Source organism: Streptococcus sp. KHUD_013, from assembly GCF_052588545.1.
Genome location: NZ_CP186264.1, coordinates 57672 through 173014, shown reverse-complemented (window position 1 = coordinate 173014; position 115343 = coordinate 57672). Strand labels below are relative to the sequence as shown.

The window sequence follows — 115343 nt, the reverse complement described above, 5'->3', positions numbered from 1 at the left end:
AACTGATCGCGCTCGAGATTGTAGTCATCACTCTCGATGGCGATCTCTTCTCCATAAAAGCTAGGATGGACATTTTGCCCCCCACTGAGGATAAGCTTGTCCACTGTTTCGATATAATCTTTGGCAAAAGATGGGTCTCCCACAGGAATGACCATAGGAAGGCCACCTACTTGCTTAATGGTTTCCGCAAACTTACAAGATACAGACGAATGGATATTTTTCCCATCTGGATCCACTGCACATAGATTGGCAGAGACTCCAACAATCGTTCTACACATGGCCTTCCCTCCTTTGATATTTCTATTCCCTATTTTATCATCCCACCCTTAGAGCGTCTAATATGTATTTTTTAAGAGCCTGATAAATATTTTTTATCACCGAAAGCAAAAAAACAGGCTTGTCTAGCAAGGCTAGAACAAAACCTGTTTTAATGATTAATTCTCACGTTTTTTGTAAACCAAGGCACTTCCAGCAACCGCCAATGCGAGTCCTGTAGCCACTAGTCCTTCACTCATTGATTGACCAGTAGAAGGAAGAACTTCTTTTTTATCCTCTTTTGGAGGATTTGATGGAATTTCTTTTTCTGGTTTTTCAGTAGAAGGTGGTGGAGTATTCCCTTTTGGAGGATTTGATGGAATTTCTTTTCTTGGTTTATCAGTAGAAGGTGGTGGAGTATCCCCTTTTGGAGGAGTCAGTTGATTGACAACATTCCCTTTATCTACTACCAAATTTGTCGCAGCAGTTAACTCTGCCGCAGAAACAGTGATTGAAACGGTTGAAAGTTGGTATCCTGCCGGAGCAGTCAATTCTTTCACCACATAATCCTTAGCCTCAAAGCCTACAAAGCTTACAAGACCATTAGCATCAGATGTCGCTGTCGCTTGACCTTCACCATATGGATTCGCAACTGGTGTCACACCATCCGCCTCAAAGAGTCCGAAGACTGCTCCTGCTAGAGATTGGTAGAATGGATTTACCTTGTGAAGCTGAATGGTATAAAGCTTCAATTCTGGTTTCTCAACTACTGGTGGAGTTGGTGGAATAGCAGTGAATGGTTTGTTGACAACTTTTCCTTGATCAAGTACTTGATCGGTTGACGCAATCAACTGGCTAGATGAAACAGTAATCGCTTCTTCAGAAAGTTGGTAACCTTCTGGTGCTGTCAATTCTTTCACTACATAATCCTTGGCTACAAGTCCTGTAAAGGTAACGAGACCATTGGCATCAGATGTCGCTGTCGCTTGACCTTCGCCATATGGATTTGCAACTGGTGTCACACCATCTGCTTCAAAGAGTCCAAAGACCGCTCCTGCCAAGACTTGACCTTCATTATTGACTTTGTGCAATTGGATGCTGTAAAGAGTCAATTCCGGTTTCTCAACAACTGGCGGAGTTGGTGGAATAGCAGTAAACGGTTGGTTCACCACATTTCCTTTATCCACTACCAAGTCTGTCGCAGCGCTCAATTCTGTTGCAGAGACAGCGATTGAAGCAGTTGATAGTTGGTAACCTTCTGGTGCTGTCAATTCTTTCACTACATAATCCTTAGCCTCAAAGCCTACAAAGCTGACAAGACCATTAGCATCGGATGTCGCTGTCGCTTGGCCTTCGCCATAAGGGTTGGCAACTGCTGTCACACCATCTGCTTCAAAGAGTCCGAAGACTGCTCCTGATAGAGCTTGACCTTCACCATTGACCTTGTGAAGTTGGATGGTATAAAGTTTAGCTTCTGGTTTTTCAACTACTGGTGGGGTTGGTGGGATTTCACTTGTCACAAAAGTATTGATAAAGGATTTCTTTTCACCATATGCCACTGTAGCCTTGATGGTATTGCTTGCATCATCTTTCGTAACAGTTACTGTCACTTCAATGCTAGCTTGATCGTAGGTCATTCCTTTTTCTTGAGATTGAGGAATCACTTCTTTAATCGTGTAGTGGAAAGTTTTTCCTGCATCTTCTTGTGAATAAGAAATTTCATCAAAGGCTACGGAACCATCTGCAGCATTTTGTTTTGTTTGAAGAACTTCCCCAGCTTCATCCAACAAGCTAAAGCTGAATTCTCCATCTTTTAGGTCACGACCTTCTAAAATCTTGCTCGCTGAAATCTGAGCTTTTGCTGGACTTGGAGCTGAGTAAGTATTTGCAAAGGCCTTGCTTTCTGGATAGACAACTGTTGCTTTTAGGTTGTCTCCATCTTTTGTTACCTTAACGGTTACTTGTTTTTCGGCTGTATCGTATGTGATACCTGGGGTAGTCCCTTTGACTTCTTTCACAGTGTATGTGTGTTCACCTTCTGCTGTGTAAGAGATTGATTCAAAGGTTACTTTACCAGCTTTGTTGGTAACAGTTTGAAGCTTATTAGTACCTTCGTACAATTCAAAGCTAAACTCGCCGTCTACCAAGTCACGACCTGTCAACTCTTTTGTCAACTCAATTGTTGCTGTCGCGGCGTTTGGGGTGAAAGCATTGGTAAAGGTTTTGCTTTCTGGATAGACAACTTCTGCCTTCAAGGAATCTCCATCACGAGTAACTTTAACAGTCACTTGTTTTTCAGAAGTATCGTAAGCAATAGTGGCGTTGTCACCTTTGACCTCTTTCACAGTGTAAGTGTGTTCACCTTCTGCTGTGTAAGAAATCGCATCAAAGGTCACTTTGCCAGATTTGTTAGTGACAGTTTGAAGCTTGTTAGCTCCTTCGTACAATTCAAAACTAAACTCACCGTCTACCAAGTCACGACCTGTCAACTCTTTTGCCAACTCAATTGTTGCTGTCGTCGCATTTGGGGTGAAAGCATTGGTAAAGGTTTTGCTTTCTGGGTAGACGACTTCTGCCTTCAAGGAATCTCCATCACGAGTAACTTTAACAGTCACTTGTTTTTCAGAAGCATCATAAGTAATAGTGGCATTGTCGCCCTTCACTTCCTTCACAGTATAGGTGTGTTCACCTTCTGCTGTGTAAGAAATCGCATCAAAGCTTACTTTACCAGATTTGTTGGTAACAGTTTGAAGCTTATTAGTACCTTCGTACAATTCAAAACTAAACTCGCCGTCTACCAAGTCACGACCTGTCAACTCTTTTGTCAACTCAATTGTTGCTGTCGCGGCGTTTGGGGTGAAAGCATTGGTAAAGGTTTTGCTTTCTGGGTAGACGACTTCTGCCTTCAAGGAATCTCCATCACGAGTGACTTTAACAGTCACTTGTTTTTCAGAAGCATCATAAGCAATCGTCGCATTATCCCCTTTGACCTCTTTCACAGTGTAAGTGTGTTCACCTTCTGCTGTGTAAGAAATCGCATCAAAGGTCACTTTGCCAGATTTGTTAGTGACAGTTTGAAGCTTGTTAGCTCCTTCGTACAATTCAAAACTAAACTCACCGTCTACCAAGTCACGACCTGTCAACTCTTTTGCCAACTCAATTGTTGCTGTCGTCGCATTTGGGGTGAAAGCATTGGTAAAGGTTTTGCTTTCTGGGTAGACGACTTCTGCCTTCAAGGAATCTCCATCACGAGTAACTTTAACAGTCACTTGTTTTTCAGAAGCATCATAAGTAATAGTGGCATTGTCGCCCTTCACTTCCTTCACAGTATAGGTGTGTTCACCTTCTGCTGTGTAAGAAATCGCATCAAAGCTTACTTTACCAGATTTGTTGGTAACAGTTTGAAGCTTATTAGTACCTTCGTACAATTCAAAACTAAACTCGCCGTCTACCAAGTCACGACCTGTCAACTCTTTTGTCAACTCAATTGTTGCTGTCGCGGCGTTTGGGGTGAAAGCATTGGTAAAGGTTTTGCTTTCTGGGTAGACGACTTCTGCCTTCAAGGAATCTCCATCACGAGTGACTTTAACAGTCACTTGTTTTTCAGAAGCATCATAAGCAATCGTCGCATTATCCCCTTTGACTTCTTTCACAGTATAAGTGTGTTCACCTTCTTCTGTGTAAGAGATTGATTCAAAGGTTACTTTACCAGCTTTGTTGGTAACAGTTTGAAGCTTGTTAGCTCCTTCGTACAATTCAAAGCTAAACTCACCGTCTACCAAATCACGACCTGTCAACTCTTTTGTCAACTCAATTGTTGCAGTCGTTGCGTTTGGTGTGAAGGCATTGGTAAAGGTTTTGCTTTCTGGATAGACGACTTCTGCCTTCAAAGCTCCTCCATCACGAGTGACTTTAACAGTCACTTGTTTTTCAGAAGCATCGTAAGTAATAGTGGCATTGTCGCCCTTCACTTCCTTCACAGTGTATGTGTGTTCACCTTCTTCAGTGTACTCAATCGGTGCAAATGTAATTTTCCCGTTTTGGTTAGTCGTTGTTTGAAGTTTGTTTGAACCTTCGTACAATTCAAAGCTAAACTCGCCGTCTACCAAGTCACGACCTGTAAGAACTTTATCCAACTCAATAACAGCTTGGGTTTTGGCCGGCTTCTCTTTCTTGTTTACAATGGTTTTGCTAACAGGTTTCGTTGGTGTCGTAAATTCGCTAGCTTCAACAATTGTATCTTCTGCCAACTCATACCCTTCCGGAGCTTGAATTTCTTTGATGATGTATTTATCTCTCAAGAGTTCTTTAAGGCTAAATTCACCTTTAGCATCTGACTCAAACTCACCTAATACTTGGCCAGTTGCTTGACGGATAACTTGGAATTTCGCACCTTTCAGCGGTTCATTACTTTCGTCAACTTTATGAACTTGAATGCCAAAGGCATAACCAACACCTTCACCACCAGCGATTTGGATATTTACTTTACTATTTGAATCGTATGGTTTTTTGTTATCACCTACGATAGTTGCTTTATTTTTGATCACCTCACGGTCAACCGCATCATAGTTAACAACTGCTTCATATTCAACTGCAAAGTGATCGTTAGCAGAAATGTTCCCTAGATTAATCGTAAATGTAGTATCTGTTGCATTGACAGTGTATTGAGAGGTAACATCTGTTTTGTTTAGAAGTTGCCATGTTCCACTGCTGTGATCCCAAGTACCTTTGTAGATCTTAAAGCTACCTGGCTTGTAGGTGACACCTGGTGATTCCATAGTATCGGACAGAACTGCATTGCTAATTGCCTCATTAGTCCGATTGACAGAAATACGAAAACCTAGGCTCTTGTGATTTCCATTATCCCAACCTGATTTGATAATAGTATACCGTTTACCTTCTCCGATGGTTCCACTTTTTACTGTACCATCGAATTTCACTTTATTATTAACAGAGACTTTAACTGGTGCATTACCATCATTTGGGAACTTATCTTTATTAACACCAGCATAGAAGAAGAACGAACCTGAAATATCATTTTTCTCTTCGACAAATTTTGTGAATGTCAATACAATTTTACCAGTAGTTGCATCAACTTTTGCATTGGCAATCAATTTACCAGTAATGGAGTCTTTAATTTCAAAATCCTGAGATTTGATGTCAATCGGAGAAGAAATAGTTACTTCGGTCGTATCCCCTGCTTTAACGTTTTTTCCTTCTAAAGCAAATTTGGCATTCAAACGGAAAGTATCATATCTTCCAAGCGGAGTTGTTAAATCCCCACCATCATTATTTTGAATTTTCACATCCGTGATGACATCCACTTTTTTGGACGTTTCTGCTTTTACATTTTTAGAAAAAAGCGTAAAGCACACAATCAATAATGAAAGCATCATTGATAAATATATTGCTAACTTTTTCATTTTTTCTCCCCTTATATTCATAATAATAAGCGAAACTATTATATCAAAAACAAGTGCTATTGCAAGTACAAAGTAGTATTTTTTTATTTGATTCCCCTGCTAAATGAGATTTCTTCATAAAACAATTGATAGTCATACAAGTTTTTTCACCTATAATATGTTAAAATAGAGAGAAGAATAGAATTGTCCTTCAAGGCTCACTTGGGGCCGTTTCGAAGGCGCAAGCGCTAGACTCCTAGCCTTGTTGAAAAATAGACATAGAAATGGAAGATACAATGGAAAAACAAACCGTTGCAGTATTGGGTCCTGGTTCATGGGGAACAGCCCTTTCACAAGTCCTCAATGATAACGGCCATGAAGTCCGTCTCTGGGGGAATATCCAAGAACAAATCGATGAAATCAATACTGATCATACCAACAAACGCTATTTCAAAGATATCGTTATTAGTGAAGAAATCACTGCTACGACTGATTTGAAAGCTGCCTTGGACGGAATAGACGCTATCCTTTTTGTCGTTCCTACAAAGGTGACCCGCTTGGTCGCTAAACAAGTCGCTGAAACACTGGATCACCCTGTAACAGTCATGCACGCATCCAAAGGGTTAGAGCCTGGTACACATGATCGAATTTCCCAAATCCTTGAAGAAGAAATCCCCGCTTCTCTTCGCAGTGAGGTTGTAGTTGTTTCTGGACCAAGTCACGCGGAAGAGACCATCGTACGGGACATCACTCTCATTACAGCAGCCTCTAAAGATTTAGAAGTTGCCCGCTATGTTCAAGAACTCTTTAGCAACCACTACTTCCGTCTGTATACCAATACAGATGTTATCGGAGTGGAAACTGCTGGGGCCTTGAAAAATATCATCGCGGTCGGGGCTGGAGCCCTGCACGGTCTTGGTTATGGTGACAATGCCAAAGCAGCCATCATCACGCGCGGTCTCGCTGAAATCACGCGCCTTGGCGTTAAGCTCGGAGCTAGCCCCTTGACATATAGTGGTTTGTCTGGGGTCGGTGACTTGATCGTTACCGGAACTTCTGTCCACTCCCGCAACTGGCGAGCTGGGGATGCTCTCGGACGTGGTGAAAAATTAGTGGACATTGAAGCCAACATGGGGATGATCATTGAGGGGATCTCTACGACCAAAGTCGCCCATGAACTGGCGCAAGAATTGGATGTCTATATGCCGATTACACAGGCCATTTACCAAGTCATCTACGAAGGAAAAGATATCCGCGAAGCCATCCACAACATGATGAGCAATGAATTTAAAGAAGAAAACGAGTGGAAATAAGTCAACCACCCTATCATAAATCCTACCTTTTAGAAAGGAAACCGCATGACTAAAGTTAGAAAAGCAGTCATTCCTGCAGCTGGCTTGGGGACCCGCTTCCTCCCAGCTACCAAAGCTCTGGCAAAAGAAATGTTACCAATCGTTGACAAACCGACGATTCAATTTATTGTAGAGGAAGCTCTCAAATCAGGTATCGAAGACATTCTGGTTGTAACGGGCAAATCAAAACGTTCAATCGAAGACCACTTCGATTCAAATTTTGAACTAGAGTATAACCTCAAAGAAAAAGGGAAAAATGACCTTTTGAAATTAGTAGACGAAACAACAGGGATGCGTCTCCACTTCATTCGTCAAAAACATCCCCGTGGACTTGGAGATGCTGTTCTTCAGGCTAAAGCCTTCGTTGGAAATGAGCCTTTCGTCGTCATGTTGGGAGATGACCTCATGGATATCACCAATGACGATGCCCTGCCATTGACCAAACAATTGATGAACGACTACGATGAAACCCATGCATCAACGATAGCTGTGATGGAAGTCCCTCACGAAGAGGTTTCTGCTTACGGAGTCATTGCTCCTCAAGGAGAAGGAATCAACGGACTTTATAGCGTTGAAACCTTTGTAGAAAAACCAGCACCCGAGGAAGCACCAAGTGACCTTGCCATTATCGGACGCTACCTCTTAACTCCTGAGATCTTTGATATTCTTGCAAATCAAGAACCAGGTGCTGGCAATGAAATTCAATTGACGGATGCGATCGACACCCTTAATAAAACACAACGCGTCTTTGCCCGTGAATTTAAAGGGCAACGTTACGATGTGGGGGATAAATTTGGCTTTATGAAAACTTCTATTGACTATGCTTTGAAACACCCACAAGTCAAAAATGATCTTAAACAATATATTATCGACCTTGGGAAAAAATTAGAAGCATCTGAACAAACTGCAGACTAATCATTTACAAATCAAAAGAATACAAAAAGACTGGCCATATAATGTAAGGGCTTTGCTACCTTACAATGGTCAATCTTTTTTCGTAAAAAAGAGACTGGATAAAAAATCCAGCCTCTTTCTTTTTATTGGACTTGGTCCAATTCACTTTTTAATTCTTATTGTTTAAGGATGAACATTGTAAGAATAATTTGTATTTGGGAAAGTTTCGACAGTTGCTTTCTCGAAAGACGAACCAAAACGATTGTTCTCATTTCCGCCATTACCAGCTGAAACTGCTTCAGATGGGTCTTGAACCTTTTCTTCTGGTTTCACAAATGTTTCAACTTTAGTAGAAACATAAGATTCCTTATCTTTTGTAGCTGCATAACCGAAACGGTTATTTGGATTGCCTTCTTCATTGACTTTCGTTTGAATTGGCTGAGTTTTTTCTGGCTGTACTGGTTTTTCCGGTTGAACTGGTTTTTCTGGTTCTACTGGTTTGTCCGGTTGAACCGGTTTTTCTGGTTGAACTGGTTTTTCTGGTTCTGGGTCTTTGTAATCATCAGGCTTAGAGGCACGATATGGATCATCTTTACGACCTAACTCAATCAAACGCGCATGCATATCTGCTTCATAAGATTTGAAGTGTTCAAATAGTTTTTTAGAAAGTGCAAGAGCATTTGCTGTAACTTCGTCTTCTACTGCTTTAGCAGCTTCGGGATTATCTTTCAAAGCTTTATATTTCGCATCACTAGCTTCTTGTTCAATAATCAATTGTTTTTCAAGAGCTTTCCAGTGATCTTGGACTGATTTTCCAAAGACATCTTGGTTATTGATCGCCATGTTGTCAATATGCCAAACAGTCCAATACCAAGAATTTGGATCATAGGTTTCTGTTTGTGGTTTAAAGGCTTCATAAGTGTCTTTCACATTTCCATAGAATGGGACATATGGAGTGTTCCGTGATGGTCCCATCCCTAACCAAACTGTACCACCAAATGATTTTGGTAGTTTTGGATTGATTTGATAGACATGAGCGTCGATAACGTTTTCATTCCCTAGTGCATATTTGTATTGATCCTTGCGAACCGTGTCGTTTGCGCCATTGTCACCTTGTTTCTTCACTCCAATTTGATCGTCCGGAACGAAGCGACCATTTAAGTGTTCAAAGCGATTCCGTTGCATAGCAAAGGCATCTTCTAAAGTAAATTTCTTATTTGGATTAGTTGGAGAACGGAATAGTTCGTATTCGTCATCCTCGTAAGTCACTTTAGACTCTGGATCAAGTACTGTAATCCCTGCATAAGTCCGAGAACGGTCCCCTTCTGCATATTTTTCAGGTCCGTAAGACTTAGCAATATGGAAGTTGCCATCTTTATCAGTCTTATAACTTCCTGATTCTTTTGCTACTTTTTCAACATCTTTAGAGGCGATGACATTTTCAGTGTCATTCAAGTTGACATGACCAAGGTAATAGGTATTCGCAAAAACTGCATATTTATCTTCAGGTACTTTTACAGCCACATATTGATGACCTGAAAGAATTTCCATATACCAGGTTTCGTTTTGGTCAGCAACTACAACTGTATTTCCTTCAGCTGATCCCTTTTCTTCGATAACTTTTCCAAGTAATTCGATTGCTTCACGAGCTGTTTTTGCACGAGGTAAGATTACGTCGAGCATAGCAGCTTCTGGAAGTCCATCTTTTTTCAGTGGATCTTTTTCTAATACCTTTTTATTTGGAATTGCTGTAACAGTAGCAGTCATGGAAACACCCGCTTCGTTAAAGCCATGTTCCCCAAATGCACCATTGCTACCATCTCCACGAGCGGAATCATAAGCAGCTGTGTATTTCATTTCGCTGGCAGCATGAGGATAGGTGAAACCATTGGATTCGTCCTGAATTTGGTCTCCTTCCTTATAATTCTTGGCATCAACAACAACATAGTTTTTGTTGTGTTTTCCGCCGTTTGGATAATAAGGATAGTCCTCAGTCCGACCAAACAGGGTGGTACCATCCTTGGTCAACTGACGGCCAATGATAAATCCACAACAAGCCTCAACAGCTTGAAACGGAAGGAGCAATATAGCCATCGCTACTAACGAGAGCTTAATCAACCATTTTTTCATTGCAAATCTCCTTTTATTTAATATTTTATCCATTTTATGAATGGATAAGAAAGATATTTACAATTGTTAGTTTACTCCTTTTCAATCCTTTTTGCAAGCGCTTTCTTATGTTGTCTTTATTCACTTTTCGAGCAACTTTTTGAGTGTAGCTGCTTATTTTTGGATTTTATATACAAAAAAACTGAGACTTCACTCAGTTTTCAGATAATTTACAAATTCGTTACAAATCATAAAAAGGGATGAGCAAGTAAAGGCCAAGCATAAAGAAGGATGGCCCCAGCTGTATAAAGAAACAGAGCTACCAAGCGCCAGCTTTTTTTCAGGCTATCTCGCTCACCATAAACGGGAAAGACAAAGGCTAGAAGCCCTCCTCCCACCAGGCCTCCTAAGTGACCTGCTAGACTGATCCCCGGCATAAAGCTAAAGAGGATATTGATCAGAATCAAGGAAGTATAACGTTGGCTCAGATAGTGAATATAGGGACTTCGAGCGATAAAGCGCAAACTGGCAATGGCACCAAAGATACCAAACAAGGCGGTAGAAGCCCCAGCTGCTACGACTTCTGGGGAAAAGATCATCACAAAAAGATTGCCCATTAAGCCGGATAAGAGGTAGAGGGCTAAAAAGGCCTTCGAGCCAAATAGATCTTCTGCGATTCTCCCGATAAAATAGAGGGTAACCATGTTCAAAACAAAGTGCTGCAAGCCAACATGAACAAACATGGCAGCAAGCAAACGCCAGCTCTGGCTTGGGTCCACCTGGATTTCTGCTCCTAAGACACCCCCAAAATCGTAGACAGTTTGGACCGATTCATAGTCAAAGCCACGAAGCAATAACATGGATAGAAAAACGCCGGTTGTTAACAGAAGCAAGCTACTGGTCACTGGGTATTTCTTATCAAATAGTTGATTCATCCACAAGAACCTCCTGTACTGGAATATCATGAGGGGCAGGTGCAAAGTCTACTTCTTGGCAGGCATAGATGGTGCTGACGGTCGCTCCGTCGAAATCTGCCAAATAGCGATCGTAATAGCCTCCTCCATAACCAAGTCGGTAGCCATCCTTTTGAAAGGCCACTCCGGGAACATGGATCAGGTCAATCTCCGACTGATCTACCGCTTGAGCCCCATCCTCTGGTTCCAAGAGGCCAAAGCCTGTTGGTTTCAAGTTCTGCGGATCATAGGTTGCAAATTCCATGCGCCCTTTTGGATAGGTTTTTGGGATGACGACCTGTTTGCCATCTTCTAGAGCTGCATCAATGAGAAAACTTGTATCCACCTCATGCGGGAAGGACAAATAGGTCGCAATCACGCTTGCTGCTTGATAAGCTGGCAAAGAGCGCAACCGCTGGATCAAGGCTTGATCAGCCTTTCGCTTGTTCTCCGGCTCCAAGCCTTTCATCTTCTTCAATACACTTTTTCGAATACTTGCTTTCATTTCCATCTCTCTTTATTGGTTGGCTTTCATTTTTAAGAAAGGACTAATGGCTTTGACCCCAACGTGCAGGGCTTCTTCCTTGGGACTCATCTGAGGGTGATGAAGGGCATAAGGACTGTCCACTCCCAACCAGAACATGACTCCATCCACTTTTGACAAGAGATAACCAAAATCCTCTCCGGTCATGGCGGGCAGGATATCAATCAGGGTGACATCTTCTGCTTGATCAAAGAAGGTCATCAGTTCATCTGCCAAGTCCGGATTGTTTTCCACCGGCAAATAGCCCCCTTGCTTAAGTTCCAACTCTAGATCCATATCAAAAGCATCTGCAACCCCTCTGGCAATCGTCTCGAGTCGCTTCTGGGTCAAGAGGTTCATTTCCATGGTCAGGGTCCGAATCGTCCCATGCAGAAAGGCTGTCTCCGCAATGACATTATTGGTCGTCCCCGCATGCATGGAACCGAAGGTCACAACCGCTCCCTCGATAGGATCGACATTGCGGCTGACAATGGTTTGAACCTGGGTGACAAAATAGCTAGCAGCGACCAGGGCATCCTTGGCTTCATGGGGAAAGGCGGCGTGTCCACCTTTTCCTTTAAAGGTCAGCTTCACTTCACAGGTCCCTGCAAAGAGCGTCCCCCGATTGGTCGCGATTTCGCCTACCTTTAAGTCCGGACGGACATGGAGGCCGTAGAATTGATCAGGTAGCCAGTCTCCAAAGGCCCCATCTTCATACATAAGCATGCCTCCAGCTTCATTTTCCTCAGCCGGTTGAAAGAGGAATAAGAGATTGTTCTTCGGTTGTACTTGGACCAGTTGCTCCAACAAGCCCAAGGCCAGAGTCATATGGACATCATGGCCACAGGCATGCATCCGACCTTCGTGGCGGGAGGCAAAGTCAAGGCCAGTTTGCTCGATAATGGGCAGTCCATCGATATCCGTCCTCCAGCCAATGGTCTTTTCTGGATTGGATCCTTTCAGAAAAACCAGGCTCCCCGTCCGCCAGGTCCGCTGCTCGACGAATTCTTTTCCCTCGGTGATTTCTGCGATGCGCTCCAAGAGATAGGCTTGTGTTTTAAATTCTTCTAGTCCAATTTCTGGGATTTGATGCAGGTCCCGCCGAATTTTTACTAAATCAAGTGTCATATCCATCTTCCTCTTTTGAGAAGAAGCCGAGGTATCCCCCAGCTTCCTTTTCTTATTCCTCTATTATAGGTTACGCAAGGCATCCTCAAGCGCTGTTTTTTGTTGCGTCTGTTCGTCAATCGTCTTGATCACGCGCGCAGGTACACCTGCTACCACTACATTTTCAGGTACATCTTGGGTAACAATCGCACCCGCTGCTACGACAGAGCCATTGCCAACTTGAACCCCTTCGATGACAACGGCATTGGCACCCACCAAGACGTTATCCCCGATACGAACTGGTTCTGCAGAGGCTGGCTCAATGACACCTGCAAGGACTGCTCCTGCTCCGATATGGCTATTTTTACCAACCGTTGCACGGCCACCAAGAATAGCTCCCATATCGATCATGGTCCCTGCACCAATTTCAGCCCCGATATTGATGACGGCTCCCATCATGATTACCGCATTGTCTTCAATGGTCACCTGATCTCGAATGATCGCACCCGGTTCAATCCTGGCATTCAAATAACGCTTGTCCAGCAAAGGTACCGCTGAATTGCGACCATCTTGCTCTACGATATAGTCTTTGTTTTCTGTTAAGTTGGCAAGAAGGGGCTCAATCTCTTTCCAGTCTCCAAATAGGACATTGCCTAGCTTTACAACGGATGCTGGAAGCTCTCCTGCCAATTCCCCTTCAAAGGTCACTTTTACGTTGGTTTTCTTTTCTGCATTGCCGATAAAGGCGATAATTTCTTGTGCAGTCATTTTTTGTGCAGTCATGTCAGTACCTCTTGTTCTTTGTAGTCAGTCCTCTAGGAAGATAAACTCCTTTTGAACTCTTAGATTTTACTATTATAGCATAATTTGCAAGAATTCTTTCTCATCTAAAAATTTCATCAAAGCAACACGTTCTGGACCAATAGAGACAAGTAGAGAGGCCAGAATTTTTTGACAACCCCTAAATAGGAATTCTCAGATGATCTTATCGATTATGATTTATCCTCAACACTCCTTATACTCTTCAAACGGAATCTTCCCCCAGTTTCATCAAAAGACATAAAGACACTCATCTTATCCCTTGTAGTATAGACGATTGTAATTCGTTTGACTCCCCCAATAGCATAATTATTATGCATAAAGTCAGGAGTTCCTAATTCTTTTACAGCTTCTGTCAACTCTAGACCTTCTTCAGATGAAGCTTGCAAAGCCTTATAGTCTTTACTTGTTTTCGTGACTTCTCCTCTAAAACTTTTCCTAGTATAATAGGTCACACTACTGAGTTCCATAGAATCTTGTTCTTTCTGAAAATTAAGAGACAAGCGCCCTGTATCCCCGACGAGCTCATATTCTAATCCGATTCTCTGGCTACCGTCGGAGCTAGAGGACAGGTGACCAGAGACCGCTTTCCCAATCTGATCGACAATCTGCTCTGGCGTTACATTAGGTTCATTCGCTTTTCTCACTAAAGAAATGAAATCCTCTATGGACAATTCAATTCTGTGGTCCTTGTCAATATAAGGAGAATCTTCTCCAAAAAATGTAAATTCAGTTTTTACGGATGAATCTGTTGGGAGCTTCTCAGTCTTTTTAGTGGTTGAATAGGAATCTCTTTGATGGGAAAGGTATCTTACATAGTGGAGAGCCCCACAAAAGAGACACACAATGACGACAAGACCTATCCCTAGCTTCAGGAGACCACTGCGACGAGAAAACCAGGATGCTTTGAACTGGCCCATTTGGGATGCGTATACTCGATCTGATCTCGAATATTTGTCTTCCTCAAATTGATCTTTGGATTCAAATACCTCTCCTTGTGGTTGACCTTCTGAAAACACCTCCGGTACTTTTTTATTCCCCCCTGGCACTTTTGACCATTCTCGTTGAATTTTTCTACCTTTTTGCATTTCACTCTCCCTTATTCTCGTTTCTCAGGATGGAAGAAAACGGAATGAGACTCCTCCTTCTCACTTTAGTTATTCTTTTTTATCCTTTAATTTCGTCATACTTCCCAAACGGAAAAAATCTCCATCTTGATCAAAATACAAGGTAACTCGCATCTCATCACTTGCTTTATAGGAGATAGCAATTTGAGCCTCCGTCCCAGGTAAAAAACTGGAATAGAGCCAATCTGGTACTCCCAATTCTTTGATAGCTTCCATCAACTCCACCCCCTCTTGACCTGGCTGAGGAATAAGAGCACTATAATCATCACTTGTTCTTTCAGTTGATTCTCTCTGGCTTTCTAGGGTAAAATACTGGATCGAATGCAGAAGGAGGCGATTCTCCTTTTCACTAAAATCAAAGTCCAGTGCTGCTTTATTATCGGTAAGGAGATACGTCAATACACTTCCTCGACTACCATCAGAGTCTATACTCACATATCCATCTCTTGCTTTTCCTAATTGGTTGAAAATATCATCCATAGTAAGGTTGGCATCATTAATTTTTCTAATGTATGCGACAACCTCCTCTATATTGATATCAATTTTATGATTTGGGTCTGTATAGCGAGAGTTTTTATTAAAAAGATTTTTAAATTCCTTATCTGATAAACGAGCCTCTGTCCCCTTGCTTAATTTTACAGAGTGAGAATCATGCGCAGGTGATTTCACATATCGAGACACAATGTTAAAAAGGAACAAGAGGAACAGACCTCCTAGCACTAGCTTGAAGAAAATAGAGAAATGAGCTAAGTAAGACTTCTTAAGCACACTTTTTTGAAGATTCTCTCCACCATTTCGCTTCCCTGTTTTTGCTTCTTTGACCCTGCTTGGTAGTTCCATCCTATCATTCTGCAGATTACTTTTTGAAGAGAGCTCTGAAGAGATTTTATTTCCACCTGGGACCTTAGTCCATTCTCTCTGAATCTTTCTACCTTTTTCCATTCAATTTCTCCCCTCTATCAGGTAAGACTTGTAATCCCTTGAGAGTCCACCTGGCTCTTTCGCAACAAATAGCAAGAACCATCCATTATTTCAATCTCTAATAAATAAGATTTCCCCTTCTCATCCTGAAAGGATAGTTGAAATCCTTCCTGATCAGGGCTGATTTGGCGTCGGACGAAGGATTGTAGGCCCTGATAGTTGCCTAACAAGGCCTTCAGATTTATTTTTTCTCCAAGCTCCAAACCTTGATAAACTTTTTCTGAAAAAACTATATTCCCCTCCCGGTCTAGATTGGCTAAACTGGCGTCGATCTCTTCTAGCAGATAGCTCCCATCAGCCCCCTTGCTAAAAAGCAAACGGATGGAGGCTCCCTTTCCCCTATCGTCCCATCGATAGAGCAGGGAGAGACTGGGTTGCTTGCTTGCTGTAGATTGAAAGAGAACTTTCTCTTGGGGGTGCCCCATCTCCTTCAGAAGGGTCTCCAGGCGACTTCCAGTCTGCTTCAGGCTACCGTTTTGGTTCTTTATCGACAGAGGGAAGTGCTCGATCTGGTCCAAGGTCCATGGCGAATCCTTTTTTTCATTCGTTTCTTTTAAGAGTCGCTCCCCTTGAAATTCTTTCGCTTTAAAAGTTGATAAGTTCTTTATTTCACTTATCGCTGTAGAACTTTTCGGCGGATGACTAAGGACCTCTAATCCCATCCCTAGGAGGAGCGCTAGCAGCAGGAGACCAGGAATTGTTAACTTCTTGATGACTGTATCCATTTACTCCTCCTTATTCGACCTTGACTAGATGATAGCGAGCATCATTTTGGGCTTGCAAAGTGAGAAAGACGAGCCCCTCTTGTGCACGGTAGGTTAGGACCAAAACTGTCTTTCCATCCTTATGATTCAAAAGCAATGATTGTGGCAAGCCAACCTTTTGTAAAATGTCTTCTAGTTTCATGCCAGTTTTCTCTTTCCCACTAGCAAGACTGGTCAAGGCTGCCTTTTTCAGCTGTTTACTTTCTATATTCTGCTTAGAGGTTGGTTGATAGCCCTGAATAGCTGTTAGATAGTAGCCATCCTTCATATGGGTAAATTCAAATTGGTATCTATCTCGACCATCTTGTGTCGTTCCATAGCTGAGACGAAGGAGCTGCGTTCTAGCTTTTGACTCAAGCCGAGCTTGCTTGGCTCCCCCTAATTTTTTGACCAGGGTCTCTGGTGTCGTCCCCTTGGTGCTTGGCCCACCAGTCCCATCTCCTATTTTAAACTCCAGCAATTCCTCCAAATGCACCCCAACTTCTGGTCGATCTGATTTCGCCAGGAAAGCCTGCAGATAAGCTTCTTCCTTACGAAAGGTCACTTGCTGGTCTTGATTTAGCTGGTCTTGTGGCCTCCCAGAAGCAGCAAGACCGTAGCCTACGCCCAGCATTGCGAGGACCACAAAAATAATCCCTCTTTTTTGGATGAAAGCTAAGAGGGTCTTCAGATGTTTTCCTGTTGTTTCCTTTACATTATCCATTCTGCGATCGTATCTGTATCCCTTTCCGTCCAACTGTTCACACGTGTTTCCTTTGTCAACATATCCTACTATACCATAAATAGCCAGTCCTCGCTAGAACAGAAAAAGATCTGAAAATACTATTCCAGATCTTTTTAGGTTTTTAAGTGAATGGGTTTTTCCTCCCTTACATCTTTCGAAAAGAATGAATGAAGAGCCCTTCTTCATCATCATTCTTTTTCAGATAAGAGGAAATCACCATCTGATTGTCTCACAAAAGTCAACCTATATTCAGAGGAACTTGAGGATTTAAAAGATACTCTCATTGTAGTCACAATATCATGAGTTTTGTAGTCCTCTTCTGCAGACATTGAAAGACTAGAAATAGTATGATCCTTAATCACTTCCTTGTAGGATACACCATCCTTACCAGTTTTGGCATCTCCCACTTTCAGTTTATCATAGTAAGATGAGGTCATAAAATCGTCCTCAGCTTCTTTATTATTTCCTGAATAATAGAGGTCTTTTAAATAATAATTGTCTCCATTCTTCTGAAACGTAAGGCGCATTTCACGAACAGTACGATAAGAAGGCAGCGTATCATCCTGATCTTCGTCTAACTCACCCCATTCTAAATCAATTTTATCTCTTCGAAACGTGCCTTTCAAAGCCTTGCCATGTGCATCCACGACATCTTCAATGCTTGTTCCTAAATCTGGAGTTTCGTATGTCCCAAACTCCAAATCAGCTAAATCATCAATGTTCCAAGAAAATTCTGCTTCTTCCGAATTAATATACTTCCCAGACTGATCACGTTTTGATTCCCCTGCGTCAGCTGTTGGGTGAAGGGCTGGTTCGCTACTTTTAGCATTTGTTGCACCAAAAGAACGGCCAAGAAATAGACCTGCAATGACTCCTAAGACTGCAAAAACACTAACACAAGCGATTAATAGACCTTTCCCTGGCTTCTTTTGATTACCAGTTTCTGGCACACCAAATGGTACCTGTGATTGATTCATATCCATCTTTCATCTATCTCCTCTATATTAAAAACGTTCTGGACCAATGTATAAGAAGTCCCCATCTGGTTGTGCTAAGAAGCGTAATGTCTTATAATCGTCACCGACCTTAAAGTTTACGGTTGCAATAACACGAGTAGAGTCATACTCTTCTCCATCAGCAGTAGCTTTTGTTTCTGTTCCAATTCGAACAGCACTTGATTTACGCTTTTTCAAAACTTCTGATAAGGAAGTTCCACCTCTACCAGTTTTCTTATCTCCTGTTTTCAGATTTTTGAATTCTTTTGTACTTAACTCATAATCTGCAGAAGTTCCTTCATCTTCATCCTCATCTTCTTCATCTGCATGGAATTCTTCTAAATCATAAGCTTCTACAGTTTTCAAATAATAATTGCCATCAACTTTTTCAAATCGGAAATAAACATTCTGATGTTCAGCATTCTTTGCGCGATCCCAATAAAGAGTGAGGCTATTCTTATCATACTCTACACTGGAAGCCAATCCATAGGTTTCAACAATCTGATCAGCAGTCAAACCATAACCATCCTTATTGGTATAACTCAAGGAACCAAGGTCTTTAAGAGTCCAGGTGAAAACAGCCTCCTTCTTTTCTGTAATGAAGCTGTTCTTTATCTTTTTCGCTTCTTCATTAGCGCGTTCTAAACGTTTTGTTCGATTAGCATCTGCTTGAGGCTTAGATGAATTTCCCCAGAAATAGCCAGCTCCACCACCAATTAATCCACCAAGAAGGAGTGCAAGAAGGGAAAAGACAACAAATTTCGTCCATCCACGCTTCGGTTTTGGCTGAACATTCCATTGCGATTGGAAGGCTTGAGGGTTCCCTTGTTGGTAGAACGGATTATTTTCTACCTGAGGCGCTTGATTTTGGAAAAATTGTTCCTGTCCTCCAGCTTGTGGTCTTTCTACTGGAGAAGCCTGTTGAAAGCCTTGCGCTCCTGGTGCTCCAAATGGCTCATAAGCTGTTTGGCCATTTTGTGCTCCAAAAGGTTCTTGAACAGTCTGCCCCCCTTGTGCTCCAAAAGGTTCTTGAACGGTTTGTTCAGTTTGGGCTTCAAGAGGTGGTTGAACAGTTTGTTCGTCTTGCGCTCCAAAAGGTGTCTTGTCTTCTGTTGTCATAATCTCTCCTTTACTAACAACCTGCGCCCGTCATTCTCCCCACTTTTCGTGACCATAGTTTGACGTGCAAAGTATAAATATAGTAGTTCTACTATATCATAAAACAGTCTATTTTTCCACCTCATTCTGAGATATTGAAAGCGATTAAAAAACGACCTCTTGCGAGATCGTTTTGTTGTCTATTATAGACGAGCGTTGAGTTCTTTGCTCAATTCTTCAAATCCTGGTTTACCAAGAAGGGCAAACATGTTACGTTTGTAAGCTTCAACACCTGGTTGGTCAAATGGGTTGATCGCGTTTAAGTAACCTGAAAGGGCAATGGCCAATTCGAAGAAGTAGATAGTGTAACCAAGAGTGAAGGCATCTTGCTCAGGAAGAGTTACGTACATGTTTGGTACGTCACCGTCAGTGTGGGCAAGAAGAACACCGTCAGTCGCTTTTTTGTTAACGAAGTCAACGTCTTTTCCTTGGAGGTATCCAAGTCCGTCAAGGTCTTCTTCCAAAGTAGGGATGATCACATTCTTACGAGGTTTGTCAACGCGGACAACTGTTTCAAACATGATGCGAGTTCCTTCTTGGATAAATTGACCCAATGAGTGCAAGTCTGTTGAGAAGTTAGCTGAAGTTGGGTAAATACCTTTTTGGTCTTTCCCTTCTGACTCACCAGCCAATTGTTTCCACCATTCTGAGAAGTATTGAAGAGATGGCTCGTAGTTTACCAAGATTTCAGTCGCATAACCTTTACGGTAAAGGATGTTACGAACTGCTGCGTATTGGTAAGCTTCGTTTTCAGAAAGTTTGTCTGAAGTGTAGTCTTTACGAGCAGCATTCGCACCTTCCATAAGGGCTTTGATATCTGCACCTGATGCTGCGATTGGAAGCAAACCAACTGCTGTCAATACTGAGAAGCGTCCACCGATATCATCTGGAACCACAAATGTTTCCCAACCGTTAGCATCTGCTTCAACCTTAACAGCACCTTTTTGGCGGTCAGTTGTTGCGTAGATCCGTTTGTTAGCTTCTTCTTGACCGTATTTCTTAACCAAAAGTTCTTTGAAGACACGGAAAGCGATGGCTGGTTCAGTTGTTGTACCTGATTTAGAAATCACGTTTACCGAGAAGTCTTTGTCTGCTACGTACTCTACCAAGTCAGCAAGGTATGTTGATGAGATTGAGTTCCCAGCGTAAAGGATTTGTGGTGCTTTGCGTTCTTCTTTTGTTTGCAAGTTTGCAAAGTGATGGTTCAAGAAGTCAATGGCAGCTTTCGCACCAAGGTATGATCCACCGATACCGATAACGACCAAAACATCGCTGTCAGCTTTGATTTGCTCAGCAGCTTTCAAGATGCGGTCAAATTCTTCGCGGTCGTAGTTTTCAGGAAGGTCCAACCAACCCAAGAAGTCGCTACCAGCACCAGTTCCTTTACGGATCAATTCGTCTGCTGCTGTAACTTGTGCTTGCATGTAGTCCACTTCATGTGGGGCAACAAATTTACCCAAAACTTTTGAGTAGTCAAATTTAATATGAGACATGTTATTCCTCCAAAATTTCTTCTTCTCTATGATATCGCTTTACTGGGATTTAATCAAGGGAAACCATCCTGTAAAACGTTTTCATTTGCTAATTTTTTTATTTTCACAAATCAAGCAACGACGCAATAGCAATCGTTTGCATATAGAGCCTTATTTTGAACGGAACAGACAAAAAAAGGAGCCTCTTCCGAAGCTCTATTTTTACGCTATTATTCTTTGAATCCACTAATGAATTTCGAGATGACGCTAGTGAGTGATCGGCTACAGGTCTCGTAAATCCTATGGGTCAGATCTCCTCCTGCAGACTTGACTCTCTATATATTTCGGAACGTAGTTCTCGCTTTGCTCGAACTGCGTCAATGTACCTAAGTTCATCCGCGTCCGTTGGACTTGATTCACTAAGGTACATAGAAAAAGAGCACACAGTTCACTTCGCTTAGGGCTGCTGGATTCCTCCCCTGACCCGCTTCACGCAGAACTGTTGCTCCGATAGGTATTATATCATAATTTGTTCGATTTGCAAAGGTCCGGTTTTTATTCTTGTGTCTCGACCTTGGCTGCGAGCTTGGCTTGTTTTTTTCGTTCTCGGCCTTGGCGGAAAAAGGTCTGCATAATGGCTGCACATTCTGCTTCCAAGATTCCTGTTTCTACTTCCACCCGGTGATTGAGACGTTCATCTGTCAAAATGTCGTAGAGACTCCCTGCTCCACCAAACTTCTGATTGGTCGCACCGTAGACTACCTGAGGGATCCGGGCCAGCCCGATGGCACCACTGCACATGACACAGGGTTCAATGGTCACAAAAAGAGTCGTATCCAGCAAACGCCAGCTCTCTTCATGCTGATTGGCTTCTTCAATCGCCATCACCTCTGCATGCATGACCGCTCGCTGCAATTCCTCTCGCGCGTTGTGGCCCCGTCCAATGATCTCACCGTCTTTGACAATGACACAGCCAATGGGTATTTCCTCATGGGCTAAGGCAATCTCTGCCTCTTTTAAAGCCTCCCGCATAAAAGCTTCTTTCTCTTCTAGGGTATAGTTTCTCACTTGTACACTCACTTACTTTTTATGTTCTTGTTCTATTATATGATGAAGCCAGAAAAAAAGCCAACAATGGGTGACTTCTTATAGGGAGATATTATGAAAAAAAGTTTGGATTCTAAACAAAGTGGGAGGTCTTTGTTTATGGTCTTAGTATAGACCACAGGGCTTAAAGTATTCTTAAGACTCAAAAAAGTTGAGAGAGACTCCCAACTTTTATTGAATTATTTACTTGACCAGACACTTTCCAGGATATTGGTTTGGTCACGATCTGGTCCGACTGAGAAGGTTGAAATGCGCACACCAACCAACTCACCGATCCGGCGAACATAATTGCGGGCATTTTCTGGAAGCTCATCCATGTGACGGACACCGGTGATGTCTTCTGACCAACCTGGTAATTCTTCATAGATTGGTTTGCAACGTTTGAGTTGCTCCAAGCTTGCTGGGTAGTGGTCAATGCGTTCTCCATCCAAGTCGTAAGCCACACAGATCTTCACTGTATCCAAACCTGACAGAACGTCGATGGAGTTCAAGCTGAGGTTGGTAATTCCTGACACACGACGGCTATGGCGCATGACAACTGAGTCAAACCAACCGACACGACGTGGACGACCGGTTGTTGTCCCATACTCATGGCCGACTTCACGGATCCGATCACCCACTTCATCAAAGAGCTCCGTAGGGAATGGGCCATCTCCAACACGGCTGGTATAGGCTTTACATACACCGACAACCTTATCGATCTTACTTGGGCCGACACCTGATCCGATGGTCACCCCACCTGCAACAGGGTTTGAGGAAGTTACAAATGGATAGGTTCCTTGGTCGATATCCAACATAACCCCTTGGGCTCCTTCAAAGAGCACGCGCTTGCCGTTATCCAAAGCATCGTTCAAGATAACAGAAGTATCGGTTACATATTGTTTGATTTGTTGACCATATTCATAGTATTCTTCGAAGATATCGTCAAATGACAAAGCCTCTGCATCATAGAGTTTGGTAAATTGACGGTTCTTTTCTTCCAAATTGATGCGAAGGCGTTCCGCAAAGACGTCACGGTCCAAAAGATCCGCAATCCGAATTCCTACACGTGCAGCCTTGTCCATATAGGCTGGTCCAATCCCTTTGATGGTCGTTCCGATTTTGTTGTCCCCTTTAGACTCTTCTTGGAGACGGTCCAATTCGATGTGGTAAGGAAGGATGACATGGGCACGGTCAGAAATGCGAAGGCTGTCTGTTGATACCCCTTCTTCATGGAGATAAGCCAACTCTTTGACCAATGATTTCGGGTTGACCACCACCCCATTTCCAATCACAGAGATCTTTTCAGGGAAGAAGATACCAGAAGGAATCAAGTGCAACTTGAACTTTTTGCCGTCAATCACGATGGTGTGACCGGCATTGTCCCCACCTTGGTAGCGAGCAATGACTTCTGCATTGGCTGATAGGAAGTCTGTAATCTTCCCTTTTCCTTCATCTCCCCACTGGGTTCCTACAACAACTACTGATGTCATATCTTTGTCTGAGCTATATAGCTCGTCCTTTCTTGAAAAGCAGGCAGGAATCTCACCTGCGATTATGTTTTATACCTCATTATATGAAAAATTTGACAATTTTTCAAGGAGGGTTCATCATTTCATTTGTTTTTTCTCTTATGTAGACGAATTACATTTTTACAAAATATGTATTTTCTGAATTTTAGTACTTAATTTAAAATAAAAGTTCGGAATTTTTGTAAAATCGTAGCGGAAATTTGCTTTCTTTTTCCGTTTGTAATAGACTAAAATAACTACCATAGGACGGTGAAACGATGACGATTAATCAATTACTGCAGAAACTGGATACATCAAGCCCTATTCTCCAAGCGACCTTTGGTCTGGAGAGGGAAAATCTGCGAGTGACAACTGATGGACACTTAGCTCAAACTGCTCATCCGAGTCAGCTTGGTTCCCGCAATTTCCACCCGACCATCCAAACAGACTTCAGCGAACAACAACTGGAACTAATTACACCTATTGCTCACTCTACTAAGGAAGCGCGGCGCTTACTGGGAGCTATCAGCGATGTGGCAGGCCGCTCAATTGACCAGAGTGAATGCCTGTGGCCTCTGTCCATGCCACCGCAGCTGACTGAAGAAGATATTATCATCGCCCGTCTGGAAAACGAATACGAACGCCACTACCGAGAGGGTTTAGCGAAAAAATATGGCAAAAAACTACAGGCCATCTCTGGTATCCACTACAACATGGAGCTAGGGAAAGATCTGGTCGCTGCTCTCTTTCAAGTCAGCTCCTATCATTTACTCAAGGACTTTAAAAATGACCTCTATCTCAAACTGGCTCGAAACTTTCTGCGTTTCCGATGGCTCTTAACCTATCTCTACGGTGCTGCTCCTCTGGCAGAAGCCGGCTTCTACAGTCAGGAATACCCGCAGCCTATCCGCTCTTTTCGCAACAGCAACTATGGCTATGTCAATGACGAGAATATTCAGGTGTCCTACACTTCTTTGGAGCAATATGTAACCGATATTGACAACTACGTTCAGTCTGGCGAGCTCAGTGCTGAAAAAGAATTTTACTCAGCCGTTCGCTTCCGTGGACAGAAGCACAATCGCGCCTATCTGGAGCAGGGTATCACCTATCTGGAATTCCGCTGCTTCGATCTCAATCCTTTTGACCATTTGGGCATTAGCCAAGAGACCTTAGATACTGTCCATCTCTTTTTACTGGGCCTGCTCTGGCTAGATGATGTAGAAAATGTTGATGCAGTATTAAAAGATGCTCATGATTTGAACCAGAAAATTGCTTGTAGCCACCCGCTGACTGCCCTGCCAGATGAGGCAGACAGCTCAGCCATTCTCCAAGCCATGGAAGGGCTCATCCAGCATTTTGAACTGCCAACTTACTATCAAACTTTGCTGGACCAGATGAGAGAGGCTCTCTTACATCCTCAGCTGACACTGTCAGGACAGCTCCTGCCCCATATCCAGCAAGATTCCTTAACAGCTTTTGGTCTAGAAAAAGCAGAAGAATACCACCGCTATGCCTGGACTGCTCCTTATGCCCTCAAAGGCTACGAAAATATGGAACTGTCCACCCAGATGCTACTCTTTGATGCTATTCAAAAGGGGCTAAATGTCGAAATTTTAGATGAAAAGGACCAATTTCTCAAGCTTTGGCATGGTAGTCATGTAGAATATGTCAAGAACGGTAATATGACCTCCAAGGATAACTATGTCATCCCTTTGGCCATGGCCAATAAAACAGTCACCAAAAAGATTTTGGCAGCAGCTGACTTTCCCGTTCCGGCTGGAGCAGAATTTTCTTCTCTAGAAGAGGGACTGGCCTACTACCCTTTGATTAAGAACCGAGAAATTGTTGTCAAACCCAAGTCAACTAACTTCGGACTGGGCATCTCTATCTTCCAAGAGCCAGCTAGCCTGGAAGCTTATCACAAGGCTCTGGAGATTGCTTTTTCAGAAGATGTCGCCGTCTTAGTGGAGGAATTTATCGCTGGAACGGAGTACCGCTTCTTTGTCTTAGACGGACAATGCCAAGCAGTCCTCTTGCGAGTGGCGGCCAATGTCGTCGGAGACGGTCAGCATACCGTGAGAGAATTGATTGCCATCAAAAATGACAATCCTCTGCGGGGCCGAGATCATCGTTCACCGCTTGAAATCATTGAACTGGGGGACATTGAACTGCTCATGCTGGACCAGCAAGGCTATGGACCAGATGATATCCTGCCTGCTGGAGTCAAGGTTGACTTGCGGCGCAATTCCAACATTTCTACTGGCGGAGACTCGATTGATGTCACAGACAGCATGCACCCATCTTATAAGGAACTCGCTGCGGACATGGCAAAGGCTATGGGAGCCTGGGCCTGTGGCGTTGATCTCATCATCCCTGACAGCTCTGCTATTTCCACAAAGGAAAATCCCAACTGTACCTGCATCGAGCTCAACTTCAATCCTTCTATGTATATGCACACCTATTGTGCTGAGGGGCCGGGACAAAGCATTACTCCGAAAATACTAGCTAAACTTTTCCCAGAAATGGACCTATAAAGTAAGAAAACGCAGAAGATGTCTCTGCGTTTTTGTTTTGTAACCGAGGTAGAGTTTTAGATGATAACCTAAAAAGATTAAGCATGGTCCTCCTACAAGTTTAAAATAGCAAGTCATTTGCTGTAAAATCATCCTCTAACAAGCAAATTTCAAATCTCTCCTGCATATAGCAGAGGAAATCTTCCCTTTTTCCCAAAAAGAATCATAGGCCGCGAATACAAGGCTAGTATCATCTGAACAAGTTCCAGCCAGTTACTGTTGGCTTCCATAGCCCACCATCTCAATCGCTTTAAAATTGCCTCGGGTTAAAAATTCATACGGAACCCCTAATGCATCAGCTACCGCCAAACCATAGACTGCCGCTTTCAAAGATTGGTTCATGCTAGCCTCCTTTGTTTTATTATACTATTTTTGGTCTTAAAATTCTTCCTAACCCCAAAAAGCAAGCGCAGGCCTGCGCCTGTTTTTCTATTTTGTGTTAAAATAAAAGGTATGGACAAAATTATCAAAACTATCTCAGAAAGTGGCTCTTTCCGTGCCTTTGTACTAGACAGTACAGAGACCGTGCGAGCAGCCCAAGAATACCATCAGACACAAGCAAGTTCAACAGTGGCCCTTGGGCGCACCCTGATCGCTAGTCAAATTCTCGCAGCCAATGAAAAAGGAAACACCAAGATAACAGTGAAAATCCTGGGCACTAGCTCACTTGGTGCTATCATCACTGTGGCAGATACTCAAGGAAACGTCAAAGGCTACGTGCAAAATCCTGGTGTGGATATCAAGAAAACAGCGACCGGTGAAGTCGTGGTCGGACCATTTGTCGGAAACGGGGAATTCCTAGTGATTACCGACTACGGCACAGGCAATCCTTATCATTCCATGACACCTCTCGTCACTGGAGAAATCGGTGAAGACCTAGCTTATTACTTGACTGAAAGCCAACAAACGCCATCTGCGGTTGGGCTCAATGTCCTCCTTGATGAAGAAGACAAGGTCAAGGTTGCCGGTGGTTTCTTGGTGCAGGTCTTGCCAAATGCCAAGGAAGAAGAAATTGCCAGCTTTGAAAAACGGATCCAAGAAATGCCGGCCATTTCTACCCTTTTAGCCTCTGACGACCATATTGAAGCCCTTCTTACTGCCATCTATGGTGACGAACCATACAAGCGTCTCTCAGAAGAAGAGATCCGCTTCCAGTGTGACTGTAGCAAGGAACGCTTCATGAATGCCTTGGCAAGCTTACCAGCCAAAGACCTTCAAGAAATGAAGGACGAAGACCATGGCGCGGAAATCGCTTGCCAATTCTGTCAGACAACTTACCACTTTGATGAAAACGACTTGGAGGAACTCATTCGTGACAAATCTTAATACACCTTTTATGATTGGGAACGTCGAGATCCCAAACCGGACGGTCCTAGCCCCCATGGCCGGTGTGACCAACTCAGCTTTCCGGACCATTGCGAAAGAACTCGGAGCTGGCCTTGTGGTCATGGAAATGGTCTCTGATAAAGGGATCCAATACAACAACGAAAAGACCCTGCATATGCTCCATATCGATGAGGGAGAAAATCCAGTATCAATCCAGCTCTTTGGGAGCGACGAAGATAGCTTAGCACGCGCAGCAGAATTTATCCAAGAAAATACCAAAACTGATATCGTTGATATCAATATGGGCTGCCCAGTTAATAAGATCGTCAAAAACGAGGCTGGTGCCATGTGGCTCAGGGACCCTGATAAGATTTACTCTATTATCAACAAGGTTCAATCTGTCCTTGATATCCCTCTCACTGTCAAAATGCGTACAGGCTGGTCTGACCCATCCCTAGCAGTCGAGAATGCCCTTGCTGCAGAAGCTGCAGGTGTTTCTGCCCTTGCTATGCACGGACGGACCCGGGAGCAAATGTACACTGGTCATGCAGACCTTGAGACCCTTCATAAGGTTGCACAAGCTCTGACAAAAATCCCATTTATCGCCAACGGGGATATCCGCACGGTTCAAGAAGCCAAACAACGCATCGAAGAAGTTGGTGCTGACGCTGTCATGATTGGACGAGCTGCTATGGGGAACCCTTACCTCTTTAACCAAATCAATCATTACTTTGAAACAGGAGAGATTCTACCTGATTTGACCTTCGAAGACAAGATGAAGATTGCCTACGAGCATCTGAAACGCTTGATCGATCTCAAGGGCGAACACATTGCCGTTCGTGAATTCCGTGGCTTAGCTCCTCATTACCTTCGTGGGACTTCTGGCGCAGCTAAACTTCGTGGAGCGATTTCTCAAGCCAATAGCCTAGCTGAGATTGAAGAACTTCTTCAATTAAACGCATAAGAAACATAAAAATAGGACCTTATGTGAACTGCTCCCCCAAAAAGTTAGACAGAAAAAATCTAACTTTTTTGGGGGTTTTATTATGAAATTGACAGATGAGGATATCGTTCTGATCTATGCACTCAGAAAACAAGGACAAAGCTTCCAACGATCATCACAGCAACTTCATTGAAAATGACCCAAGGCATTCTGCAGTTTCCGGCCCTCAACCTTCTCGTTTGGGCAGAAACTTTCATCTGTTTGACAATCCTGATCTATGTATTGATTGGCTATAACCACTATTTAAAAAGATAAAAGAACCCCCTAGCACGTAGAAGTGTTAGGGGGGTGTTGTTTCTGTTAGGTTGATAGTTATTATAACCAAAATCCAAGCGGTTTCTTACTTCTCCTCGTGCAACGATAGAAAGCCATAGACCATAGTCCCAAAGATTGCTCCAATACTAAGACCAAAGACCAGTAAGGGGATCATTATCTCTGTTTGGATGATTTTTTCCAAGAAAGTTGAAAGGGGCATCTGCTGAACGAAGAGTTTATGAAAGACCAGCAGGGCAAATAAGCCAATCTCAATACTTATAAATACCAACCAACTACGAACTTTAATTTGGTGTTTGCTGTAGGTTCTATAGATGATTTCTGATTTGTCGTCCTTTTCAAGATGAAGCTCTTGGACGGCTCTTTGGGCTTTTATAGTCATAGAAAGAATGAGTCCAAAATAGATGAAGGGCATAACATTTCGAACAATTTCTATAAAGCGTCCGAATAAAATATAGAACAGGAAGAGAAAGAAGGAAGAGTAAAAGATTTGAACCATGGAACGGGCGCAAGCCTTGTAGATAACCTCTTGACGGCATTCGTCAAAAGGCCCTTGTATATGAAAGAGATTTCGAAGTAAGCGAGTTGTTAAGTCTTCTTTTTTCATGGATGAATTCTCCTAAATGAACGATGTTACTTTGTTTCTTTTACGAATTGATAGAGATAATAAAGATAAGTGATAGAAGAAAGGCTAGCGATAGTTAATAGTAAATAATATTTCCAATTGCTTGAGATGACCATCAGTTGTGGCAGAGATAGAATCATAAAGCATAGTGCTAAGTTGAGTATGCGCGTTTTTTGGGAATCTATCTTTAGATAAGTCAGTCCTTTGTTGAATGCTGGAACAAAGACTAGAAGGAGAACTACATCGTAGAGGGGCAAGTTCCCTGAAACTATGATGAAGATGAGCAGTGAAGCAAACAAAAGATGATAGGTCAGTAAAGTTAGTAATGATTTCATAGGGCACCTCCTAATCGTCGTCCTGATTTTTTTTAGCTTTTTGAATACGATGGGAGAAAACGCTCTGCATGGTCAATCCGAAGAATAAAGTTGCTATGATAGTTGTCACAAAATGTCCTGTATTTAAAAGAGAACTTAGATAACTCTTATTATCATCCGTCAAGACATTAAGAAATGGGATTCCAAAGAACATACCTAGTCCATATATTAGACCTGCTTTCAGACCAGGAAAACGTAACTGTTTCTTTTCTTTTTGACTCAACATATCAGGATCGATAGCTGTGATACCCGTTTTCTTGGTTTGAGAAAGCACATAGAAAGCGGCTATCATAGAAATACCAAATATCACCAGAGGATAACCGATAGCAACTATTTCTGGATATTTATTGGCAAGAACGAGTGGGATTAAATTGCCAAATATCATCAGGTAAAAGAGGACGATAAAGACCTGATTACCGATACGATCAGCTTCACGTCGTTTGTGTTCGTCAAGAGGTCCAGAAATACCATATGTACGTTTGATAAGTTTTTCAGTGAATGTTTCTTTTTTCATTTTTTCTCCTTTTTAAAACTCTTCTTCCCAAAAGAGACTGTTGAGGTCAGTCTGTAGGCTTCTAGCAAGATTGAGACAGAGTTCCAGGGTAGGATTGTACTTGTCGTTTTCAATCATGTTGATGGTTTGCCTCGAGACGCCGATATCCTTGGCAAGTTCGAGTTGGGACTTTCCCAGTTCCTTTCGGAATTCTTTTACACGATTCATGCTTCTTCCTTTTAATTTATGTCGTATATATTTGACCATAGTATATTATTTTAAAAATAAAATGTCAACTATTTTTGACATTATTTTTAATTTTTCTTTCTAAAACAAAAAAGAGAGTGGGACAGAAATCGGTCATTCGTTAGAATTCGATTTCGTCGTCCCACCTCCGCACAGTTGAGTAGGGCTGTAAAAGCTGATGAAATCAGCGTAGTAGAGCCCACTCAACCACTGCGTCTTGCTCGACAATCCAAAAACAATTGAGAGGCTAGGACTTTTGTCCCAGCCTCTTTTGTATCTTATTGATCCGCTTGAGACTCGCTTTCTTTCCAGCGATAGGTCTTGCGTGGTTTTTTCTTAGGTACCCGCTTGACACCCACTTCTTCAACGTAAGAGCCATAGGTTACAAGGAAATTATTGGTCAAAATTTCTTTATCTGGATGGATCAAATTCACCAACTCGGTTGCTTCGTATACGGTGAAAGGCTCTTCTAGGAGATGGAGGAAGGTTGGATTCCAGGCCAAGCGCCCTTGGATCCGCTTGATAGATTCTTGGACAATCTCATAGTGGTCAAAGGCAAAATCTTCAGCCGTCAAGACACGTCCATCTAGGGAACATTCCCCATGTTTGAAGTCCACATCGAGAAAGAGAACTTCTTTGGCATCATCTCCAGCTCGGACCATATCTACTGCTTCAGCTGGCAAATAAACCAAGTGAGCAATGGTAATGACCCAACCCCGAGGGTCCCGACCAGGAGTAGAAACTGTCATTAGTTGCTCGACCTTTTGAGGGGTCAATTCTAGTCCAACTTCTTCCTGGACTTCACGGATACAAGCCTGGATAGCATCTTCGTGCTTTTGCAAGAATCCTCCAACCAAGGCGACCCGATGCTGACAAGGGTGGGTTTTCCGGCGAATCACCAAGAGTTTCAAGCGCCCTTCTACAAAGCAGTAGGCCACCATATCGGCAGTTACGCTTGGATTTTCATAGGTGGGATGATCCTGCTCCTTATACCAACGGAGGAATTCTTCCTCGCTGACGACCGTCTCGTAGTATTCCTTTTCGTTCATCCCTTCCGGAATGCTGATTGTTGCCATCTAAGCAACCTCCTTTTTCACTGCTTTACTCCACTGATACCAACCGACAAGACTGTTAAGGGTATAGACCCAATACATTCCCTGAATATGGATGCTTTCTCCCCACCAGAGGTAGATACTGAAGAGGTTGGTCGCAATCCAGAAAATCCACTGTTCACGATAGAGACCGGTCATGAGAAGTTGACCGACTCCATTGGTCGCATCTGTCACACTATCACGGAAAGGTCGTGCGCTGTGGATGCTTTTATAGGCGTAGCCCATCCCGATCCAAATCAGAGCTGTTAGGGCCAAGTACTTGATCCATTCCATTAGGTTTAATTTCTTGGCCTCAAAATGAGATTCTTCCGCTTCCCCCTGATCATTGATCCGATTCGACAACCAGACATAGAGACCAATTGGCTGCATCACGAAGAAATACAAGGTCGTCAAGACTTCTCCATAGAAGTTTTTGTTCAAGGCTAGGATTAAATAAATAGCTGAGTTTACTGCTCCAAAGAGATAGTTACTAGCCCGACCTTCTGCTACTAGTATAACACAAACTATTCCTGTCCAGGATGCAAAGAGCCCCAACCAATCATGACTCGCTTCCTGATTGGTAAATTCTAAGATAAAGGGCACGCTGGACAAAGCAAGCAAATAGAGCCATTGTGTCAATGTGCGGCCAGCGAACAGGTCTTTCCAAAGGAGTTTCATAATGCCTACAAAGCCACGTTTGCCTGCTTCTCGATGGACATTTTTTAAATGTTCCCCAAATGTTTGAATTTTTTCTTGTAATCGTTTCATGTTGCTTCTCCTTTAATCAGCTTGATAAATCGTATCGATGACACGTTTCGCTTCTTCATAATTCCCCAAGTAGTCTTGCCCGAGATAGGCTGTAGGGATATCCGAGAGGTATTGATGGCGGAGGTAATCCAGGTGATTTGAAAAACTGTTGCGAATTTCATCATCTGCCATGGTCATATCACGGAAACCATCATTAACATAGGAGCCAATAGGTTGGACAAATAAGATTAAATCCCACTTTTCCTTAGCTAAGATGCTGACAAAGAGATTGTCAAAGGTATCCGTCATACCGGTCTCTTGGCCTTCTACTTCCATATAGTAGTCGTAATAGCCCTTCGTCACCAGAGAATTTGTATCCGCAATGACTAAGCCACGATTGGCACTACTATCGATTAATTTTGAGGTTTGATCGTATTGTCCGAGTAGGAGATAATAGTAATCTTTTGGTGTTAGTTCATCATCCCGTACATTATTTCTAATTTGGTACTCCCGAGCATATTCCAAGCTCACTGGCGCATCATAGAAACGGGCCAAATCCTTTGCCAAGGTCGTCTTCCCATTACTAGCACTACCCATAATGAGAACCTTTTTCGTAAACTGACGACGGAAGGGTTGGGCAATATATTTCCAATATTTGCTCGGGTTCTCTCTGATGAGGGTTCCTGAGATGCCAAACTGACGCTCCTGCAGGCGGGCTTCAAAGCCTCGCGCTTCAAGTTCTTCTTGGTAAGCCTTCTCTCCAACAAAGAAGATCAGCTCTTCTCTCTCTGCATGATATTGAATGGTTTCTAAGGCTGTTTTCAACCAAGGCTCCCATCCCAAAGGATAGCGGGGAAGATCTGTCTCGTCAAGTTTATATATTTGAGTGAGTTCATCATTTGAAAAACCTTCTCGGATATAGCGAAAACGTTTCTGCAAAGGAAGTCCAACTTCTTCTCCACGGTCTCCTTTGTACCCAGAAACAATTACACGAACGCGGTCACATTGGCGCTTTGCCCGTTGAATTAAATCAATATGCCCTTGATGAAGGGGGGCAAATGTTCCAAAAACCACTGCCACTTTTTCTTTCATCTTACTGGCTCCTTTGTATTATTATTTCAAAACATGCTTTGCTTATACTTTTATTATAAACTATAATTAGCCAGTGTCAATACTTTTTTATAAAAAAATATATTTTTATAAAATAAAAATTAAAAAGATCCAACTCTGTATGTTATTATACAGAATTGAACCTCTGATTTCAATCATTTTTTTAATATTTCTTAATGGCGAGTCATTATTCCCGAACCAAGGCGTGCGCATGTCCATTTTCAGCCACTTGAACACTTGCCACTTGACCATCTTGACCGACGACTATATCCAAGCTAGCTGTAGATCCATCTTGAGTGGAAATCAAGCCAGCATGATAATGACCATGATCCAAGTTGTATTCATAGCTTCCAATCGTATAGCCCACTGCATCGCCACCTGGAGTTTGAATGGTCACTTGACCTCCTTGCCCAATTGTTACGCCGGTATCGCGACCATCGGTCCAACTACCTGCTGCTGTAGAATAATCCCCTGAGGCATAAGCTAACACACCTTTATAGCGTGGGTTCTCTGTCTTAGAGGCTTGCTCTTTAGCACTCGTGCGACCTTCCTCCAAGCTAGGACGTTTTTGTTTTTCTGGTGCTGAGTTCACTGCTGGTTTTGTTTCTTTGGAAGGAGTTGGAACCAGGCCTTGACTGGCTTCTGGAACTCTTGGTGTCACCGGAGTTGACGGACTTTTTTGGCTCGCTTGTGTCTCGCTCGAAGCGATGGTAGGAGATGCTGCCACCTCTGCGCTTTGTTGGCTTTGTGTGGTTTTGCTTATAGCCTTTTTCTCTTCTTTTTTACTCGTAGAACTTTGTTTTACTTGTGCAATTTTATTAGTTGAAGATGGACTGGTTTCCTTTTTCTTTTCTGATCCACAGCCGCTTAAGAGAAGAGCAGCTGTTAGAGCAAGGGTGGATAGACTAAATAAGGTTCCTTTCATTTTCATGGCAATACCTCTCTTTTGTAACATTTGTTACATTTTGTAATATAATTGTAACATTTATCTATAGGGACGTCAAGAGGATTCACAATTCTTATAAAAAATAGAAACTAGTTTCAAAAAAAGAGTGAACCCATGGAGTCCTAGTCCAAGCATTCACTCTTTTTCTTATTGATAGACTTCTTGATAAAATTCGATAGTGTCTCCATCTTGGACAGTGGTCTCTGCTGCCCCTTTTGGTGCCATCTCTCCATTGATCTTGTACATCCAATAGAGCCCCTTGCTTTCGTCTTGGGCTACTCCATCGATCGAGGTGATGAGGCCACCCTTCTCCTCAATTTTGTAGTTGCCTTTAAGGACTTCCATCAAGTTGGCTTTTTCTGCAACCTTTAGGGTCTTGCTTTGAGCTTCTTGCCCTTCAGGGGCGATACTTACCGTAATGGTACTTTCTTTTTCTTTTGCTACTTGTGAGCTAGAAGCTGAGTTTTTCGTAGCTGATGGTGTGCTTTGTCCGCAGCTAACCAAGACAAGAGCCGCTAAGACAGTAAACAAGCTATAAAGTGTTTTTTTCATGATACAATCTCCTAAATATGACATAAAGTAAAGGATAAAAACAAGCGGTGGAAAGGGCATGGGCTAGGTTAAAGCTAAAGCCATTTACCAGAGCATAGGTCCACCAAGGCATGTGATAGAGGACAGCATAAACACTATCAATCAACATCCCGTAGAGAAAGGATAAGATGCCGACCACTAGGGTTTGGACTTCCAAAGACAAGTGGTGGCAAAGCCCTCGCCAAAGAGTCAAGAGGAGGGCAAAGACTAGAATCTGAGCGACTACCACTGGACTCATCCCCAAGAGAAAGGCTGAAGTAAACATAGTGACAGCCATCACCAAACAGGCGAATGGCCAGTCTTCGAATAGCACCAGCAAAAAGAAGATGGCACTAATGGGTTGGACATTGGGTAGAAAGGCAAAAGCTTGTCGCAACACCACACAGAGTGCTGCTAGGAGGGTGATTCGGGTCAAGCGTTTGAGAGGCACTGCATATCCTCCTAGTCAATCGTGAAGTTAAGCTGACCAGACTTGACACCTACCTTGAGGGTTTGACCTTCAGCCACTTCTCCTCTCAAGAGGATCTCTGCCAAGTAGTCTTCCACCTGGGTCTGGATAGTTCGACGCAAAGGTCGAGCTCCCATCTCTGGATCATATCCGTGAGTTGCCAGCCATTTAAGGGCAGACGCCTGGAATTTCAGAGCAATGCCCTTCTCTGCTAGGGATTGAACCAACGGTTTCACCATAATCTTGACAATCTCGTGCATTTGGTCACTGGTCAAGCTATGGAAGACGACCTTTTCATCAATCCGGTTGATAAACTCTGGTCGATAGGTCTTCTTCAACTCTTCGAAGATGCGTTTTTCCATATTGGCTTGGTCAAAGCGAATATCCTTGGCTCCAAAACCAACTGTCTTATCATCTCGTAAAGTAGTAGCTCCCAAGTTTGACGTCATGATAATAATGGTATTGGAGAAATCCACCTTGCGTCCCTTGCTGTCGGTCAAGACACCGTCATCCAAGACTTGCAAGAGAACGTTAAAGATATCTGGATGGGCTTTTTCCACCTCATCAAACAAGAGGACTGAATAAGGTTTGTTGCGGACTTTTTCCGTCAACTCACCACCTTCTTCATAACCAACGTAACCCGGAGGAGCTCCGTTGAGACGACTAGCCGCAAATTTCTCCATGTATTCACTCATATCAAAGCGAATCAAAGCGGACTCGTCATCAAAGAGGACCTCAGCAAGCGCCTTGGCTAGCTCGGTTTTCCCGACTCCTGTCGGACCGAGGAAGAGGAAGGAACCAATTGGTCGCTTGTGAGACCGAATACCCGACTGATTACGGCGAATCGCTCGGCTAATACTTGAGACGGCCTGATCCTGACCGATCACGCGCTTATGAAGTTCCGCTTCTAATTCAAGGTATTTCTTAGCCGCTGTTTGGGTGAGTTTCTCCACAGGAATGCCAGAAAGCTGACTGAGCGTCTTCAGGATATCCTCTTCCTTGACTTCTAACTGATAGCCTTTCGGACTGGCGTCTTCTTTTAGTAACTGAGCAACTTTTTTCCACTGTCCCTTGAGCAAGGCCTGATCGGCAGCTGTCAAATCGGACTGAAGACCCGCTTGAGGCCCCTTGTTTTGTACAGTCGCTGCCGCCTCATCCAAAAGATCAATGGCTGAGTCTGGCAAGAGGCGACTGGTCAAATAACGATGGGCATAGACAACGGCTGTCTCAATGGCTGCATCCGTAATATGGACACGGTGGTGACGCTCATAGGTCTTCTTGAGCCCTTGCAAAATAGCAATGCTATCCGCAACAGACGGTTGCTCAATCAAAACCTTGGCAAAACGGCGTGACAGAGCGGCATCTTTTTCGATGTGTTTTTGGTATTCTTCTTGCGTAGTCGCTCCTACGGTCCGTAAGGTCCCGCGAGCCAAGGCAGGCTTCAAGATATTGGCTGCATCCAAGGTGGAGTCAATCCCTGATCCAGATCCCATAATGGTATGGAGCTCATCAATGAAGAGAATGACATGGCCATCTTCTTCAATATCATTGATGATGTTGTTCATCCGCTCTTCAAAATCCCCACGGAAACGCGTTCCCGCAACAACATTCATCAAGTCTAACTCTAAGACACGCATCTTAGCAAGTTCAGTTGGGACATCTCCACTGGCAATCCGTTGGGCCAAGCCCAAAGCCAGAGCAGTCTTTCCGACACCGGCATCTCCAACGAGGACTGGATTATTTTTCGTTTTGCGGCTCAAAATCTGAATCATCCGCGAGATTTCTTGCCCCCGACCAATCACCGGTTCCAAACTGCCATTGCGAGCCATTTCTGTCAAATCTCGGGTGTAGTCTTCCAAACCACCGCTGGTAGAGGCTGGCATGCCCATCATATTTCCCATGGTTTGACGATTTGGTTGCTGGGACCGATAGAGAGAACGGATAGCCTTGACAGCTTCCTTGTCCCAACCTGCTCGTTGTTCCAAACTCTTACGAAGTTCGACGATTTTAATGCCATCTTCCTGATCATCATAGCGGAAGCCCACATACTCCAACACTTGAGAAGCTAAGGTTCCCCGCTCTAGTAAGAGCGCCAAGAGGACATGCTCTGTTCCAAGACTTTTGGCATGGACTGCCTGGGCAATCTCTTGGGAACGGTTCATGATTTCTTCTACACGGAAAGAAAAAGGAAATACCTCATAGCGACCATCCCGTTGGTAGACTTGGCCCGTGATGTGCTCAGCTGCGTCTTGAAAATCATCAATCTGCATAGGATAGTCACTTAAGACGGAACCAGCTACACTATAGGGGTTATTTGCTAGGGCCACTAGGATATGCCAGGTATCTAGGGTTTGGGAATCAAAATGACCCGCCAAGATTTGAGCGGCTTCAATCGTTTCTAATAGGGCTTTTGAATAGTTCATAAGGAGATTACATTCCCTTTCTATCGACTTGTTGGATAATTTTTCGTAGGATATTGGATCGTAAGCGATGGGCTTCACTTCCCAAAACCTCGTCTGTTGTCATCACTGACAAGAGCTCTGCTTCTCTCTTTGTAAGGAGTTTTTCTTCAAATAGCATCTGGAGGATATCACAGAATACAGTCTGACTGATCTGTTCTCCAATGCTTGCGCCAAGCTCTGTTAGCATCTGGTGTTGGTCTGAAAATTGAATCTTGCCAATCCGGATATAACCTCCGCCTCCACGCTTGCTCTCTACGATGTAGCCTCGACTTTCGGTGAAGCGGGTCTTAATCACATAATTGATTTGACTAGGAACAACTTGGAAAACATCCGCTAATTCGCTTCTCTTGAGCTCAGCGATTCCTGCTTGAGCCAGTAGCAACTTGATATAGGCCTCGATGCTATCTGATGTATTTTTACTTGCCATGATGCTCCTTTCTGATGGTTTCATTCTAGATGAGCTCTCTGCTTCAGAGGATAAAAAATGGTCTCATCATCCATGATGTCATTATTGACCTTATCTGACTATTATACAATTTTTACGCCTGTAAATAAAGCAAAGACTACGTCCAGATGGAATCTGAATCCCCCTTACTGGTAGCCAGAAGAAACAAAAAAGAGGCTAGCGATTGCTAACCTCTTATAGAAGGAGCATTAGGATTTTCGACGAGCGAATTTTACTCTTCCGCCTAAGAAGCCTAAGCCGAAAAGTCCCATCCAGGCTAAGAAACTTGCCTTCTCTGATCCTGTCTGTGGCAGTTTACCTTCCGGTTGTAGAGAAGGGCTTTCAACCTCTTCTACTATTGGATGCTCGGCAGTCAAAACAGCAGTTACTTCTGGAATCGTCTCTTTCAGAAGAACCGGAGTTTCTTTCTCTTTTTTATCTTCTACTGTTGAATGATGTGCATGAACTTGTAAGTCTTTACTTGGAGTTACAGGTGTTATTGGAGTCGGTAGATCAGGTGTCACAGGATGTTCTTCTACCACTCCTGTTCCGACTTCTGTAATCTGGTTCTGGGCTTCCACTTCGACAAAGGCATCGACTTCTGTCCGAATTTCTTTGCCTTCTTCTTGTCGAACCTCGATCAACTTCAAGCGGCGTCCAACCTTCCCTGCTTGAAGGATCCGGCTTTCGCCCTTGGCCAAGTCCTTGCTTTCACGCGTTTGACTCTCAAATGGAATCTCCTCCGCTTCGATGAGAAGTTCTGGCTTTTCAAGAATCAAATCCCGAACACCTTCGTCTGGGCGTGTCTGCGTCAGCGGTTCATAATTATGAGCATCTTCTAAGATGGTCTCAAGGGCTTCCACTTGATTCGCTGTAGCAACCAAATCTGGTCGCTCTTGATTCAACAACTGAGTCAATTCCGTCAATTGCTCTTGAACAGTTGATTTGAGATTTGCTTTCAAGCGATCGAGAGAAGTAGCCTTGATTTTTTCTACTCCTTCTTTGATAACCTGTTGGAGCTCTTCTTGACTGAGCAACTGACTATCTTTTCCTGATAGGATAAAGCGGTCTACCTGGATGGCTCTAGATGACTGAGGATCATTGAGAGACGGATCCAAGTGCAGACGTAATTGGTGGTAGCCTTTTGCTAGACCTTGCAGATTGACCAAACTCTGGTCCAGTTTGCGTTGATCTCCATAGCCACTGAAGTAATGGTCGCCTTCAATCTCATAGTCATGACCACGCCCTTCTTCAAAGGCCATTTCTTTTCCATCTAGGGTGACGCTGTAGAGACCATGGCTTGGATCAACCACTCCTCGAACTTCCACACCAGTTCCCTTGAAGGTGATGGTCACATCAATGTGTTTCTTTCCTTCTTCATCGGTTACTTGGTTGAAGCTAGACCAAGATTCCGTTCCATTTGAGAAGTCTCGATTGTCCGTCTCATGATTCCAGCCTTGGCTGTAGTGCAGTTTTGGATCTTGATCATCCACTTCTTTGCGATTTTCTGGAAGTAGGTCCTCGTTCATCACTTGGACTGTCAGTTCTGGAATAAAGCCGACCAGGCTGCCTTGATCCGGATGCAACAATTTGGCCTTAAAGTCATAGACATCGGTCGCTTTTCCTGCAAAATCAAGGGTTGGGACTTGGACTGTTTTTTCTGTCTCGCCATCTGCGAACTCAAGGGTGACATTGGTATCTTTGTAGACCTTGCCATGAACCCCTGTTCCTGGTTCTGTGATTAACTTAAGACTGGCACTTCCTTTAGAGCCACCTTTTCTTTTGACGACGATTTGCGCTGGCTCTCCTTTTTTAACAGCTAAGGTTGGCTGAGCAAACTCAAAGAGGCCTTTTTCTTGGTTATTGAGGGCATAAATCCCTTCCGTTGCGATAGCATCTCCCTTGCTATTGACCAAGGTCAAGGTATGGGAACCTGCTTTCAAATCTGGTGTTTCATAAACCTTTTGGCTGCGTTTGCGAGTTGGACTTTGGGTATTGACCGTCGCTAGTTTTTGCCCATCGACATAGACATCCATTTCCCCATGACCTGGGTCTACAGTTGCGACCACATAGGCCTTGGTCCCTTCGAATTGATAGGTTGCAGAAGCTCCCGCTTCCTTGGTCCACATAGAGGTGCCTCGAACGCCTTCTCCCTCTTCATTCCATTGGCTATTGGCCCGATCAGCTGTTCGATCGGAATGATAGGTCAAACCAAGCGGATAGCCATCGGTTTCTTCGATGCTGGCTGGTGTCTTATAGACAGAGACACCGTTCAAGATTGGAGTGGCTTGGGCATCAGTAATTGACACTCGGAGGTAGCGACTATCAACTGGTTGCCCTTTGATCAAACGGCGGTATCCAACGGTTGACCCAGCCCCAAAAGGAACCCATTGGCCATTCACCGCTACATCGATGGTGAAACCGGAAATCCGTTGGCCTTTCTCGATGGTTTCTTTGAGCTCTACTACATCAAAATGTTGCTCTTTTCCAAGGTCGAGCACGAAAGAGCCGGTCTTAGCATCATCGGCAGGTGCCCAACTGGTCTTTTCATCGCCATCTGTCAAATGGCTAGCTGCGTAATGCGAATTGCGCCGTGTCGAGTCAGCTTCTACCAAAGCGCCCGCTGCATAGTCCACGCTGTAGAGTTGGTCCAAAGTCTGGCGGAATTCTTTCAAACGAGCCACATCGGCGTCCGCAAACTTCCCATCTTGATTGGGTGGAATATTGAGCAAGAGTGGCGTCCCACGACCGACAGATTTGAAGTAAATGTCCATCAATTCACGCAGGGACTTAGGCTCTTGATTGTCATGGTAGAACCAGCCAGAGCGAATGGAAACATCCGCTTCTCCAACTGAGTATTGTTTCCCTTCTGGATCTCCATGGTTGAGATAGCTATTGGATGGATTGTTGCGAATCTTATCCGGATTGACCTTATGCCAAACTGGATCTCCAGCAATTCCCTTTTCATTTCCTATCCAGCGAACATTGGTGGGCTCAGCTGAGAAGATAGCAATATCCCCTTGGGCTTTACGGATGGCGTCAAACCACTTATCGAAGGTATAGGTTACTTTTTGAGCCCCATCGCCACGCGCTCCATCCATCCAGACTTCAACAAATTTGCCTTTGTTTCCATATTTAGGATTTTCAAGGATTTCTTTGAGCTGGTTGAGATAGTATTCGTTGTATTGGTCCTCTGTATCCACATGGTAGAGCGGGCTGTGAGCATCCCAAGGGGAGAGGTAGACCCCCATATCCATGTCATACTTGCTAGCAGAAGCCGAAACTTCGGCTAGGATATCGCCTTTTCCTTCCTTCCAACCACTTTTGGCAATGGTATGGTCGGTGTATTTAGAAGGGTACAAGAGGAAACCATCGTGGTGCTTGACGACCATGATGGTCCGTTTGAAGCCAGCGTCTTTCAGGGTTTTGATCCACTGATCGGTATCCAGATGCTCTGGATAGAAATAATAAGGGTCTTCTTGCCCATCTCCCCACTCACGATCGTAGTAGGTGTTCATCCCAAAGTGGATGAAGGCTGCCAGTTCTCCGCGATGGTATTGCATTTGGGCCTTGCTAGGAAGCGGACCGTAGTCTGCAATCTCAGGTTCCTCATCTGAAGATGTTACTGGTTGAATTGCTTCTGTCCCTTGGCTGACTGCTCGGTTTTCTTTCTCACTCGTTACGGGTGAGGAATGTTCTGATTCTTCTTGGTGGTCTTTCACAGTTTTTCCCTCCTCCCCTTGATGCTCGACATCACTTGTGTCGACTCGTTCTTCACGAGTCTCACTCCTCTCAGCTTGTTCCTCTGCATAACTGGTAGTGACTCCTAAAAAACAAGTCGCTACGACTACAGAGCAAACCCCTACTGATAGTTTGCGAATGCCAAATCGATTTCTCTTATCAAATAATCTTTTTCCCATATTCCATTCCTTTATGTCATCAGGTAAAGAGGGTGGAGACTTTCCCCATCCTCTTTCTGTTACCTGTGATCTTTTCACCGTATGTTTGCTGGTTTATCCAGCTTTTTTACTTGGCCTTATCGGCTCTTTTTTTTCTTATCATCTAGCACAGCACCAGCAAGTCCTGCTGCTAGGAGACCTGCAACGAGGCTTGCGACGCTTTCTTCTGTTCCCGTATTCGGTAAAGTCCCTTCGGAAACTGGAGCAGGCGAAACCGCTGGAGTTTGAGCTTCTTTCTCGACTTCCTTACCTGCCACTTCCGTCACTTCATGGTGCACCGCTTTAACCTCCATAGAGGACTGATGAGTTGTTGCTTGCACTGGTCTTTCTGGCACAAGAGGAACTCCCGGGTTTGGAAGTGGTTGTGGTTGTGGTTCTGGTTGTGGTTCTGGCTGCGGAGTCTCTGGCACCTCTTCTTTAGTACCCACCTCTGTAATTTCTGCCACTGGCTCTAGTTCTACAAAAGCATCGACTTCCTTACGAGATTCCACTCCATTTTCTTGTGATACTTCCACCAAGCGCAATTTACGGCCTTTTTGCCCTTCTTGAACCACACGCTTCTCACCCTTCGGCAAGCTATCATTTAGACGTTCTTCACGCGCAAAATCAAGTTCCTCTGCCTCAATGATGAGTTCTGGCTTGGTATGGACCAAATTCTTCACACCTTCTTCAGGAATAGCTGAGCCTATTGGTGCTTTCGCTAGGAGTGAGATTTGATATATTTTCTCTATCTTACCATCTTCTGATACAACCTTGACAAGGACAGGTGCATTAGAATCTTTAGCATCAACAACTGTAACGGCTGCTCCATTCTTACCTTGTGCTGAAACTATTGGACGTTCTCCCTCGTACTCTAGATGATAATCCGTCACATCCGGATTGAACCCTTCCAACTCTTTGCCATTTACTTGGATAGAGACATCCGTCGTTGCATTAGGTTCTTCAGTTGGAGCATAGGCACTCAATTCAACGATTCCAATTCCTTTTAGATTTTCATCACGGACCATTCTTAAACGCATGGCTTTGGTTCTGGTTTCATTGAAGCTGAGGTTAGAGATATAACCAGGCTCAAAGGCGTAATCCAAGCTATAAGGAATTTCTTCCCAGTTAGAGGCTTGGTTAAATGGATGTTCTGGAAGGTTTTTCAGATTGCCATAATCATCCGGAACATCAAAGTCTGGGCCAATATAGCGTTCAAGAACCGTCTTGGTTGGCAGGCCTGTTTCCTGATCTGCAAAGAAGTCGACCGCTACTTTATTGACTAAACGCTCTGTTACTTGACCATTTTTCTTGAAGATGAGACCGGCAAACACTTCTGTTTGATCTGGTTCTCTCTTCCAGTTGGTCCAACGATAATACTCGTTGTAGCCACCATCATTGATGTAATCGATATAGTCGATTTGGTTTGGATCGAGATCATTGGTTTCACTGGCAAAGGCTCTAGTATCCTCTGCATTGTAGTCACGGTTCACAGAGAGGATTTCTCCTGTCTTTTCTGACACCCGGACGGTCAGCTGAGCCGTCAGATCATAGCCAAGGACTTTTCCTTCTAGCGTGAAGCTGCCTTCATGAGAAAGCGCATCAGCTGGTACAGCTTGCCAGTCCACCGTCAGTTCTTTGCGGTCATAGCCTGTATCTCCTTTGAAGTAGACACCTACTGTAGATGGTAAAACCAAATTTTGACCGACTTTCACAAAACGGCGACCCGCTTCCACTGCTACTGGAGCAGATTGTTTCAGTTTTTCTGCATCGCTTGTGAGATGGAGGCGGTATTCTTGTAAGATGGTGCCATCTTCCGCTTTGTGGATGACACGGATTGGCTCACCTTCATGGACGCTTGGCACAACCGTTGCAAGGCCGTGATGGCTAGCTGTCGCTTCCACTTGTGGATAAGCCCGATCACGCGCATCGATGTAGTAATCGGTCACACTTGGATTAACTCCTGGTAAAACCTCACCGTTGACACGAATGGTCACCTGGCTCTTTTCTTCTGCCGCCACCTTATTGGCAAAGATCTGAATCTCTGAAATAGAGCTTCCACGCTTGCCTTCTGGTGTCTTCATGCGGATCCGAACGGCATAGGTGTCGACTTTATCAAAACTGAAATGATTCATCTTGCCAGCTGCTACCGGTTCTTCAACGGTTAGGTTGCTGACTTCTTTCCAGTTGGCTGGATTGTTAAATGGATGGTCTGTTTCATCTTTAACACGATTTGGATTGCTTGGAACAGTTGGGATTTGTTCCCCTGTATAGTACTCAATCACATATTCACTTGGAGCCCCAACGCCGTGGTCTTCATGGAAACCAACATGGAGGTTGTCCACTGCTCGCTTGGTCAAGATACCAGAATCCCCAAACAAGATACCAACAGAATCTTCCGCATTGTCACGGCCCCAGTTGGTCCAACGGTTAGCTGGAGCATCGGTAAAGGAGATGACCTTATCATTGACCTTAGCAACTGGATCCGCATCGTTAGAGTCACTTGCAAAAGCGAGTGGCAAGACTGATCCTGTCCATTGCTCTGCTACGTTGGCCCCCTTGACTGTATTTGCGGAAACACGAATATGAAGACGGGTTGGAAGATCCGTTCCTTCTACACGACCAGAGAGGACAACTTCTCCTTCTTTGGCCAAGAGTTGCGGATCGACCGCATCCCATGCCACCTTAGCAGTATAGGTCTTACCATTAGAGTGATAGGTCCGCACGCTTTCTGGAAGGGCTGGTTTTTCTCCGACTGGAGTGGTGGTGCTGACTTCTTCTACAGCGATAATGCCTTCAACCGTGACTTGAGCTTGGGCTTCTTTTTCCACACCCTCTACATGACCGGTGACTGTAAAGCTATGGTAATCCTTGACTTGATCTGCGGTCACAGCATCCCAGGTCACGCGTTTTTCTTTCGGGAATCCCTTGTCATACTCGACCAAGACGGTCTCTGGAAGAGCTGGCAACACGTTTCGATCGGTACTGATTCGTACAGGACGCACCTTGACAACCGTCTTTTCTTCTGGATTTGGCGTGATGGTAAAGCTGACTTCTCCTGTTTGTCCTTGGAAGTTGGCTTCTAAATGAACCAATCCTGCTTCCCGCAATTCTAAACCTTTATTGGTTGCGACGGCTTTTCCTTGGCTACCAGCTCTTGTCTTCACATCAATTTGATCTGCTTTGAGACTTGCCTGGCTACCATCTTGGTAATGGGCAATGACTTCAAGTGGTACCGTTTGGTCTTCCTTGAGTTCCTGTCCTTCTGGCAGACGCAATTCTAGGCGCTGGATCTGTGGACTTTCTTCTTGGAATTGGACCACATAGGTCTGTACAGCTCCCGTATCCTGAGCAGTCACATAGATTTGAGCCTTCAAACCATTTTCACGATTAGCTTGTAAGACCGTCACTTGAGCATTTTCTGCACTAGCTGTGACTTGACCTGGCTCTTGGCCATAAGCGAGGGTACGGAAAATAGTATGGTTGCCACTACCAAATTTTGGAAGAGCTACTCCATCTAGCTGAACCGTTGGTTTCTTAGCCTTGGCTACATCTCCTCCTGCAACCACTAGCGTCGCTTGGACGGCCTCCCCATTGCCTAGGAGTCCTGTCGCTTTCAAGCGTGCTCCTGGTGTGGACAACTGATATTCTTGACCAGCTTCCAAGGTCCATTGATCAACTTCATAGCTAACTGTCCGGCCATCTGTGAAGACCAATTGCACAGTCTTATCCACTGTCGCTAGATCTGCTCCCTGTGGGATTTGTTTGATAACTGGAAGGACTTGTTCCACGCCGATTACATCGACCAGAGCTTCGACCGTGCGTCCTTGAACATGACCTGTCACACGGACTTGGCCAGCACGGCTATAGTCTGCCGCATCCCATTCAACGGCTTCTTCTTGGGCCTTGCCATCGCTATAAACAACAGATACGTGACTTGGAAGTTCAGGATTTTGTCCCAAGTACACTTGAGTCCGAACCGGTTCGACTCCCAAGACAGAGCGTTCTGCTTGGTCCTTCTTACCTGTAAAGAGGCTGACTTGGTCTGATTGCAAGCGGTCTGAGTCTGCGTACAGGGTGAAGGCACCTGCTTGCTCAGTCGATTTGACAATGACAACCCCTTTGCCGTTAAAGGCCCGACGTTGCCATGAGCCATCTTCCTGCGCTTTGTAGCGTTCACGGCTGGCTTGTTCCCCATTATCGACACCGACAATTTGGCCTTGACCATGCAAATGGAAATGCACCAAATTATTGGCAGTTGGGACCACACGACCTTCTTCATCGACGATTTCATAGGTAATATAGGTCAGATCCTTGCCGTCTGCCGCAATCGCGTGTTCTTCTTTCAATAGACGAACACCGGCTGGCTTCCCAGCTGTTTCAATCTGATCGCGGGCAATCACTTCGCCTGCTTCGTTGCGCGCAATAGCTTCCACTTTACCTGGTACATAAGGGACCAACCACTCTAGATAGAGTTCATCCGGATTTGCCCCTTCTTGGTAGGTCCGGCCATCTGCTGTGGTCTTCTTGGTAAAGGTCTTGACCCCTTGTGATTCCCCATTGACAATCAATTCCACACTGTGGGCATTGGAGAAGGCACGAACAGGAATCCGACCTTCTTCATCCATGACACGATTGGCCAATTCTGGATTTTCCCAGTTCCAATGTGGCAAGAGATGGACCATTGGATGTTTCTCAGCTGACAACCATTGACTTTGGTAAAGGTAAAAATCATTCTTCGGAAGGCCGGCAGTATCGACAATACCGAAATAAGAACTTTTCACAGGTGTGTCATTTTGGTTGTGCCACGGTGTTGGCTCACCGATATAATCGGTACCAGTCCAGATAAATTGTCCTGCATAGCCGGCATGATCACGGTCAAAGGTCCAAGAGGCTGTCGCTGTCCGACCCCAACCAACCCGGTCATTGCCGTAGTCTGATTGTTCATAATGGCGGTCTTCTTGGTTGCTACCGACCCATTCTCTTTCAGGGTGGTAGTAAGAGCCCCGTGTCCGCGTTGCGGAAGAGGTTTCAGAACCATAAATGAGCCAGTTTGGATGTTTAGCGCGTAGGCTTTCATAGTTGGCCTCTGAATAGTTAAATCCAACCGCATCGAGCTCTGCGGCTACCTTTTCATGGCCTCCTGAACCATCACCAAAGCGGAATTTATCAGCTCCCATGGTGACATAGCGGGTTGCATCTACTTCCTTGATGGTCTTGACCAGACGACGAACGGTTGCGACAGACTTATCCGATCCATCTGCTTCACCGACTTCGTTACCGATTGACCACATCACAATAGAAGGATTGTTCTTGCCTCGCTCTACCATGGTCCGAAGGTCATAGTCAGACCACTTATCCCCTTTACGAGCTTCTGGATGTGTTGCATCCTTTTCAAAGAATCGACCGTAATCGTATTGTTTCTTGCCACCATACCAGGTATCAAAGGCTTCTTCTTGGACCATCAAGCCCAACTCAGCCGCAATTTGCAGAGTTTGTTCACTCGCTGGGTTGTGGGTCGTCCGGATGGCATTGACCCCCATGTCCTTCATCTGTTTGAGACGGCGGTATTCAGCCTTGTAATTTTCCTCAGCTCCGAGGGCCCCATGGTCATGGTGAAGGGAAACACCATGGAATTTCGTAGCCGCTCCGTTAAGGAAGAAGCCACCTTCTGGTGTCCAGTTGAGATAGCGATAACCAAAGCGTTCCTTTTGCACATCGACCAATTGCGAATCCCGATAAACCCGTGTATACAGAGTATAAAGGGCTGGGTTATTGGTTTTGACATCCCAGAGGGTTGGTTTTTCAACATGAAGGGTATGAGACAGGTTGATCTCTTGACCAGCCAAAACGGATTGCACTTCACTGCGTACCTTTTCACTGACCACTTGACCATTTTGATCGACGATTTCGTATTCCGCATAAATACTGTGGGCTTGATCATCTTGGTTGACAATACGACTCTTCACAAGGGTATCGACTGCCCCATTTTGTTGTTCTTCTAATTTTGGACTAGTGATGGTGGTTCCATACTTAGCCACATGGACCTTGTCCGTCACACTGAGTTTGACATCACGATAAATCCCACTTCCAGAATACCAACGACTACTTGGTTGTTGGTTGACCACATGAACCGCGATGGTGTTTTCACTTCCATCCGCATTCAAATAAGGGGTAATATCATAAGAAAAGGCATTGTAGCCATTTGGATAATGACCCACGAATTGTCCGTTTACATAGACTTTTGAATCCATATAAACCCCGCCAAATTCCAAGCGAACTTTCTTATCTAGATCTTTATCATCCAAACGGAAGGTCTTGCGATACCAAGCATCCCCACCGTTTAATTGTCCCCCTTCATTTTGAGCCGGAGAATTGTGATCGAAGTCAAAGAAGATTGACCAATCGTGTGGCAAATCTAATTTTTTCCAGTTTTTGATATCCACCTGGCGACCTTCTGCACCAGGAGCTGCGTTTAACTTGAAATACCAGTCCTTGTTAAAGTCTCGTTCGCGATCTTGCACCATTTCCTCCGCTACTTGTTTTTGATCCTTCGTAGCCTCTTCAGTAGCCCCAGCAGAACGTTCACTTGTTTGAGGTTCCCCCTGTGGCTTTTCGATTTCGCTCTCATTTTTTTCAGGAGTAATCACAGCAGGCGTCTCTAAGGTTGTTGATGCTTTATCACTTGTCCCAACTTCTCCATTCGTCACCTCTGACGCTTCCCTTGTGGCTGTCATCTCCTCTTCTGTTACAGCTCTTCCTTCTTCTTCAGCTAAGACAGATGGAGCTCCAAAAAAAGATACACCGATTAATACAGAACAAGCTCCAACCGCGAGCTTGCGAATACTAAATACACTGCGCTTTTCAAAAAAAGACTTTCCCATATTTAACCTCCTCTTGGGATTTTTAACAATGTAAGCGCTTTCTAAAATGCGTTTGCAAAAAAAGAAACTCTACATTTTAACTATACCAAAAGTTGAGGCTTAAACAAGAGAGCTAGCTAAGAATATATAGTTTGTACTGAAAGAACTATACTTTGTCGAACTGATTTTTATTAGCAAAAATAGCCTTGTCTAGAGAATTAATCTATAATAACATTTCTTTCATATACGAGAACTTGAGAAAGAAATCGTGAGGATGATCCCAATTTAATATAAAGGATTCGAGCTCCCTCTATTCACATGCCTTCAAAAGGAATTCTCCTGTTTGAAACAGTTGTCATTCCAGCGGAGATAAGGTAGAATGAAAAGGATGAATTGAAAGGATGACACATGAACTACATTATTACTTTTTTGATCTCCATGATTCCTCTGGTAGAACTTCGTGGAGCTGTTCCCTACGCCATCTCTAGCGGAATTCCTCTTTGGCAAGCCCTCCTGATTGGGGTCGTTGGCAACATGCTTCCTGTCCCTATTATTTTCTTTTTCGCTCGCCATATCCTGGAGTGGGGTAAAGAAAAGCCTGTTATAGGGAATTTCTTTACCTGGTGTCTCAACAAGGGACATCGTGGAGGACAAAAACTAGAAGAAGCTGCAGGGGATAAGGGAATCTTTTGGGCCCTACTCCTATTCGTCGGTATTCCCTTACCAGGAACTGGAGCCTGGACTGGAACCCTCGCCGCCTCTATTCTAGACTGGGACTTCAAACGGAGCGTCCTTGCTGTTATGCTGGGAGTTGTCCTAGCAGGTCTCATCATGGGATTTCTCTCGCTCCTCTTTGGACTGGATACCTTTGCGCATTAATCACTAAAAGGACTGAAACATCTGTTTCAGTCCTCTTAGTATGTAGACAACCTATTTTTTACATAAAATAGCTAGATCACTTTATCTTACAAAAAAAAGAGGTTTCCATCGAAACCTCTTATTTTTTATTCTTAGTTGTTAAGAGCTGCTGCCATTGTAGCTGCAACTTCTGCTTCAAAGTCATTTGAAGCTTTTTCAATACCTTCACCAACTTCAAAGCGAACGAATTCAACAACTGAAGCATTTACTGATTCAAGGTAAGCTTCCACTGTCTTGCTGTCATCCATGATGTAAACTTGAGCAAGAAGAGTGTAGGCTTGGTCAACTTTCGTGTTGTCCAAGAAGAAGCGGTCCATTTTACCTGGTATGATTTTATCCCAGATTTTTTCTGGTTTACCTTCAGCTGCCAATTCAGCTTTGATATCTTCTTCAGCTTGAGCAACCACTTCGTCAGTCAATTGAGCTTTAGAACCATACTTCAAGTGTGGAAGAGCTGGTTTACCAACCATTGCACGGCTTTCGTTATCTTGGTCGATCACGTGGTTCAATTGTGCCAACTCATCTTTCACGAATTGCTCATCCAATTCTTTGTATGAAAGAACAGTTGGTTTCATTGCAGCGATGTGCATTGAAATTTGTTTAGCAAGTGCTTCGTCTCCACCTTCGATCACAGAGATAACACCGATACGTCCACCGTTGTGTTGGTATGCACCGAAGTGTTGTGCGTCTGTTTTTTCAAGCAAAGCAAAACGACGGAATGAGATTTTTTCTCCGATTGTAGCAGTTGCAGATACGTATGCTGCTTCAAGAGTTTCACCTGAAGGCATTGTCAAAGCAAGAGCTTCTTCGTTGTTAGCTGGTTTACCTTCAGCGATTACTTTCGCAGTTGCGTTTACCAATTCAACGAATTGAGCGTTTTTCGCAACGAAGTCAGTTTCAGCATTTACTTCAACTACTGCTGCAACGTTACCGTTCACATAAACACCAGTCAAACCTTCAGCGGCAACACGGTCAGCTTTTTTAGCTGCTTTAGCCATACCTTTTTCGCGAAGCAATTCGATCGCTTTTTCGATATCACCTTCAACTTCAACCAATGCTTTTTTAGCGTCCATGACACCAGCACCAGATTTTTCACGCAACTCTTTAACAAGTTTAGCTGTAATTTCTGCCATTTTGTTTCTCCTATATTTTTTTAAAAATAGGAGAGCCGGGCTAAGCCCCGCCCTCCTAGGTAATTACTATTTATACGAATTAAGCGTTGTCGCCTTCAACAACTTCAACGATTTCTTCGATTGAATCTGCTTGAGTTTCAGTTGCTGCCAATTCAGCTTCAACTGATGCAACTGCATCTTCACCTTGACGTCCTTCGATAACAGCATCAGCCATTTTCGCAGTGATCAATTTAACAGCGCGGATAGCATCATCGTTAGCTGGGATGATTACATCGATATCGTCTGGGTCAGTGTTTGTGTCGACCATCGCTACAACTGGGATACCCAATTTCTTAGCTTCTTTAACAGCGATTTGCTCTTTGTGTGGGTCAACAACGTACATTACGTCTGGGATACGAGGCATATCTTCGATACCACCCAAGAATTTTTCAAGACGAGCGCGTTGTTTGTTAAGAAGTGCCACTTCTTTCTTAGGAAGAACATCGAAGATTCCTTCTTCTTCCATGCGTTTGATTTCTTTCAAACGAGCGATACGTTTTTGGATTGTTCCCCAGTTAGTAAGGGTACCACCCAACCAACGGTGGTTGATGTAGTATTGACCTGAACGAACAGCTTCTTCAGCAACAGCTTCAGCAGCTTGTTTCTTAGTACCAACAAACAATACAACTGCGTCGTTTGCAGCAGCATCACGCATGAAGTCATATGCTTGGTCAGCGTATTTTACAGTTTGTTGCAAGTCGATAACGTGGATTCCGTTACGCTCAGTGAAGATGTACTTAGCCATCTTAGGGTTCCAGCGACGAGTTTGGTGACCGAAGTGTACACCAGCCTCAAGAAGTTGTTTCATTGAAATTACTGCCATGAGTAAATTCTCCTTTTTGTTTTTTTCTCCTCTCCCAGACGTCAGCTTGCAACACGACCACAAGGGCAACGGTGCCACAATGGTTCCGGGATGAGTATTTATTGCTTTACGCAACTTTATAAGTATAGCAGATTTAGAAGCTTTTTGCAAGTCATTTGAGAGAAATTCCTAGACTTTCCTGCTTTTCTTCAGAGTCTCCCTCCTTCCTTTATTTTTTCTGCAAAATTCTCATTCTTTCCCTTTCATAGACCTTTTGTCTGAAATTTTTTCTTGACCTTATCTGATTTTTAAGATAAAATAGAATATGTTGTGGCGGTATAGCCAAGTGGTAAGGCACGGCTCTGCAAAAGCTTGATCGTCGGTTCAAATCCGTCTACCGCCTTCACAAACAAATATCTATGAGCCCAGCAATGGGCTTTTTTGATACATCAGCTTGATTGAATCTCACTTTCACCCCTTCGTAAGTGATCGTGTTTTCCAATCATGAAAGGAAAAGATATGATGAAAAAAGTGACCTTATATGCTCTCAGCATCCTCTCTTTGGCCATGCTCGCTGCTTGCCAACCAGCACAAGAAGAGACTCATCAAAGAAAACCTCTTGTTAGCAGCTCTAAAAAAACCTCTAAAAGCTCTAAGAGTTCTAGAAGTTCATACTCTAAAAAGTCATCCAGCAAAAAGGATTTTTCATCAGGCTTCGACGATGATCATTCTCATAGTTCTTCAGACTCTAACACGCGCGAGGATCCTAACTATACAATGAGCTTGATGGACCAAGGAGAATCACTAGAAGCTATCGGGGATATCCCTGAAATGCCAAAATGGGCTGCCTTCAAAGAAATCAAAGTGGAAATCCTTGTTGGAAATGAAGCCCTTGCTCCTACTTCAAAAGAAGAAGCCATCAGCAAGTTAGGTCCTACTGATTCCACTTCTGGCAATGGTGCTTACTGGCATGGAGATGGCAGTGCTATCTTGATTGATTTTAATGAAAAAGGTCAAGCCACTAACAAAATTGCAACCTTGCCTAACTCTAAAAAGGTTACGAATCTCAAGGATATTCAACCTGGAATGACAGCTAAAGAAGTCATTGAAAAACACGGCCGTCCAGAAACTGTTTTCGTCTTTGGCTACGCGACGATTTTTACTTGGAAAGGTGAAGACGGAAAGGACTACTCTGTCGGTTTTGACAAAGAAACAGTCTTCCAAGTCTCTGAACCTGCATAAAAATCCCTTTTTCGGGATTCTTTTCTAATCCTATTCAAGCGCTCAGCTGATTTTCTCACCGATGGGATAGAAGTCCTTTTCATAACACACAAACCCTCCAAGACCAACGTCTTGGAGGGTTTCTTTGAATAAGAGGCTGGGACAAAAGTCCTAGCCTCTCAATTGCCTTTGAATTGTCGAGCAAGACGCAGTGGTTGCTTGGTATCTTTGTTCGCTTTTAAGCTCCAAATATGACCTAATGAGGGAAACAAAGTTTCCTTTATCTGCAACCTTCAACAGTCTCCCAGACTGTTGAAGCTGTGCGGAGGTGGGACGACGAAATCGAATTCTAACGAAGGACCGATTTCTGTCCCACTCTCTTTCATTCCTTACAATTCTGCAATTTGATTGAGGTTGACTTCTGCCACAGTGTCATTTCCAAACATGGTGATAATCATTTTCACCTTGTTGTTATCGATTTCTGTGATCTTACCAGTGTAATCTGCAAAAGCTCCATCGATGATGCGTACAGTATCTCCTACCTTCACATCAATGTTGAAATCTTGAACGGTTTGTCCCATCGAAATCAAGATGTTACGGATTTCGTCTTCCAAAAGTGGAGTTGGTTTTGAACGGTTCCCGTGTGATCCAACAAATCCAGTTACGTTTGGTGTATTCCGAACGACAAACCAAGCTTCATCCGTCATGACCATTTCTACCAAGACATAACCAGGGAAGCGATTTTCTTCGATTTCTTTTGTCTTCCCGTTTTTCTCGATTTGCACAGTTTGAGTAGGGATTTCTACACGCAAGATGTTTTCCAACATGTTATAGGTTTGTGCGCGTTGAAGAAGGTTTTCCTTCACTTTGTTTTCATATCCTGAGTAGGTCTGTAGGACAAACCAGCCTTTGTCAAAACTATCCATTTTTATTTCCTTTCTTATCTACCAGAAGGGGTTCGTTTCATCACGATACTAAAAAAAGCCTTCTGGCTCTTGTTTTCCTAGCTCCATTATAACATAAAACCGGAGAAAGCAAAGAAGTTTCTCTTGTTTTTCTTCAGCAAGACAAGAAAAAAAGCATCCACAGGGGACGCAGATTTGTTCTTTTTTTAGAACATATCGATGATCTTCAAAATACCTTTAGCCACTACTTGGTCAAACAAATAAATCAAAGCTACAAAGAAAGCGGTGTACTCAATTACTGAGATAAAATTTTTCCATCTTTCCTTGCGATTTGGCCAAGTCGTGTTTTTCAGCAAGACAAAAATATCTTTAAAAAATTTCACAACATTCTCCTATCTGGTTTCTTTATGAATTGTATATTTGCTACAATGTTTACAAAATTTGTTAACTTCTAGACGTTTTGGTTTTGGCGTCGCACTCAACTTGATTGAGTAGTTGCGTGACCCACAAACCGTACACGCTAGACTTGCTTTTTTTAATGCCATAACGCCTCCATTCACACCATTATAGCAAGTTTTCTACTATTTGACAAGTTCTTCTGCTCTCTGGAAGCGCATTTTGTTTGGCTTTTCTCTACGATTTGGTACAATATAGGAGATAAAGGAGAAATTATGAAAAGCGATCATCTGAAAGAAAGTAAAAACATTGAAGACCGTCGCGGGCAAAGTGGCGGAAGCTACTCATCTGGCCGCTCTGGTGGGAATTTAGGGGGTGGTATTTTACAAATCCTCCTCTCACCTGGAAGCTTCAAGAGCAAACTAATCTTGATCCTGGTCCTCATCTTTTTGAGTGGCGGGGCTGGATTGAGCGGGCTCTTTGACCAGGGCCAAACCACGCAGAACTATAACTCAGGCCAAGTCACTCGCCAAAGCAATACCCAGGTGAGTGATGGAGATAGCAAATTCGTCAGTCAAGTCCTTGGAACGACTGAGGATTTCTGGGGGCAAACCTTCCAAAATGAAGGGCGGACCTATCACAAACCAACCTTGGTTTTCTATACAGGTCAAACTCGAACTGGCTGTGGTGTAGGCCAAGCATCTGCCGGTCCCTTCTACTGTCCGACAGACCAAAAGATCTATTTGGATATCAGCTTCTACAAAGAGCTAACCACCAAATACAAGGCTAGCGGAGATTTTGCCATGGCTTATGTCATCGCTCACGAAGTCGGCCACCACATCCAAAACGAATTGGGGACTCTTCAGAGTTATCAGAAAGCCATCCGAGGAAAAAGTGAGACAGAAAAAAATGCCTTAAATGTCCGTTTAGAACTTCAAGCTGACTATTATGCGGGTATGTGGGCTCGTTACATTGAAGAGCAAGGCCTCATGGAGACGGGAGATATCGAAGAAGCGCTCAATGCTGCCCACGCCGTGGGAGATGACACCCTTCAAGAACAAGCCTATGGCTACTCCGTTCCTGATAGCTTCACCCACGGGACTTCTGAACAACGTATGCGCTGGTTCAAACGTGGTTACCAATACGGTGACTTTGAACACGGAGATACCTTCAGCGTCTCCGACGAAGACTTGTAATGAAACTAAAAACAAAAGCCTTTCAGATCATCTGAACTGCACCCCAAAAGTTAGACAGAAAAAATCTAACTTTTGGGGTGTTTTTATTATGAAATTGACTTATAAAGATAAAGTTCAGATCTATGAACTTAGAAAACAAGGATATAGCTTAGAGCAGCTTTCAAATAAATTTGGGATAAACAATTCTAATCTTAGGTACATGATTAAATTGATTGATTGTTACGGAATAGAGTTCGTCAAAAAAGGAAAAAATCGTTACTACTCTCCTGAATTAAAACAAGAAATGATTGATAAAGTTCTACATGAAAACTGGTCTCAAGATAGAGTTTCTCTCGAATATGCTCTCCCAAATCGTGGTATGCTTCCAAATTGGATGGCACAATACAAGAAAAACGGGTATACTATTGTTGAAAAAACAAGAGGGAGAGTACCTAAAATGGGACGTAAACGTAAGAAAACTTGGGAAGAAATGACAGAACTAGAGCGACTCAAAGAAGAGAATGAACGCTTACGTACCGAGGTGGCTTACTTAAAAAAGTTAAAAGAGCTAGAAGACAGGGACGAAGCCTTACAACGAGAAAGGCAGAGACAATTAGAGAAATGGCTTCAGGAGGATTTCGACTAGATTTACTTCTTGAAGCGGCTCGTTTACCTCGCTCAACTTACTACTATCAGTTGAAGCAACTGGATAAGCTTGACAAAGATAAAGATCTTAAAGCTGAAATTCAATCTATTTTTACTGAGCACAGAGGAAATTATGGCTATCGCCGAATGACTCTTGAATTGAGAAATCGTGGTTATATGGTCAATCACAAAAGAGTCCAACGCCTGATGAAGGTCCTTGGTTTAAGTGCTCGAATTCGTCGTAAACGGAAGTATTCTTCTTACCAAGGAGAGATTGGTAAGAAAGCAGATAATCTTATTCAACGCCAATTTGAAGCAACCAAACCAATGGAAAAGTGTTATACAGATGTGACAGAATTTGCCATTCCAGCAAGCAGTCAAAAACTCTATTTATCACCAGTTTTAGATGGCTTTAATAGCGAAATTATCGCCTATAATCTTTCAACTTCACCAAACTTAGAACAAGTGGAAGCTATGTTAAACCAGGCCTTCAGTGAGGATCATTACACAAATACTATTCTCCATAGTGATCAAGGATGGCAGTATCAACATCAGTATTATCATCATTTTTTAGAGGGTAAAGGAATCCAACCGTCCATGTCACGTAAAGGAAACAGTCCAGATAATGGCATGATGGAATCCTTCTTTGGCATTCTTAAGTCTGAGATGTTTTATGGTTATGAGAAGACCTTTCACTCACTTGAGCAATTGGAGCAAGCTATTGTAGACTATATTGATTATTACAACAACAAACGAATTAAGATAAAACTAAAAGGACTCAGTCCTGTGCAATACAGAACTAAATCCTTTGGATAAATTAATTGTCTAACTTTTTGGGGTCAGTACACATCATCTGAAGGCTTTTTTAGCATCCTATCTACAGTGATCTAAGCAACAAAAATTATTGAAAAAATTCTTTGCATTCAACATCTTCTCAGAAACTTTCCTTAGGTGAGTACGGATGTCAGCGAACTTCGAAGAAGTTCCATGACTTATTAAGATACAAAGGGCGTCTGCGGATAAAGTCAAAATAGGGAGCAGGACAGAAGCACTGTTGTATGGGATTGCTTCGTTGTCCTGCCCCCACAAGGCTAATTAGGATTCTTCCGAGCTGAAAGGTGAGAGAAGAATTCAATCAGCTACTGTGTCTTGGATTTAGTACTAATGTATTTGCACCTTTGACACAATCCGCAGCCCGTGTTCAATTAGTTTTGAATCTAAGGCTTCAAAACTCCCGAGTGCTTGAAACGTAATGTTTCAAGCACTTTTCTCACGGCGGAAAGTTTCGAGATAAAGTTGAATAATTTCATAAAATAGAAATTAACTTTTTTATTGAAGGATCTCCACGTTATTTTATGTAAATATAGTTTGTCTACAATCTAAAAGATGGAAAGAAACCTTCCCATCTTTTAAGCATCTATTTTTTAGAATCCAAACCAACCTTTGAAAGTATCCCAGGCATTTTGTGCTTTTCCAGGAATATCTGCTTCATCAATGGCTTTCTTGGCATCGTCTACGATACCTGCAGCGCGTTCTTTGACTGTATCAAAGAAGCCCTTGTCCTCTTCTGGACTCTCAGTTTCTGTTTCTTGACCGACAGGGGCAATGCCATTTTCCTGGTAAGAATTTTCCTCATTGTCAAAGCTAGTTCCTTCTGTATAAGGAAGGACGCTATTGGCTACATTTCGGAAGATCACTGAGGCTGTCTCTGCACTGGTCCCTGTCAAATAGTGGGTTTCATCCGTCTTAGGGAAACCTAGCCACTGACTAATGACCACATCTGGCGTGTAGCCGATGACCCACTGGTCTCCGGAAAGATCGGGGTTGAAGTCCGTTTCAGTCGTTCCTGTTTTACCAGCCATGGTATAACCATACGGTGCTGCGTTGACACCCGTTCCGTTGGTAAAGGTTCCCAACATCATATTGGTCATCTTCTTATTGGCTGAGCTGCTGAGCACTCGTTTCGATTTTTGACTGTGACTTTTCACCACCTGACCGCTAGCATTTTCAATCTTGGTAATGAGATGGGCATCGTTCATCACTCCGTCATTGGCAAAGGTTCCATAAGCCTGAGCCATTTGAAGAGGGTTGGTCGTCACACCAGATCCCAGGGCTACTCCGAGAGATTTGTCCACATTGTCCATGTTGAGACCAAATTTTTTCCCATAATCAAAGACAGTATTGAGCCCCAACTCATTGGCTGTCGCTACAGCTGGCAGGTTGAGAGATTCTGCCAAGGCTTGGTACATGGGAACGGTCGGACTACCTTGAATGCCGCCGTAGTTATCGACTGTATAACTGCCGTAGACCTTAGTCGTATTGTCCAATTCTTTGTTGGTTGACCAGCCGTTGGCTACAGCTGGACTATACACGACGAGTGGTTTAATGGTAGAACCAGGACTTCTCGCAGATTGAGTCGCATAGTTATAGCTTCGGAAGCCAGCATCTTGGTCACTGGCCACGCGCCCGACAATTGCCCGCACTCCTCCAGTCTTAGGATCCAGAGCTACACTACCAGATTCTGCCCGCGTGCCATCTTCAGCAACAGGGAAGAGATCCACATTGTCGTAGATGACCTGCATGCTGGCTTGGTAATTCTGGTCCATCTCTGTATAGATCCGGTACCCATTCTTGATGATATCTTCTTCTGTTAGACCATATTCGTTGACAGCCTCGTTGATAACCGCATCGAAATAGGACGGGTAGCGATAATCTTCTGACTTGCCTTCATAGGCATCCACCAGTTGACCATGAATATCAACTGCAGCGGATTGATCTGCTGTCGCTTGATCGATATAGCCAGCTGCGACCATATTTTGTAGGACCGTATTGCGACGATTGGTTGCATTCTCGACCGAATAAAGGGGATTATAAATTTCTGGCCCCTTGAGCATACCAGCAAGGACAGCCGACTGATCCAGAGTCAACTCACTAGCGGATACACCGAAATACTTCTTAGAAGCATCTTCAATCCCCCAAACCCCATTGCCAAAATAGGCATTGTTGAGGTACATGGTCAGGATTTCTTTCTTACTATACTTTTTGTTAATCTCGAGGGCCAGGAAGAACTCCTTGGCCTTCCGCTCAACCGTCTGATCCTGAGAAAGATAGGCATTTTTAGCCAACTGTTGGGTGATTGTCGATCCCCCACCTGAGCGACCGGCAGTCAATATCGCCAGGAAGAAACGCCCATAGTTAATCCCACTATTTTTGTAGAAACTCCGGTCTTCTGTCGCAACAACTGCATTTTGCAAGTTTTCACTAATGGCATCTAACTCAACGTAAGTCCCTTTTTGCCCCGTTAGGCTACCTGCTTGGTTCCCATCTTTATCATAGATGATTGTGGTTGCCTTGAGGGCATTTTGCAGATCTGCTACATTGGTCGTCTTGGCTATGTAGAAAAGATAACCTCCGACGACGAGACTAAAGGTCAGGCCAATCAGTAAGAAGATCTTGGTCAAGTGATACTTGCGCCAAAAGCGTCTGATCGGATGTTGGGAGTGAGATTTTCTCCGTGACTTGTCCGAGCGGCTATAGGTTGGAGCTTGCTCCTCCCCGTCTGTTGATAACTCAACCTCTTCCGCAATTTTCGTTGGTTTTTTTTCTCGTTGGAAATGACGAATCATTCCCTCCAATAATTCTTTTAATTTGTTCATAGTCCCTATTTTATCACCTTCCTAACGTCTAGACAAGAAAGACCTTCGCAAGAAAGGATGCTTTTAGCTTTCTTTAAGGTTGCCATCTAGTCCACTCTAGAGCGGGTTTCAGCGTCTTGTTCCTCCCTCCCTCTTCCTCCTTCTCGCCTTTTCTTTCCACCCGCTTTCTGATACAATAACACTATGCATTATACTATAACGATACCAAACGCCTTGCCCGCCATGACGGTCAAAGAGGCCCTAGAAGATTACTTTCTCATCCCACGGAAGATTCGTCATTTTTTGCGAACTAAAAAACATGTTCAAGTCAATGGGGAGATCATCCACTGGCAATCCATGCTTGAGGCTGGAGACCAACTAACCCTCACCTTTGATCCGGAAGATTATGAAGAAAAGGAGATCCTAGCAGGAGATGCTAGCCTGGTCCAAGCCCTCTATGAAGATGAGCACCTCATCATCGTGAACAAACCGGAAGGCATGAAAACGCACGCCAATCAACCAGATGAAATCGCCCTTCTCAACCACGTCTCCACTTATGTCGGGAAGACCTGTTATGTGGTTCATCGCTTGGACAAGGAAACCAGTGGGGCTCTTGTCTTTGCCAAGAATCCCTTTGTTTTACCCGTCCTGAATCGGCTGTTGGAAGACAAGAAAATCCAACGAGACTATTGGGCCTTAATCCTAGGCAGCTTACCAAAGAAGCAACTGGTTTATAAGGACAAATTGGGCCGGGATCGCCACGATCGACGCAAACGCATTGTTGATCCTCGAAAGGGCCTCTATGCAGAGACCCATGTGACCAGCTTAAAGACTTTCAAACGCACCAGCTTGGTCAACTGCCAGCTCCAGACAGGCCGTACCCACCAGATCCGCGTCCACCTCTCTCACCATGGCCATCCAATCGTGGGAGATCCTCTCTACAACCCAGAAAGAGCTCCTCGCCTCATGCTCCACGCCCATCGCTTGCGCCTCACCCATCCCTTTACCTTAGAAAAAATTCAAGTCGAAGCCTTCTCACCAAGTTTTGAAAAAGGATTAAAAGAGCAGACTTCTCCATAGAGACAAATTCCTGATGTTTCTAATCTAGTGGACTAGAAGAAGCTTTCCGTTTGAAGATAAAGTCATTTTAGAAAATCATCTAGCTGTTTTATGTAAAAAGAAAGATTGTCTACATCTAAAAGAGGCTGGGACAAAAGTCCTAGCCTCTCAATTGTCTTTGGATTATCGATCAAGACGCAGTGGTTGAGTGGGCTCTACTGCGCTGATTTCATCATTTTTTACAACCCTACTCAACTGTGCGGAGGTGGGACGACGAAATCGAATTCTAACGAATTACCGATTTCTGTCCCACTCTCTTTTCTGTTATTTCTACATAGGTCCTAGTCCGTCGTTTCTTCACTTGTGACTGGGCTGACTTCTGTGTTTTCTGACTCTGGAGATGGAGTCTGAGCAGAATCTGAAGCTTCTTCCTTATTCAGGTTAGGATCACTCGTGGCAGGACTTTGAGGGGCTGGGGTTGCTTTGTCTGCTTCCGCCACTGCTGTCGATGGCGCCGCTAGCAAATCATCTCGAAGAGCTTGAATCGCCTGTAACAAGGCTTTCTTGTCGCTCTTCGGATCAGCTAGTTGATCAAAGAGAGCTTCTAAGCGTTCAAACTGAGCATCACTGGCTCCTTTTTCAGCCAATTGTTGGTGGAGAGCGATCAACTGGTTATAAATCTCTTGATAGAGGGCTACGTCTCCCAGTTGAGGTTCTTCTGTTTTCTTTTGCTTTTGTTGTTCAATCGTTTCACCAACTTCACGCAAAAGAGTTTTCCCAGTTGTCAAAGCCGTGTCAGCATCTGGCTCTTGGCGCACCTGTTCCAAACGTTCTTCAAAGGCAGGACGTTTGCTTTCTTCTACTTGTGGCAACAGAGAGGTGATTTGTTCTACAAGTGCTGTCAAGAGACTGGAGCGTTGACGAGACTCTGTCTTTTCATCCAGGTCACCATAGACCCCCTTGAGGAAGTCGTAAACAGCTAGGTTATAGGACGGAGCATCTGCTCCCTTTTGATCCAGAACTGTTTTTTCAATTGGATAGGTTGGAGCATTTTCTTGGGACACTAGTTGGTCAATGGCTTGCTTGGCTTGGTAGAGTTCCATGAAATGGGCTTTTGAGTCCCAAGCTTCTTCAAAGGCCTGAGCCCGGTAGAGTTTCAAAGCAAGGTCTGCTGCTGTCGCCCGCAATTCTGGTGTCAAGCGCGCATCACTTAAACTTTGGTAGAAATACTTGAGGTAGTCCACTGAAGTCACACCGGTCCGATCTTGCATCTCCTGAATGGCCTGCAACAATTTTCCTTCTTTCTCCAATCGTTGGCTATCCTTGGCCGTATAGGCTTCCTGCAACTGAGCAACGAGGCTTTCTTTCTTGAGTTGGAAGGCTTCGGTATCTAGCAAGCGAACCTGCTCCAACAATTCCTGGTAGCGACGGTCCAAGGCCGTTTCTTCTTTCGGTTTGACTTCCTGGGTCGCGTGGATATATTCCTTGTCAACTTGGTCAAGACTAGCCAAGTAGCCTGCTGTCGAATTGCTTGGGAAGTTTTTAACAGTTTCTAAGAATTGACCCAAGTTCAACTCAATCCGTCTTTGTTGCAGAGGGTCTGAAGCGTACAAAGTCCGACTTTCTGCTAGGAGTTGGTTGACCTTGTCCTCTACAGCTTTCTGGTTCAAGTCACCTTTCTGGTAAGCTGATTGGATGGTCGGCAGACGGTGAGCCAGATAGTCCGCCAAGCCTGCTGAGCGCACCTTGATATAGTGGTTATGGTCTCCATGCGGAATGACAAATTGACCATTCTCGATTTGCATCGTATATGGTGAAATACCAGAGCGAAGCGCTGTTGCATAAAGCTCGTTGATAAAGTCTAGCTCAGGATTTCCTGTTTCAAGTGGAATCCGGACATGCTCCTTCCGTACTGCATAAGGGTGGATATGGGTTGGATCGTATTCTTGGTCTGGATTGTTAAAGACAAAGAAACCGTTGGAAATCTTGATAGCTTCTCGAGGAACGCCGTAAGTCTGGCTAATGTACTGAATCTTTTCTTCATCCGAAGCATCGCGGGAATAGGTCGCCACATCATCTGTCAGTGGTTGACCCTTGTCCTCTTCCTTCTTACCAGCCAACACCGCCTCTGCAGCTGCGATCTCTTGAGGTGAGAGATCCTTCTTGTAGAAGTAATGGGCATGGTCTCCGTGAGCGACCATATAACCCTCGTCATCCTTGCTGATGACATGATCTGCATGGAATCCATGATCGTGCTCATGGGCCTGTTCACCTTCATGATGATGATCATGATCGGCTTCATGCTCCTCATGGTCATGCTTGTGATGAGGATCCTCCTTCTCATGGTCGTGGTTCTGATCGACTGGTTTTGTGTCTGGGCTTGAAGGTTGAGTTGGACTCTCTTCTTTTGCGATACTTCCACCTTGTGTACGGGATAGTTGGAACTGTCGTGCCAACTCCCGCTCTAAAGGCGAAAGGAGACTATAAGGGATGAAATGGAAATGATCCCCATGAGGATAAACTACCCCTTGATCTGTCCATTTGGTAATCTTACTTGGATCAAAAACAGAACCATCCGACTCAACATGGCGCTCTGAAAGCGGGGTATGCTGCAACTCTTCCAAAAGGCTCGGCAAGGTCCCCCCCTTATTAGTTGCTGTTGGATGAGGCACAGAAGCTGTAATCGTTGGAGTAAACGGGTCTGAGATTGGCTGATTCGGATTAACCGATGAAGCTAGCTGGCTAGAAGGTGGAGCAATAGGATTTACTTCATTTTTTCCTCCTCCATTTAAAACCGCTAAGGCAGCATATAATTCTCCAGCTGATAAGGCACTCTTCGGAATATAGTGGTAGTGTCCCCCATGAGGCACGATAAAGCCATCCCCTGTATCAGAAATCACATCCCCAGGATGGAAGACATAGCCATCATCTGTCCGGTAGCCACCTTGACTTGGATTGGCACCTGCTGTTAGACTGGCTACTGTTTTCCCTTCTCGTAAAGCCTGACTTGGCTGACTAAAATCACGAGTTTGCCCAGATTTTTGGGCATTCTCTTTCGAACCTGAAACCAGCTCTCCTTTTTTCTGTTGGGCAATTTCCTCCACCGAACGAACATTCCGTGTATGTTGCGGATCGGTTAGATAAAGGTAGTAGGTCCCATCTTTCTTGATAATATAGCCATCTCGCACCTGTGTGACTATGTCTGATTGCTGTAGTTGGTAAGAAGGGTCCCGTAAAATCAACTCCTCACTAAAAATCGCATCATAAGGGACCTTGCCATTGTAGTAATGGAAATGATCTCCATGAGAAGTCACAAAGCCCTCGTCAGTAATCTTGACAACAATTTGCTCAGCTTGGGTCTTTTCCTTCGAGTTGACGGATTCAATGCTTTCTTCCTGCTTGTTTGAGCTGCTAGCTGACTTTTTCTTGTCTCCTTGTAAATACTGCACCTGATTCTGACTCTTTTTGTCTTCCTTGACTGGTGCTTGCTGACTTAAGGCGTAGGCACATAAACCTAGACCTAATGTTGCTACTAATCCAATTGTTCCTTTTTTCTTCATTCTTTCTACTTACTCCTGTAATTCTTTCGCTAGACTCGCCATATTTTCTTCTAGGTTCTCCAAGAAATCTTTGTTATTTTCCGGATCCGCTTCGAGAGGATCTAACACCTTCACTTTTGCCCCTGTCGCCTTGGCAATGCTATCGGCTACCTTGGACGAGGTATGCTTCTCAACAAAGATCGTCTGAACTTGATAGTCCTTGACAAACTGCTGAATCTCAGCCAATTGACGGGCTGTTGGTTCCTGCTCAGGCGAGATCCCTGCGATTCCTAATTGTTTCAGGCCAAAGCGCTTGGCTAGATAAGAGAAGGCTGTATGCTGGGTCACAAAGGTCTTTTGTGTCGCTTTTTCAAAGAGAGGCTGGTATTTAGCCACCAAAGCCTCACAGCGTTTTTCAAGTTTTTGGGCATTGGCCTCATAATAACTTCTGTTCTCTGGATCAATATCTCCCAATTCTTGGGCGATGATCTTCCCTTCTTCAGCAATTTTCAGTGGATCCATCCACGTATGAGGGTCATACAAGTGTTTTGCATCCTTCCCTTCCGTATCCTCAATATCCTCTAATCCAGCGACCTTGTCCAGTTCCATTCCTTTGCTGGCTTCGATGACCCGCAGTTTCGAGTTTTGCAAGCTAGGGTCTAGACGTCCGGCCCAAGATTCGAGTGTGTGAGAATGGTAGACAAAGACATCCGCGTCATAGATCTGGGCTGTCTCCTTGGCTGAAGGTTCGTAATCATGAATCCCAGCGCCTGACTGAACCATCCAGACCTCGTTTCGATCGCCTGAAATCTCCTTAACTAGGGAATAGACAGGATAAAAACTCGTCACAATTTTGAGCCCCTTTTTCGTTGAGTCAGCTCCTGAACTTCTCTGGCTTCCACAAGCCACCAAGAACAAGAGGCAGATGAATCCTATTCCTAAGGCCCTTAGTTTCCTCCCAAACATGTATAATCCCTTTCTTTTTCTTAATCGGTTTATTAAACAGTTAATTAACTAGTTAATAATAACGCTAATTTTTTAGTTTGTCAAGAATTTTTTGTATTTTTGACCACACAGAAAAAAGAGGCCCCCTAAGGGGCCTCTTCTATTCTCGCGATTGATTAAACAATTGTTAATCAAGAAATGCGCTTATTTTTTCTTCTTTTTAAGGAGATAAGCTGCACTGCTTGCTACCACAAAGGCTAATACCAAGCTAATCAAGGAGATGGTTGTACCAGTGCTTGGCAAGAAACCAATCTTCTTACCTGGTTTCTTAGGCTCTGGTGTAACTGGTTTTGTTCGTTCATGTTTATTGGTCAGAACAACATTACCTTGACCATCATCGGTTTTCGTCACTTGTTAACCTGTTGGAACATCAACTTCTTCCACCGTATAGGTGATAGCTTTCCCCTTGACATTTTTGTCCAAATCCGCAAACGATACCAAAAACCAGCCCCTTCATGGAGCTGGTTGTCTTTCTATTATAGAAAGGTCCTTAGGCAAAAATGCTGAAATCCTTGTTAGTTATCTATAACGTGGTGTCGCAAATCCTCGGATATTGCCGTTTCCGATACGGTAAACATTGCGTTTCACGGTTCCAACATCACCGGAATTTCCTTCGATTGTATGAATCAGTCCATTTTCAACGTATTCAACAATTCCAATATGATCCGCAAATCCATCATTTTGTTGATAGTTTTGGTCCCAGTTAAAGGTAATGATATCACCTGACTTTGGTGTAGAAGCCCCGTTTTCATTCCAAATACCAAGATTTTTAAAGATTTGGATATGGCGTTCCACTCCACACTCACGACCAATCAAATGACTAAGCCCTTCTCGTTGGAAGACAGTTGTGACAAACACATCGCACCAATCATCCGTATTCTTCACTGGATAGCCTACTGGCAACGGATGGACACTATTGTAATCTCTGACCAATTTAAGGTGCTCTGGAGATCCAGTCTCAACGCCAATCAAGCTTGACGCTGCCTTTAGAACTCGACCTAACTGGCCACTGGTATCACTTGTAGAAAGATGCTTTAGAGTAGTCTGATTTCTATTTGTAAGGCTACGGTTTTCTACCTGCACCGTCGTACCACCAACACCAACTTGACTACCGTCACCCTGAATATAGTACAAATGGACATGATAAGTACCTGTCGAAAACTTATGGTCAGAAGCCTTCACGCTGACCTTGTAAGTCCCATTTGATTGACGAATCGCTTCATACCAACGAATATCATCTTGACCGTCTTTTTCAGACCAAATTGGTACTTGAACAGTATGGACACCTTTTGAACTATAGACATCACTAATAATGACATCAAAAGCACCAGAGTCTTTATTGTTATTAACTACTGAAATAGTACCAACTGGCTCATTATGTTTCACATCTACAATGGTCTCTGTAACATAACGACGTCTATTATTCTGATCAAGATAATGAACATGAACTTGGTACTGTCCAACTGAGTTCTTGTGGTCACTTGCCTTGATCGTTGCTCGATAGGAACCATCAGATTGACGAACAGCCTTATGCCAAATTAAATCATCCTGGCCTCCTGCTACACTCCATGATGGAACCAAGACTTCCTTCAAACCTGTCGGTGAGACTACATTACGAACTACTGCGTCAAATGTTCCTGTACTTGAGTTATTGTTCTCAATCGAAAGTGTCCCTTGCGGCTTAGATTGACGAACTTCTACAATGGTCTCTGTAACATAACGGCGCTTGTTTTCTTGATCAATATAATGAACATGAACTTGGTACTGTCCAACTGAGTTCTTGTGGTCACTTGCCTTGATCGTTGCTCGATAGGAACCATCAGATTGACGAGTGGCCTTATGCCAGATTAAATCATCCTGACCTCCTGCTACACTCCATGATGGAATTAAAACTTCTTTCAAACCTGTCGGTGAGACTACATTACGAACTACTGCGTCAAATGTTCCTGTACTTGAGTTGTTGTTCTCAATCGAAAGTGTCCCTTGCGGCTTAGATTGACGAACTTCTACAATGGTCTCTGTAACATAACGACGCTTGTTTTCTTGATCAATATAATGAACATGAACTTGGTACTGTCCAACTGAGTTCTTGTGGTCACTTGCCTTGATCGTTGCTCGATAGGAACCATCAGATTGACGAACAGCCTTATGCCAAATTAAATCATCCTGGCCTCCTGCTACACTCCATGATGGAATCAAGACTTCCTTCAAACCTGTCGGTGAGACTACATTACGAACTACTGCGTCAAAGGTACCTGTACTTGAGTTGTTGTTCTCAATCGAAAGTGTCCCTTGCGGCTTAGATTGACGAACTTCTACAATAGTCTCTGTAACATAACGGCGCTTGTTTTTTTGATCAATATAATGAACGTGAACTTGGTACTGTCCAACTGAGTTCTTGTGCTCACTTGCCTTGATCGTTGCTCGATAGGAACCATCAGATTGACGAGTGGCCTTATGCCAGATTAAATCATCCTGGCTTCCTGCTACACTCCATGATGGAATCAAGACTTCCTTCAAACCTGTCGGTGAGACTACATTACGAACTACTGCGTCAAATGTTCCTGTACTTGAGTTATTGTTCTCAATCGAAAGTGTCCCTTGCGGCTTAGATTGACGAACTTCTACAATGGTCTCTGTAACATAACGGCGCTTGTTTTCTTGATCAATATAATGAACATGAACTTGGTACTGTCCAACTGAGTTCTTGTGGTCACTTGCCTTGATCGTTGCTCGATAGGAACCATCAGATTGACGAACAGCCTTATGCCAAATTAAATCATCCTGGCCTCCTGCTACACTCCATGATGGAATCAAGACTTCCTTCAAACCTGTCGGTGAGACTACATTACGAACTACTGCGTCAAAGGTACCTGTACTGGAGTTGTTGTTCTCAATCGTTACGGTGCCACTTGGTTTTAAATCCTCTGGTCGTTTTCCAATAAAAACATTTGTCACGGTTCCACCAACACCCGTCATCTGTCCATTGTTCTGAACATAGTAAAGGTGGACATTATAAAGACCAGTTGAGTTTCTATGGTCCGCCGCTTTTACATTAACAGTATAGGTCCCGTTTCCTTGACGATTTGCTGTATACCAGACAATGTCATCCTGACCACCTATTTCTGACCAGATTGGCACAGAAACAGCTTGAACACCATTTGGTGCTTTGACGTTTGAGACCACAACGTCAAAACGACCTGCTATGGTATCGTTATTGACAATGTTAATCTTCCCACTTAAGTTGCCTTCTGTCGGGTCAGATGCAGGTTTTGCGTTCGCTGTAAAGCGACCGGTATAGTCCACACTGTGGTCAAAGAGGTGCTTTCCTGGAAGCAATTCCGCCTGAGAAGTGAACTGCCATGCGCCAGCTTTTCCATTGTAACGCAAACTTTTCGCATCATTTACAGATAGTTTCGGAGAAGGATATTGGGCAACCCAGAAATTCTGAAGACCAAAGTGAGCAGTGTTGACAGGACCTTTCTTGCGAAGGTTGTTTTCATCCAACCAGCTGGCACTAGTGTAGAACATCAAGTTGGTGTAGCCATTTTTACGCATTTCATCCACCCAAGCTTGAGTATTGCGGTTGATATTTGACTGAATCTTAGCATCTTCAAAGTCATTGACCATAAGAGTATTCTTTGGAAGATTCAAACGTTGTGCTGCCGCAATATAGAATCGTGCTTCTGCACGCGCCGCTTCTTCAGAAGTATAGCGAGAGAAGTGGTAGGTCGATACTTGCAGACCCGCAGCTTGTGCATTGCGAATTTGGTTCTCCGCATTCGGGTTCTTGTACCAAGTGTCTTCTGTCAATTTGACAACGACACCGCCTACGCCCTTATTAGCTAAGGTACGGTAGTCGCCAATACTAATCTCTCCGTTGTGGCTACTCACATCAACGAATGATTTTGGCTGAACTGCCACATCCGTAGAGCGACTAGCTGGAGCGTTTGAACCCGTATTGAAAAAAGTGGTGCTTCCTGCATCAGACTGAAGAGGAGTTTCTTCTGTCTTCTCAGTAGGCGCTACTTCTGTAGATTTTTCTACAGATGGTGTACTACTTTCCGAAACAGTAGTAGTACTCGTAGAAGCCACAGACTGTTCGGTCACATTTGCTGGTGCAACGTAGTTGCTTACGATAGGTGCTGCGGTCTTTTCAGAAACGGCTACTTCTGGTGCTTTTTCAGTTTGCACTTGCTTGCCTTCAGTAACAGCAGTTTCTTTTGAAACCAGCTCATCTGCACTTACTCCTTGAGTAGATGCAGCCATCAATATTGCTGCTCCCGCATAAAAAATAAGATCTTTCTTTTTCATTTAACCTTCTCTTGTATATAAATTTTATACTTTTACCATTTTACCATACGGCATCATTGATGAAAAGTTCTATGATGGCTTTTTTAAAATTAGTTTTATTTTTTGGAGAATATAAAAGAAGTTCAAACGAACTTCTTTTAATCTCATTTTAAATGGGTTAAGGCTGTCTTTAGGTAGTGACCATCTCGAATTTCTTGGCCAACACGCTTGGCATTGTCCACCAAGTCTTTGTAATCAGTATCTGAAAGATTGTCGATTGTCTCCTTCAAATTATGGAGAGAATCTACTGCAATCCCACAGCTATTCTCTAAGACAAAATGTGAGAGAGCAGATTCTTTCCAAACCACCAGAGGAAAACCTGCTGCTAGGTAAAGAGAAGCTTTATGAGAATTGTTAAAACGCAGATAGTTGCCGTAAGTACCCTGACATGTTTCCGAACTATCCCCATCCCACACTAAGCCAAAACTACCTTCTAGAGCTACCGGTAGATCATCAGGCATAAAGGCACCAAAGTAAGTGATGTTATTCAAAGCACGGCTTTCATCATACCCAACTCCATAGAGATTATAAGCAGGACTCTCTGGTAAACTATACAGATAGCCTGATTTTGTTTGGTTTAAATTCCCAGCAACGATGATTGCTTGTTCTTTTTGAGGAAGAGACTTTTCTTGAAAATTTGGAATCAAATAATCAAAAATCTCTAAACTAACCATTTTATTAACTGGAAATCCTTGATTAGCTAAAACGCCCTTCATGATGTCATTATGAACAATAATCCCATCCACAGACATCATAGCTTTCTTCTCTTGGAAATAGTTTCTCAATTTATGTCTCAATTTCACTTCAGAGCCTGCTGCATGGCGCAAGGTTTCAACATCATGGATCAAAAGATAGAATTTAACTCCTCTTTTTTGCGCCTGCTTGATGAGTTGTGAAATGAAAAATGTATGGTGGATAATCGGGAACTGAATCAGCAATTCATCTCCAGCACCCAACTGATCAAAGACAGATTTGGTTGCCTGATATTTGTGTTGCTGAGCTTTAAAGAAATTCATCTTATACCAATTCTCAACCTTGAGTTCAAATCCCTTATAACCCTCTGAGATTAGAATAGCTTCTACGTCATTCCGTGCCTTATTTCCTGCATTCTTTTCGTGTGCATTATGCAGAAATGAATCTTTCAGATAATATTTCACCTTTTCTCCCCTTTATCTGTGATGTTCTTAGATACTCCCTAGTTCTTCTTCTACCACATCCAATGCACGTTCAACAGTCACATGCATATCATAGTATTTATAATCTGCCAAGCGCCCACAGAAGATCACGCGCCCATTTTTCTCAGCTTCTGCTAGATACTGTTCATAGATTGCATTGTTTTTGGCATCATTGATTGGATAGTAAGGCTCATCTCCTCTTTTCCAATCTGCTGGATATTCACGAGTAATAACGGTCTTGGCCTGAGTCCCAAACTCAAAATGTTTGTGTTCGATGATACGCGTATAGGGAATATCACGCTCAGTATAGTTGACTACAGCATTTCCTTGATAATTTTCTTGGTCCAGAATCTCATGCTCAAAACGGAGACTGCGATACTCAAGTTCACCAAATTTATAGTCAAAGAACTGATCAATCATCCCTGTGAAGACAATCTTAGTTGCTGAAGCCTCCAAGTTCTCCCGATCTGCAAAGAAATCTGTATTGAGCTCTACTTCGATTCCGCCCAACATGTTTTCAATGATGACGTTATAGCCACCGATTGGAATCCCTTGGTAACGGTCGTTAAAGTAGTTATTATCAAAGGTCAATCGAACTGGAAGACGTTTGATAATGAAAGGAGGCAAGTCTGTGGCAGAACGTCCCCATTGTTTTTCTGTATAGCCCTTGATCAACTTTTCATAGATATCTGGACCAATCAATTTGATGGCTTGTTCTTCCAAGTTTTTAGGCTCAACATCTTTCATGTCAGCCGTTTGCTCGGCAATCTTGTCCTTCACTTCTTGAGGAGTCTTGGTTCCCCACATAGCGTAGAAGGTGTTCATGTTGAAGGGAAGATTGTAGAGGCTCCCCTTGTAGTTAGCCACCGGTGAGTTGATATAGTTGTTAAATTCAGCAAACTGATTAACATAGTCCCTAACTTTTTTGTTTGAAGTATGGAAAATGTGAGCACCATACTTGTGGACGTTGATACCTTCCACATTCTCACAGTAGATATTTCCACCGACGTGATCGCGCTTGTCAATCACTTTTACTTTTTTACCACGTTTTGTAGCTTCGTGTGCAAAGATTGCGCCAGACAAACCAGCTCCGACGATAAGATAATCGTACATAATCTCTCCTTATTTTTTTATGATACTTTTTAGTTCTTGAAAATCCAAGATTCTTAAGATTAAAACCAAGCCTCCGTAGACTAGGAAGCCAAGTACAGAACATATCAATACATTTACAACAGATGAGAAGTTGATAAAAGTTTTTATAAAATACAAAGCACCATACATCAGGAATGCTGCTAGAAGTATTTTTAGCATGGATGGTAGAATCTTGACCTCTTTTAGATAAGAACGTGTAAAGTAGAGTTGGATCAGCCAGACCAAACCTTCGGTCGCAACAGATACAATTGAAGCTCCAATATAGCCCAGAGGCGGGATCAAGAGGAGATTCAAGCCCACACTAAAAACAGCTGGAATAGTTGTCGATAGCATAAATTCACGATTCTTATTGTGAGGAATCAAGATTTGAATTCCCATTATATTGGTCCAGCCAATAAAGAACATTCTAAAGACCATGATGGCAATCGCATAGCGAGCATCTTGGAAGTCTTGCCCCAGGAAAAAATTGACAAAATCTTTGTTAACAATTAAAATCCCCGCAATCATCGGGAAGATAACCAAGTTATACACTAAGAAAGACATTTCATGTAACTTGTTAACCGCCTTTTGATTGCCTGATGAGAGGAGATTGGAGACCCGGGGCAACATAACACTACCAAGCGACGTTACCAAAGTCAACAAAATATTCAATAATTTCAAGGCTTGATCATAGATCCCGACATCCTTGGTCGAAGATAAGGCACCTAACATAGTGCGATCTAGCGTGATGTAGAGTGAAATGGCAATCTGTGGCAGAAACAAGAGAATGACTGGTTTGATATGCTCTTTGGCATAGGCTATATCCAGATGCGGCTTGCGAATGTGTTCCCGAGCAGGAAGCCACATACTCAACTGACCTAGTAGATCATAGGCAACCAAGAGGATGATATACAAGTACAAGTCAGATGGTTTCTTAACAAATAGGAATATCGATACAACACCTAGAAGTTTGACCATTGTGTTACGAGCTGTGATTTTTTTGAAATCTTCTAACCCTTGAAAAAGCCAAGAAATATCAAAACCACGAGACAGCAAACTAAAGCCAAGTATATAGGCAATTGGATTGTTCATCGACGGCACAAGCAAGCAGACAACTATATAAAGCGTAACCGCTAAACAGGTTGAAAGGACTTGTAAACTGTAAATACCCCAGAAGGTCTTTTCGACTTCCTTACGATGGCCGGAAATTTCCTTTGTCCCATAATTGGCCACCCCAAGTGTCGCTAAGAGTATAAAGTAAGTTACTATTGAGTTGTAGTACCCATAGGAACCTAAGTCATTGGATGAGAAAACCCGAGTAATATAGGGTGTAGTAATGACTGGTAAAACGATTACTAACAGCTGATAAGAAAGATTATATAAATAATTTTTTAATACTTTCACAAGGAGTTCCTCGTTGTAGATTTCTTCGATTCAAATTCAATAACTGGCAAGGTTGCAAATAGAGTAAACATAAAAATATTATAAGACGGGCGAACCCAGAAGGCCTCAAACATACAGTTAACTGCTATTAAGGATAAGGCCGTCAATAGCAAATAATTCTTTTTGCGATAAAATGACCAAGACCTAACTATGTATAACACGACCAATAAGAGAACTGGAATCATCCCATAGGTAAAGAGCATCTGAACGTAGGAAGAGTCTACATAGTCGTAGCTCAAAACGGATTCTGTACGCCCCCCATAACCGACAAATGATATGCCCCGAGTCCCAAACCACTGCACTGCATATTTTTTTAGTGCCTCATGTCCTAGGTGTAATCTCATACTAAAAAAATTGTTTAGAGCCACATACATTGGATGAGACCAGGTAAATTTAAAAGAGAGATAAATCATTACTGAAGACGCTATACCAGCCGATAAAGGAAGTAAAGCAAAAAGCCGTCGCTGTTTATCATTTCGGAAATAATAGTACAGAAAAATGAGCGCCATTACAGTAATAGAAGCGGCATTAAGCCTCGCATCGCAATATCGAATAATGAAATAAGCCAGACCAAATCCTAAGGCAGTCCGTAAAACAAGGAATTTCTTTCTAAAGATATACGATATAGCTGTATATAGATAAAAACAGTGAGAAGCAAAATCAGTTGGATAAATAAAGCCAAATGAATTTCGAACAACGACTCCCGCAGATCGTGATTGGACAAATTGCAAGTTTGGAATAGCACCAATCACGGCCAAGAGCACTATCAATACAATAAAAAACAAGGCTACAACAGAGTATATTTTAAGTACACTTTCCATCTCAGCCTTGTAAAGAAAGACAAGTAGAAACATATACATCAATGCATTAAGGTTCCCAGTCTTATAGTAAACCATGCCCCCAGCAAAAAGAAGAATTGGTGCAAAGATGAGATAGCTTATAGCGTAGTGATGAATATAAGCAAATCGCATAGCAAGTAACAGGACCGCAAAAAAAGGAACTACATTAGGAATATTAGGTAAAACAGGAGCTAACATAGACGTATTGATCATATCTATGGAGACAACCACTATTAAAACTGCTGCAATTAGCAATTTATCACGTTCTAACTTTAACATTTTCTTTTTCCTTTTCTTCTTTCATCCCTAACTCTTACTTAGGATTTTTTTAACTTTTTAAATTGATAATAGAGCCGCGGATACTTAGTAATTAAAACATAGAGGATCCTACGTTTCTTGCTAACTCTAGCATTCTTCAAAACAAGTGGCAAATAAGGCCTGGTTTTCTCCTGAAGTCTCTTGAATTCTACCGAATCCCCATCCTTAATCATCGTAAAGATAAGAAGACTTCCTGTAAAGAAGCGAGAAATGATGGCTTCTTGGAGTTCTGAACTCTCAGGATAGGTTGCATTCACAACCTCTTTTAAATGATCAATTGCTTCGTAAAACTCGTATTGTTTTGGTGTGAAAGCCGAGGCAGTAATGCTACCAGGTCTATGGTAATAATGGTAAATCGGAAGATGGTACAAGGCCACGGATGGGGCTTGGTTGAGATGCTCGCTGATAACATAGAGGTCTTCGTAGATGCGCCCCTTGGGGAAGGGAGCTTTCTCAAGAAGTTCTTTCCGGTAGAGTTTCCCACAAGCAGAGACCGTTACAAGGTCTCCATAAAGCATCTCAGTCAGAGCCTTTGCCTTGTCATAGACCTTAACTTGGTCTAAATCAAGCTGATCCAAGTGAAAATTTTGAAAACGATGATAGTTAGCTGTTGGCTCTACTTTGCCACTCACCATATCTACTTGGGTACGACTTTGTAGCTCTGCTAGCAGTTCCAAGGCGCAGGGTTCCAGATAGTCGTCTGGATCTAGGAAAGTAATCCAGTCGCCCTTGGCTTTCAAGACCCCATAGTTCCGAGCATCAGACAAGCCACCGTTGACCTTATGGTAGCTAGTCACCCAATCATATTGCTGGGCATACTGGTCACACAAGTGTCCTGAGCCATCACTCGAGCCATCATCAATCAAGAGGACTTCCATATCCTTGTAAGTCTGATGTTCCAAACTCTCCATGGCATAATGAAGGTAGTCCTCCACATTATAAACAGGCACAATTACCGAAATCATATTTCCTTTTCTTTCTCTTACTTAGTTTTACAGTTTAAATCTCAAATGAGCTTCTATCTGGAAGCAGTTGATCCATAGCCTTGATAAAGTCTGTCATCACCTGCTCCTCGTCTTGAATGTTAAATCCATCATTGATACACATAATTTGGTATTTGCCAGAATTTAGTATCTTCCAAAAATCTGGTCCGGCATTATCCAAAGAAAAGAGTCCTCCCAACTTAGGATTTCCGATAGCGTATTTACCACTGGCAATCTGCCAATACTTAAAGAGCCAAACATTGGTATCAGAAGGATTTCTAAAGCGACTAGCCGAGGTTCTTTCCAAGACAGCTTTTTCCTTTTCCCATACCAAGTTCATCGTTGATCTTAGTAGAGGATAGGGCAGATGACTCTCCCAGAAACCACAGATAAACTGACTATTTCTGTATAGTAGCGACTTAACGATACTTTTTAATCCCTGCTTTGGATCAAAGAATTGGCCATTCTTCAAAATTTCATTTCGACTGAAATAGCTAGTGACAATCTCCATGTCATTTATCTGAAAATTCCCCGTTCCATATCGCTCAGGAATAATCGGTGAAAGAGCCGTATTATATTTGGGTAAACCATCCTCTGAGAAAAAATCTGTCGGCTCGACTGGAGCTGTCAAATACATATCGTCATTAAAAAAAACAAAATGCTCTGAGAGACCAGGGATTCGATGGATGTTACTTTCGATAGGATTGGCAGAAAAAACTGGTAGGTAGTCATTACAGATAATTTCTGTATGATCTACCAACACCAATTTTTCACTATTTATATCTAACCAGCTTGGCTTTTGCTGGTCAGTCACGAGGTAGACCTTATTGACCCAAGGAGCAAATTTTTCAACTCCTCTAAACCAATATTTAAAGGTCCCCCATTCTCGGTAAGCCTTGACTGAATTCATACTCTGTTTAGAAGTATTAACCGAGCCATCATAGCTTGATTTTTTTTCTTGCCATACAGGATCATTCCCATCAACCCAAGTCACAACAAAATCTATTTTATTCATAACTAATCTTTTCTATCTGTTTTATACAACTCCGAAAAGTTCTTGATGTAACTCTCCAAAGAAAACAGCTCTTTTTGTCTCTGATATCCTACTCGCCCAAATTTTTCTCTTTTTTCAGAACTATCTAGTAAGAGAGAAATGGCATTAGAAAGTTCTTGAGGACGATTTGGTTTGACTAAGCAACCACTTTTGTCATCTACTACCATTTCAGCTATTCCCCCATTGTTATAACCAACAACTGGTTTTGAACAAGCCATGGCTTCTAGGACTACTGTAGGTAGGGAATCAGGTTTTATACTTGGTAAGACAAAGATATCAAACATATTATAAAGTTCAGAAGTCTTATCGTAGTAATCAATACGATGAATTTGTGACACAACAGATGAAGAAGCTATTCTCTTATCTAGTTCTTCTAAGCGCCATTCTTCACCAGGAAAAACACCTCCAGCTAGGAAAGCCACCGCTTGCTCATTCTTTTCCAAAAGTGGCTCGACTGCTTCTATGAAATCATTTTGTCCTTTGATAGCATTGACCCGACCAATCATGCCAATCACAAGTGCATCTTGCGCAATGTCAAATTTTTCACGAATAGAAGACGCATCCATTGGATAATAGACAGCATTATCGACACCGTTATAAATCACTTCCACTTGGCTATCTTTGATAAAGGGAGACTGCTTGATATGATTAGCGACCGCTTGGGACACCGTCACAATCTTGTCTGCATATCGTCCCATGAGCATATTGATAAAGTCAGAAATAGCTTTGGGTTTGACGATAATCTCATGAACATGCCAAATCAAAGGCAGCTTGAGCTTGCGTTTCAAATAGATGCCCTCCAAAACAGCCGCTGTATTATTGTGAACCATATCTATACTGTGTTCTCGAGCATAGAGGGCGATTTGCTTAGCATAGAAATTATAAGAGCGAATATAGTCGGCAATGCCTTTAGGATTAAAGTATTTTCTACGTAAAATCGGATAATCCAACACGCTGACCTTAGCTCCAACTTGGCGCAAAGCCTCGACTAAAACACCGTCATTTGGCAAGATGACGTGAGCTTCAAATTCTTTGGAATCCAATCCTTTGATCAATTCCAATAAAACCTTATCTGCTCCATACATTTCTGCACCAGCATGCAAGTATAAAATCCGTTTCATTCCCTATCCTTTAAACACTTCTTCATAATCTGACACAATCTTTTCCCATGTGAAAGCTGAGATAATTCTTTGGCTTGACTTGAAATCCAAGTCAGCTATCACTACCTGATCAAATCCCTCTACTTCCTCAATGACGCGTGCCAACTCATCTTTTTTCCAATAAATAGCCCCGTCTTCACCAACCTCACGGTTAAAACCAACATCTAGCAACAAATTCAGTTTTGTAGATGCTAGAGCTTCCAGTAGAGAAGGGTTGGTCCCTCCAACCTCATGCCCATGGAAATAGGCAAAGGCATTTTCACGGATGTACTTAAGCAACTCTTGGTCATAGACAGTCCCAACAAATTTAACTCTAGGATCTTTATCAAAACCAGTATCTTGTAACAACTGGTCGTAAAATTTATTCTGCTCCACATTTGTGATGAGAACAAACTCCTTTTTGGACTTGGACTTGATAAATTCACGAATCATGGCTTCGTAGTTATTTTCAGGAACAAATCGTCCCACTACTAGATAATAGCCATTTTCGCTAACTCCTTTTTCCTGATACCAATCCCGAACTTTGGCATCTTCTGCTTTCAGGATTGAAGGAGCTGTATCTGTCCCATAGGCAATATAGGTGGTCTTTGGCTGATACTGCTTATAATCCTCATGGATATATTGTTCAATATTTTTGCTGTCACAGACCAGTAAGTCTGCATGTTTGACCATGAGTTGCTCTGAAAATTTCCAGTACTTCCGAACTGGCAGGCTCCACTTTGCTCGCAACCATTCATGACCATCAGGGTTTACCAGCAAAGAGCCACCAATCGCACGAATTTTTTTCTTAAGTCCAGAAATAAAAGGACCGATGCGACAAGCTAGAATGTAAAAAATAGGAGCCTCGTCCTTGTTCTCCTTAGCCAATTCAATAGCCTTGTTGACCGCTGCAATATCGTAAGCGATGGCGCGGGCCGGTCCGATATTAGGTACATCGATGTTGAAGCAAATGGCTCCATTGTGCTCAAACTGATCTTCCGTGATACCAGACTTGGCAGAATTTTCACGCATACAAGCAACATAGTATTGTATGTTGCTGTCTTTTTGATATTCGGTTAATTTTTCGACAAAGGTTTCAAAACCACCATATTTCGCTGGAATTCCCTTAGAACCCACGATATAAACTGACTGTTTCATTTTTCTCCTTACATGGAAAGGACGAAGCAGGAATTTCCTACTTCGCTCCATCTCGTTTAAATACCACTTTGATCGTTTTCAGCAAAATTTTAATATCTGACCAAATGGTCCAATCATCAATATAAGATACATCTAAGCGAACCACTTCGTCAAAATCTGTAATTTCGCTGCGGCCACTCACCTGCCAGAGTCCTGTAATACCGGGCTTAAAGCTCAAGCGTCGTTTTTGTTCTGGAGTGTATTTCTCATACTCATCCACTGTTGGCGGACGGGTTCCAACTAGACTCATATCTCCTTTTAGGACATTAAAGAATTGTGGTAGCTCATCCAGACTGGTCTTCCGGATAAAGCGCCCGATCGGCGTAATCCGAGGGTCATTGTCCATTTTGAACATGCCACCGGTCATGGTGTTTTGATCCATCAATTCTTTTTTCCGCTCCTCTGCATCAACATACATGGAACGGAATTTATAAAATTTGAAATAGCGCCCATTTTTCCCGACCCGTTTCTGGGCAAAAATAGCAGGTCCTCCATCCTTGCGAATCAAAGGTACCAATACAATCGCTACCAAGCCACAGATGAGCAAACCTACCAAGGATCCACAGATATCGATCACACGTTTCGCAGTCACATGGCTAGGTTTGTAGAAATTAGTCGAGAAGGTAACGACATTGAGTCCAGCCATTTCTCGAATGCGTTTGTTGCCGGCAAAGTTTAAATCAAAAGCATTGAGGTTAACGGTAACATCGATCCCCATAGTCTCAAATTGCGAGACATATTCCCCAATGTCATACTCTTCACTTGGAAGGTTGATAAAGACTTCGTCCACCACTTCATAGGTCGCATAGGTCAACAGGTCTTCCTTTGGAACAACCCGAACTCCTGGGTGTTGAAAGTTTGGACGATCCAATACCGTTACAGCTACTACTTTTCCACCGCTGTCATTAGATGAAAGAAGTCGATCGAGGACTTTATCCAGACGAGAATTCGCTGTAATCAAGAAAATCTTGTGACTTCCCTTGAGATTGTAGTAAAAGCGACGCCAATACCGTTTAATGAAGTAATTCATTAAATAAAGGACAAGAGTCAGAAGAACCAGAAAATAAACCATCCCACGACGGGAAAGGGAAAACTTCTCCTCCAAAAAAAAGCTCGAAAAACTAATTGCAAGCGCAAAACACAAACTATATTTCAAGGTTTGTAAGAATTCAACGAGATGTCCACGTTTGAAATAATCTTGGTTGTAATCACTGACGTAGAAGGCTACGAAATGCAATAAATACAGATAGAAAATTGTATTAGAGTGGATTTCTGTCTCTGTTACAAAACTAAACAAATAAGCCACAACTAAGACTGGTAAGCTTTGGAAAAATGCCAAAGCAAATTTGTGAAATCCCCTTCCTTCTGTCATAATATCTCTATCCTATTCCTTATCTTTTTTTCCCATAATTGCCATAGTTCCCGTAATTACCGTAGGAACCATATTTTTCTAATTGAACATCAAATTTATTGAGGACGACTCCTAGGAATGGTGTTCCTGTCTGTTCCAGTTGCTCTTTAGCTTTTTGCACAGACTTGCGACTCACAGCTCCTGATGCCGTCACGACTAAGCTTCCATCACAGCGTTGAGCGATAATCGCCGCATCAATGACCATCCCAATCGGAGGTGTATCGACAATAATGTAGTCATAATGATTGCGAAGTGCCTCAATAATCACTTCGAAATTTTTACTTTGTAAGAGGCCTATAGGGTTAGGAGAAATTTGCCCCGACAAGAGAACGTCCAATTTTGGATAATCAGTTGTTGCAATCGCTTGGGAAATTTCACTCTTACCAGAAAGCACTTCTGTCAAGCCAGAGACACGACCTTGGCTTTTAAAGACACCTGTCATGACCGAATTACGAATGTCCGCATCGACCAATAAGGTGCGATAGCCCGCACGCGCAAAGGCTGTCGCCAAATTCGTAGAGATGGTTGATTTTCCTTCGTTTGGTTGTACAGATGAGATGGCAACGACCTTAATATTGGTCCCACTCAACTGAATATTGGTACTCAAGGCATTAAAATACTCTTCAGCCTGAGTCATCGCTGTTAATTTGCTTTTTACAATTTCTAAGGTTGCCATGAATTCTCCCTCTTACAGTTTCTTCACATTAGGGATCACACCTAATAGTGTGATGCCCATCACTTCTTCGATATCTTCTGGTTTCTTCACACGGTCATCCAATACCTCTGACAAGATCACCAGAATGGAAATCAAGACACCACCAAGGACAAAGCCAATGACAACATTCCGTTTGATATTTGGCGAAGAAGGATTTTGCGGGACAACTGCCTCATCCAATGTTGTCACGTCAGACACCTTGGTCACAGCAATAATTTTTTCTGCCGCTACATCTTTCAAGCCATTCGCGATGCGAGCTGCTTCTTGTGGATCTGGGTCTGATGCAGTGATGGACAAAATCCGAGTATCTGTCGGAACTGCCACTGAGACTTTCTTAGCAAGCTCTGCTGGAGTCATTTCCAACTTCAACTCTTCAATGGCCTGGTTCAAGACATTTTGAGAAAGGATAATCTCGCGATAGTCTTTAACCAAATAGGATCCCGCTTGAAGATCTTGGTTAGTCAAGGCATTGTTTTCTTGGTTCTGACGGCTGACCACGTAGATACGGCTGGTACTTTGATAGATCTTTTTCGCTACAAAAGCGCTGTACCCTAGGGCTCCAATCGCAAACAGCAAGGCCGTAATGATAATTGAGAATTTACGACGCCATAAGGTTTTAAAGAGGGAGACCACATCCAATTCGATCTCTTTGCTCTCTTGGTTTTTCATATTCACTTTCTCCTTTTCAATCTCCGTGATGGAACTTGATTGTTAAAACAATTCGTCATCCAATAATGTTTGCTGATTTTCAACAAAAAGGGCACGCGCACGGTCACTGCCGTAGCGTTTTTCAATCAACTGATAAGCCTTGTCCATGTATGGAGGGCGCTGTTCGACATTGTGCATATCGCTTGCAACAAAATGAACCAAGTCCTTGTCCAAGAAATATTGGGCACGATGTTTCATGAACTTGTAGCGATCACCAAACAGTTTAGGTTTGAGGACACTAGAACTATTGATCTGGGTATAGCATCCCATTCGGATCAATTCCCGCACCCGTTTTTCATTCTTTTCTAAACAGTGGTAGCGTTCAATATGGGCAACCACCGGAGTCACTCCTAAACGCAAGACCGCACTTAAGGCTTGGTGAATCTCCTTGTAAGGCGTCGCCATACTAAATTCAATCAAGGCAAAGCTAGTCTCAGCAAGCGTTGGAATGGTCCCAGCTTCTAGCTTTTCTAGGATGTCTCGCGTATAGTAGATTTCTGCTCCGAAATGCAAGGTCATTTCTGGCAGATAGGTCTCCACCATCTCTTTTACTGCCAAGTAGTTTTGATAGATCTTTTCTTCTGGGGTTTCAAACATCCCTTTTCGACGATGAGATGTCGAAACGATGGTACGAACCCCCTGACGGTAGCTTTCCTCGATGAGGAGCTTGCTATCCTCAATCGTCTTTGGTCCATCATCCACATCAAAGACAATGTGTGAATGAATATCAATCATTGTTTTTTCCTTCCATGATTTGGTTTATCTTTTCTTTGGCTTGTGCCACACTATCAGCGTTCAGCTCCATCATGTAGAGGGTGGATCCTGGCATAGCATATGAAGGCAAATCATTTCGTCCTTGTCCAGTGACAGCTTGTGAAGTCACCTTGTAACTTCCGCCAGTCTCCAACTGGGTATTCACCAAATTCATAATCGTTGGCAAGGGCATATTGGTTTGCAAGGAATCTTGTAAACCAGAAATGATTTCATTGTAATTGCTCAATGCTTTGGTCGATGTTAATTTATGGATAATGGCTGCGATCACTTTTTCTTGGTTCTTCCCACGATCGTTGTCTCCACCTTCGAGAGAGTAACGTTCACGGACAAAGCCAAGGGCCTGTTCCGAATCCAAGTGGACTTTTCCTACAGGGAAGTGGTAGTTCCCGTGTAGACTTGTAAATTCTTGATCATTTTCTACATCAATCCCTCCGACTAAGTCGACAAGCTTCAAGAAGGAGGTGAAGTTCAAACGGACATAGTAGTCAATCTTGATGCCATACAGATTTTCTAGGGTATGAATAGATGCATCTACTCCATAAATCCCAGCGTGGGTCAATTTATCCCCTTGGTTGTTTCCGCCATCGGCGATCGGTACATAGGCATCACGCGGAGTGGTGGTCAACAAGACTTGCTTGGTCTTTCGGTTGACCGTCATAATAATATTGACATCAGATCGAGAAACCGAAGTGACTGGACCGTAAGTATCAATCCCACTGACATAGATGTTAAAGGTGTCCGCATTCGCATCTGCCTTGGCTTTGGTTTCAACTTGACGGCGAATCTTGTAAGAGTAAATTTTCTTCAATTTTTTCGCATAGTCAGCATCCACACTTGCAATGGTATCTTCAAAGGTACTATTCAAGGCAATGGCTTTTGTCTTGTCTTCTTGTAGGGCCTGGTAAGCTGCCACATAAGATTCCACATCTTCAATCGTCAAGTCATGCTGGCGCGTTTTCTTCACTTCCTCTACCAAGGCTTGAAGATCGTCTGCATTGTTATTCCCCGTAGGTGCCGCTACACTACTAATTTCTTTGATATCTTGGATTGGACTATCCGCTTTGACATAGACAGCCATTTCAAATTCCGTATAGTTGGCATTTCGGTTCACATTTCCAGCGACATCGACCAATTGCTGGGTAACATAGGTCCCCACGGAGGTCCCTAGCAAGCCCAGAACCAATAAAAATAGCGTCGTCTTTTTAGCCTTGCCTGCAAGGATCAAACCCAAGGTTAAAAAAAGTCCGCCAACTAGCAAGGCCGTCACAAGGATATTCAAATAACGGAAAGCTAGGATATTGTAGCTAAAGATATTATAAAGAAAGAGTCCAGCCACAAGTAGCGTTAAGACCCAGAGACCACTATTGACAATACGTAGCTGATCCCAACTGCTCGTTCTGGTTGAACGTTTGTTTTTTCTACTTCGATTCATTTCATCCCCCATACTATTTTCTTAAATATTATAACATAAAATCATCCTAAAAATCGGAATCTATGCCCAATTCTCCACTATTAATTTTATACTATTCTGAGCTCTCTGTACAGCAATATGGGACAAAGAAATGAGTAAATAAAAAAGGTGAGGAAACTCACCTTTTTTATGGGTTTATACTTTATCTTTTGAGGTTGAACCTGTGTCTGAATCCTTGCTAGTTGAAGAATCACTCTTTGAGGTATTACTTCCTTTACGAGTTTCAGCTCCATCAGCAGAGTATTCGTTTACAAAGATTTCCTTACGCAATTCAAGGAAGCTTTCATCACTAAGGATGTAACGTCCTTCTTTGGTTTTCGTCAATTCCAAAGTGTACTCGCGTGGTTCGATGTAACCAAAGTCTTCATTCAAGCGGTCAAAGGCATAATAGAACAAGAAGTTGTTCAATAGAGACAAGCGTTTTTCTAGATCTGGATCTGTGTTGTCTTCTAATTTTTTAACATCTTCAATTCCGTTTTCAAAAAGACTAGATTTTGCACGGTTGATCAAGTTAGCCAAGTCACGTGTTGCAATGGCACGAGATTTGAAGGTAACTGTCGCAGTATCTCCTTCGTCTTAAACCTTAGTGATTTCATAGTCATCACCAATAGTTGCTAGCACTTTGAAACGAGCTTGGTCAAACAATTCTAAGATTTTTTCTGGCGTGAATGTTTCAGTTGAGAGTTCAAGTGTGAAGTCTTCTGCAGGTAGATATTTTGATGCATTTTCATCAACAAATTTTTCAGTAATTTGTTTTTTCCACTTATCAACCGATGTTCCCATCAAAGTTGTGAAACCAGAAGAATGGTCAGTGAAGATGGCACGAAGAATGATATCTCCATCTTTCTCAATTTGTTTTTTTGTTTTTTCTTCTTTTGATTCGCTAGATTGTTCTACCTTGTCCTCTTTGGCTGGTTTTTTCTCAGTAGCTGGTTTTGACGAACAAGCTGCCAACAACAAGCAGGCTGGTAAGACACCATATTTTACGAGCTTTTTCATAAGTTCTCCTTATTTTTTATAGATTATGTTCATTATACCAAAAATAGCCCCCTTGAACATTCTTAGACAAGCCTATATAAGGAAATTGTAATATTTTGTCTCTCCTTCGTAATAAAAAAGACCCCTTCTATTATGGAGGGGTCTAAGCACCTATAGCATGGGCGCAAATAACTGCATAATCACTTTGATCAAATACTGGTACCAGGTGATTCGGAAAGTGTCCAATTTGATCTGCTGAGACACGGAGAAAATCTCTTCAAAATCAGTTCGGATCTTGGTCAATTCTGGGCTTCGATACATCCAGACAGCATTCTCATAGTGATGGACTAGACTCCGATAGTCAAAATTGATGGTCCCGACTACTGCGACTTCATCATCGGCCAATACTTGCTTGCTATGGATAAAGCCTGGAGTGTACTCATAGATTTTTACCCCTGCTTCCATCAGGTCTGGATAAGCCCCTCGTGTAACGATTTGGATCAACTTTTTATCCGGAATGGAGGGGGTCACGATGCGTACGTCAACGCCTCGGAGTGCCGCATTTCGAATATCTTCTGTCAAATCATAATCAATGATTAAATAAGGGGTCGTAATATAGACATAGTCCGTTGCCTGATTGATGATATTCTGATACACAGACTTACCAACCTGGGACTTGTAGATGGGTTTCGGTCCACTCCCAAAGGGGATATAGAAGCCTTCTCCATCTACCGCTTGGTTTTCCATATGGTATTTATCGAAATCTTCAATCTCTCCCTGGTTGATGTACCAGTTCATGAGAAAGAGTCGCGTCAAGGCCTTGACGGCTCGGCCGTCCAAGCGCACTGCACTATCCTTCCAATGACCGAAGCGTTCTCTCTGGTTGATATACTCATCCGCTAGGTTAACGCCACCTGTATAGCCAATCTGGCCATCAATGACCAAGATCTTGCGGTGGTCTCGATTGTTATAAGCCGCCGTCAATCGTGGCACCACCTTGTTAAACTTATGGGCATCAATGCCTAATTTGCGCAAGCGTCTGGTGTAGTTTCCCTTCAGGGTCGCCATACAGCCAATATCATCGTAGAGCAGCTTCACTTCGACCCCTTCTTTGACTTTCTCAAGTAGGATCTCTAGGATGCTGTTCCACATGAAACCTTCCTCGATGATATAGAATTCAAGAAAGATAAATTTCTTGGCTGAGCGCAAATCCTCTAATAGTTGTGGGAGCATCTGGTCCCCTAGTGGGAAAAAGGTCGAAGCCGTCCCGTTGTAGAGGTCTGCGTTGTGGTCCATGGACAGAATAGACTTGACCATCCCATAGACGCTCTTACTCTCTTCTTTCAATTGCAGGCGAAGCTCACGGCTGTTGTCCTCACGGAAATTCATGGACTCCATATTTTCCAACTGGACCATTTCTTTTTTGGACAGGCGCCGCTCCCCAAACATGAGGTAAAGAAGGGAACCAAAGACAGGGATGACGGCAATCAGGAGCCAGGTCACCTTGCTCTCTGGAGGCATATTTCGGTTGACGATCGCCAAAATGGTCGAGATATACAAGAGAACCATGATGGTGACAGACATCCAATTTGGGAACCATTCATTTAGCCAAAAGAAGGCCGCAAAGGACAGCCAGAGTTCAAACCCCATAAAGAGGATACTGAACCCATATTTGGACATTAACAATCGAATCTTTCGAAAACTCACCCTCATTCTCCTTCTTTTCTAATCCCTACTAGTATACCAGTTCTAAGAAGGGAGCGCAAACCCGATAAAATGAAAAAAGAGAGTGGGACAGAAATCGGTAATTCGTTAGAATTCGATTTCGTCGTCCCACCTCCGCACAGTTGAGTAGGGCTGTAAAAGCTGATAAAATCAGCGTAGTAGAGCCCACTCAACCACTGCGTCTTGCTCGACAATCCAAAGACAATTGAGAGGCTAGGATTTCTGTCCCACTCTCATTTCTGCTAGTTTATTTCTTGGTCAGAACAATCGTATCCTGATCACCCAAGTCTTGATCCGCTTCTTTCAGGGTCAATTGTTTCCCCTCCAGTTGATAGCGGTAGCCATCATCTCCGATAAAGAGGATCTGGTTGGCAGCATCTAGCTTGACCTGTTTCAGCTCTTGCTCTCCATCTGCCTCTACAGCCGTCCAAGTCCCTGAATCACCAGCGATGACGAGCGTCACTTGATCGCTTTCATCCATTCCCATATAGGTTCCGCCCAGACCTGTTTGGTTAACCTGCGGACTAGTCGTTGTCTGTTGAGAAGAAGTTGCCGTTGTGGTCGTCGCACTTGATGACGTGTTCGTTTGCGATGGTGTTTGCTGGTTCGAACACGCTCCAAGTAGGAGGACTGTAGCTGTTGCCAATAAAGCAGTTACTTTCTTTGCCATGGATGGTCTCCTTTCGCGCCAACTTTTCAACGGACTTCCCCGTTCATTTGTGGCTCACCTTTAGTATACGTTAGAGCCTGTTTTTGGTCAATCTTTATGACTGGCCGATGAGAGTTGCTACCTATAAAGGATTCTTTCCCTGCTCTAATAGATATGCGCGAACTTCGGAAATAAAGTAGAGAGAGCCAGTGACAAAGAGCACCTCTTGACCATCTTGTCGGCTATAAAAATCTTGCAAATAATCTCTGAAATCCGCCACATAAGGATAGCCTAAGCCATCCACTTCTTGGACCACTTCCCCATAAGCAAAGGTCGTCACCGTCAAGTCCGCCTCCGGCAAATCGCTTGCAAAGATCTCCAACATTCCCTGGTAATCCTTGCGTTTTAAAGCACCAAAGAGGATCTTCACGCGCTTATCTGAAAAGGTACGGGCATATTCGACCAAGCGATGGATGGCATGGGGGTTATGAGCGCCATCTAGATAGACGCCCTGGTCAAAATTCTCCAGACGTCCCGGCCAGCTAGTCGCTTGCAAAGCCTCCCGAACACCGTTTTCATCGACCGCCAGACCTCTCTGCTCCATGAAGAGGAGAAAGGCTTCAAGAGCCACCGCAGCATTCTCTTCCTGATAAGCTCCATTGAGCCCAATTTTCAGTGAGTCAAACCGATGTTGCCAATCTCGGAAGACGCCTTTCACCAGTTGGAAATCTTCTCCATAGCGAGCTAGTGGACAGCCTATTGCCTGGACCTTTTCTATGCAGACTTGCTCAGCCTCTTTAGCCAGTGGACCGATAACAGCCGGCTTCCCGGCTTTAAAGATTCCAGCTTTTTGCCTAGCAATGGCCTCTAGGCTTCCTCCCAAGGTCTCCTGATGATCCAGACCTACTGAGGTAATCACTGCTACTTCTCCTGTGATGACATTGGTCGTATCGAGAAGCCCTCCGATCCCAACCTCAATCAAGGCCAAGTCTACTTCTTGCTCATGAAAATACAAAAAGGCCAAGAGGGTGACAATCTCAAAGTAGGAGAGTTGGTCGTGAGTCTCGAGAAGCTGAGACTCCATCGCTTGGATTCTCTGACCCAAGCGAATCAGATCCTGATCCGAAATCGGTTGCCCATTGATACAAATCCGATCATGCATACTAACGATATGCGGAGAAGTAAAGGTCCCGACTTTCAGACCATGCTGCTGGAATAGTTGGCGCATAAAAGCAATGGTTGATCCCTTCCCGTTTGTCCCTGTCACATGGATCATCGGAACGGCTTCATGAGGGTTCCCTAAGAGCTTTACAGCCTGTTGCATGCGCCCCAAGCCTGAACGAAAATTGAGTCCAATTCGACTATTCATCCATTCTTCAATTTGATTCATTTCTTTCTCCTAAAAGAAAAGAGCGATCAAGCCATATTACTGGCTCACGCTCCGCTATTTCTTTGATCGCTATTCCGCTTCTAGTGTTTCTAGCGCAAGGCTAAAAACATCCACTGGATGTTCCTGCGGTTTGTATTTCTTGCGCAGGGGTGATACAGTCTCCCAGACTTGCTTGCGTTTTTTGTTTCTAGCGCAAGGGTAAAAACGTCCCCCAGACGTTCCAACTCTTCTAATTTCTAGGAGTTGGGGTAAAAACATCCACTGGATTTACTTGCGGTCTGCATTTCCAACGCAAGGGTAAAAATGTTCACTGAACATTTTTACTCCTCCATAAAGCTGTTGAAGACTTCTTCAATCATATTCCATTCATCATCTGAATCTTCTGGGATTGGTTGAAGGTCGCCTTCTGTTCCGTCTTCGTTTTCAGTAAATGAGTATGCTTGGATTTCTACTTCACCATTTTCATCTTCTTCTGCATTTGCAGGAATCAAAAGAACATAGTTTTTACCAAACTCTTCTTTTCCATCAATGGTCAAAAGGATTTCAAACAAGGTTTCGTTTCCTTGCTCATCTACCAATGTAATCAATTCGCGTTCGTCATGGTTGTGATCATGATCATGATTGTGTGCCATCTTATTTCCTCTTTTTTCTAAAATTTTCGATCTAAATAATTTTGCAAAATCAACTGGGCAGCCAATTTATCAATTACTTTTTTTCGCTTATTTCGGCTAATATCCGCTTGCTCAATCAGCATCCGCTCTGCGGCAACGGTCGTCAAACGCTCATCTTGATACTCAACCGGCAAGTTGAATAACTCTTCAAGGCGCTTTCCATAAGCTTGACTCGCTTCCACTCGAGGACCGCTTGTGTTGTTCATGTTTTTCGGTAAACCAACCACAAACCGATCAACCCGGTATTCCTTCACCAGTTCAGAGAGACGGTCAAAACCAAACTCTCCTTTCTCCTCATCAATCTGAATAATCTCCAGACCTTGAGCAGTAAAACCTAATGGATCACTGATGGCTACTCCGACTGTCTTCGAGCCAACGTCTAGTCCCATAATTCTCATTAGAGATCGATCCCTTGCCCTTTCAAGTAGTAACGAACCAATTCTTCAACAATTTCATCTCGTTCGTACTTACGAATTTGGTTGCGAGCGTTGTTATAACGAGGTACATAAGCAGGATCACCACTGAGTACATAACCAACGATTTGATTGATTGGATTGTAGCCCTTCTCATCCAAAGATAAGTAGACATCCTTTAATGTATCACTAATTTCTTTACGGTTTGAATCGTCAAGATTAAAACGTACTGTTTCGTCTGTAAATCCCACAATACCACCCTCTTTCTTTATATTAGTACTATTATACCATAATTTCCATACCTTTTCAAACGAAAAATATTGATTTTACGGGCTTTCTTGGACTTTTTATCACTTATTTTTGAAAGCAATCTTCTGCATTTTTCAATGACATTATTTTACTTCTTTAAAGCCATTTTTTTCCATGTTTTTGATGAAGAGCGTTGGAGAATAGGTCTTGATCATTTTGCAAATTTCTCCCAAGTCTTCGCTGTTTTTAATGTCATCGAAGTCTACTTTATCAGGGTCAATCTCAATCTCAGAGACCATTGCTTCACCTGTCCAATCTGATGTCACGGTGATTCCATCGTAGTCTCTCAATTCATCAATGCCACCTTCTCCTTCGTAACCTTCGATCAAGGCTTCTTTGGCACCTTCTTTATCATCCTCTGCATCGATCAACTTCTTGATTTCAGCTTTGAATTCATCCGACACATGAGTTGCTAGTTTGATGGAAACTTTCTTGTATTTCTTTCCTTGGTAGGATACGGTTACTGTGATTTCCTGTTTACCTACCACGTCAACTTCATCAACATCTCTGTCAATCTTAAAGGTCCGAGTGATGACGCTATCTTTCGATAGGGAGTTGCCCCCTTTTGATTGAGAATTCCCACAACCTACCAAGACAAGCAATCCAGCAACGACTAGTAATAGAAATTTTTTCATGTTTTCTCCTTATTCTTCTTTTGCTCCATTACGGAGTAGATTATTCATATATTCCGTTGGTGACAACTTCAACAAATCTGCAATATTAGCTGATTTGAAGTACTCTAACTCAACCGCTTTTTTAGTATCCAACTGGGTGAAATCATAAGTAATGACCGTTTGGTATTCATTTTCATTTGGTACGGTCAGTTCAATGGTAAAGCCTGGAAGAGTCCGCGCCTGTTGGAGTTGTTCATCCTTGTCCATCGACTCCACCATCAATCGTTGGGCTTCTTCGAGGCCGACCTCTTGAATGGCTTTTTTCAATTCATCACTAGCAGGAGTGGTATTGGTCATGACCAATTTTTGTAATTGTTCCCCTTGATAAGTGATGGTCTGCTCTTGGCGAATACCTTTCTCATCTGTTGGAAGAACAAAGTGTTTGGTAAAGACTTGTTGCTCTTCTGCCTTCTCTAACAAATTTCGATTTTCTTTATTGAACGATTCGATTTTAGCACTGTTGGATTTTTGAACACTGGAAGAGTCGGTTTTCCCTTGTTTCTTCTGTCCACAAGCTGTCAACGCCAGGAGCAAGACTCCTAGACAAATAAGCTTCTTTTTCATGTTTTCTCCTTTAATAAGCTTCTATAAAGGGATTTTCCCCACAGAAGTATTGTACCATAGAATCCCCCGCAAAAACATTTTTACAAGCATTTTTTGTGGATTCTTTATCGAGACACAAAAGAAAAAGTCGAGATTTTACTATCTCGACTCTTCTCAGTAGCTAAACGATTGGCTACTTGTTTCTTATAGGGCTGCTCTTAAGCGAGCCTCCGCATTTTCAACATTTCGTACAGAACGTGGTAAAAAGGCCCGAATATCGTCTTCCTTATAACCAACTTGAAGTCGCTTGTTATCCACTAGGATAGGGCTTTTCAAGATTCGTGGTGTTTCTAAGATGATATCGATAACTTCATTCATGCTGAGGTCTTCAATATCGACTCCTAGATTCTTAGCGTATCGGTTTTTTGAAGAGACGATACTTGCAATTCCATTTTCTGTTTTGGTCAAAATATCGAGTAATTCTTCTTTTGTAATCCCTTCTTTACCTAGGTTTTGTTCTTTATAGATCAACTGATGAGCATTTAGCCAAGTTTTGGCTTTTTTACAACTCGTGCAACTTGAAACTGTGTAAATTTTAATCATGTATGCACTCCTTTCGCCACACGATAATAACATTGTAGTATATTATACCATAAAAACCATCAGTCTTTCGACCTATTTTGAAAAAAATTACTCTTCAATCTCAATTGCATCATCAAGATCTAGTGTTACTTCTTCAACAAGTGAGCTTTCAGCTACTTCATCTTGTGCAACTACAGCAGTGTCATCATCGATCAAACCAAAGCGTACGCGCACTTGGTGATCAATCTCATCAAAAATTTCTGGATGGTCTGCCAAGTATTTCTTAGCATTTTCAGAACCTTGGCCAATCTTCTCACCGTTATAAGAATACCAAGCACCAGCTTTTTGGATCAAATCAAGATCTGTTGCAATTTTCAGCAATTCGCCTGTACGTGAAATTCCTTCTCCGTACATGATTTCAACCATAGCTTCCTTGAACGGTGGAGCTACCTTGTTTTTCACAACCTTGATCTTGGTTTCTTTACCAACGTTGGTATCTTTTTGATCACCCGTTCCCTTGATCTGGGTATTTCCACGGACGTCTAGACGAACAGAAGCGTAGAATTTAAGGGCACGACCACCAGGAGTTGTTTCAGGGTTCCCAAACATGACCCCAACTTTTTCACGCAATTGGTTGATAAAGATGGCAATGGTCTTGGTCTTATTGATCGAAGCTCCGAGTTTGCGCATGGCTTGGCTCATCATCCGTGCTTGCAAACCAACGTGGCTATCACCGATATCTCCATCGATTTCTGCGCGTGGTACTAAAGCAGCAACAGAGTCGATCACGACCAAATCAACGGCACCTGAGTCGATCAATTTACCCGCGATTTCAAGTCCTTGTTCCCCTGAGTCTGGTTGAGACAAGAGGAGCTCATCAATATTGACCCCGAGAGCTGCTGCATAAGATGGGTCCAAGGCATGCTCGGCATCGATAAAGGCAGCAATGCCTCCTTCTTTTTGTGCTTGCGCTACTGCATGAAGGGCAACGGTTGTTTTACCTGATGATTCTGGACCATAGATTTCGATGATCCGACCCTTTGGATAACCACCAGCACCCAAGGCAATATCAAGAGCCAAGGAACCAGAGCTCATGACTTGTACTTTTTGTTCTGCGCGTTCGCCCAGACGCATGATGGAACCCTTACCAAAGTCTTTTTCGATCAACTTCAGGGCATCATTGAGGGCTTTTTCACGCTCATCTCCAAATTTCTTTGAGATATCATCTAATTTTTTCTGTTTTTTCGCCATTCTTTTCTCCTATATTCAAAGCGTAGTGTTTTACACCTTCTTTTTATTATAGCAAATTTTCATCTAATAATACAGTCTTGCGTACCAGATTAAAAGCATGGAGGACTGCGACTTTACGAACATCCATACGACTCCGGCCAGCGATATTGACCTTGATCGATTGGACTCCTTTAGGGCCCGCAATTCCAATAAAGACAGTCCCTGCTGGATGCCCTTCCAGACTGTCTGGACCAGCAACACCTGTCAGACTGACTCCATAGTCAGCCCCTGTTAAGAGACGGGCTTGTGCCGCCATCCGCTCAGCTGTATGGGCAGAGACCACTCCATGTGCTTGCAACTCAGTTAGGGGAATTTGGAGCATTTTGCTCTTTTCCTCTATGCTGTAGGTAACGAAACCTCCCGGTAAGACCGCTGAGGCTCCTGAGAAATTAGCCAGAGTCGACTGGAACATCCCGGCCGTCAAGCTCTCCGCTGCAGTCAGGGTCAAGCCCCGCTCGCGCAAGAGTTTAAAAGCCACCTCAGCTAGGGAATTGTCATCTCCATAGCCATAGAAGAGCTGGCTCAAGGATTGGGCATCCAAGGTCTCATGACGGAGAATCACTTGCTCTAGATGATCCAATTTCTGATCTGCCTGTTCTTGTGACGAAGCCTTGGTTGACAAGCGCAAGGTGACTTCTCCGGTCTTGGCATAAGGGGCCAGGGTCGGGTCTGTTTGGCTATCGATCACATCTGCCAAGACGGTTACCAGCTGGCTTTCCCCAATCCCAAAGAAGCGCAAGACACGTGAATAGAGCTTCTCTCCTGTCGCTAGAAGAGGCACCAACTCATCCGTAACCATAGGTTTCAATTCACTCGGAGGGCCAGGCAAGACCACATAGCTAACGCCCTCTACTTCGATCATCCCTCCCACTGCCAAACCGGTTAGGTTTTGGAGGGGCGTAGATCCCGTTACTATTTGAGCTTGTCTCAGATTATTGGGAGTTCGGACATGGTCTGGCCGACTGGCAAAGAAGCGATCCAACTTGGCCATTGCTTCGGGATCAAAGGTCAAGTCTCTATCCAAGAATTGGGCCAGGGTTTGCTTGGTCAGATCGTCTTCGGTCGGTCCGAGACCTCCTGTGAGGATAACGAGATCACTTCGATCACGCGCAATCGCAAGAACAGACAAGAGACGATCTGCATTATCTCCAACTGCAGTTTGGAAATAAACGTCGATCCCTAGACCGGCCAACTTTTCTGATAAGAATTGCGCATTGGTATTGACAATTTGTCCAGTGAGAATTTCGGTTCCCACTGCAATGATCTCTGCTTTCATAATGCCTCCACTTATACTATTCGTAATTTTTCTTCATTGTAACACAATTTCCTAAATTATTTTAAAAACAGGTTGAAGAAAAAGTTCATTTTAGGTAACTTTCTTCAATCTTTTTCTTTTAGAGTATTATAAAGTAAAAAACTCTTATAAAATCCGTTACATCAACATTCCTAAGAGATTTAACTACGTGGTAACCAACTTCTAAAAGGGCTTGCCTATATTCTGAAGTAAGCACATCGAGCGGTTATTTTTCTGTTGCTTTATTGACATAAAATCGTATCTCTAACGCTATTCCTTATATTTTTCTATCATTTTTTATGATACAATAGCATCAATTTATTTTTAGGAGGATAATATATGACTTCTACTATTGGTATTATAAGTTTATCTAGTGGGACTATGGGTGAAGACTTTGTCAAGCACGAAGTGGACTTGGGTATTCAACGTCTCAAGGACCTCGGACTCAACCCTATCTTTTTACCTCATTCGCTAAAAGGCTTAGATTTTATCAAAGAACATCCTGAAGCTCGTGCAGAGGATTTGATTCAGGCCTTTTCTGATGATAGCATCGACATGATCCTATGCGCCATTGGTGGAAACGATACCTATCGCTTGCTACCTTATCTTTTTGAAAATGACCAACTACAAAAGGTTATCAAACCAAAGATTTTTCTCGGTTTCTCGGATACGACCATGAACCATCTCATGTTGCATAAACTAGGAATCAAGACTTTTTACGGCCAATCATTTCTAGCAGACATTTGTGAGTTAGACAAAGAAATGTTGCCATATAGCCTCCTCTACTTCAAAGAATTGATTGAGACGGGAAGAATCTCAGAAATTCGACCTAGTGACGTTTGGTATGAGGAACGGACTGATTTTAGTCCCAAAGCCTTGGGAACACCTCGTGTCAGACATGCAAATACAGGTTTTGACTTGTTACAAGGCAATGCTCAGTTTGAGGGAGAAATCCTCGGTGGTTGTCTTGAGTCTCTCTATGATATTTTTGACAACTCTCTACACGCAGATAGCACAGACCTCTGCCAAAAATACAAACTTTTCCCTGACTTATCCGACTGGGAAGGAAAGATTCTATTGCTAGAAACAAGTCAAGAAAAGCCTGAACCTGATGATTTCAAAAAAATGTTGCAGGCTTTAAAAGAAACTGGGATATTTGAAGTCATTAGTGGACTCTTGATCGGAAAACCTATGGATGAAACCTTCTATGACGACTATAAGGAGGCTTTAATGGACACCATTGATAGCAATATCCCGATTGTCTATAATCTGAATGTCGGACACGCAACTCCAAGAACAATTGTCCCCTTCGGAGTCCACGCCCATGTAGATGCAAAGAAGCAAGTCATCCACTTTGACTATAACAAAGAAAGCTGAGATAAGACTCTCAGCTTTTTCTATATTCTCTGATGTTCTAGTCATCTAACGTCACTTATTTCCACTTTTCCATTCACAATCATTCTCATGATCATCAACCAAACCTGCAGCTTGTAGAAATGACAAAACTGCAACGGGACCTGTAAACTTGAAACCACGCTTTTTGAGATCTTTAGCCAACTGCTCGGAAAGAGCTGTCTTCGCAGGAGCCTGCCGGTAATCCGGAACATCATTCACGATGGTTTTCCAATCAACAAAAGACCATAGATAGGCATCAAAAGAGCCGAATTCTGCTTGGACTTGTAAAAAGGCCTGGGCGTTAGCCCGTGTCGCAAAGATCTTGGCTCGATTTCGAATGATAGCTGGATTGTCTAACAAAGCTTCCAGCTCCTCATCCGACATCTCTGCGACACCTTGAAGGTGATAGCCATGAAAAGCCTCACGGAAAGCTTGACGTTTATTGAGCACCGTCTCCCAAGACAGACCAGCTTGATAGGTCTCTAAGCAAAGCAACTCAAAAAGGGCGTGGTCGTCATGGAGGGGCTGGCCCCACTCCTCATCATGGTAGGCTACATATAGTGGGTTATTCATTTTAACCCAGTCACAGCGTTTTGGCATAGACTTCTCCTATTTCACCAACATCTTAAGAGCTGATTTGATATAGTTCTCTGCTGTATCGGTCGTACCTTCAAAGAATTTCTTGATTTTCTTGAGTTCCGTCACCTTGTAGCCCAAAGCCAACATGGCTTCCATAGCTTCTTCAAGAGCTTGATTTTCCTCGGATGCTTTAACTTTAGTCTGAGCCGGTGTATCTTCTAGATCAAGATTAATCTTACCTTCTAGATCCAAGACCATCTGTTGGGCTGTTTTCTTACCAATCTTCGGAAACTTGGTCAAGTAGGTGATGTTCTTACTTTCGATGGCTTGGACAAGGCCTGCATTGTCATCCGCAGCGATGATGGCTAGAGCTGAGACTGGGCCAATTCCAGAGACCGAGATCAAGTTCAAAAAAAGCTTTTTCTCTTCTTCGGTCGCAAAGCCATAGAGAAGGTGAGCGTCTTCACGGACTACTTGATGGAGATAGACTTGCACCTCTTGGTTCATTTTGCCAGAGTAGGCATAGGGATTGGCCACATGCAAGAGATAGCCGATCCCAGCTGTCTCCACCACGATGTATTTGGCGGTGATTTTCGTTAAGATTCCTTTAATGTATTCGTACATAAGATTCCTTTATTCTTTGTTTAATATTTGCCCAATTCCCGCAGACTGGTGTGATTTTCTTGAATGCGACGGAACATCTTTTCCATGTCGGACTTGGTGAAGTTGACCAAGACCGGACGACCATGAGGGCAGTTATAAGGGTTGTCACATTGGGACAGTTGGTAGATGAGGTCGCGCGCGGAGTAATCATCCAGGGTGTGATTGGCCTTAATGGAGCGTTTGCAAGACATCATGATAGCCAACTCTGCTCGGTACTTCTTGATGGACACTTCCTTGGTCAAGAGGAGCATGTCACACATTTCGTAGATACCCGACTCGATCTCCTCTTCCTTCATCCAGATCGGATGCTCCCGCAAGATCAACTGGTTGGCTCCGTATTCTTCTAAGTAGACTCCCACTTCCTCTAGGAGGTGTTTGCGCTGTTGCAGGCGGATCAGATCGTCTGCAGGAAACTCAAAGATATAAGGCACCAGCAGTTGTTGCTGACTGCCGTCTACGTCCCCGATGCTCTCCCGGTATTCTTCGTATTTGACCCGCTCTTGGGCCGCGTGCTGGTCAATGATGTAGAGGCCCCCATTTCCTTGGGCAAAGAGATAGGTTCCATGCATCTGACCGAAATATTCCAACTCTGGGAAGGTCGAATGTTCTTCTCCTTCCAACTTGTCATAAGCCTTGTCTAGACTAGCTAGATCCAACTCTGGGTGGTCCAGTTGATCATACTGAGGCGCCTTTCGCTCCGCGAATTTGATGGCTGGTGATTTAGCCTCCTGATTTCCCTCTTCTGAGGCAAAGAGAACCGTTTGCTCTGGGCTTATTTCACCACTTGGCCGGGATTCCCCAACCTCTGGACGGACAAAGAAATCTCCCTTGTCTCGGTCGTAATAGAGGCTATTTTCTTTTAGGGGGAGACTGGTCTGAACTGGCTTTTCTGTTCGACGAAGCGTCGATTTGGCCAGATTTTCCAAAGCATCTGGAATCAGATCTTGCTCTTTCAAAGCGGAAACAATCGCTTGGGAGATCAAGCCCATCAGTTCTCGTTCTTTAGAAATACGTACCTCTTGCTTGGTCGGGTGGACATTGACATCAGCTAGATAGGGGTCAATTTGAATATTGATCACTGCTATCGGGAAGCGTCCGACCATGAGTTTACTGCCGTAGCCGTCCAAGATAGCCCGGTTAAGCAAGAAATTCTTGATGTAACGGCCGTTGATAAAGAGGCTAATATAGTTGCGATTGGCCCGGGTCAGTTCTGGCAAAGAGACGAAGCCGGACACTTCGAAGTCCAAATCACCTGTCTCGATGGCAACCATTTTCTTGGCTGTAGCGAGGCCGTAGACTCCTGCGATGGCTTGGCGGAGATTTCCCGTCCCTGCCGTCCGTGTCATTTCATGCCCGTCATTGATTAAGGTGAAGGCAATCTCTGGATGGGCCAGACTCAGGCGGTTGAGAATGTCGACGATATGGGACAACTCTGCCTGTTGGCTCTTCATATATTTGAGGCGGGCTGGTGTATTGAAAAAGAGGTCCTCAACTGTGATTTTAGTCCCCACAGGGCTAGTCGCCGGCTCAAGAGAAGTGATTTCGCCCCCTTTAGCCTCTAGCTTGGTCCCATGACTAGCTCCTTCCTGAGCTGTCAGGATGGTCATGACACTGACAGAGGCAATAGACGGCAAGGCCTCGCCACGGAAGCCTAGTGTCCGAATGCGAAAGAGGTCGGCTTGACTCTTGATCTTACTAGTGGCATGGCGACGAAGGGCTAATTCCACTTCCTCATGGGCAATCCCCTGTCCATTATCCGTGATTTGAATGCTCTTTAAGCCAGCTTCTTCGATCTCTACGACAATCTGACTAGCTCCCGCATCGATGGAGTTTTCAACCAGTTCCTTGACCACACTAGCAGGGCGCTCGATGACCTCACCGGCAGCGATTTGATTGGCTAGAATTTCTGGTAATTCGATAATCTGTGACATAGCTTCCCCTCTTATGTTTTATACGCGCATAGGTAGAACTATTATACCATATCTACAAGGAAGCCCTCCCTTTATAAAACCTTGTGCTCCAGCTCCATTAAAGATACCGTCTTTTACCAGATAAACAGACAAACTGACCGAATATGCGAAAAGCCTTGTCTTGATGCCTGAAAAAGTGTTTAATAGACTTGTAAGCAAGAAGTCCTGCTAGCGGATCGCTTACCTGACGTCAATATGTTAGAAGGGATATGTATGAAAGTAACAGTTACCATTGACCCCCATTTTCAAGAAGAAGGCGTAGCCATCACAGGGCCAAAACCTAGCGAACGCATCCAGAAAGTCCAACAATTCATCGAGGAATTGGACCATAAGGAACGCTTGCGAGCGAAGAAGGAGGGCGAAACCTATCTTGTAGAGACCCACTTGTTTCATCGGTTCTATATTGAAAACCGTCAAGTCGTTGGGGAAACAAAGGATGACCACTTCATCCTCACCGGCCCCCTCTACCAACTCTCTCAAGACTTACCCATCTACTTTTTAAAGATTTCCCAATCTGAAATTATCAATACCAAAGAAATCGATCACCTGCATTTTACCAGCAGCGGATCGGTTCAAATCTATCTCAAAAACGGACAGATGACTTACTCATCTCGTCGTTATCTAAAAGCTATCAAGGAGAAACTATCATGATGAAAAACCATTTTACCAATGCTCTGAAAGGGATCTTGATCGGTCTCATCCTCTCTATCTTCTTTTCTTTCCGGAACTCCCCTTCCACTTATATGCCCCTCAGCCCTAGCTCAGCTGTCGGCCAGTGGATGCAAGCCCACCAAGTTCATGGATCTCTGGTCATGCTCTATTGTACCCTCATTTGGGCTGCGATTGGCATTCTCTTTAGCGTCGGAAATACCCTGTTCAACAAGGATTGGAGCCTGCTTCGTGCAACCGTCAGCCACTACCTCTTGATGCTCTTTGGTTTTCTACCTTTGGCAACCTTGGGTGGCTGGTTCCCAATCCAAATCAGCTTCTACATCTCCGTCATTATAGAGTTTAGCCTTGTCTATCTCATCATCTGGGCTGTCTCTTACTACCTCAACAAAAAGAAAGTAGACGAGATCAACCGTCAGTTACAAGGAAAAGCCTGAGGAATTCAAAAAAATGACTTTTATTTTTTAGTCATTCAAGAAGATGAAAAACTTTCCGCTGTGAGAAAAGTGCCTGAAACAACTGTGTTTCAGGCACTCGGAATCATTGAGACCTTAGGCTCAATGATTAGTCATGGAACTTCTACGAAGCTCGCTGACGTCCGTACTCACCTAAGGAAAGTTTTTAAAATCACTTTGTCTTCAATCTGAAACAGTTCGAATGAACTGTTTTTTAAATTCTCTTTTTCATCTCGGCAACTGCCATCATGACTTCCATCGGGGTCATGTTGTAGATATCGAGAGTTTTTAATTCTTCTAGTACTGGATGAGTGGCATCTGCTGCAAACAGAGATAACTGTTCTCCAAGCTCTGGAGAGGATTGCTGTGTTGGAGTCGCCATCGGCACTTCGTGGCTTTGGCCTTCTAGTTGACTCAAGATAGTATCTGCCCGCTTCAAGAGATCGCTTGGCAGCCCGGCAATCTTGGCCACATGGATCCCATAGGATTTATCCGCTGGTCCCTCTTCAATCCGGTGTAAGAAGGTCACTTGGCCATCCTTCTCCAAGGTGGCGACGTGGACATTGCGCAAGCGAGATAGGGTCTGCTCCAGATCGGTCAACTCATGGTAGTGGGTGGCAAAGAGCGTCTTGGCCCCTGTCCGGTCATGGATGTATTCGATGATGGCTTGAGCCAAGGCCATCCCATCATAGGTCGCCGTTCCCCGACCCAACTCATCAAACAAGATGAGAGAAGCCGGAGTCGCTTGGCGAATGGCATTGTTGGCCTCCATCATCTCAACCATAAAGGTCGACTGGCCGGACACCAAGTCATCTGCAGCCCCAATCCGGGTATAAATGGCATCAAAGAGAGGAAGGGTCGCCGCTTGAGCCGGTACAAAGGAACCAATCTGAGCCATAATGACAATGATGGCCAACTGGCGCATATAGGTGGACTTCCCGCTCATATTAGGCCCCGTAATCAACTGGATATCACAAGTCTCATCCATGGAAATGCTGTTGGGGATGTAGCTTTGAGCTCCCATCACCTTCTCAACAACTGGATGACGACCCTTCTCAATCCGGATATCACGCGCCTCTTGGAAAACTGGCCGAGTCAGTTGTTGCCTTTCAGCCACACAGGCCAACCCTTGCAAGACGTCCACCGTTGCTAGGGCTTGGGCTAGGGACTGCAGGCGCTGAATGTACTTGCCGACTTCCTCTCTGATCCGTAGGAAAATCGCATACTCTAGGCTAGTCGACTGTTCCCGAGCTTCTAGCATCTCCCCCTCAATCCGAGCCAGTTCCTCTGTCCCAAAGCGCTCAGAATTTTTCAAGGTCGCCTTGCGGAAGAAATGAGCTGGCACACGGGATAATTGGGAATTGGTCACATGGAAATAGTAGCCATCTTTTTTATTGTAGTCAATTTTAAGTCCGGTGATGCCACTGGCCTCCCGTTCTTTAGCTTCAATCTCTGCAATCCAGCCGGTCCCTTCCCGGAGGACGACACGGTACTGGTCCAGAGTTGGGTCAAAGCCGGTACGGATGATATTGCCTTCTGTCAGAACGATCGGGGCATCCGGGTCAATCGCTGCCTCGATGAGACGGCAAAGCTCTGGCAGCTCATCTAACTGGGCAACGAGGAGGTCTAGCACTGGCTCACCCATCTCGACCAAAAGCGATTTGATCAAGGGAACATGGCGCAGGGTTTCACCCAACTGCAAGAGGTCCTTGGGAGTGGTCTTACCAAAGGAAACCCGACTGGCCAAGCGCTCGATGTCATAGACACCCTTAAGACGATCTGCCAGATCGCTTCGCTCAAAGAAATGATCCAAGAAGACTTGGATAATCTCTTGGCGTTCTTCAATCCGATGGCGGTCCATCAAAGGTTTCTGGATCCAAGTCCGCAAGAGACGGCCTCCCATGGCTGTCTTGCTTTCATCTAGGAGCCAGTAGAGACTGCCGTGTTTTTTACCTGTCCGAGCATTCTCTGTCAAGTCCAAACTCGCCTTGGTCGCATAATCCATCTGCAAGAAATCACGGACTTCATAGTGATGGGCAGGTTTGATGTGGTGGAGTTCCCGCTTCTGGGTTTCCTGGACATATTGGAGCAGGCCTCCTGCCGCTATTCTCTCCAAATGAGTCAAGTCAGCCCCTAAGAGTTGGACATCCTCCGCCACTTCTGAGATAGGGGAGAGCAAGAGGTTCATTTGGCCAAGAAGGACTCTTTCTTCCATTTCTGACAAGGAGTAGGTCAGGACAATCTCCCGCGCCCGTAGGTTGCGGATCTCCCCACAGACCATGGCAAAATCATTCAGACTGGTGACCTGAAACTCCCCGGTCACTAGGTCCATATAGGCAAGGCCATAGTCCGTCTCATCATGAGACAAGGCTACCAGGAAGTTGTTGGCGCTGTCTGGCTTGGTCGAATCGACAACGGTCCCCGGAGTAATGACTTGGACCACTTCCCGCTTGACCACACCGACGGCTTGCTTGGGATCTTCCATCTGCTCTGCAATAGCCACCTTATAGCCCTTTTCGATCAAGACATCGATGTACTGCTGGGCCGAATGATAGGGAACTCCAGCCATGGGAATCGGATTTTCTGCATTTTTATTCCGAGAGGTCAAAGAAATCTCTAAAATCTGTGCTGCATTGACAGCATCTTCATAAAAGAGCTCGTAAAAATCCCCCATCCGAAAGAGCAAAAACGCATCCGGATAGTCTTTTTTGATATCTAGGTATTGCTGCATGCCAGGTGATATTTTTTCTGCTGCCATATCGCTCCTTTTCTATATCATTGAATTCATTCTGAGTGCTTACTCCTACTCTAAACTGACATAAAAGGAGGGCCGATCCCTTTCGGGACTGGTCCCTCGCCCTTGACTAGTGACTAGAATGTTGGAGAATGGTCTGCTGGACTGTTTGTGCTACTTCTTGGTCCTTGCAAACAATTAAGAGGGTATTGGCCCCTGCGACGGTGCCAAGGATTTGATCATCCAAAATCTCATCGACTGCGTTGGCTAAAATAGCCGCCTCTCCCAGCTCCGTCCGAACAACCAGTGTGAACTCCGCTCTAGAGACCACTTGTGCATATTGAGCAATCAGTCTAAAAATATCTGTTCGATCCGGTTCGTCTGCTAATTTATAATAGAGGCCACCCTTTTCTTTTACCTTGATCAGACCGATTTCTCGTAGATCTCTAGATAAGGTTGTCTGGGTCACTCCCGCCCCTCTTTGATCTAGACGGTCTTGAATGTCTTTTTGCGTCGATAACTTCTCATTTTGAATAATTTCTCGAATCAAAAGCTGACGTTCATCTTTTTTCATTTTTGCTCCACTTTTGAATAATTATACTTTGATTATACCAAAAAGTTTGAAGAAAGGCCGAATTTTGTGATAGAATAGTAACAAAAGACCAAAGGAGCTACTATGAATCATAAAGAACTTATTGCAAGTGAATTGGCAAAAGTCATTGAAGGCTTAGACCAAGAAACTATCTTAAATTTACTAGAGCAACCAAAATCTTCAGACCTCGGAGATATCGCCTTTCCTGCCTTTTCTTTGGCTAAAATCGAACGCAAAGCTCCTCAAGCGATTGCTGCTGATATTGCGGAAAAAATCGATGCCTCTCACTTTGAAAAAGTCGTTGCAACTGGTCCTTACGTAAACTTCTTCTTAGATAAATCACAAATCTCTGATCAAGTCATCAAAGCTGTTATCGAAGCAGGTGCAGACTACGGTCAGCAAGACGAAGGACATGGAGGAAATATTACCATCGACCTTTCTAGTCCAAATATTGCAAAACCTTTCTCAGTTGGTCATTTGCGCTCAACCGTTATCGGAGATGCTCTTTCAAATATCTTCCGCAAAATGGGCTACAACACCATTAAAATCAACCACTTGGGAGACTGGGGTAAACAATTTGGTCTCTTGATGGTCGCTTATAAAAAATGGGGTAGCAAGGAAGCTGTCGAAGCCAATCCAATCGATGAATTGTTGAAACTCTATGTCCGCATCAATGCCGAAATTGAAAACGATCCTGCTTTGGATGAGGAAGGACGTCTCTGGTTCAAGAAATTGGAAGATGGAGATCCAGAAGCAACTGAATTGTGGCAATGGTTCCGTGACGAGAGCTTGGTAGAATTCAACCGTATCTACAAACTCCTCGGTGTTGAATTTGACAGCTTAAACGGAGAAGCTTTCTACAATGACAAGATGGATGAAGCTGTCCAAATCCTTGAAGAAAAAGGCTTATTGAAAGAGTCTAAGGGAGCTAGCATCGTTGAGTTGGATGATGTCAACCTTCCACCAGCTATGATTAAGAAATCAGACGGTGCCACTCTTTATATCACTCGTGATATCGCAACCGCTATCTACCGTGCACGGACTTACAACTTTGTGAAAAACATCTATGCTGTCGGTCAAGAACAATCCAACCACTTCCGTCAGTTGAAAGCTGTTTTGAAGAAAATGGGATTTGACTGGAGCGACGATATGATCCACGTTGACTTTGGTTTGGTGACAAAGAACCGCCAAAAATTGTCAACTCGTAAAGGAAATATCATCCTGCTCGAACCAACCCTTCAAGAAGCCATCTCTCGTGCCAAAGCGCAGATCGAAGAAAAGAACCCTGAATTGGAAAACAAGGAAGAAGTGGCACATGCAGTCGGTGTTGGTGCCGTTAAGTTCTACGACTTGAAGACAGACCGTCGCAACGGGTATGACTTTGACCTTGAAGCCATGGTATCCTTCGAAGGAGAAACTGGACCATACGTTCAATACGCATACGCACGTATCCAATCCATCCTTCGCAAAGCCAACTTCACACCATCTGCAGATGCAACTTACAGCTTGAGCGACCCAGAAAGCTGGGAAATCATCAAACTTCTCCAAGACTTTGCTCGTGTCGTGAAACGTGCTGCTGAAAACTATGATCCATCCTTGATTGCTAAATATGCCATCAACTTGGCTCAAGCCTTCAACAAGTACTATGCTCACACACGTATCTTGGATGAAAGCCCAGAACGCGATAGCCGTCTTGCACTTAGCTACTCAACAGCAGTTGTATTGAAAGAAGCGCTTCGTCTATTGGGTGTTGAAGCACCTGAGAAAATGTAATATCTTCCTTACTTTTTGATAGGAAACCATCACTTTTAGGGGTGAGAGGAATCGCTAAATAAACCTTATTTAGTTCCATCTCACTCCTTTTCTCATGCTAAACACACCTATATTTTTAGGGATTATCGCTTCCCTTCATCCATTATCTTATCCTTTGGAGAACCCTATGAATCAAACTGTTTATATTCTTATTTTAGTTAGTCTGCTCATTCTCTTTTTAATCAATAAATACGAGAGAGAAAAACTGCAAAAGATTTTACAAGAGCAACTCTTAAAAGATGAAGCCTTCAAAGCAAGCATCAAGGAACAAATCCAAACGACGGAAAACATCAACGATGTCATCCACGCCATCAATAAGGACTATCGCCTCGGCCTCTTGCTCTCGAAAGAAATCACAGATCAATTAAAATAAGCAGCAAAAAGAGGAGTCATACAAAGTATGCCCCCTCTCTCTTCAACCGTAACAAATAAGAGAGTGGGACAGAAATCGGTAATTCGTTAGAATTCGATTTCGTCGTCCCACCTCCGCACAGTTGAGTAGGGCTGTAAAAGCTGATGAAATCAGCGTGGTAGAGCCCACTCAACCACTGCGTCTTGCTCGATAATCCAAAGACAATTGAGAGGCTAGGACTTTTGTCCCAGCCTCTTTTGTTTTAAAGACGATACAAATCTTCTACAATGGCCGCTACTTTTTTGATATCCCCTAGCATCCCTCTCATCTCAAAGTCTGCTAGCACAGGGAAACCAAAGCGTTGGCTGTACTGCTTGGCCGTTAGGCAATATTGATTGTTGAAGTTGCGATTTCCTGATCCTACAACTCCCAAGCATTTAGTGGCATTGTCTCCATAGGCAATAAAGTCTGCTACATCGGTCGTTAAAATTTCCACATCTCCATTATCAACACCATTTCCTCCTTCTAGGTAGGTCGGCAAAAAGGCGATAAAAGGTGTATCAACTTCAAAGAAGGGCTTTCCTTCTTTGACTAGGTCTTTGACATGGATTTTTTCAATGACCAAGTCAGGGTACTGCTCCCATAGATAATCACTGAGACGACGAACAAAACTTTCAGTATTGCCACTTAAACTGATATAGACAAAACATACTTTCATTTTTTTCTCCAATCAGACCAGCTCCTCTTCTTTGTTCCAGACTTGAGGAGTTTTTTAATGCTATGATCTAAGCTTGAAGGTCGCTAGCTGGTCTATTTTTCAATTTGTAGAGGAGGATTCCCAAGTAAACAAGGGCTACAACCACACTCAAGACAAGTGCATATAAGCTAGAAGCCTGTAACAAGGTCCGCAATTTGTCTGACGTGATCACAGACATAGAAGAACGATAAGACAAGAAATTATGCAAGCTCATTAAGACAAAGGCACCAATCTGTCCCATATAGGCATAGGTCGCCTTAACAATATCCTTTTTAGACAGGAAGAAATAGGCAACTGCAATCAAGCCCCCAATCAAAAGAGATAGCAACAACCAAGCAATCGGTCCGCGTAAGGCTACGATTAATTTCTCAAGGAAGGCTTTGTATTCTTCCCGTTCAAGAGCAGTGGTTAAGTTCAAAGAAGCTGCCATTTCATCTGTGAGCTCCACTTTAGCCAATCCAAAGAAGGACTGAGCAGTTAATAGAGTTCCCATCGCTGATAGAGCTAGCAAGACATACATATAAATTGGATTTTTCTTCATTGTATTTCCTCGTTTCTAATATCCATAGTATTTATTATAACGTGAACCTTAGGGAAGCGCAAGTTTAGATTTTCCCAGCGATCCTGTGCTAAAAAAGCTCCCTCTAAATCAGGATATGATTCAAAAGGAGCTCTTCTTTCTAAGTATATTGCTTCTAGAATGTCGAAAACAAATTAGTTCAAGTGCCAGATATCTTCGTTGTACTGAGCGATGGTACGGTCAGATGAGAAGAATCCTGCTTTGGCAATGTTGACGATGACTTTATCCAACCATGCGTCACGGTCTTCGTAGTCAGCCAACATTTGCTCTTTGACTTTGATGTAGTCTTCCAAGTCGAGAAGGGTCATGAACCAGTCTTTGTTGATCAACTCATTGTGAAGGCGTTCCAAACGTTCTTGGTTACCAACTGCAAGAACAGCGTCGCTCACGATGAAGTCAACCAATGGTTTGATAGCTTCACGTGCGTAGAATTCGCTTGATTTGTATGCTGATTTTGCGTAAAGGTCGATAACAGTTTCTGAATCTTCACCGAAGATATAGATGTTTTCGTCTCCAACCAACTCAGCGATTTCCACGTTAGCCCCGTCCATCGTACCAAGCGTCAAAGCTCCGTTCAACATGAATTTCATGTTACCAGTACCTGAAGCTTCTTTAGAAGCCAATGAGATTTGTTCTGAGATATCACATGCTGGGATCAAGAAGCTTGCTGCAGTCACGTTGTAGTTTTCAACCATCACTACTTGCAAGTGTGGAGCTACTGCTGGGTCGTTTGCAATGACTTCTGACAAGCAAAGGATCAAGTGGATGATATCTTGAGCGATGGTGTAGGCAGGAGCTGCTTTACCACCAAAGAAGACTGTGATTGGACGAGCAGGGATATTACCAGCCTTGATGTCCAAGTATTTGTGGATGACATACAAAGCGTTCATTTGTTGACGTTTGTACTCGTGAAGACGTTTGATTTGGATATCAAAGATAGAATTTGGATTGATTTCCACACCTTGGTGATCTTTCAAGTGACGAGCCAATTTACGTTTGTTGTGGGCTTTGATGTTTTCCAATTTTTCTTTGACAGCAGCTTTATCTTCGTATGAGAGAAGGTCTTCCAACTTAGAAGCATCATGGTGCCAGTCACGTCCAAGGATCTCATCCAAGTAGTGAGACAAGCTTGGGTTGGCATGCATGAGCCAACGACGGAAGGTAATTCCGTTTGTTTTGTTGTTGAATTTTTCTGGGTAAAGGTCATAGAAGGCCTTCAACTCTGAGTTCTTCAAGATTTCAGTGTGAAGAGCTGCAACCCCGTTTACACTGTATCCATAGTGGATATCCATGTGGGCCATGTGGACACGATCGTGTTCATCAATGATTTGAACAGCTGGATCTTTGTGTTCAGCACGAACACGACGGTCCAATTCTTCAATGATTGGTACCAAGTGAGGAACCACTTCTTGCAAGAATTCAAGTGGCCATTTTTCAAGGGCTTCTGCAAGGATTGTGTGGTTAGTGTAAGCGGTCATGCTACGAACGATAGAGATGGCTTCATCCATTTCGATACCGCGTTCAGTCAAGAGACGGATCAACTCAGGAATGACCATAGATGGGTGAGTATCATTGATTTGTACAACTGCGTAGTCAGCAAGGTCATGCAAGTTGCTTCCTTTTTCGATCGCTTCGTCGAGGATCAATTGTGCACCGTTTGAAACCATGAAGTATTGTTGGAAAATACGGAGCAATTCCCCTTGACGGTTACTATCATCTGGGTAAAGGAAAAGAGTCAAGTTGCGAGCGATATCTGTCTTGTCAAAGTTGATACCATCTTCAATGATGGATGAATCAACTGAATCCAAGTCAAACAAGCGCAAGCGGTTCTTGGTTTCGATCTTGTAACCAGGTACATCGATATCATAAAGCGTAGAAGTCAAGGTAAAGTGTGCAAATGGCACTTGGTAGCTACGGCTTGAACGAACGAGCCAGCTTTGGTCAGTCAACCACGCATTTGGAATCGTTTCTTGTTGGTTGTTTTTAAGAACTTGTTGGAACAAACCAAAGTGGTAGTTCAAACCAACCCCATCCCCTGTCAAACCAAGGCTTGAGATAGAGTCGATAAAGCAGGCCGCCAAACGTCCCAAACCACCGTTACCAAGTGATGGTTCCAATTCCACTTCTTCTACTTCGATCAAGTCTTTACCAGCATCTGACAATTCTTTTTTGACATCGTCGTAAAGACCCAAGTTGATCAAGTTATTCGACAAGAGTTTACCGATCAAGAACTCAGCTGAGATATAGTAAACTTTTTTCTTACCAGTATTTAATTTCTTTTGGGCACTTGCCTGCTTGGTGTAATTAAGCAAAGCAATGTACAATTCTTCGTTTGAACATTCTGCAATTGTTTTTTGATGATGATCAATCACATATTTTTGTAATGATTCCATGGTTAAGTGTCTCCTTGTGTTTTGATTAGATAGGGGGAAAGATTATTTTTCTGCTTTTTTCGCTTCTTCTTTCACCAAGTCAGTATTTTCACGACGATAGATGGTTGTGAAATCAAGTAATTCTTGCTCAACAGCAGGAGTCAATTGATCCGCTGTCATCCGCCATGCCCAGTTGCCACCAAGGGTAGATGGGAAGTTCATACGAGCTGAGCCATCCAACTCTAACAAATCTTGCATGGTAGCGATGGCCATAAAGCTGACTGAAGCAAAGACGGTACGAAGCATCGCATGTGGAACAGATTCGTATTCTTTACGGTTGGTGTAACGAGCAAGGTACTCACGAGTTGGATCGTCAATTTCATTGCGGTACCATCCAAGAACCGTGTTGTTATCATGTGTACCAGTGTACATAACAGAGTTATTTGGCGCTAAGTGAGGGCTGTCGATACTTTCATCATCAGGATTGAAGGCAAATTGAAGAATCTTCATGCCTGGGAAGCCTGTGCGCTCACGAAGCTCAATGACTTCGTCCGTCATGAAGCCAAGGTCTTCTGCGATGATGTTCAAATCACCGAGTTCTTCTTTCACTGCGGCAAAGAGTTTGTAGCCAGGACCTTTGACCCATTTACCTGGTGCTGCTGTATCAGAACCAGCTGGGATTTCCCAGTAAGATTCAAAACCACGGAAGTGGTCGATCCGCACGATGTCGTAGATCTTGAAGCTCTCACGCAAGCGTTCAATCCACCATTTGTAACCATCTTTGTCCATTGCTTCCCAGTCATAGATTGGGTTGCCCCAAAGTTGACCAGTTGCTGAGAACTCATCTGGTGGGCATCCTGCGATGCAGGTTGCTTTTCCATTTTCATCTGTTTTAAAGAGATGAGGATTTGCCCACATATCACTTGAATCTTCCGCTACGTAGATTGGCATATCACCTACGATTTCGATGTGATTGTCGTTAGCGTATGCTTTCAATTTCAACCATTGTTTGAAGAAGAAATACTGTGTTACTCGATGGTAAGTCAATTTGTCTTCCAATTGAGCGCGGTAGGATGCAAGGGCTTCCGGTTGACGTGCACGAATCGCAGCGTCTGGCCACTCTGTCCATGCTTTTAATTCAAAGTGCTCTTTAATAGCCATGTATTCAGCAAATAATTCCAACCAAGCTGCATTCTCTTCAGTAAAACGGCTGAAGTCATCCCAATCACCGTTTTCGATAAAAGCTTTAACCGCTTTTTCTAGAAGAGGACGACGTTGTTCGAAAATCTTCGCATAGTCTACTTCTGTTGGGTCTTGACCAAAATCAACACCCTCGACATCAGATGCATCCAAGACCCCTTGCTCGATCAAGAGATCGAAGTCAATAAAGTGGGTATTCCCTGCAAAAGCCGAGAAGGATTGGTAGGGAGAATCCCCGTAGCTTGTTGTTCCGAGAGGCAAAATTTGCCAATACCGTTGCTTGGTACGAACGAGGAAATCCACAAAATCATAGGCTGCTTGGCCAAACGAACCGATTCCATACTTCCCAGGCAAGGATGAAATGTGCATCAAGACACCACTTTGGCGTTTTTTCATTGAGGGTACCACCTTTAGTTTAATATTTTTTGTTTCAAAGAAAAATAGACCAACCTTCTACACTGTTCTGTTCCCACTCCAACTCTCAGAAAGAACAGAAGAAGGGCAGTCATCAGACATAGAGCTGAATTTAACCTATTTATAAATGACCTTAGATCATCTTTATGCAACGTTTAAGGAAAACGTTTGCGTTACTTGTCCATTATAAAGTATTCCTGTGGTTTATGCAAGAGGTTTCCTAAACTTTTATGATTTTTTCTGCAGGTTTCACCCCACGCCTAGTTTATCCCTTTCTCAGTTTCTTGTCAACTATTTGTGTGTATTTAATAGAAGATAAAAATTTTTAAAAAATTTTTGCACAAAGAGCTTGCAAACGTTTTCTCTCTGTGATATACTATTCGTGTTAAGGAAAACGTTTGTCTAAAACGTTTTCAACTAATAATCTTATTTTTATTCTTTAGGAGGAATAAATCATGAAACGCACAATTCTTCGAAGCGCTGCTGTACTTGGTACAGTTGGATTCGCATCACTTCTTTTGGTAGCTTGTGGAGGCAAAAAAGACGACTCTGCTGCTTCTGAAAACGAGTTGACAGTATACGTTGACAATGGCTACAAAGCTTACATGGAAGAAGCTGCGAAAGCTTTTGAAAAAGAAAGTGGAACAAAAGTAACGATCAAGACAGGTGACGCTCTTGGTGGATTGGACAAATTGTCTCTTGACAACCAATCTGGTAAAGCTCCAGACGTTATGATGGCACCATACGACCGTGTAGGTGGCCTTGGTAACGACGGTCAATTGGCTGAAGTGACATTGAACAAAGACAGCAAGACTGACAAAACAACTGAATCACTTGTAACAAACGGTGGTAAAGTATACGGTGCACCAGCAGTTATCGAAACATTGGTTCTTTACTACAACAAAGACCTCATGCAAGAAGCTCCAAAAACATTTGGCGAACTTGAAGAATTGGCAAAAGACAGCAAGTATGACTTCGCTGGTGAAGATGGTAAAAACACTGCCTTCCTTGCTGACTGGACAAACTTCTACTATGCATATGGACTCCTTTCAGGTAACGGTGGCTATGTCTTCGGTAAAGATGGTACAGATCCAAAAGACATTGGTTTGAACAACCAAGGTGCGATCGATGGTATCGAATACGCGAAAACTTGGTATGCTAAATGGCCTAAAGGATTGCAAGACACTAAAGGTGCTGCAAACTTCATCCAAACTCAATTCCAAGAAGGTAAGACAGCTGCCATCATTGATGGTCCATGGAAAGCATCTTCATTGAAAGAAGCCAAAGTAAACTACGGTGTAGCAACAATCCCTACTCTTCCAAACGGAAAAGCTTACTCTGCCTTTGGTGGAGGTAAAGCTTGGGTTATCCCTGCAGGTGCTAACCACCCTGAAGCAGCTCAAAAATTCGTAGACTTCTTGACTTCAACTGATCAACAAAAAGCTTTCTACGATAAGACGAACGAAGTGCCAGCTAACACAGAAGCTCGTGAATACGCTGTTGGTAAAAACGATGAATTGACAACTGCCGTTGTTAAACAGTTTGAAAATGCACAACCAATGCCAAACATCTCTGAAATGAGTACTGTTTGGGATCCAGCTGCAACTATGCTCTTCGATGCTGTAAGTGGTAAGAAATCTGCTAAAGATGCTGCTGACGGTGCTGTTAAATTAATCAAAGAAACTATCGAACAAAAATTCGGTGGCAAGTAATACAGTTCCCAAGGGGCTGGGAGTGTTTCCCAGCCTTTCGCTGTGATGTGGCCTCTGGTCGCTCACTTATAAGGAGTCGATATGGAAACACAACAAAATCCAAAAAAGGCAATGTGGTTATCCCTCATTCCTGGCTTGGGACAAATCTATAACAAACAGAAAGCAAAAGGATACATCTTCCTCGGTGTGACACTTGTTTTTCTCGCTTACTTTTTCGGTATTGGTTTGGAGGAATTGTCTAAACTAGTTACCCTCGGTACTGTCCGTGGAAAAGATAATTCTCTTTTTATCTTGATTCGTGGGGCCTTCCACTTAATTATCACCGTCGTTTATTTGATGTTCTACGCTCTGAATATCAAAGATGCGGGTACTGTAGCTAAGCGGATTAATAACGGTATTCGAGTGCCGAAGACCCTAAAAGAGATGGTGAATGCTATCTATGAAAATGGCTTCCCCTATCTCTTGATCATCCCTTCTTATATTGCCATGACCTTTGCAATCATCTTCCCTGTTTTGGTTACCTTGATGATTGCCTTTACCAACTACGACTTTAAGCATACAGCTCGCTTTACGCTCCTTGATTGGATCGGACTTCAAAACTTCACCAACATGTGGACTTTGAGTACCTTCCGTTCTGCCTTTACATCTGTATTGGGCTGGACCTTGATCTGGGCCTTGGCAGCTTCAACACTTCAAATCGTTCTTGGTATCTTGACAGCCATTATTTCTAACCAACCATTCATTAAAGGAAAACGCATCTTTGGTGTCATCTTCCTTCTTCCATGGGCGGTTCCTGCCTTCATCACTATCTTGACCTTCTCAAACATGTTCAACGATAGTATCGGGGCAATCAATGCGCAAGTCATCCCTCTCTTTGCAAAGATTTTCCCATTCTTAGATGGGGTTCTCATTCCTTGGAAAACGGACCCTACCTGGACAAAAATTGCTTTGATTATGATGCAAGGTTGGCTCGGCTTCCCTTACATTTACGTCTTGACACTGGGAATCTTGCAATCTATTCCAAACGATCTTTATGAAGCAGCCTATATCGATGGGGCAAACGCTTGGCAAAAATTCCGCAACATTACCTTCCCAATGATTTTGGCTGTTGCGGCACCAACGCTCATTAGCCAATACACCTTCAACTTTAACAACTTCTCCATTATCTACCTCTTTAACGATGGTGGACCTGGATCTGTTGGAGGAAATGCTGGTTCGACAGATATCTTGATTTCTTGGATCTATAAATTGACAACGAACTCATCACCTCAATACTCAATGGCTGCTGCGGTTACGTTGATTATCTCTCTGATTGTGATCTCTATCTCGATGATTGCTTTCAAGAAACTGCACGCATTTGATATGGAGGATGTGTAAAATGAAAAACTCAGTTCAATTTAAACGCCGCCTTAATCATTTCTTGACTTACCTCTACTTGGTTGTCCTATCCATCGTCATCATCTATCCCTTGTTGATTACGGTTCTTTCAGCCTTCAAAACTGGTAACGTCAGTGCCTTTACGCTTGATTTCAGTGGCAGTCTCAGCTTTGATAACTTCCAAAAGCTCTTTACGGATACCCTCTATGGCACTTGGTATCTCAATACCTTGATTATCGCCATTATTACCATGGTTGCTCAAACATCCATCATTACTCTAGCAGGGTACGCCTACAGCCGTTACAACTTCTTGGCTCGTAAGCAAAGTTTGGTCTTCTTCTTGATTATCCAAATGGTGCCTACCATGGCTGCTTTGACTGCCTTCTTCGTTATGGCCTTGATGTTGAACGCCTTGAACCACAGTTGGTTCCTGATCTTCCTCTATGTCGGTGGAGGAATTCCAATGAATGCTTGGTTGATGAAGGGTTACTTCGATACAGTCCCAATTTCACTTGATGAATCTGCAAAATTAGATGGTGCTGGACACTTCCGTCGCTTCTGGCAAATCGTCCTTCCATTGGTTCGTCCAATGATTGCGGTCCAAGCACTTTGGGCCTTCATGGGACCTTTTGGAGACTACATCTTGTCTAAATTCTTGCTTCGTGACGAAATCAACTACACGGTAGCGGTTGGTCTTCAAACCTTTATCAGTGACCAAAAAAATCAAAAGATTGCCTTCTTTGCGGCAGGTGCGATTCTGATTGCAGTCCCAATCTGTGTGCTCTTCTTCTTCCTCCAAAAGAACTTTGTTTCAGGCTTGACAGCTGGTGGGGATAAAGGATAAAATAAGGTTTTCTATCAGAAGTTTGTCACCTTCCTTGGATAGGTACAACTTCCATCAATGAAGAAAAGGAGGAGAATTCCTCTCCTACTTTTCTCCCAGTCACATAAATTTTATCTTTAAGGAAAGGATGGGAGTGGGACAAGGATAGCAAGTTGATTGATTTGCTACCGGTCTCTCTCCCATCTTTGGTTAAGGATAAAATCTTGCTATGCTCTCCACATTTCGGAGATTAGAAAGGTCAATTCATGCCCTATCCATTTAATTATTTTTCCAGCCTTTTTCAGGTAAGAAAAGCCTTTGCGAACCGTAAACAACTCAATTGGTTCCAAATGATTTTCACCTCACTCTTTCTTCTATCCTTGACACTCATTCCTGTCGC

General features: G+C 43.4%; 95 protein-coding genes, 1 tRNA gene, 1 other RNA gene and 3 pseudogenes (2 of these 100 cut by a window edge). 21 read left to right on the top strand and 79 right to left on the bottom strand.

Annotated features, from left to right (window positions below; genetic code table 11):
* Positions 1-278 carry the 5' portion of a gamma-glutamyl-gamma-aminobutyrate hydrolase family protein gene (locus ACOXXR_RS00760; RefSeq protein WP_445278543.1) on the bottom strand. Its footprint begins 412 nt before the window's first position, so 278 of the gene's 690 nt are visible here — the first part of the coding sequence; it begins with the start codon at positions 276-278; its stop codon lies off the left edge, out of view.
* 156 nt (positions 279-434) lie between these two features.
* Complete coding sequence (locus tag ACOXXR_RS00755; RefSeq protein ID WP_445278542.1) at positions 435-5678, bottom strand: Spy0128 family protein; 5244 nt, start codon at positions 5676-5678, stop codon at positions 435-437.
* 275 nt (positions 5679-5953) lie between these two features.
* Here ACOXXR_RS00755 and ACOXXR_RS00750 point away from each other — a divergent pair, with 275 nt between their 5' ends.
* Positions 5954-6970, top strand: a complete 1017-nt coding sequence (locus ACOXXR_RS00750; RefSeq protein ID WP_223357096.1) for an NAD(P)H-dependent glycerol-3-phosphate dehydrogenase — start codon at positions 5954-5956, stop codon at positions 6968-6970.
* 45 nt (positions 6971-7015) lie between these two features.
* Entirely contained in the window at positions 7016-7924 is a 909-nt protein-coding gene (gene galU, locus ACOXXR_RS00745) for a UTP--glucose-1-phosphate uridylyltransferase GalU (RefSeq protein WP_223357097.1), read from the top strand.
* Between the two features lie 162 nt (positions 7925-8086).
* Here the strand turns inward: galU and ACOXXR_RS00740 are convergent, their stop codons facing one another.
* From ACOXXR_RS00740 to ACOXXR_RS00670, 15 genes are all read right to left on the bottom strand, one after another.
* Positions 8087-10033 (bottom strand): C69 family dipeptidase, encoded by a 1947-nt coding sequence (locus tag ACOXXR_RS00740; protein ID WP_445278541.1) that lies wholly within the window; start codon positions 10031-10033, stop codon positions 8087-8089.
* A gap of 227 nt (positions 10034-10260) precedes the next feature.
* Entirely contained in the window at positions 10261-10947 is a 687-nt protein-coding gene (locus tag ACOXXR_RS00735) for a rhomboid family intramembrane serine protease (protein WP_445278540.1), read from the bottom strand.
* On the bottom strand, positions 10931-11470 hold the full coding sequence (locus ACOXXR_RS00730) for a 5-formyltetrahydrofolate cyclo-ligase (protein WP_445278539.1): 540 nt from the start codon (positions 11468-11470) through the stop codon (positions 10931-10933). Before ACOXXR_RS00730 ends, ACOXXR_RS00735 begins: the two co-directional genes overlap by 17 nt.
* Positions 11471-11482: 12 nt before the next feature.
* Complete coding sequence (locus ACOXXR_RS00725; protein WP_445278538.1) at positions 11483-12616, bottom strand: N-acetyldiaminopimelate deacetylase; 1134 nt, start codon at positions 12614-12616, stop codon at positions 11483-11485.
* Between the two features lie 63 nt (positions 12617-12679).
* The gene (gene dapD / locus ACOXXR_RS00720) at positions 12680-13378 is read right to left on the bottom strand and encodes a 2,3,4,5-tetrahydropyridine-2,6-dicarboxylate N-acetyltransferase (protein ID WP_006595464.1); all 699 of its coding nucleotides are present in this window, start codon (positions 13376-13378) and stop codon (positions 12680-12682) included.
* Between the two features lie 209 nt (positions 13379-13587).
* Positions 13588-14502 (bottom strand): hypothetical protein, encoded by a 915-nt coding sequence (locus ACOXXR_RS00715; RefSeq protein WP_154854325.1) that lies wholly within the window; start codon positions 14500-14502, stop codon positions 13588-13590.
* Positions 14503-14571: 69 nt separating this feature from the next.
* Complete coding sequence (locus ACOXXR_RS00710; RefSeq protein WP_023024612.1) at positions 14572-15483, bottom strand: hypothetical protein; 912 nt, start codon at positions 15481-15483, stop codon at positions 14572-14574.
* Between the two features lie 17 nt (positions 15484-15500).
* Positions 15501-16247 (bottom strand): hypothetical protein, encoded by a 747-nt coding sequence (locus tag ACOXXR_RS00705; RefSeq protein ID WP_445278537.1) that lies wholly within the window; start codon positions 16245-16247, stop codon positions 15501-15503.
* Positions 16248-16257: 10 nt separating this feature from the next.
* The gene (locus ACOXXR_RS00700) at positions 16258-16989 is read right to left on the bottom strand and encodes a hypothetical protein (RefSeq protein WP_445278536.1); all 732 of its coding nucleotides are present in this window, start codon (positions 16987-16989) and stop codon (positions 16258-16260) included.
* A 209-nt stretch (positions 16990-17198) separates the two neighbouring features.
* A complete protein-coding gene (locus ACOXXR_RS00695; RefSeq protein WP_445278535.1) occupies positions 17199-17993 on the bottom strand; it encodes a hypothetical protein in 795 nt (264 codons plus the stop codon).
* Positions 17994-18014: 21 nt separating this feature from the next.
* A complete protein-coding gene (locus ACOXXR_RS00690) occupies positions 18015-19124 on the bottom strand; it encodes a hypothetical protein (protein ID WP_445278534.1) in 1110 nt (369 codons plus the stop codon).
* 182 nt (positions 19125-19306) lie between these two features.
* Entirely contained in the window at positions 19307-20656 is a 1350-nt protein-coding gene (locus ACOXXR_RS00685) for a glucose-6-phosphate isomerase (protein ID WP_048716648.1), read from the bottom strand.
* A 407-nt stretch (positions 20657-21063) separates the two neighbouring features.
* Positions 21064-21149, bottom strand: an RNA gene (gene ffs, locus ACOXXR_RS00680) — signal recognition particle sRNA small type.
* A 41-nt stretch (positions 21150-21190) separates the two neighbouring features.
* Positions 21191-21703, bottom strand: a complete 513-nt coding sequence (gene tadA, locus ACOXXR_RS00675; protein ID WP_445278533.1) for a tRNA adenosine(34) deaminase TadA — start codon at positions 21701-21703, stop codon at positions 21191-21193.
* Positions 21704-21921: 218 nt separating this feature from the next.
* Entirely contained in the window at positions 21922-23214 is a 1293-nt protein-coding gene (locus tag ACOXXR_RS00670; RefSeq protein WP_445278532.1) for an adenylosuccinate synthase, read from the bottom strand.
* A 296-nt stretch (positions 23215-23510) separates the two neighbouring features.
* Between ACOXXR_RS00670 and gshAB the strand changes: the two genes are divergently transcribed.
* Entirely contained in the window at positions 23511-25766 is a 2256-nt protein-coding gene (gshAB, locus tag ACOXXR_RS00665) for a bifunctional glutamate--cysteine ligase GshA/glutathione synthetase GshB (protein WP_003002066.1), read from the top strand.
* A gap of 252 nt (positions 25767-26018) precedes the next feature.
* On the opposite strand, the gene ACOXXR_RS00660 is transcribed toward gshAB, so the two are convergent.
* The gene (locus tag ACOXXR_RS00660; RefSeq protein ID WP_445278531.1) at positions 26019-26147 is read right to left on the bottom strand and encodes a hypothetical protein; all 129 of its coding nucleotides are present in this window, start codon (positions 26145-26147) and stop codon (positions 26019-26021) included.
* A 111-nt stretch (positions 26148-26258) separates the two neighbouring features.
* On the opposite strand from ACOXXR_RS00660, the gene hslO reads away from it, so the two are divergent.
* The 3 genes and pseudogenes from hslO to ACOXXR_RS00645 form a co-directional block, all read left to right on the top strand.
* A complete protein-coding gene (gene hslO, locus ACOXXR_RS00655) occupies positions 26259-27131 on the top strand; it encodes an Hsp33 family molecular chaperone HslO (protein ID WP_037608143.1) in 873 nt (290 codons plus the stop codon).
* On the top strand, positions 27118-28095 hold the full coding sequence (gene dusB, locus ACOXXR_RS00650; RefSeq protein ID WP_306474330.1) for a tRNA dihydrouridine synthase DusB: 978 nt from the start codon (positions 27118-27120) through the stop codon (positions 28093-28095). Before hslO ends, dusB begins: the two co-directional genes overlap by 14 nt.
* Positions 28096-28239: 144 nt before the next feature.
* Positions 28240-28389, top strand: a pseudogene (locus ACOXXR_RS00645) (TDT family transporter); the annotation flags it as partial.
* Positions 28390-28474: 85 nt separating this feature from the next.
* Here the strand turns inward: ACOXXR_RS00645 and ACOXXR_RS00640 are convergent.
* From ACOXXR_RS00640 to ACOXXR_RS00575, 14 genes are all read right to left on the bottom strand, one after another.
* Positions 28475-29014 carry a DUF3278 domain-containing protein gene (locus tag ACOXXR_RS00640; protein ID WP_306474331.1) on the bottom strand — a complete coding sequence of 180 codons (540 nt, stop codon included), beginning with the start codon at positions 29012-29014 and terminating at the stop codon, positions 28475-28477.
* Between the two features lie 26 nt (positions 29015-29040).
* Complete coding sequence (locus tag ACOXXR_RS00635) at positions 29041-29367, bottom strand: hypothetical protein (RefSeq protein WP_306474332.1); 327 nt, start codon at positions 29365-29367, stop codon at positions 29041-29043.
* A gap of 10 nt (positions 29368-29377) precedes the next feature.
* The gene (locus ACOXXR_RS00630; RefSeq protein WP_306474333.1) at positions 29378-29920 is read right to left on the bottom strand and encodes a DUF3278 domain-containing protein; all 543 of its coding nucleotides are present in this window, start codon (positions 29918-29920) and stop codon (positions 29378-29380) included.
* A 12-nt stretch (positions 29921-29932) separates the two neighbouring features.
* Complete coding sequence (locus tag ACOXXR_RS00625; RefSeq protein WP_306474334.1) at positions 29933-30127, bottom strand: helix-turn-helix transcriptional regulator; 195 nt, start codon at positions 30125-30127, stop codon at positions 29933-29935.
* A 296-nt stretch (positions 30128-30423) separates the two neighbouring features.
* Positions 30424-31221: an NUDIX domain-containing protein gene (locus tag ACOXXR_RS00620; protein ID WP_195324221.1), complete on the bottom strand. Its 798-nt coding sequence runs from the start codon at positions 31219-31221 to the stop codon at positions 30424-30426.
* A complete protein-coding gene (gene pnuC / locus ACOXXR_RS00615; protein WP_445278530.1) occupies positions 31222-32004 on the bottom strand; it encodes a nicotinamide riboside transporter PnuC in 783 nt (260 codons plus the stop codon).
* Between the two features lie 12 nt (positions 32005-32016).
* On the bottom strand, positions 32017-33075 hold the full coding sequence (locus ACOXXR_RS00610) for an AAA family ATPase (RefSeq protein WP_120701507.1): 1059 nt from the start codon (positions 33073-33075) through the stop codon (positions 32017-32019).
* Between the two features lie 205 nt (positions 33076-33280).
* Positions 33281-34024, bottom strand: coding sequence for a hypothetical protein (locus tag ACOXXR_RS00605; RefSeq protein ID WP_445278529.1), 744 nt, complete (start codon positions 34022-34024; stop codon positions 33281-33283).
* A 162-nt stretch (positions 34025-34186) separates the two neighbouring features.
* Positions 34187-34591, bottom strand: a complete 405-nt coding sequence (locus ACOXXR_RS00600) for a DUF4430 domain-containing protein (RefSeq protein WP_120701505.1) — start codon at positions 34589-34591, stop codon at positions 34187-34189.
* Positions 34572-35060: an ECF transporter S component gene (locus tag ACOXXR_RS00595; RefSeq protein WP_342991651.1), complete on the bottom strand. Its 489-nt coding sequence runs from the start codon at positions 35058-35060 to the stop codon at positions 34572-34574. Before ACOXXR_RS00595 ends, ACOXXR_RS00600 begins: the two co-directional genes overlap by 20 nt.
* Before the next feature lie 11 nt (positions 35061-35071).
* Positions 35072-37501 (bottom strand): ATP-dependent Clp protease ATP-binding subunit, encoded by a 2430-nt coding sequence (locus ACOXXR_RS00590; RefSeq protein ID WP_445278528.1) that lies wholly within the window; start codon positions 37499-37501, stop codon positions 35072-35074.
* Positions 37502-37508: 7 nt separating this feature from the next.
* Positions 37509-37967: a CtsR family transcriptional regulator gene (locus tag ACOXXR_RS00585; protein ID WP_042361280.1), complete on the bottom strand. Its 459-nt coding sequence runs from the start codon at positions 37965-37967 to the stop codon at positions 37509-37511.
* 227 nt (positions 37968-38194) lie between these two features.
* Positions 38195-41905, bottom strand: coding sequence for an alpha-L-fucosidase (locus ACOXXR_RS00580; RefSeq protein ID WP_445278527.1), 3711 nt, complete (start codon positions 41903-41905; stop codon positions 38195-38197).
* A gap of 116 nt (positions 41906-42021) precedes the next feature.
* A complete protein-coding gene (locus ACOXXR_RS00575; protein ID WP_445278526.1) occupies positions 42022-48807 on the bottom strand; it encodes an Ig-like domain-containing protein in 6786 nt (2261 codons plus the stop codon).
* 387 nt (positions 48808-49194) lie between these two features.
* Between ACOXXR_RS00575 and ACOXXR_RS00570 the strand changes: the two genes are divergently transcribed.
* Positions 49195-49665 carry a COG2426 family protein gene (locus tag ACOXXR_RS00570; protein ID WP_048716691.1) on the top strand — a complete coding sequence of 157 codons (471 nt, stop codon included), beginning with the start codon at positions 49195-49197 and terminating at the stop codon, positions 49663-49665.
* 131 nt (positions 49666-49796) lie between these two features.
* Here ACOXXR_RS00570 and tsf read toward each other — a convergent pair whose 3' ends face one another.
* Positions 49797-50837: a translation elongation factor Ts gene (gene tsf / locus ACOXXR_RS00565; protein WP_023024647.1), complete on the bottom strand. Its 1041-nt coding sequence runs from the start codon at positions 50835-50837 to the stop codon at positions 49797-49799.
* Between the two features lie 79 nt (positions 50838-50916).
* The gene (gene rpsB, locus ACOXXR_RS00560; RefSeq protein WP_042507486.1) at positions 50917-51699 is read right to left on the bottom strand and encodes a 30S ribosomal protein S2; all 783 of its coding nucleotides are present in this window, start codon (positions 51697-51699) and stop codon (positions 50917-50919) included.
* A gap of 311 nt (positions 51700-52010) precedes the next feature.
* Here rpsB and ACOXXR_RS00555 point away from each other — a divergent pair.
* Both ACOXXR_RS00555 and ACOXXR_RS00550 read left to right on the top strand, forming a co-directional pair.
* A tRNA-Cys gene (locus ACOXXR_RS00555) sits at positions 52011-52081 on the top strand.
* 116 nt (positions 52082-52197) lie between these two features.
* Positions 52198-52920 (top strand): hypothetical protein, encoded by a 723-nt coding sequence (locus tag ACOXXR_RS00550; protein WP_023024651.1) that lies wholly within the window; start codon positions 52198-52200, stop codon positions 52918-52920.
* Between the two features lie 368 nt (positions 52921-53288).
* Here the strand turns inward: ACOXXR_RS00550 and nusG are convergent, their stop codons facing one another.
* The 3 genes from nusG to rpmG form a co-directional block, all read right to left on the bottom strand.
* Positions 53289-53825, bottom strand: coding sequence for a transcription termination/antitermination protein NusG (gene nusG / locus ACOXXR_RS00545; protein WP_006595435.1), 537 nt, complete (start codon positions 53823-53825; stop codon positions 53289-53291).
* A 185-nt stretch (positions 53826-54010) separates the two neighbouring features.
* On the bottom strand, positions 54011-54187 hold the full coding sequence (gene secE, locus ACOXXR_RS00540; protein WP_023024653.1) for a preprotein translocase subunit SecE: 177 nt from the start codon (positions 54185-54187) through the stop codon (positions 54011-54013).
* A 9-nt stretch (positions 54188-54196) separates the two neighbouring features.
* A complete protein-coding gene (gene rpmG / locus ACOXXR_RS00535; RefSeq protein ID WP_006595433.1) occupies positions 54197-54349 on the bottom strand; it encodes a 50S ribosomal protein L33 in 153 nt (50 codons plus the stop codon).
* Positions 54350-54475: 126 nt separating this feature from the next.
* Between rpmG and ypfJ the strand changes: the two genes are divergently transcribed.
* Positions 54476-55396 (top strand): KPN_02809 family neutral zinc metallopeptidase, encoded by a 921-nt coding sequence (ypfJ, locus tag ACOXXR_RS00530; RefSeq protein ID WP_154857097.1) that lies wholly within the window; start codon positions 54476-54478, stop codon positions 55394-55396.
* Positions 55397-55484: 88 nt separating this feature from the next.
* A protein-coding gene (locus ACOXXR_RS00525; protein WP_270616305.1) for an IS3 family transposase occupies positions 55485-56836 on the top strand; the annotation gives its coding sequence in 2 pieces (ribosomal slippage) (positions 55485-55926 and positions 55926-56836; 1353 coding nt in all).
* A 608-nt stretch (positions 56837-57444) separates the two neighbouring features.
* On the opposite strand, the gene pbp2a is transcribed toward ACOXXR_RS00525, so the two are convergent.
* Positions 57445-59676 (bottom strand): penicillin-binding protein PBP2A, encoded by a 2232-nt coding sequence (gene pbp2a, locus ACOXXR_RS00520; RefSeq protein ID WP_445278525.1) that lies wholly within the window; start codon positions 59674-59676, stop codon positions 57445-57447.
* A gap of 183 nt (positions 59677-59859) precedes the next feature.
* Here pbp2a and ACOXXR_RS00515 point away from each other — a divergent pair, with 183 nt between their 5' ends.
* Entirely contained in the window at positions 59860-60735 is an 876-nt protein-coding gene (locus ACOXXR_RS00515) for an RluA family pseudouridine synthase (RefSeq protein WP_195550359.1), read from the top strand.
* A 460-nt stretch (positions 60736-61195) separates the two neighbouring features.
* On the opposite strand, the pseudogene ACOXXR_RS00510 reads toward ACOXXR_RS00515, so the two are convergent.
* From ACOXXR_RS00510 to ACOXXR_RS00355, 32 genes and pseudogenes are all read right to left on the bottom strand, one after another.
* Positions 61196-63338, bottom strand: a pseudogene (locus ACOXXR_RS00510) (pneumococcal-type histidine triad protein); the annotation flags it as partial.
* Positions 63339-63497: 159 nt separating this feature from the next.
* Positions 63498-64274 (bottom strand): annotated as a pseudogene (locus tag ACOXXR_RS00505) (pneumococcal-type histidine triad protein); the annotation flags it as partial.
* Between the two features lie 9 nt (positions 64275-64283).
* Positions 64284-65219, bottom strand: coding sequence for a metal ABC transporter solute-binding protein, Zn/Mn family (locus tag ACOXXR_RS00500; RefSeq protein ID WP_445278524.1), 936 nt, complete (start codon positions 65217-65219; stop codon positions 64284-64286).
* 183 nt (positions 65220-65402) lie between these two features.
* Positions 65403-65609 (bottom strand): LPXTG cell wall anchor domain-containing protein, encoded by a 207-nt coding sequence (locus tag ACOXXR_RS00495; RefSeq protein WP_445278523.1) that lies wholly within the window; start codon positions 65607-65609, stop codon positions 65403-65405.
* 3 nt (positions 65610-65612) lie between these two features.
* Positions 65613-65681 (bottom strand): hypothetical protein, encoded by a 69-nt coding sequence (locus ACOXXR_RS00490; protein WP_445278856.1) that lies wholly within the window; start codon positions 65679-65681, stop codon positions 65613-65615.
* Positions 65682-65777: 96 nt separating this feature from the next.
* Complete coding sequence (locus ACOXXR_RS00485; protein WP_445278522.1) at positions 65778-69572, bottom strand: GBS Bsp-like repeat-containing protein; 3795 nt, start codon at positions 69570-69572, stop codon at positions 65778-65780.
* A 143-nt stretch (positions 69573-69715) separates the two neighbouring features.
* A complete protein-coding gene (locus ACOXXR_RS00480) occupies positions 69716-70768 on the bottom strand; it encodes a galactofuranosyltransferase (protein WP_445278521.1) in 1053 nt (350 codons plus the stop codon).
* Between the two features lie 27 nt (positions 70769-70795).
* The gene (gene glf / locus ACOXXR_RS00475; protein WP_445278520.1) at positions 70796-71899 is read right to left on the bottom strand and encodes a UDP-galactopyranose mutase; all 1104 of its coding nucleotides are present in this window, start codon (positions 71897-71899) and stop codon (positions 70796-70798) included.
* A 9-nt stretch (positions 71900-71908) separates the two neighbouring features.
* Positions 71909-73321, bottom strand: a complete 1413-nt coding sequence (locus tag ACOXXR_RS00470) for a flippase (RefSeq protein WP_445278519.1) — start codon at positions 73319-73321, stop codon at positions 71909-71911.
* Complete coding sequence (locus ACOXXR_RS00465; protein ID WP_445278518.1) at positions 73318-74478, bottom strand: polysaccharide polymerase; 1161 nt, start codon at positions 74476-74478, stop codon at positions 73318-73320. The genes ACOXXR_RS00470 and ACOXXR_RS00465 overlap by 4 nt, the downstream gene beginning before the upstream one ends.
* 38 nt (positions 74479-74516) lie before the next feature.
* Positions 74517-75482 (bottom strand): glycosyltransferase family 2 protein, encoded by a 966-nt coding sequence (locus ACOXXR_RS00460; protein WP_445278517.1) that lies wholly within the window; start codon positions 75480-75482, stop codon positions 74517-74519.
* 34 nt (positions 75483-75516) lie between these two features.
* Positions 75517-76515 (bottom strand): Stealth CR1 domain-containing protein, encoded by a 999-nt coding sequence (locus ACOXXR_RS00455; RefSeq protein WP_001033091.1) that lies wholly within the window; start codon positions 76513-76515, stop codon positions 75517-75519.
* Positions 76516-76517: 2 nt separating this feature from the next.
* Entirely contained in the window at positions 76518-77675 is a 1158-nt protein-coding gene (locus ACOXXR_RS00450; protein WP_000822224.1) for a glycosyltransferase family 4 protein, read from the bottom strand.
* Positions 77676-77678: 3 nt separating this feature from the next.
* Positions 77679-78851 carry a beta 1-4 rhamnosyltransferase Cps2T gene (gene cps2T, locus ACOXXR_RS00445; protein ID WP_445278516.1) on the bottom strand — a complete coding sequence of 391 codons (1173 nt, stop codon included), beginning with the start codon at positions 78849-78851 and terminating at the stop codon, positions 77679-77681.
* 37 nt (positions 78852-78888) lie between these two features.
* Positions 78889-80262, bottom strand: a complete 1374-nt coding sequence (locus ACOXXR_RS00440; RefSeq protein ID WP_445278515.1) for a sugar transferase — start codon at positions 80260-80262, stop codon at positions 78889-78891.
* Between the two features lie 19 nt (positions 80263-80281).
* A complete protein-coding gene (locus ACOXXR_RS00435) occupies positions 80282-80977 on the bottom strand; it encodes a tyrosine-protein kinase (protein ID WP_445278514.1) in 696 nt (231 codons plus the stop codon).
* A 12-nt stretch (positions 80978-80989) separates the two neighbouring features.
* On the bottom strand, positions 80990-81685 hold the full coding sequence (locus tag ACOXXR_RS00430; protein WP_023024692.1) for a Wzz/FepE/Etk N-terminal domain-containing protein: 696 nt from the start codon (positions 81683-81685) through the stop codon (positions 80990-80992).
* Positions 81686-81727: 42 nt separating this feature from the next.
* Positions 81728-82459, bottom strand: a complete 732-nt coding sequence (cps4B, locus tag ACOXXR_RS00425) for a capsular polysaccharide biosynthesis protein Cps4B (protein WP_445278513.1) — start codon at positions 82457-82459, stop codon at positions 81728-81730.
* Positions 82452-83930, bottom strand: a complete 1479-nt coding sequence (gene cpsA, locus ACOXXR_RS00420) for an LCP family glycopolymer transferase CpsA (RefSeq protein ID WP_042361442.1) — start codon at positions 83928-83930, stop codon at positions 82452-82454. Before cpsA ends, cps4B begins: the two co-directional genes overlap by 8 nt.
* Positions 83931-84104: 174 nt before the next feature.
* Positions 84105-84488 carry a hypothetical protein gene (locus ACOXXR_RS00415; protein ID WP_445278512.1) on the bottom strand — a complete coding sequence of 128 codons (384 nt, stop codon included), beginning with the start codon at positions 84486-84488 and terminating at the stop codon, positions 84105-84107.
* Positions 84489-84545: 57 nt separating this feature from the next.
* The gene (locus tag ACOXXR_RS00410; RefSeq protein WP_445278511.1) at positions 84546-84968 is read right to left on the bottom strand and encodes a hypothetical protein; all 423 of its coding nucleotides are present in this window, start codon (positions 84966-84968) and stop codon (positions 84546-84548) included.
* Positions 84969-85118: 150 nt separating this feature from the next.
* Positions 85119-86654: a cardiolipin synthase gene (gene cls, locus ACOXXR_RS00405; RefSeq protein WP_042507487.1), complete on the bottom strand. Its 1536-nt coding sequence runs from the start codon at positions 86652-86654 to the stop codon at positions 85119-85121.
* 265 nt (positions 86655-86919) lie between these two features.
* Positions 86920-87342: an SP_0198 family lipoprotein gene (locus ACOXXR_RS00400; protein ID WP_023024698.1), complete on the bottom strand. Its 423-nt coding sequence runs from the start codon at positions 87340-87342 to the stop codon at positions 86920-86922.
* A 121-nt stretch (positions 87343-87463) separates the two neighbouring features.
* Entirely contained in the window at positions 87464-88711 is a 1248-nt protein-coding gene (locus ACOXXR_RS00395; protein ID WP_023024699.1) for a bifunctional folylpolyglutamate synthase/dihydrofolate synthase, read from the bottom strand.
* A gap of 320 nt (positions 88712-89031) precedes the next feature.
* Positions 89032-89343, bottom strand: a complete 312-nt coding sequence (locus ACOXXR_RS00390) for a DUF1292 domain-containing protein (protein WP_006595405.1) — start codon at positions 89341-89343, stop codon at positions 89032-89034.
* A gap of 17 nt (positions 89344-89360) precedes the next feature.
* Positions 89361-89780, bottom strand: coding sequence for a Holliday junction resolvase RuvX (gene ruvX / locus ACOXXR_RS00385; protein ID WP_023027379.1), 420 nt, complete (start codon positions 89778-89780; stop codon positions 89361-89363).
* On the bottom strand, positions 89780-90046 hold the full coding sequence (locus ACOXXR_RS00380; RefSeq protein ID WP_006597020.1) for an IreB family regulatory phosphoprotein: 267 nt from the start codon (positions 90044-90046) through the stop codon (positions 89780-89782). Before ACOXXR_RS00380 ends, ruvX begins: the two co-directional genes overlap by 1 nt.
* Positions 90047-90187: 141 nt before the next feature.
* On the bottom strand, positions 90188-90739 hold the full coding sequence (locus tag ACOXXR_RS00375) for an SP0191 family lipoprotein (RefSeq protein WP_023024703.1): 552 nt from the start codon (positions 90737-90739) through the stop codon (positions 90188-90190).
* 9 nt (positions 90740-90748) lie between these two features.
* The gene (locus ACOXXR_RS00370; RefSeq protein WP_445278510.1) at positions 90749-91342 is read right to left on the bottom strand and encodes an SP0191 family lipoprotein; all 594 of its coding nucleotides are present in this window, start codon (positions 91340-91342) and stop codon (positions 90749-90751) included.
* A 183-nt stretch (positions 91343-91525) separates the two neighbouring features.
* Positions 91526-91924, bottom strand: coding sequence for a transcriptional regulator Spx (gene spx / locus ACOXXR_RS00365; RefSeq protein ID WP_006595399.1), 399 nt, complete (start codon positions 91922-91924; stop codon positions 91526-91528).
* Positions 91925-92011: 87 nt separating this feature from the next.
* The gene (recA, locus tag ACOXXR_RS00360) at positions 92012-93154 is read right to left on the bottom strand and encodes a recombinase RecA (RefSeq protein ID WP_117744824.1); all 1143 of its coding nucleotides are present in this window, start codon (positions 93152-93154) and stop codon (positions 92012-92014) included.
* Positions 93155-93200: 46 nt separating this feature from the next.
* The gene (locus ACOXXR_RS00355) at positions 93201-94469 is read right to left on the bottom strand and encodes a competence/damage-inducible protein A (protein ID WP_120701481.1); all 1269 of its coding nucleotides are present in this window, start codon (positions 94467-94469) and stop codon (positions 93201-93203) included.
* Between the two features lie 357 nt (positions 94470-94826).
* On the opposite strand from ACOXXR_RS00355, the gene ACOXXR_RS00350 reads away from it, so the two are divergent.
* Positions 94827-95864, top strand: a complete 1038-nt coding sequence (locus ACOXXR_RS00350) for a S66 family peptidase (RefSeq protein WP_120701480.1) — start codon at positions 94827-94829, stop codon at positions 95862-95864.
* A 51-nt stretch (positions 95865-95915) separates the two neighbouring features.
* Here the strand turns inward: ACOXXR_RS00350 and ACOXXR_RS00345 are convergent, their stop codons facing one another.
* From ACOXXR_RS00345 to mutL, 3 genes are read right to left on the bottom strand one after another with little or no spacing between them, the layout of a single operon-like run.
* Complete coding sequence (locus ACOXXR_RS00345) at positions 95916-96482, bottom strand: DNA-3-methyladenine glycosylase I (protein ID WP_120701479.1); 567 nt, start codon at positions 96480-96482, stop codon at positions 95916-95918.
* 9 nt (positions 96483-96491) lie between these two features.
* On the bottom strand, positions 96492-97085 hold the full coding sequence (ruvA, locus tag ACOXXR_RS00340) for a Holliday junction branch migration protein RuvA (protein ID WP_120701478.1): 594 nt from the start codon (positions 97083-97085) through the stop codon (positions 96492-96494).
* Positions 97086-97105: 20 nt separating this feature from the next.
* Positions 97106-99055 carry a DNA mismatch repair endonuclease MutL gene (gene mutL, locus ACOXXR_RS00335; RefSeq protein ID WP_445278509.1) on the bottom strand — a complete coding sequence of 650 codons (1950 nt, stop codon included), beginning with the start codon at positions 99053-99055 and terminating at the stop codon, positions 97106-97108.
* 252 nt (positions 99056-99307) lie between these two features.
* Between mutL and ACOXXR_RS00330 the strand changes: the two genes are divergently transcribed.
* Both ACOXXR_RS00330 and ACOXXR_RS00325 read left to right on the top strand, forming a co-directional pair.
* On the top strand, positions 99308-99745 hold the full coding sequence (locus tag ACOXXR_RS00330; RefSeq protein ID WP_445278508.1) for a LytTR family DNA-binding domain-containing protein: 438 nt from the start codon (positions 99308-99310) through the stop codon (positions 99743-99745).
* Positions 99742-100200 (top strand): DUF3021 domain-containing protein, encoded by a 459-nt coding sequence (locus ACOXXR_RS00325; RefSeq protein ID WP_445278507.1) that lies wholly within the window; start codon positions 99742-99744, stop codon positions 100198-100200. Before ACOXXR_RS00330 ends, ACOXXR_RS00325 begins: the two co-directional genes overlap by 4 nt.
* Positions 100201-100432: 232 nt before the next feature.
* Here ACOXXR_RS00325 and mutS read toward each other — a convergent pair whose 3' ends face one another.
* Positions 100433-102976 carry a DNA mismatch repair protein MutS gene (gene mutS, locus ACOXXR_RS00320; protein WP_445278506.1) on the bottom strand — a complete coding sequence of 848 codons (2544 nt, stop codon included), beginning with the start codon at positions 102974-102976 and terminating at the stop codon, positions 100433-100435.
* 106 nt (positions 102977-103082) lie between these two features.
* Complete coding sequence (gene argR / locus ACOXXR_RS00315) at positions 103083-103526, bottom strand: arginine repressor (RefSeq protein ID WP_006595388.1); 444 nt, start codon at positions 103524-103526, stop codon at positions 103083-103085.
* A gap of 102 nt (positions 103527-103628) precedes the next feature.
* Here argR and argS point away from each other — a divergent pair, with 102 nt between their 5' ends.
* Together argS and ACOXXR_RS00305 are read left to right on the top strand one after the other, a co-directional pair.
* Positions 103629-105317 (top strand): arginine--tRNA ligase, encoded by a 1689-nt coding sequence (argS, locus tag ACOXXR_RS00310; RefSeq protein WP_445278505.1) that lies wholly within the window; start codon positions 103629-103631, stop codon positions 105315-105317.
* 166 nt (positions 105318-105483) lie between these two features.
* Positions 105484-105729, top strand: a complete 246-nt coding sequence (locus tag ACOXXR_RS00305) for a hypothetical protein (RefSeq protein ID WP_006596982.1) — start codon at positions 105484-105486, stop codon at positions 105727-105729.
* 241 nt (positions 105730-105970) lie between these two features.
* On the opposite strand, the gene nrdI is transcribed toward ACOXXR_RS00305, so the two are convergent.
* From nrdI to malQ, 4 genes are all read right to left on the bottom strand, one after another.
* On the bottom strand, positions 105971-106438 hold the full coding sequence (gene nrdI / locus ACOXXR_RS00300) for a class Ib ribonucleoside-diphosphate reductase assembly flavoprotein NrdI (RefSeq protein ID WP_006595385.1): 468 nt from the start codon (positions 106436-106438) through the stop codon (positions 105971-105973).
* A 55-nt stretch (positions 106439-106493) separates the two neighbouring features.
* Positions 106494-107006 carry an ABC transporter permease gene (locus ACOXXR_RS00295; RefSeq protein WP_006595384.1) on the bottom strand — a complete coding sequence of 171 codons (513 nt, stop codon included), beginning with the start codon at positions 107004-107006 and terminating at the stop codon, positions 106494-106496.
* 173 nt (positions 107007-107179) lie between these two features.
* A complete protein-coding gene (glgP, locus tag ACOXXR_RS00290; protein WP_414279058.1) occupies positions 107180-109438 on the bottom strand; it encodes a glycogen/starch/alpha-glucan family phosphorylase in 2259 nt (752 codons plus the stop codon).
* Between the two features lie 42 nt (positions 109439-109480).
* Positions 109481-111013, bottom strand: a complete 1533-nt coding sequence (gene malQ / locus ACOXXR_RS00285) for a 4-alpha-glucanotransferase (protein ID WP_343093987.1) — start codon at positions 111011-111013, stop codon at positions 109481-109483.
* Positions 111014-111486: 473 nt separating this feature from the next.
* Between malQ and ACOXXR_RS00280 the strand changes: the two genes are divergently transcribed.
* From ACOXXR_RS00280 to ACOXXR_RS00265, 4 genes are all read left to right on the top strand, one after another.
* Complete coding sequence (locus tag ACOXXR_RS00280; protein WP_129269756.1) at positions 111487-112743, top strand: extracellular solute-binding protein; 1257 nt, start codon at positions 111487-111489, stop codon at positions 112741-112743.
* Between the two features lie 81 nt (positions 112744-112824).
* Positions 112825-114120, top strand: a complete 1296-nt coding sequence (locus ACOXXR_RS00275; protein ID WP_445278504.1) for an ABC transporter permease subunit — start codon at positions 112825-112827, stop codon at positions 114118-114120.
* 1 nt (position 114121) lies between these two features.
* Complete coding sequence (locus ACOXXR_RS00270; RefSeq protein WP_023024736.1) at positions 114122-114964, top strand: sugar ABC transporter permease; 843 nt, start codon at positions 114122-114124, stop codon at positions 114962-114964.
* Between the two features lie 245 nt (positions 114965-115209).
* A protein-coding gene (locus tag ACOXXR_RS00265; protein WP_023027399.1) for a maltodextrose utilization protein MalA crosses the window boundary here: on the top strand, positions 115210-115343 show its 5' end (the start). 679 nt of this gene lie beyond the right edge of the window; the window shows 134 of its 813 coding nt (coding positions 1-134); it begins with the start codon at positions 115210-115212; the stop codon falls past the right edge of the window.

Excerpts from the sequence above, each read along its gene's own strand:
- ACOXXR_RS00685 (WP_048716648.1), bottom strand. The coding sequence starts at position 20,656 with ATGTCTCATATTAAATTTGACTACTCAAAAGTTTTGGGTAAATTTGTT.
- ACOXXR_RS00460 (WP_445278517.1), bottom strand. The coding sequence starts at position 75,482 with ATGATTTCGGTAATTGTGCCTGTTTATAATGTGGAGGACTACCTTCAT.
- ACOXXR_RS00370 (WP_445278510.1), bottom strand. The coding sequence starts at position 91,342 with ATGAAAAAGAAGCTTATTTGTCTAGGAGTCTTGCTCCTGGCGTTGACA.
- cpsA (WP_042361442.1), bottom strand. The coding sequence starts at position 83,930 with ATGAATCGAAGTAGAAAAAACAAACGTTCAACCAGAACGAGCAGTTGG.
- gshAB (WP_003002066.1), top strand. The coding sequence starts at position 23,511 with ATGACGATTAATCAATTACTGCAGAAACTGGATACATCAAGCCCTATT.
- ACOXXR_RS00500 (WP_445278524.1), bottom strand. The coding sequence starts at position 65,219 with ATGTTTGGGAGGAAACTAAGGGCCTTAGGAATAGGATTCATCTGCCTC.
- ACOXXR_RS00580 (WP_445278527.1), bottom strand. The coding sequence starts at position 41,905 with ATGGGAAAAAGATTATTTGATAAGAGAAATCGATTTGGCATTCGCAAA.
- cps4B (WP_445278513.1), bottom strand. The coding sequence starts at position 82,459 with ATGATTGATATTCATTCACACATTGTCTTTGATGTGGATGATGGACCA.
- ACOXXR_RS00280 (WP_129269756.1), top strand. The coding sequence starts at position 111,487 with ATGAAACGCACAATTCTTCGAAGCGCTGCTGTACTTGGTACAGTTGGA.
- ACOXXR_RS00330 (WP_445278508.1), top strand. The coding sequence starts at position 99,308 with ATGAAAGTAACAGTTACCATTGACCCCCATTTTCAAGAAGAAGGCGTA.
- ACOXXR_RS00430 (WP_023024692.1), bottom strand. The coding sequence starts at position 81,685 with ATGAAAAACCAAGAGAGCAAAGAGATCGAATTGGATGTGGTCTCCCTC.
- ACOXXR_RS00715 (WP_154854325.1), bottom strand. The coding sequence starts at position 14,502 with ATGCAAAAAGGTAGAAAAATTCAACGAGAATGGTCAAAAGTGCCAGGG.
- ACOXXR_RS00590 (WP_445278528.1), bottom strand. The coding sequence starts at position 37,501 with ATGAACTATTCAAAAGCCCTATTAGAAACGATTGAAGCCGCTCAAATC.
- ACOXXR_RS00740 (WP_445278541.1), bottom strand. The coding sequence starts at position 10,033 with ATGAAAAAATGGTTGATTAAGCTCTCGTTAGTAGCGATGGCTATATTG.
- ACOXXR_RS00390 (WP_006595405.1), bottom strand. The coding sequence starts at position 89,343 with ATGGCACACAATCATGATCATGATCACAACCATGACGAACGCGAATTG.
- ACOXXR_RS00635 (WP_306474332.1), bottom strand. The coding sequence starts at position 29,367 with ATGAAATCATTACTAACTTTACTGACCTATCATCTTTTGTTTGCTTCA.
- ACOXXR_RS00620 (WP_195324221.1), bottom strand. The coding sequence starts at position 31,221 with ATGGCAACAATCAGCATTCCGGAAGGGATGAACGAAAAGGAATACTAC.
- hslO (WP_037608143.1), top strand. The coding sequence starts at position 26,259 with ATGGACAAAATTATCAAAACTATCTCAGAAAGTGGCTCTTTCCGTGCC.
- ACOXXR_RS00345 (WP_120701479.1), bottom strand. The coding sequence starts at position 96,482 with ATGCCAAAACGCTGTGACTGGGTTAAAATGAATAACCCACTATATGTA.
- ACOXXR_RS00735 (WP_445278540.1), bottom strand. The coding sequence starts at position 10,947 with ATGAATCAACTATTTGATAAGAAATACCCAGTGACCAGTAGCTTGCTT.
- ACOXXR_RS00660 (WP_445278531.1), bottom strand. The coding sequence starts at position 26,147 with ATGAACCAATCTTTGAAAGCGGCAGTCTATGGTTTGGCGGTAGCTGAT.
- ACOXXR_RS00325 (WP_445278507.1), top strand. The coding sequence starts at position 99,742 with ATGATGAAAAACCATTTTACCAATGCTCTGAAAGGGATCTTGATCGGT.
- mutS (WP_445278506.1), bottom strand. The coding sequence starts at position 102,976 with ATGGCAGCAGAAAAAATATCACCTGGCATGCAGCAATACCTAGATATC.
- pbp2a (WP_445278525.1), bottom strand. The coding sequence starts at position 59,676 with ATGAACAAATTAAAAGAATTATTGGAGGGAATGATTCGTCATTTCCAA.
- spx (WP_006595399.1), bottom strand. The coding sequence starts at position 91,924 with ATGATTAAAATTTACACAGTTTCAAGTTGCACGAGTTGTAAAAAAGCC.
- ACOXXR_RS00575 (WP_445278526.1), bottom strand. The coding sequence starts at position 48,807 with ATGGGAAAGTCTTTTTTTGAAAAGCGCAGTGTATTTAGTATTCGCAAG.
- ACOXXR_RS00695 (WP_445278535.1), bottom strand. The coding sequence starts at position 17,993 with ATGGATATGAATCAATCACAGGTACCATTTGGTGTGCCAGAAACTGGT.
- ACOXXR_RS00355 (WP_120701481.1), bottom strand. The coding sequence starts at position 94,469 with ATGAAAGCAGAGATCATTGCAGTGGGAACCGAAATTCTCACTGGACAA.
- ACOXXR_RS00730 (WP_445278539.1), bottom strand. The coding sequence starts at position 11,470 with ATGAAAGCAAGTATTCGAAAAAGTGTATTGAAGAAGATGAAAGGCTTG.
- ACOXXR_RS00275 (WP_445278504.1), top strand. The coding sequence starts at position 112,825 with ATGGAAACACAACAAAATCCAAAAAAGGCAATGTGGTTATCCCTCATT.
- ACOXXR_RS00570 (WP_048716691.1), top strand. The coding sequence starts at position 49,195 with ATGAACTACATTATTACTTTTTTGATCTCCATGATTCCTCTGGTAGAA.
- malQ (WP_343093987.1), bottom strand. The coding sequence starts at position 111,013 with ATGAAAAAACGCCAAAGTGGTGTCTTGATGCACATTTCATCCTTGCCT.
- ACOXXR_RS00690 (WP_445278534.1), bottom strand. The coding sequence starts at position 19,124 with ATGACAACAGAAGACAAGACACCTTTTGGAGCGCAAGACGAACAAACT.
- ACOXXR_RS00485 (WP_445278522.1), bottom strand. The coding sequence starts at position 69,572 with ATGAAAAAGAAAGATCTTATTTTTTATGCGGGAGCAGCAATATTGATG.
- ACOXXR_RS00640 (WP_306474331.1), bottom strand. The coding sequence starts at position 29,014 with ATGAAAAAAGAAGACTTAACAACTCGCTTACTTCGAAATCTCTTTCAT.
- ACOXXR_RS00755 (WP_445278542.1), bottom strand. The coding sequence starts at position 5,678 with ATGAAAAAGTTAGCAATATATTTATCAATGATGCTTTCATTATTGATT.
- ypfJ (WP_154857097.1), top strand. The coding sequence starts at position 54,476 with ATGAAAAGCGATCATCTGAAAGAAAGTAAAAACATTGAAGACCGTCGC.
- ACOXXR_RS00585 (WP_042361280.1), bottom strand. The coding sequence starts at position 37,967 with ATGGCAAGTAAAAATACATCAGATAGCATCGAGGCCTATATCAAGTTG.
- mutL (WP_445278509.1), bottom strand. The coding sequence starts at position 99,055 with ATGTCACAGATTATCGAATTACCAGAAATTCTAGCCAATCAAATCGCT.
- ACOXXR_RS00455 (WP_001033091.1), bottom strand. The coding sequence starts at position 76,515 with ATGAATAAAATAGATTTTGTTGTGACTTGGGTTGATGGGAATGATCCT.
- argR (WP_006595388.1), bottom strand. The coding sequence starts at position 103,526 with ATGAAAAAAGATGAACGTCAGCTTTTGATTCGAGAAATTATTCAAAAT.
- ACOXXR_RS00270 (WP_023024736.1), top strand. The coding sequence starts at position 114,122 with ATGAAAAACTCAGTTCAATTTAAACGCCGCCTTAATCATTTCTTGACT.
- ACOXXR_RS00670 (WP_445278532.1), bottom strand. The coding sequence starts at position 23,214 with ATGACATCAGTAGTTGTTGTAGGAACCCAGTGGGGAGATGAAGGAAAA.
- ACOXXR_RS00725 (WP_445278538.1), bottom strand. The coding sequence starts at position 12,616 with ATGACACTTGATTTAGTAAAAATTCGGCGGGACCTGCATCAAATCCCA.
- cps2T (WP_445278516.1), bottom strand. The coding sequence starts at position 78,851 with ATGAAACAGTCAGTTTATATCGTGGGTTCTAAGGGAATTCCAGCGAAA.
- tsf (WP_023024647.1), bottom strand. The coding sequence starts at position 50,837 with ATGGCAGAAATTACAGCTAAACTTGTTAAAGAGTTGCGTGAAAAATCT.
- ACOXXR_RS00605 (WP_445278529.1), bottom strand. The coding sequence starts at position 34,024 with ATGAAAATGAAAGGAACCTTATTTAGTCTATCCACCCTTGCTCTAACA.
- argS (WP_445278505.1), top strand. The coding sequence starts at position 103,629 with ATGAATCATAAAGAACTTATTGCAAGTGAATTGGCAAAAGTCATTGAA.
- ruvX (WP_023027379.1), bottom strand. The coding sequence starts at position 89,780 with ATGAGAATTATGGGACTAGACGTTGGCTCGAAGACAGTCGGAGTAGCC.
- pnuC (WP_445278530.1), bottom strand. The coding sequence starts at position 32,004 with ATGAAACGATTACAAGAAAAAATTCAAACATTTGGGGAACATTTAAAA.
- glf (WP_445278520.1), bottom strand. The coding sequence starts at position 71,899 with ATGTACGATTATCTTATCGTCGGAGCTGGTTTGTCTGGCGCAATCTTT.
- glgP (WP_414279058.1), bottom strand. The coding sequence starts at position 109,438 with ATGGAATCATTACAAAAATATGTGATTGATCATCATCAAAAAACAATT.
- ACOXXR_RS00705 (WP_445278537.1), bottom strand. The coding sequence starts at position 16,247 with ATGGATACAGTCATCAAGAAGTTAACAATTCCTGGTCTCCTGCTGCTA.
- ACOXXR_RS00465 (WP_445278518.1), bottom strand. The coding sequence starts at position 74,478 with ATGTTAAAGTTAGAACGTGATAAATTGCTAATTGCAGCAGTTTTAATA.
- ACOXXR_RS00600 (WP_120701505.1), bottom strand. The coding sequence starts at position 34,591 with ATGAAAAAAACACTTTATAGCTTGTTTACTGTCTTAGCGGCTCTTGTC.
- ACOXXR_RS00515 (WP_195550359.1), top strand. The coding sequence starts at position 59,860 with ATGCATTATACTATAACGATACCAAACGCCTTGCCCGCCATGACGGTC.
- ACOXXR_RS00630 (WP_306474333.1), bottom strand. The coding sequence starts at position 29,920 with ATGAAAAAAGAAACATTCACTGAAAAACTTATCAAACGTACATATGGT.
- ACOXXR_RS00450 (WP_000822224.1), bottom strand. The coding sequence starts at position 77,675 with ATGAAACGGATTTTATACTTGCATGCTGGTGCAGAAATGTATGGAGCA.
- recA (WP_117744824.1), bottom strand. The coding sequence starts at position 93,154 with ATGGCGAAAAAACAGAAAAAATTAGATGATATCTCAAAGAAATTTGGA.
- ACOXXR_RS00440 (WP_445278515.1), bottom strand. The coding sequence starts at position 80,262 with ATGACAGAAGGAAGGGGATTTCACAAATTTGCTTTGGCATTTTTCCAA.
- ACOXXR_RS00750 (WP_223357096.1), top strand. The coding sequence starts at position 5,954 with ATGGAAAAACAAACCGTTGCAGTATTGGGTCCTGGTTCATGGGGAACA.
- ACOXXR_RS00410 (WP_445278511.1), bottom strand. The coding sequence starts at position 84,968 with ATGAAAAAGCTCGTAAAATATGGTGTCTTACCAGCCTGCTTGTTGTTG.
- ACOXXR_RS00700 (WP_445278536.1), bottom strand. The coding sequence starts at position 16,989 with ATGGATAATGTAAAGGAAACAACAGGAAAACATCTGAAGACCCTCTTA.
- rpmG (WP_006595433.1), bottom strand. The coding sequence starts at position 54,349 with ATGGCATTAAAAAAAGCAAGTCTAGCGTGTACGGTTTGTGGGTCACGC.
- dapD (WP_006595464.1), bottom strand. The coding sequence starts at position 13,378 with ATGACTGCACAAAAAATGACTGCACAAGAAATTATCGCCTTTATCGGC.
- ACOXXR_RS00625 (WP_306474334.1), bottom strand. The coding sequence starts at position 30,127 with ATGAATCGTGTAAAAGAATTCCGAAAGGAACTGGGAAAGTCCCAACTC.
- ACOXXR_RS00375 (WP_023024703.1), bottom strand. The coding sequence starts at position 90,739 with ATGAAAAAATTTCTATTACTAGTCGTTGCTGGATTGCTTGTCTTGGTA.
- ACOXXR_RS00395 (WP_023024699.1), bottom strand. The coding sequence starts at position 88,711 with ATGAATCAAATTGAAGAATGGATGAATAGTCGAATTGGACTCAATTTT.
- ACOXXR_RS00710 (WP_023024612.1), bottom strand. The coding sequence starts at position 15,483 with ATGGAAAAAGGTAGAAAGATTCAGAGAGAATGGACTAAGGTCCCAGGT.
- ACOXXR_RS00435 (WP_445278514.1), bottom strand. The coding sequence starts at position 80,977 with ATGGCAACCTTAGAAATTGTAAAAAGCAAATTAACAGCGATGACTCAG.
- ACOXXR_RS00305 (WP_006596982.1), top strand. The coding sequence starts at position 105,484 with ATGAATCAAACTGTTTATATTCTTATTTTAGTTAGTCTGCTCATTCTC.
- rpsB (WP_042507486.1), bottom strand. The coding sequence starts at position 51,699 with ATGGCAGTAATTTCAATGAAACAACTTCTTGAGGCTGGTGTACACTTC.
- ruvA (WP_120701478.1), bottom strand. The coding sequence starts at position 97,085 with ATGTACGAATACATTAAAGGAATCTTAACGAAAATCACCGCCAAATAC.
- nusG (WP_006595435.1), bottom strand. The coding sequence starts at position 53,825 with ATGGATAGTTTTGACAAAGGCTGGTTTGTCCTACAGACCTACTCAGGA.
- ACOXXR_RS00610 (WP_120701507.1), bottom strand. The coding sequence starts at position 33,075 with ATGAAAGAAAAAGTGGCAGTGGTTTTTGGAACATTTGCCCCCCTTCAT.
- galU (WP_223357097.1), top strand. The coding sequence starts at position 7,016 with ATGACTAAAGTTAGAAAAGCAGTCATTCCTGCAGCTGGCTTGGGGACC.
- ACOXXR_RS00550 (WP_023024651.1), top strand. The coding sequence starts at position 52,198 with ATGATGAAAAAAGTGACCTTATATGCTCTCAGCATCCTCTCTTTGGCC.
- ACOXXR_RS00295 (WP_006595384.1), bottom strand. The coding sequence starts at position 107,006 with ATGAAGAAAAATCCAATTTATATGTATGTCTTGCTAGCTCTATCAGCG.
- ACOXXR_RS00350 (WP_120701480.1), top strand. The coding sequence starts at position 94,827 with ATGACTTCTACTATTGGTATTATAAGTTTATCTAGTGGGACTATGGGT.
- ACOXXR_RS00400 (WP_023024698.1), bottom strand. The coding sequence starts at position 87,342 with ATGGCAAAGAAAGTAACTGCTTTATTGGCAACAGCTACAGTCCTCCTA.